The following is a 113253-nucleotide window of genomic DNA, read 5'->3' on the forward strand; positions in this document are numbered from 1 at the left end:
AAGGTTCGGTGCAAGCCGGTTCAGCCGCCGGCGCCGCAACAGAATGGACGCAGCTGGCCAACAACGCGCAACTCGTAGACCTTATGAAAAGCTCCGGCATCCAGGTCGACAATCAGTTGACCCAGATCAGCCAGCTTGCGGAGCAGATCCAGAACCAGCTGAAAATCTACGAGAACATGCTGCAAAACACTGCGCAGCTTCCCAGTTATGTCTGGGGAAAGGTCGAAAGCGATCTCAACCAGCTACGCAGCATTGTCGAACAGGGTCAGAGCATCTCATTTTCTCTGGGCAATGCCGATGATGTTCTTCATCAGCGCTTTGACAGTTACGCTGATCTCAGGACGAGTTTACCCGACAACGCAACGTTCTCCTCGACCTACCAGTCCTGGTCGGACACCAACCGCGACACGATCGCCAGCTCGCTGAGGGCGGCTAGTCTTACGGCCGACCAATTCGATAGCGAAGAAGATACGATGTCGTCACTACGGTCGATGTCCGAGACGGCAGATGGGCAGGTGAAAGCTCTGCAGGTCGGACATGAGATCGCGGCTCAGCAAGTCGCACAAATGCAGAAGCTTCGCGGTCTCGTCTCCCAACAGATGACGATGATGGGGACGTGGCTGCAGACAGAACAAACCGACAAGGACCTTGCACAGGCACGGCGTGAAAAGTTCTTTAACGCTGAGGTCAAGAACGTGCCGCAGGGCCAGAAGATGGAGCCTCGCTGGTGAGCCGTGCCTTCCCCGTTGCCTTGCTGCTCGCCGTTGCCGCTTCGGTTGCAACGGTGCTGATCGTCAGTTCCCGAAACACAGGAACACCCCCACCGACGCAAGCGCAGCGCGCCGCCTGGGAAGGTTTTTTTGGCTCTGACAGGGAACTGCCGCCAATCAAGGAAGGTCAGGAGATGCGCCCGAGATGGTGAAAATAGCCGCCGCACGCTCGTTCCTGATTATAGGTCTCTATGTCCTAGCCTTTGCTGTTCCCGTGTTCGCGCAGGAAGGACAGGTTCTCACGGAACTCGAAAACCAAGTCTCGACCGCTGCGAAGGGGTGGGAGACTACCGTAATGGACGCTGCGAGATCGCTGTTCTGGATTCTCGCAACGATCGAGATCGGCATTGCGGCGGTTTGGCTGGCGATTCAATCCGCCACGCTAGACAGCTGGTTCGCCGAACTGGTCCGGCGGATCATGTTTATCGGGTTCTTTGCCTTTGTCTTGGCGCAGGGTCCAACCTTTGCGCGAGCTGTAGTCGACAGCCTTTTCCAGATTGGTGCCGGCGGCGGTTCAGCGTCGCCCGCTGAGGTCTTCGATGCCGGCATACGCGTCGCGTCTCAAATGTCAGGGCAGGCACAATTCGGGGTGTTCGAAGACAATGCCCTTGCGATCGCGGCCGTTCTCGCCATGGGCATCGTTGTCATCTCGTTCTCACTTGTTGCAGCGATCTTCGTATCGGTAATGGTTGAGATGTATGTCGGACTGCTCGCCGGCATGATCATGCTCGGACTGGGCGGTTCGTCCTTCACCAAAGACTTCGCCGTCCGCTACCTCGTCTATGCATTTGGTGTCGGAATGAAACTGATGGCCCTGGTGATGATTGCCAAGATCGGATCGAGCGTTCTGCTTGGTCTCGCCCAAGCGCCCACGGCATCGTCGGACCAGTTTGTCTCGACGTTGGCTATTTCCGGTATCTCGGTAGTGGTCTTTATCATCGCCATGTATGTCCCGAACATCATCCAAGGCGTTGTCCAAGGCGCATCAGTGTCTGGAGGAATGGAAGCAATCCGTCACGGAGGCCAAGCGGCGTCTTTCGCCGCTGGCGCTGGTTTTCTCGCCGCTGGCGCGGCCGGCGCGGGATTTGCGGCGGCACAAGCCGCACGCGCTGGCGGCTCATCGGTCGCTGGAGCTGTCATGCGCGGCATGGGCGCAAGCTTCGGCTCCGGCGCGCAGGCTGCGGGTTCAGCCGCGAAGGAAAAAGCGATCGGTTCGCCCGGTGCCTATGCGGGGTCCATTCTCGGCTTGGCCAACGCCAAGCTCGATGAACAGCGTGGAGCTCACAGCGGGCCGAAACCTCTTCCCGAACGCAACGCCAAACAATAATCGGAACAATGGAAGAACAAATGGCCGCAAACCGCGCACCGGAAAACCCGTATCTTGCCGCTCGCCAGGAATGGAGTGAACGCTATGGCTCGTATGTCAGAGCGGCAGCCGCATGGCGTGTCGTCGGTGTCCTTGGGCTGGCCATGGCTGTGATCGGCTTTGGATATGCGATGTATCTGAGCACGCAGGTGCGACTGGTGCCGTACATCGTCGAGGTCGACAAGCTTGGGACTGCCGTCACGGCAGGCTTTCCAAAGCAGATCGAGTATGCCGACGTGCGCGTGGTGCGCGCCACGCTCGGAACCTTCGTCACAAGTTTTCGCTCGATCACCCCGGACGCAGTGGTGCAGAAACAATATATCGACCGCACCTACGCGCTTCTTCGCACCTCCGACCCGTCGACCGAGAAGGTCAACGCCTGGTTCCGAGGCAATTCTCCATTTGAGAAGGCAAAAGCTTCGACGGTTGCGATCGAGGTCAACAACATCGTTGCTCTCTCCAACCAGACCTATCAGATCGACTGGACCGAATATGAGCGTGACCGCAAGGGCAAGGAAACCGGCACGCGGCGGTTTCGCGGGATCGCGACTGTAACGATCACCACGCCTCAGGATGAGGCGACGATCCGCCTCAATCCAATCGGCCTTTACGTCCGGGATTTCGATTGGACAGCACAGCTTTAAGGGCAGGGGATTTTCAATGCACAGAACACGACTACGATTGGCAGCCGCCGTCTGCATGGCCACCCTTGCAGGGGGCGCATATGCTCAGAGCATGACGAGTAACGAACTGAAAGGTACAAATCTTTCACGGAAATGGCGCGGCACACCGGGGCTTGTCACGACAGGTCCGGACGGCAAGGTCATCTTTCTGTTCGGCGAGACCCAACCGTCCGTTATCTGCTCTCCACTGCAGGTCTGCGACATCGAACTTCAGGGTGGGGAGATCGTTCGCGACGTACTTGTCGGCGACACGGTGCGGTGGAAGGTGGAACCTGCCACTTCAGGGGCGACAAGCGGACAGGCGATCCATCTCATCGTCAAACCGTCGGAACCAGGCCTTCTGACCTCGATGGTCGTCACGACCTCCCGTCGCACCTATCATATTCAGCTCAAATCCCATCAAAGCCAGTACATGGCGCGGGTCGGGTTCGAGTATCCGGAAGATGTTTCCACCAAACTCGCCGACATCAATTCCCGTCTCGAAACGGCCGGTATTCCGGGCACTGCGCCGGAGAAACTGAACTTCTCCTATTCGGTGAGCGGCGGCGCATCGTGGAAACCGAAGCGGGTATATTCCGACGGGATGAAGACCTATATCCAGTTCCCGAAGTCTATTTCGGGACAGGACGCACCTGTGCTCTTCGTCGTTTCAGCCGGTCAAAACCGTATCGTCAACTACCGGATGAAGAACGACATGATGACGGTCGACTATGCGATCGACAAGGCGATCCTCGTATCAGGCGTTGGTTGGCGGCAACAGAAGATTACCATCCGGCGGGGAGGCTGACCATGCGCAAGCTCTTCGCATATTGTGTTGCGAGTGCGTTTCTCTCTGGTTGCCAGACGGCAGACGACACCTTGATAACCAGCTCTGCCCCCGTTTCCATAAGCGGACCAGCCGCGAGCGCGGTCGCAGGCGACATGGCAAGCCGCTTGGCTGAGCAGATCGGCTCGGCTGGCGGAACCACGACGATTGTTATGCACAACGATAAGTCGGAATTCGGGACTGCCCTCGAAGCAGCCCTGAAGGGCTGGGGTTACAGGGTCGTCCCGGACGGCAAGGTATCTAAGACCGCCACGCTCATCGAGCTTGCTTATGCAATCGAGGGCTTCGACGGACAAATTCTGGCCCGCGTATCAACTCCATCGATCGCACTGAGCCGTGCATATGCGCCGAGTGCGGCCGGCGCGGCGCCTACCAGTCCGCTTTCGATCATGCAGCGCAACTGACGGAGATTTACAATGGTTCAGTCGCTCCAGCTCGGCACGTCCAGCCAAGCAGACGAACAGAATGGCATGCGCCGACTCAACCGCTTGCCGATCATCATAGCAATCATTGTCGTCGTGATTTTTATCGGCGTTGTTGTCATTGGCCTGTCACTGCGCGGACTTTCTTTCAATCGTGGGAACTTCGATGACGTTTCGAACAGCCCCGCGACTAGTTTCGGGGATCAACTCAAGCGCGGTATATCCGATGGAATTATTGGTGAGCCGGACAAACAGGAGGTTTTCCAACCGGCACCTGTCAAAATTGAAAAATCGGAGAAGCAGCAACCGATCGTCGAGCGCCAGTCAGTTGAGCGAGAAGAAAGTGGGCAAAGTCTCGAACCGGAAGAGGTCTGGAAGGCTCGCCTGAAGCGAGAGCAGGATGAACAGTACATGCGAGAGGCGCAGCGCCAACGTATGGCCCGCATTCAGGCTGGTGCCACAGCGCTCGATTCGCCGCTTAAGGTCGACGTTTCGGATATCGATAGTACCGGGAATACCAAAAGTGACATTGGCCGACAGCCAGCCACCAGCGCTGCGAACAGGACATCCGATCTATATGCTGCGGCACTACAATCTGGCTTGATGGGACAGAACGCAGATCAGAACGGGCAAGCATCGAAGGAGGATTTTTTCAACCAGGACATCAAGGATCTCGGCTATCTGCCAAACCAGGTCGTGCCGCAGATGTCGCCCAATGAATTGAAGCGCGGATCGGTCGTTCCCGCCACATTGATCACTGGGCTCAATTCTGACCTACCCGGCCGCATAACTGCCCAGGTCAGCCAGAATGTCTACGATAGCGCCACCGGACGCCGGCTTCTCATCCCCCAGGGTGCAAAACTGTTCGGTCGCTACGATTCCGAGGTATCGTTTGGCCAGGAGCGCGTTCTCGTGGTCTGGACCGACCTTATATTCCCAAACGGATCTACTCTGCAAATTGGCGGCATGGCCGGCACGGACGCCGAAGGATATGGCGGCTTCCGGGATAAGGTAGATCGCCATCTGTGGAGGACCTTCGGTTCGGCAGCGCTGGTGGCAATAATTGGAAGCGGGATCGATATGTCTATGCCTCAAAGTTCGACGCTGGCAACGCAGAATACAGCTTCAGATGCCGCACGACGAAATTTTGCAGAGAGCTTCGGCCGGGTCGCGGAACAGACGATCTCGAAAAACCTGAACGTCCAGCCGACGATCCACATCCGTCCAGGGTACAAGTTTAATGTCCTCGTCGATCAGGACATTATTTTCCCGTCAAACTATCGCGGCTAAATCTCGCGATCAGCGGCTCCCCAGCGTCGAGCAGAGCAGAAACCATTCCGTGAGAAAACGGCATATTTCACACGTTTAGGACTTGGAATACCCGCAAAAGCTGAGTAAATTCAACAAACGCATCGATCCTGATCATGCTTTGCAATCAAGGCGCGCGGGGCTGCCATGGGGCAGACCAGTCGCCTGACCGCCCATGGCACCTCGATCTTTGCAACGCGAGCAGGGCCATCGGGGCTCGCAGCTGCTCAGGAGGAGACAAGCCATTGGACGGTGACCTTCGCTCACTCATCGATATGACAGAAGCCGCGCATGACGAGCGGATGATCAAAAGTGCTTTGAAGACATTCACGCACGCTTGTGGCTTCGAACGGTTTGCATATTTGCAAACCGAGGGGTCGGAAATCCACACATTCAACTCTTATCCGGAGGAGTGGCAAGGCGTTTATATTGAAAGCCACTATTCCCGCATCGACCCGGTGGTCTGGAAAGCGAAGACCCGCATGGAGATCTTTCCTTGGACAGCAGACGAGTGGCCTGCTCGTGGAACGTCCGAACTCAGACGGTTTCGCGACCGGGCTATCAATCATGGTATTCGCAGCGGGGTGACGATACCGGTCGAAGGCAGTTTCGGCTCGACGATGATGTTGACTTTTGCATCTTCAGCGCAGGCGGCTGATATCTCGAAACTTCAAGATTGGCAGAAAGCGATCCGTGCCGTTCTGGCAATCCATTATCGCCTGAAAATGATTGCTGCGACCACGATCGTGCCACCGAAGCGCATGCTTTCACCAAGAGAAGCAATGTGCCTGAAATGGGCGGCGAAAGGAAAAACCGCGCCGGAAACCGCGATCCTGACGGGGATCAATCCAAGAACAGTGCAGCATTATCTGGATAAGGCGCGAGAGAAGCTCGAAGCGGCGACCGTTCCCCACCTCGTCGCGATCGCCAAGGATCACGGCCTGCTCTAGCGTCAACCAGCGACATCAGGGGCTACGTCCGGTACGTAGCCGAGTGCATCGATGATCTCCGAAAGTTCTTCCTGCTGGGCTGCGGACTTCTCTTGGCGCGCGGTATATTCTCGCTGCAGGCTCTCGACGACCGTTCTCGACAGCGTAGGATCAGATGAAGCGCGGGTCCACTCGTCATAAACAGCTTCGTCGGCAACGATAAGCCGGCGGTGCTCTTTGATCGCAGCAATCGCCAAAGCCTCCAGTTCTGATTTCTTCATAGAACCATAGCAGGATCGGCGTTTTTTTGTTTCGTCGTTGGTCTCAGACGAGTTCACGTCGTTCACCGATTCCCTCCCTCTTCAACACCTGACGCTTAAAACGAAATCCCTGTGAGCAACAGTCGTCTAGGCGATATTGCTTGATCTGTCTCTCATAAGTTTCTTTGTCAGTGCCGTTGTGTTGGCAAAATGCCGGACGAGTAATATCACGTGCAAAGTCGAATCGGAACTATAGTTCCTAGAATAATAGTTCCGTTTCAGGCTCCGCTCTCGTCATGGATCTCAATGAGGTCATGGCGATGAATTTGCGTCGAATACGTCATGGCAAACAACTGACGCAGGAGGAATTGGCGCACCGTACGGGCCTTAGTACGCGCCATATCGGTGCGATCGAGCGAGCCGAAATGTCTGCGACCCTCACCGTCGTTGGTCAGATCGCGGAGGTACTGGGTGTCGACCCTGCCGAGCTTGTGACGAAATGAAAGCCGTGCGCGTCGGATCTTAGTGCGTGTCATGGCCGGCCATGAGACCAATGGCAAAACGCAGCCGGGTTTGCCTGCTCTAGTTTTCTGTGCGGCCAGCAGTGGCTTGCGTGGCTGGTGCTGGCGCTTTAACCAGCTCGGAGACAAACTTCGTGAGGGGCACGATGTTTTCGTGCCCGCTCGCCTCTTCCAGGGCGTTCATATACTCGTCACGGCGCGCGACAGGAATAACTGTCCACGGCGCTCCGCACTCGGCAAGAAGTGCGTTCATGATAAACCGCGCCGTTCGCCCGTTTCCATCTGGAAAAGGATGGATGTAGGTGAAGAGAAACGGAGCGACGATTGCCTTCACGCGCGCGTCGGGTTCCTCCGAAATGCTTTCAAACAGTGCATCCATGGCGTCCGCGATTGCGTGCGGCGGCAGGGGAACGTGAGAAGAACCTCTCAAATAGACGTTGTGCGACCGGTAGCCCGCAAGCTGGTGTGCCTTGACGATGCCGGCGGTGACGGAAGGGCTAAACATGGCTCGGAACCAGTCTTGATGCCTGGCCTCCAGCAATTCGCCGGACGGCGTCCCATCAAGTATGTTTTTGATGTCGTCGCGAACCTCCTCGAAGGCCAACCTGTATCCTTTGGCGGCAAGTGCGTTCTTTGTTTCGTAATCACGCGCATCCGCATCCGGCTCCCACTGACCGTCTTGCACCCTCCGTATCAGCTCTTCAGAAACCTCGTAGCCCTCGATTGAAAGGGAATTGAGGGCGTCTGCCACATAGCGCTCATCGATGGTGGCGATATAATCGTCCCGGTCGTTGATACGGACTTGCTCGAATCCGATGTAATTGAGGGCGTCTTTCCGCATTCTCGCCCAGAGGTTCTTGATCCGGGTAGCCGACGGTGCCTGAGTTCGTCGTGCATCCAGCGTGATCAGATCCACTGCCGGGTCGAAAGGGTCATCCTCGTGCGGATTGTAGCCCGCCGCTTCCAGCGTCTTGATGATGGTGTCCGCGTCCCTTGTTCGGCCAAGATGGCGCAGTGCTCCCGCAACGCGTCCGCCGACGTGACTCCTGCCGCCGTCCAGGAGGTATTGAAGCAACGTGCTTGTTCCGCGGATTGAGCCAATGACCGCGATGACATCGGTCGCCGAGTTTTTCCATGACTCGGGAGACAAGTTGCAGATCGCCTCTTCCATAGGCATCAATCTCAATCGTTCTCTCGTCTCGGCGGGTTCGTTTCCCTTTGAGCGCAGCAGGTAGAGCGACGTGTTGCTCGGTAGTATCACAAGCTGATTGTTGGCTTTCGGGCTTCTGACAATGACCTGCGCCGGAATGGAATGGTTTTCGGACCATACAGCCACGGATGCCTCCGCAGAGAGCCGCCATTCATCTGCGAAGCGGTCGTCGAGATACTTTGCAACAAACTCCCAATAGACGGTGCTCCAGGCAGCATCTATCCTGTTGTTAGCGGACGGCCGCGAGTTCACGGCGAGCCAGCCCTTCATGATTTCCTCAAGGAACCCGTTGTCTTGCAGTCGTTCCCGGTGGACACGGCTGAGCTCTTCGGATTTCACCACCGATCGGGTGCCGTTCTGCGTCACCCCCTTCAGTTCAGCCAGGGATGCCGCGAGCAGTTCGTTGGGTTTCGCCATGTGGGCCTCCGGCGACGCCGTGTGAGGAGTGGACCATGTCTTGTAGTTGCACTAATTTGACGCTTTTTACAAACACTAATAACATGCTTTGGAATTTCACTACTTTCATGTTCTTGAATTGCACTATTTTGATGCTTTTGATTCGCACTAATTTTGCGCCTTGGACTCAAACTAACATTTCATCTCGGCGCGAACCGTCTCGAAAGGCGCGACGAACTCGATGCTATTGCTGACCACCAATGCGCGACAGATCGATGCGTATCCCTGCCCGCCCAGCATCCTGCTCCGCCTCTGGCTTTTCCTCTCTTGATTCCGCGTCAGCGTCCTCCTCCTCGGCGGGGATCTTCTCTCTACTTTGCTGCGAAACACCAACCGGCGTTCCCGGATCCTCCGCCTGGAACACCCTCACGCCCTCGAACTCACCAGTCTTCCATGCGTAAATCGCATCCTCGAAAATCTGCGAGAAGACGTCTTTGCTCGTGGGGTTGCCATACCATTTCGCAACGATCCTGAGGACCTTGGCGAACATCGCCGTGCCTTTGCGAAGGTTCTGGCAGGGGTCGACTAGATCGGGCTTCAAATCGGTAGCTTCCTTGACCCCAACGCCTGCGGGAAACTGCGTCAGGCCAACGCGGACGACAGCTTGGCCAGCATACCGCCGCACGATCGCAATCGCCTCCTCGGCCGATGCGGCTTTAGGAACGAGGATCAACCGGCCGCCAGTTTTCACGGTGACGGCGAGGGGATCGCTGGAGCCGGCGTCGGCTACGAACTGCTCCACGATCGCGAGATCGAGGGAAGGGTCTGCGCATTCTTTTATCAGGTCGGCGTCGAGCATGGGGCCTCCTTGGCGCTCAGGTGTTGAAGGCAATAACAAGCGGCTTTGCGAAGAGCTTTGCCCAGGCTGTGGCAGCTGCGCGCTGGATCGCGACGATTGATGTCCCTCGAGTCCACCAGCCGTTTCCCACGGCAACGACAAAATCAGGGTCGTGCAGCATGGAATGGAGGATCGGCCAAACGATCAGTTGCTCGTAGCAGATCAGCGGCGCTGCCCGATTGGCACCGATCAGGATTACGGGGTTCGCAAAGAAATCCGCCCGTGCTCCACCGCTCTGCCCGAACAAGGATCGCCATGGTTGCCACATCGCGCCAGGAACCGGCATGCGTTCCCGATAAACGATCCGGCCACCGCGGCTGTCGATCGCGACCAGGACATTGTCATACCCGGTAGCGTCAAGCAGCGCGGCACCAGCAATGGCCGTCGCCCCGCTTGCACGGAATGCGCCTGCCCAAAGCCGCTTGACTTTCGGTGTCCAGAAGCCAAGCGTACTTTCGGGAAGCACCACGTAGCTTGCTCCATCGCTGGCCGCATCCTGAAACGTTGCTCTCAAGTCACGTTGGCGTTGAAGACCGGCGTCCCGACCAAGTGAAGCGCCCATTTGCAGATCGACGCCGCGCCAACCCTCAGGTAGGGTCGGATCGGTCCAGATCGCGGCGGACCAAAGCCACAAGCCTGTCAAGGCAGTGGCAACAGCTGGCCAAGTGCGGGTTACGAGGCCCGCAAGGCCAGCTGTCATGAACGCAAGTCCCCACCATCCCCATCCCGGAAACACAACACCTGCGGCTGTGACGGGATGCGCCCAGCCCGTGATGCCGAATGGTGGGATGGCCATGACGCCTGCTGCCACAAGATAGCGAAACGGACGGACTCCGCTTTTCCTTGTCCAAAGCACAGTATGCACGGCAACGAAGCCCAACGACGCGCACAGCCAGAGCAACAAGCCCGGCCAGATATCAGACGAATAGAAAGCGGCGACGCCCTGTGGCAAACCTCGCGAGGCGGCCAGAAAATATCCGGCGGAGACAAATGCCGACACCAATCTCGTTCGCGCGATTGACCAAAGAACGGGAAATCCCAGCGCGACCGGCAAAAGCAACGCGTGACCGCTCCAGCCAACCACGCCGATCGCGACGGAAGCGAAAACGAGTGTCATCGCCCGAAGGTACTCACGGCGCATAGGTGAGAACCTCCTGCGCTAGACCGAGAACGCCGGAGGCGGGCACCGGACCGAAGTAGCGTGCGTCGTAAGAACCTGGAAACGAGGAGTAAAGGAAGACATGTCCTGGCGGAATGGTGCCACTCGGAAAGGGCGTCAACGACCGACCTTTTCCATCGCGCAGTGCGATATCTGAGGAGGGGGCCCTCCTTCCATCCACGCTCACGCTGTCGCCGATTTCAACATGTTGTCCTGCAACGGCGATCACTGTCTTAATCAACGGTGCGAAACCGCCTGGGCAGGAACCTGAGTGGAAATAACCTCGTGCCCTCGCTGCCCGCATCGCCACTGTTTCCGGTGGGCAGATGAACAAGAGGTCGTCGACTGCTGCCGGTCGATGAAGCGGGATGATACGCCACAGGCCGAGTGGCGCGCTCGGGGTCAGATTGATACGATAGCCGCCGGAGACGGCGGTCACCACCAGCAGGATGGCAGCTACGGCCATTATCGCCAGACCGACTATGGCTCGTCGCTGCTGAGCGGTCATGGCCCGGCGCGTTCCAGTTCCCGCCGTCATTTGAGCGAGAGCCCCTGGCTTTTCGTCTGTCGCAGGGTTTCTGCCTGTTTGAGCGCTTCGGTCGTTCGTTCATGCGCGCCAAGCTGCTGCACTGTCCGCATGGAATTCCAGGCGGACTGGACCTCCGCCTTCTGGCCGGTCGTCATGCCTGCTGTGACGGTCTCGAACGTCTTGCCGCCAGTGTCTTTCGCGGCCAAAGGCAGGAAGGTCCGCTCCCCGAAACGTTCAGACACGGCCTTGGCGAACCCTTCGAGTTCGGCCTTCACCATTTTGTCGGCAAGCGCGTATTCGAGGCCTGCGGGCAAATCATTCCGGTCGATCGCGTCACGGACCCGCTCAAGCGTTTGCCTGGCAGATGGGGAGAGCGCCGGGATGTCGACAGAAACTTTCAGCCGGACCGCGCGCTCTTCCTTGTCATGTTTGACTTCGGCCTCGGCCCGCTCACGAAGGTAACGTTGAAGATTTCGGGCGAGCGCCGGCACATTGGCGATGGCTTTTTCCCGGTCCTGCCTGTCGCGGCGGCCCGCGAATAGACCGGTCTTTCCCTTGAGGGCGCCGAAGCTTTCTGGCTCGTGCGCGATTTTTGCCAGCGTGGACTGCGCGATCGACGGGTCCTTCAACATGGTGTCGACATCGATGGCCTTGAAGGCTGCTTGCGGGTTCGCATAGACGAAATGGAAGCGGGTCGAGACGTCGTCCCATTGCATCTTGAGACCGGGGTCAGTGGCGAGCTTGTCCTCGACAGCCTGGTCGAGCGATGTCGGGAAGATGGTGATGCCTGATACCATGGGCCTGGCCTCCTTGATTGTATCAGTCATGGCGTGTTTGTTGCTGCCGCGGGCAAGCCCAAGCGCTGTGCCGATGGCGGCAAGACGGGCACCGAGGTCGGCGAGTTTGTGTTTCTGCCGGACGGCCCATTGAAGACGATCATGAGCGATCGTGCGGGCGACGGTCATGAGGTGCAGGCCGCGGGCCTCGGCAAATCGCAAGGCGTGGCCGTAGAGAGTGCTCTGCTCGTAGTCGAGGCTCGTCTCCTTGGCGTTTTGGCGCGACAGGATCGGAATGAGGCCGCCCGCCTTGGCAAAGGAGCGGCTGCCGTAGAAGACGGCGAGATCCTCACGATGGCGGGTCATGGCCACATAGGTGAGATGCCGGTCCAACGAGAGGGATGCCAGGACCTTCACCCGGTCGACGGTGGCACCTTGGGCTTTGTGGATCGTCGTCGCATAGCCATGATCGAGAGTGTTGTAGAAGCGCTGCTCGATCGTGACCAGGCGACGGTGCTCGCCGTCTCCAATCTCGGCAACGATCCGGCCGGGTGCAGCCTCACGCACCTTTGCGAGCATGCCGTTCTTGACGCCAAGGCTGCCCTCGTTCTTGAGGAACACGATCTGGTCGCCGGTGGCGAACATGCGAGATCCGTCCTCTGTCCTGAACACAAAGCCGTCTTCGAGAATACCGCGCTCGACAAGTCTGGCGCGGGCCATGTCGTTGAGCTTTCGCACATCACGACGAAGGTGTGCGAGGATCAGGCTGGTCCTGGAAGAATCGTAATCGCGATCCCAATCGGCGATCAGGCTTTCGACGGCCTCGTCCTTCAGCCTCAAACCAATCATTCGACCTTGGGCGGTGTAGGCATCGACCGCCTGGCCGACGTTACCGCGCGCCAGGTCGAGCGAAGCGTCGCGCATCCATTGCTGGCGCTGACGATAGATCGTATCGAGTTCGGCATAGCCGATGCGATCGGCGATCGCACGGAAGGCAGCACCGGCTTCGATCGGTTGAAGCTGTTGCGGATCGCCGACAAGGACGAGCTTGGCGCCGGCCTTGGTGACGGTTTCGACCAACAGCGCCATTTGCCGTGACGACACCATACCGGCCTCGTCCAGCACGAAGACGCATCTGTCGTCGAGCTGGTTGCGGCCCTGGTTCCAGCGCAGCTCCCACGACGACAGCGTGCGGGAAACGATGCCCGCTTCCTTTTCCAAACCTTCGGCGGCTTTGCCAGCCAGGGCACCGCCGACCACACGATAGCCGGCCGTTTCCCAGGCTTCACGCGCCGCCTTCATCATCGTCGTCTTGCCAGCGCCAGCGCGGCCGATGACAGCTGCAATCCGCGTGGGCGCAGCGACATGGCTGATCGCCGTTCGCTGCTCCTCCGACAGACGGCAATGGCGCGCAAAGGTCGCCGCCAGCACAGCCTTTCGGACGCCATGAGAGGTGCTGCCGGAAAGCCAGATCGCGCGATGGGCCATCTCGGCTTCAAGCCGGATCATCTCGCGCGTGGTGTACTTTGCTGGACAACGAATGCCTGTCGTAAAGTTGATCCGCTCGCGTTCCAGCCGGAGGGCTTCAGGGCTTTGGAGAATGCGGACCATCAGACTTTGGAACAGCGCGACATCGTCGATATAGCGATACAGGACCTTCGCAACATCGCGTTCGTCGAAGACGCTTTTTTCCCGCGTGATCAGGTCGAGCACGATCTCCGGACGGCGCTGGATGCGACGGGCGTTTTCGCTGCGACGCTGCTCCTGGATCTCGATGCGCTCGAGGTTGGGAGTTGAGGTCTGCGACGTGTGGTCGGACCGCTCGGCCTTGCGCACGATGGCTTTGGTGCCGACGCCGAGGTGGATGGTTGGCTCGAGCTCGATCCCCTGCTTTTCGAAGGAACGGCCATCAATGCGGATATCGAGACCGGCGAGCGCCAGATGTATGTTCTGGCAGGCAAACCAGCCGTCGCGAAACGCGTTGAAGTCCTCCGTGTTACCGGCCCATAGCTGATAGACGATCTTGCCGGCATCATTGCGGATTGGCTTGCCATCCGGGCCTGTTACCGCAACTTTCTTCGAACCGAAACCGTCTTCGGTGAGCGGGCGTAATGTGGTCATGAGATGGACGTGGGGATTGCCGGGAGCGTCGTGGTAGACCCAGTCGGCGACCATGCCCTGCGCGGTGATGTGGCCCGCCACAAATGCCCGCATGAGCGCGATGTTCTGCTCGGCCGTCAGCTCGAGCGGCAAGGCTATGGTGACGTCCTTGGCGAGTTGTGCGTCGGATCGCTTCTCGAAGTCCTCCACCTTGTTCCAGAAAGCCTCGGATGCGCCAGCGACCGAGCGATCGGCAATCATGCGGCGCACCCATTCTGGGGCGTCATCAGGGATCACGAACGCCTCATGCAGGAGCCCCTCCTTGCGGGTGTAGTCGATCGTCCGGGCTTCCCGATCAAACTCCATCCTGGCGCAATGCCGGTAGGCCGCCGACAGCACGGCGCTGCGGCCGGAGCCACGAGCGACGACGCTGACGGAGAAGTGAGGGATGGCCACGGCGGAGTTCTCTCCCGGTTGCGAACGAAATCAAAGAGTTCGTCGGGAGCGGCGGGCCACCAGGGTCTGTCAGCAACACGTCGCGTCAGCGACGTATAATTGCGCCCTTGGAAGCCGTCCTTGCGAACGGCCGGGATCATTCACGAAAGCATCGCCGTTGGCGATTGTAGGATTCACAGTAGTGCGTTCCGCACTCCATTCCGAAAAACTGGGTTCGAAAGACAAGCTTTCTCACCCAGGAGACGATCGGACATGAAGAAGCCATCTTCGAAAATCCGCGATGAAATCGCAAAGCTGCAGGAACAGCTCAAACTTGCCGAGACGAGAGAAGCCGAGCGGATCGGAAGGGTCGCGCTCAAGGCGGGTCTTGGCGAGATCGAAATCGACGAGGGAGAACTTCAGGCCGCGCTTGAGCAACTGGCGAAACGATTTCGCGCAGGCCATAGGGCAGACAAGGGCGGCACGAGCGGAGGGAAGAAGAGCACCGGCGACGACAGCGGAGAAGCGGCGGACGCATCTGGCGCGGGCCCGGGCAGCGGTGGTGAGGCTTGAGCGTATGGCGAGAACGATGACATCCAACGCCCGCAAGAAGGACACCCGTGAAAAGATCGAGCTCGGCGGACTGATCGTCAAAGCCGGGCTGCGTTATGAGAAGCGCGCGCTGTTGCTGGGCGCGCTTCTCGATGCTGCCCGCAGGATGAAAGGCGACGAGGAGGAGCGCTCCAGGCTCACGGCAATTGGCGTAGAGGCCTTCGGCGATGACCGTCAGTAGGGTTGCGCTCGTGGTCGTACCAGGGACCTTGATGATCCTGACTGTCATCGGAATGACAGGGATCGAGCAATGGCTTTCCGGGCTCGGTAAGAGCGAGGCCGTGCGACAGGCTTGGGGGCGGGCGGGGATCGCATTGCCCTATGTGGCGAGTGCGGTGACCGGAGTTCTGTTCCTGTTCGCGAGCGTCGGCTCGATCAATATAAAGCAGGCAGGTTGGGGGGTCCTTACCGGATGCGGTGGGACGATTCTGATTGCGGCCACGCGCGAGACGGTGCGCCTTGCTGCCTTTACGAAAACGCTTGACGCCGACAAGTCTGTCTTTGCCTATCTTGATCCGGCAACAGCGATCGGAGCGGGCCTAGCACTGATGTGCGCCTGCTTGGCAATCCGCGTTATACTGATGGGCAACGCCGCTTTCGCACGGCCCGAGCCGAAACGCATTCATGGCAAGCGCGCGCTCCATGGGGAAGCTGATTGGATGAAACTGACGGAAGCCGCCAAATTGTTTGCGCAAAATGGTGGTATCGTCATCGGCGAGCACTATCGGGTAGACAAGGACAGTGTCGGAGCCCAAGCGTTTCGAGCCGACAGCGTTGAGACCTGGGGCACCGGTGGCAAGTCGCCATTGCTGTGCTTCGACGGCTCGTTCGGCTCGTCGCACGGGATCGTTTTTGCCGGGTCCGGCGGCTTCAAAACGACGTCCGTAACAATTCCGACGGCACTGAAATGGGGTGGCACGCTGATCGTGCTCGACCCCTCCAACGAGGTCGCACCGATGGTCTTTGCGCATCGCGGCAGAGCGGGGAGGGACGTGTTTGTCCTAGATCCAAAGACGCCCGACGTCGGTTTCAACGCCCTCGACTGGGTTGGACGTTTCGGCGGAACCAAGGAAGAGGACATTGCCTCCGTTGCCTCATGGATCATGAGTGATAGCAGCGGCGCGCGCGGGGTGCGTGACGACTTTTTCCGCGCATCGGCACTGCAACTGCTGACAGCGCTGATTGCCGATGTTTGCCTGTCCGGTCATACGGACGAAAAGAACCAGACGCTTCGACAGGTGCGCATGAACCTCTCTGAGCCGGAGCCGACGTTGCGCAAGCGGCTTCAGGATGTCTACGACAATTCGGGCTCCGATTTTGTGAAGGAAAATGTCGCAGCCTTTGTCAACATGACGCCGGAAACCTTCTCCGGTGTCTATGCCAATGCGGTCAAGGAAACACACTGGCTTTCCTATTTGAACTATGCCGCCCTCGTGTCGGGAAAGAAGTTCTCGACAAGCGACATCGCGGCAGGAAACACCGACGTCTTCATCAATATTGACCTCAAGACCTTGGAGACCCATTCCGGTCTCGCCCGGGTCATTATCGGCTCGTTTCTCAATGCCATCTACAATCGTGACGGTCAGATGAAGGGGCGTGCGCTGTTTCTTCTCGACGAGGTGGCCCGCCTCGGTTACATGCGGATCATCGAAACCGCGCGCGACGCCGGACGCAAATACGGCATCACTCTGACGATGATCTACCAATCCATTGGCCAGATGCGCGAAACCTATGGCGGTCGCGACGCGGCGAGCAAGTGGTTCGAGAGTGCCAGCTGGATTTCGTTTGCCGGTATCAACGATCCCGAGACAGCCGACTACATCTCAAGACGCTGCGGTATGACCACGGTGGAAATAGACCAGATTAGCCTCAGTTCGCAGGCAAAGGGATCATCGCGAACGCGCTCGAAGCAACTCGCTGCCAGGCCACTGATCCAGCCCCATGAAGTGCTACGCATGCGTGCGGACGAACAGATCGTCTTCACCGCAGGAAATGCACCGCTCCGATGCGGACGAGCTATCTGGTTCCGGCGAGATGACATGAGGGCTTGCGTCGACGGGAACCGTTTCCATTCCAACGCATCTGTGACACCAACGAAAACAAAATGAAGTGGAGAGTGACGTGACACACAGGATGGGGTCGCGGGCAGGCGCGAAAGATGCCGGTGTGGCGCTGCTGGTCGCAATTGTAGCCGGAGCTGCATACGCAGCGTTGCGCGTCGATCTTGGGATTTCTGCTTCGACTGCGATGGCCTCTCCGCTGTCGCTTGACACACAGTCGGCCGATTTTTCTATCTGCGGGAACAGTCGCCGCGTAAACTGCGTCGTTGACGGCGATACATTTTGGTTTCACGCCAAGAAAATCCGGATCGCCGATATCGACGCGCCTGAACTCAGCCCGCCCCGATGCGAGGTCGAGCGTGCGAAAGGGGAAGCGGCAAAGCAGCGGCTGCTTGCGCTTCTCAACGGCGGAAAGTTCTCAATTACCGCCACTGGCAGGGACCAGGACCGCTTCGGTCGCGATCTGAGGATTATCACTAGGAATGGCCGCTCAATTGGTACCGTGCTCGTGGAGGAAAACCTCGCACGCCGGTGGGACGGTCGTAGACGACCTTGGTGCAATTGATTTGATTAGTTCTAACGTACCCACTCGCGGCATGGTCTTTCTGCAGCCCGGTCCGCTCTAGCAAGTCGTGCCTTATGCGACGTGTGACGGCGAGAGGATCGTTACAGAATGGCCGAAACCGAGTAGCCGGGTTCGGGGAGCAAAGCGAGTAGAGCCGTAGGGCGAAGCCGTCTCGCCCGATCATTCGGCGGGCTGTTTCATCACAATAATGAATCGAATGGTGTCGACCGATTCATAACTCTCGTTGGACGAGAAAGGCAGGATCGGCGAATCTGTCCGTATGATCTACCAGCCGTATCATATCTATACAGAACGAACGGACCCGACGAAGAACATGGCCCGGTTCTATGCCATGGAAATCTCCCGAAGCTTGTTCGGAGAGCCCTGCCTCATCCGGCGCTGGGGCCGCATTGGAGCATCCGGGCAGAGCATTGTGCATCATTTCGAAAACGAGCACGATGCTGTGGTGCTCTTTCTCGACCTTGCCCGCCACAAAAAATCGCGCGGCTATGTGCCGAGATCGGCGTAAAGACGCCAGAGACGATAGAGACGCGACATCGCGGGTATCCTCAGCAATGACTGCCAGTCCGTTCACGGACCCATCACAGCCGTCAACTTCGACGCGGCTCATGTCTCCTTTTGGCGCAAAACAGACTCAACAGGTTTCGGCACAACATGGTCCTCGGTCAGTCACGACACGGGATTTCGCCATTCGAATAACGCATCTGGAATTCGCTCTTCGTTCTCAGAGCCATCCGTTTCTCTGAGTTTGACAAAGCCCTCGCGTTTATAAAAGCTGATGGCACGAGCATTTTTTTGAAACGTCCATAATTGCAAGTGCGGATAGGTCTCTTGCGCTATGTTCAATAGCCTTGCACCAAGCCTTTTCCCTACATGCGACGGCAAAACGTAAAGATGATCCAGCCATCCGTTCCTGAAGGCGCAAAATCCAACGACTTCATCCTCATCCTCGGCAAGCCAAACATCATTTTCCTGGAAAACAACGGTTCGAAAGAACACCTTGTCCTCGTCCAAAGTATGAAGTTCAGGCAGATAAGGCAGAAAGTGCTTTCGTGAATACCGCGCAACTTCTGCGACGGCGTCAGCGTCGGCCAGGTTTGCCCTCCGCAACACGAAATTGTCACTCTCCATATTCGGCGTTCCTTTATTTGTTGCGGTCTCGCGTTGATTTGGCTCTCGAACTGATATCCAAGATTGCTATGTTTGGAATTGGCGCACACGGCCTTAAGTTTGCTACCCGCCTATGACTCTCACCAACTGAGCCGGATACGGATCATAATCCATCAACTGCATCTCTTGACGCTATTTGCCCATTGCAGAATTCCGATGTCTGATTATCGTCGTATCGTTAGCATTTCTAGCACTCGTTGGCGCTAGGTCCATTTCGGAGTTTCTTTTCCGAATATGCCTTTGAATTCTTTGGTTGGACAAGGATAAGCAAATGACCGAGGAATATTCAGTTTTCTACAATATAGGCAGCGAACTAAAGCTTCAAACGAAGGCGACAAAAGCTCGCCTACTGCTGAATGGTCCCTCGGTACGACTTGTGGGATCAGCTACCGAAGTCGGATTCACTGGAGACCAATTCCGCAGTATTGCCGTTGTTCGTCCTCACAAGGTGGGCACAGTTATCAAAATAGATATTGGCACTGACTTTCTTTTCCTTGCGGTTACGCGGCTGTCAATTGGGCAGTTTGCGCTATTGAATTATATCGGCACCATGCGACTGTTCCAGCGGCTGTCAGCAATATCTGCAGGGCCATCCAGTGAGTACCCAATAGAACGTCGTCGTCCTCGTATAAAGCAAAGGATTGTCTTTTGGACGGTCGCTTCAGTGCTTTGTTGGGTTTTGTTTATTATGTAGTCGCAGTTACTTGAGGACTACTTTTCTGCGTCCCTCAAAAGGGGTTCTATGCTAACTTCGTGAAGCCTTTGACGTGCTGCCACAGAAGCCAGCCTAACGTCACGATTTTCCTCCACAGCTCTTCCATACCAATATTTTGCGGCATGCAGATCACCGATGCTCTCATAACACTCTCCCAAACGTTCCCCTAGATATCCGGCATCCAACGACTGGTCGCCATCTGCCATGAAAAGATAAATTTTGATTGCGTCGGCTGACTTACCTGTTGCCATCAGGTCTTTTGCGCGGCGCTCTAAATGATTGAAGTCATGCAAGATTTTTCTCCTGTTTCGCAGCGTGTCGGCGTTTCAACTTGAGTGCAACTCATGAACCGGAGCAGGTGTAGCACCCATATTTCTGTCGATCATCTACTGCCGGTTATCGGTCACCCCCAAGCCCAGTTCGCCGGTCACTGAAGGCGCTGTTGAACCAGCTCTTCTTGTCTCGCTATCGCTTTTTCAAGAAGCCAACCATCCTTCGAGCGTGTCCGAAAGCTCACGCATAAGAGCAACGACCGTGTTTCCTCACTGAGCAGCCAGGAGCGCGTTTCGTTCACAGTCGTTTCGGACACATCCTCCCAATATGCTCGCTCGGAAGGATCGCTCGCAAAAAGATTGTCTGACAGCAGTAGGTCGGCGATTTGGAGGGCGCAGCACTCATCATTTGTTGCGAGGACGTCGGTCCACAAGCCACCAATGTCGATGTTCAGTATCGCGAGGCTGACGAGCCACTTACCCGCAAGGTAATCATCCGTATGCTGCTTGAAAGCATCCACGCAGGCATGCACAAAAACTTCTTCGAGGGATTGCTGCTCGTTTTTCGGCCACGCCCGCCATTCTGCCTTCTTCAGCTTCAGAGCAATCATCTCAGGCTCAACGGCACCAGACTCCGTTGCAAGGTCAAGGAGCCGTGGCAGGAAGTGCTTGTAATCCTCGCCAGTACCGACGGTGGTTAATGCTGCAGATGCATATTCTTGAACATCCTCAACGTCCAAAAGCCTTATCGGCTTGGCGGTCAGTTGCTTCAGTAGCATTTCTGGATCGCGTAGCGGCGAAGCGTGAAGAACCAGTGGACGGCGGTATCGAGCAAACACGTCATAGGCACCGTCAAGCCTTTGGCGTAGATTGGGGGCATCAGGCACAGGCAATCCTATTTATCAGTTTCGCTTTGACCAGCTTTGATATTCACCACCCGATAGCGAGAATAAATGCTAACTTCAAATTGATCCGTAGATCACTTCGGTTTGTTGTATTCCTCGGAAGACGACAATTACCAGACATCTGAAAGTCCGTAACTTGTGCTATACGGGAGAGTGTGGTGCCCAAATCGGACAAGGCTTTGACGCACCCTGGTTTCCGCGTTATCGCGGTGTGATGAAGAAGCTGCTCTACACCGACGCTCCGCAGATCGAAACTCTGGCGGAATTTTTTAGGCAGGGCTGGACGCTGTTCGATTGTGCCGTCGACGGATCGACAAGCCACCAAACTGATCATCGAACTATCCAACTACATTTCGAAAATGCTGAGCGGCTGAGGGGTTCGTACCCGAGCCGCTATATTTTAGCCAAGCGAAATGCCGCTCTTCCTGACACTAGATTATCGACGGTGATCGCCGCGCTGAAACTAGAAGAGACAACTGATGCCGTAGCACTCGTCGGCTACAACGACGGGGGGCTGATAGCATTGTTTTCCGACGGCCTTCCTTTGCCCGGCATGGCTCAAGACGCCATCTGGTGGACTGGAAAAGGCATAAGCTCAGGCCAGTGAATGACCGCAATTTTGGCATAAAGAGGAGGACGCCTCTTGGCCCATTGCAATCATATGTCCTTGCCATATTTTTCTCCCAAATATAACAATCAGCTTACCTTATTGGCCTCGGGAGCTGCGCATGAATCTCCTCATGGCGTTTTTTGCCGCGATCACGGCATTGGTTGCCTATGAATTCAAACGCGGAAGACATCTACTTCACGGCTACCGGCCAGGAAGATGGGAACGCGCTCATTTTTCGGAGCCTAAAAGATGTGCCCGCCGGGGTGCATGAGCCCGATTTACCGCACCGGGTAATTATTCTCTGGCGCTGTGAAACTGACTTGAACGGGATGCCAGATGCGGATGCTAACAGTGCGCAAATCGCATTGGAAGACGCTCTTCTGCCTTTGGATATAAACGAGATCGGCCGCCAAATGCTTGTGGTTACCGGAAACAACCGCAAGGAGTGGCTCTGGTACGAATAGGATTTCGATAGCTGGATAGCTCTGCCTAATCAAAGGCTGAAAACTAGCCCTGCCTACCCCATCGATATTTCGCACTCCTACGAGCCACAATGGTCTTCATACAAAGATTTCATAGCAGGGGTGAGCGGCTTATAACCTGAAGTGAGTAAATGGTTCACCAGGCCTGATGTCAGCAATTGCCCGATTTCGTTGAAAAACTCAATGCAACGGGCGCGTCCGCTGTTTTCGGACTTCCGGGCAGAGTATCGATGCGTTTGCGTCCCGCGCCTGAGCTCAGGCAATCAGCGTCCGCATCATCAGTTCGGGATCGACCGAGGGACGGCCAGTGCTGCTATAGAAAGGCTTCAAATGCTCTCGAACGCTATCGAGTGCGAGATGACGGTCTATTCCGCGCAACAGGTGCTCGGCGGGAACGTGAACATCAATGCAGAAGTCATAAAAGAGCTGCGTCGGATCTGCCTGACATCCCATCATCGCTCAGTCCTCCGCAAATCAATGAGAGCATTGAATCACGCGCGCTCCCCGCAAGCAATGGGCGGCGGTCTCTTTACCTCACGTGCCCGACGATCCGAATTGCGTCCTCGGAAGCCTCAAGAGGAAAGCGTTTTCCGGTGTTCTGAATAACAGCCCGGATCGCATCTATGTCTTGTGGCACAAGCTTAGCCGGAAGATTGTTATCCCTCCGGTATCTTACAATACGCCTAAACTCGATCCATTCAATTTCGACGAGCGGATAGACGTTAAGCGGCCACAGATTGACATAGGCGTGAGGCGGATACAGCCCCGGATGAACCGCTATCTCGAATTCCTTGTCGTCGCCAATAAACTTTACCGAACATGCGGCATCGATACCCGCTTCTTCGAGCGCGTTGAAAAGCGCGCGCCACTTGGTGTTAGACATCAAGGACGCTGCGTAGTTCTCCGCCGCAAACTTCTGCGCCTTCAACCGAAGCGCCATCATATCGACAGGTTGGCTCTTCCGCATGCTGCATCTCCAAGCGTGTCCGAACAAGGTTTCAGTCTTCATCTATAGCACAGTGGACGAATGGCAGGAAAACGATGAAGGTGCGTCCCAAGGGATCGCAACCGAGTTTTTCCACAGTATCGGCGCGAAGCGGAAGACGCATTCTGGCCCATTGCGGCCTTCGCCCAAGCAGTCACTCCTAGTCTGAGGTAAACTGTCTACGGCACCCAGCCGTAGACAGTGAAAGCCAATTGATCGGAAATTCTACCAAGGTGTCTTTGCGCCGGGCTCCACGAAGCTACCGGACTCTTCCCCTGCAAGAGCAAATTGTACAGGGAGCTTTGCGCCTTCTTCCGGCGTCATGTTGCCATACCCAGTCAGGTCAGTCTTGACAAAACCGGGGCTGACAGAGTTGACGATGATGCCTGTCCCCCGCAGTTCTTCGCTCAGTTGGATGGTCAACATATTCAAAGCGGCTTTGGATGCGTTGTACCCGATAAAGCGCTGCGAGTAGTAGGTCGAGGTCGGATCGCAATTCAAGGTCAGCGAACCGAGCGAGCTGGACAGATTTACGATACGACCTGCGGGAGCTACCCGCAGGAGCGGCAACATCGCCTGGGTCACTGCAAGCGCCCCAATGAAATTCACTTCCATCACGCGACGAACGGCATCGATCGACGCAGTGCTGGGCGGAGCGTCGGAAAAATCGAATATTCCGGCGTTGTTGACGAGAATGTCAAGTTTTCCGCATTTTGCTTTGATCTTAATCGCCGCCGTCTCAGCGCTTGCCAAATCGTTGAGGTCGAGCAGGATGAACTGCGCCACCAAATTCTGCGAAGCTAGATCATCGACCGCGGCACGCCCCCGTTCTTCATCCCGCACTCCGATGATGACTTGGACACCGGCCTGTGCGAGCTGGCGAGCTATCTCCAAACCAATTCCCTTATTCGCTCCGGTGACTAGAGCAACGCGTTCATTTGACATAATTATTTCCTTCGACTGAAACTCCATCCATTATATGAAGCATTGTTCAGTTTGAGGATTCGCTTTTGGCTTCATCGACACCCCTGTCCCTGAACGCCCGCAAACGGCCCGTTCAGGCCCGCGCGGCAGTAACCTTGGATGCGATTTTCGAGGCGACCATTCAGCTTTTGCTGATTGACGGGCCACAGCGGCTGACCACTACCCGAGTGGCCAAGCGCGCTGGCGTCTCGGTCGGTACGATGTAACAATATTTTCCGCATAAGCAGGCCCTGATTTACGCTCTCAACGAACGCTACCTGGACGCATTGACGGAAAAGATCGAGACAGTCTGCCATCGACATCGTGATACACCTGCAGGTCAAATGGTCGAGGCGCTGATAGATGTCTACTGGAAAGCCAAAACGGAACGGCCGGACGTAACTCGCGCACTTTACCGTTCCGTTGCAGACATGGACAACGGGGCCCTTATCGACGCCTTCGCAGTTCGCACCGATGCTGCCACGACGGCTATGCTCAAAACTGCTTCGGATACGACTTTCGCCAACCTCGAGTCCGTCAATCGCACGCTCGTCACCGTCATATTTGGGACCGTTCGCAATGCTTTCGAACGAGACCTTGTTGGAGCCGACGCAGGCGATCTGCGTCGGCAGTTGCTTCTAATGTGCCGCGCGTATCTCCTACACCATCATCAGGCCTCTTAGAGAGCCATTGGCGTCATCGCAGAGCTGATGACCGCTTGCGGCGCAACGCTGCCAGGCAGCAGTTGGCCCGGAGCGGTCATTAGAAAACTGGTCAAATGTGGAAAAAGAAACGCAGCTGAAGCCTCCCGCTAGACGGTCCATGCCTTCTCGTGCGAGACCTGTGGTGCTGGCAACTTACGGAATCTATGGATGACCTGCGCCGCCTATATGGAGTGAATATGGCGATTGAGTCCCTGTATTGGAAAGAAGAGCTTGCCCGGATCGCGAAGAGCATTCGCCCGGTTTCCAAGCCGAAGCGTTGGTCGGAGCGTGCCGTTTGCGTAGTTGAGCGCGATGTAATGATTGGCTTTTTTATCCTCCGCAGGATGGTCGAATTGCATAAGGTGTCTTCAAAGATATCGAAAACGCAATTGGATGTGTTTAGCGCCCCCGTCGCAAAGAATGTGACGAAGATGAACCGATTTGCGCTTGACGAAAATTACAGCTGGCATGCGGAAAAGGCCGAGCAAAAGTCGGTTGCCTACATCTGCAACCAGTGCATCCATGCCTATATTAGCTTTGTGGATCGCGGTCCCGATAGAAATTGGTCTAATTTGCTCGTGGTGTCGGACTACGACCGCAACAACGTCATTTGGCGGATCCCATTCAAAACGATCAGCACCTTGTTCGAAGCGACGTCGAACGACTGGCCCATGTCTATGGAGATGATCCACGACGCAAAACTAGCCGACTACAAGGTGACCACGAACTGAACGAGAAGGCATTCTATCAGTAGGAAATCGACCTGACCGACAGAGTTATCCAGCCTACGGAGAATTATAGTCGATGACCGTCCGATGGCCGCATTTGGCGCAATGCGGCCGAGCCGTCGCCGTCCCAACTGAACTTTAGTCTGGCGATTAGACCATAGGAATAACAAGTTCCCGCGCCTAAAATCACGAGGGTTTAATCGTGACAGCAGCCGCTTGCGCTTGAAGTTTCATTTCGCCCTCAGCCTGAACCGACCCCAGGCTGGCTCATACTCTGGCTTAGTCCGCTAACGTTCTCTTGCAATTCTGTATCCATTTGGATACAAATAACTTATGAACACCTTCGAGAAATCACGTCAGTTCGATAGCTGGTTGAAGGCCCTGAGAGATACCAAGGGCAAGGTTCGCATTCTCCATCGCATTGTTGCAGCAGAGAATGGCAACTTCGGTCCCGGCTATCGCATCTACTACACGCGGAAAGGCGACAAAGTTTATCTGCTGTTGGCTGGCGGCGACAAGTCCAGCCAAAAGCGTGACATTCAAAAGGCCATAGAAATGGCCCGCACCATCGGAAAGGAATGACCATGACGGAATTCAGCAAATTCGATGCTTCAGAATATCTGGATAATGAAGAGACCATGATGGAATATTTGACCGTCGCCATGGAAGATGAAAACCCTGACGTCTTCATTACGGCGCTGGGCCATGTTGCCAAGGCACGCGGAATTGCGCAGATCGCAGAGGTTTCCGGCCTCGGTCGCGAAAGCCTATACAAGGCCCTGAAACCCGGTTCGAAGCTTCGCTATGAAACGATGCACAAAATCATTCATGCGCTTGGCTTCCGGCTGGCCTTAAGCGCGGCGTAAGAACCATGCGTGCCAGTCAATCACCACGCGAACGCGCCGCCCGCGCCCTGTGCCGTCTTAATAATGTGCCGCAGAATACGGCATTCGAGACAAAGCCAATGTGGCACAGCTTCTTAGACGAGGTTGACACTGTACTTGAGGCGGCATTGTCGTCTGAAGAATGGGAGAGCGTGAAAGCGCAGGGGCCAGAGATCAAGGTGTAGGAAATCATTCCAGCGGGAAATTGGGAGAACCGCTCGTCCTTGACGCCGTCGCCTCGGCCGGCAACCTCGTTCGATCTGAGCAGCTTTCTCCCGATTCCGTGTGGCACCAAGAAAGCCGGGGCCGGACGACGCCCGTTCCCGGCTCCATAGTCCGAGGGAAGAGGCCCGCCCGATGGGCGGAGCCTCAATGCCTCAATCGCGGTTCTGTCGGGACCAGATCAGCTGGTAACCATCTTCGCCTTCGACTTCGGTCAGGGTTGCGTAGATCGGAGCCGGGAAACTCGGGTCGTCCAGCTTGACCGAGAGGTAGTCGCGATCACTCTCAGTGGATCGCTTCTGCCAGGCCGCACCCAGCTCGACAGCGCCTGCGTAGATGCGGAACTGCGGGCCCTTGTCTGAGGGGTTTTCGACGCGAGAGATACGGGCCTTGACGTTGAGGGCGAGGGTGCGGATGGAGCCTGTGAAGCCCGTTTCTGTGGAGTTGAAAGTGCCGATGGTTGCCATGGTGGTGTTCCTTTGCTTGTTCGGGCCGCACCATTGCGGCCTCGATGGCAGTCGCAAAGACCGGGGACGATCGGACCGCACCCGCCGGGGTCCCTTCGCGCCTTACGCGATGGGGTGGCACAGGGCCGCAATGCAATGAAGGGCGGCCGGAGGAAACTTTGTTGTGCGCGAGGAATGCGAACGCAGTTCGCTGGGGAAGAAAGTTACAGACGGTCGTTGCGGGAAAACGATCGAGGCGCAGCCGGTCTCCGGTCAGACATGCCCCATCGAGCCCGCAGATGGAGCCCCGGAAACAGGTGGAGGGATATCGCTATGGCGATCTCGGGACTCGGACCCTTCGAGAGGGGCAATATTGGAATAATCACCTCGGACAATCCGTCGATCATCACCCATCCCCAGCGAAAACCCATTTCATGAAAGGAGCCGGTTACATGGAAGTATTCGCGCGCGCTCGTTCGTCGGTGACGTCGCCATGAGGATCCATTCGTCAGGACACAAAGCCAATAACTGTTGAACGAGAGCCATCCCGTGGACTCACGTCCGATACTGGCCAGCCCTCGGTCTGTGGGAAGCTGGATCTTCGCCGCAACAGGTCCCGCACTTGAACGGTGTCGGGTCGTGGCAAAGACGGCCGGCGATGATTACCTTCGTTGCTGACAGAATGGTTGGCTTCAAGCCGCCTTGGTTCCCGCCTCGGCTACCCGCTGCAGATCATGAAGATAACTCATAGCGCGCTGCGCATGTGCCGCTGCCTGAAAGATGGCGCGCTTGTCGCCTGACAGCACGCGCAGCCAGGACTGCAGGTAGGAGGCGTGATCGGGTCGCGGCTCCAGTTCCGGAACAATGCCAAGATCAGCACACAGGAAGCAACTCCCGAGTTCTGCAATCAACTCTTCGCGGGCGCGCTCGCTTTTGTCCTTCGCGTAGCGGCTGAGATCGCGGCCGACACGGGAAGGATGCGCCGTCCAGTGCGTGGCTTCATGGCTGAGCGTCGCCACATAGGCCGCAGCATCGCGAAACGTCTCGAACGGCGGCATCTGAATATGATCCGTCACCGGCGAATAATAGGCCTGACCGCCGCCATGTCGGATCAGGGCACCTGTATTGAGGAAGAAGCGATCGGCCTGCTCGATCCGCTCTAGGGGATCAAGGTTCTCAGCAGGCTGCCCGTAGTAGTGATCGGGAAGTCCATCGATCTGTTCGATGTTGAAGACCGAGTATGTTTTGAGAAAAGGAATCTCACGGTCGATCTCATTGCCTAAACCGTCGCTTTCGGATTTTGTGAAGCGGCTGGCGAAGACGACAGTCGAGCCCGTTTCGCCCTTGCGCACACAAGCCCCGACTTCGAGCGCCTGCTTGAATGTCATCCACATCGGTGAGGAGAAACCCCGCGCTACCCCCTCCGACCAGAGAAGCAGCACGTTCATTCCTGAATAGGGCAGGCCATTATGCCTCAACGGTCGGGTGATGCGCCCCTGTGTGTGGGCAACACTCCACGGCATCATCCATGGTCGAACGCCTTGTTCGAGATCGGTCACGATTCGATCGGTAATGCGGGAATAGATGTCGCTGCGGTCGCCTGCCGATTTCCTGGTCATCTTCATTTCTCCTTCTTGTCCGACCGCGCCGATCGCGGTTCGTCACGGAGGTCCTGAAGCAGGAGGCAAAGGATCTCGTGCGCACCCAAGGGGCAGGAACGAAGAGGAGGACGGCAAAGCCGTTGCGCGCGAAAACCGTCTCCTGCAGGACCACCGGCCGGAACGGACCGCGATCAATCGGGCGCTCTCCGGGTTCAAATCTCAACATGGAAAGGGCCGACCCCGACAAGGCCCGCCCGATTTGAAAGAAAGGAAATGAGCGGGGCCGGAGCCCCGCCGGTTGGGATCAGCCGAGAGCATCCATCTGAGCTTCCGCCGCCTTGCGGTCGAGACTGGCACCCGGATTTTCGACCGGGCGTTCGAAGGGCTTCCAAGTCTCACCGATGACCTGTTCGTAGGCGGCAACTGTCCCCTCTGCCGCCATCCTGAGGGAATGGGCCTGGATGCCCATGTCGGCCGCGAATTCCCGCTTGCGCTGGGCGGCGCTGTCGTAGCCGACTGGACCATCGAGGTCCTCGTCACGGGCGTCGTTCGACGCCTTGGCGGTTGCGTCGCGCGCTTCCGTGACGGCGCGGGAGTAGAACTGCCCGGCGCCATGCGCCGATCCGACGAAGGCTCCGACGATGCGCTGCAGGTGTATCTGCATGGCCTTCTCGCCCAAACCTTCGGAGAGGCTGTCGGCGGTCTCAACGATCAGCCGCTCGTGGAGGCTGCGGATGCAATCGCTGTCGACGAACGTAGTGCCGAAGCTTTCGACGATCTTGAGTGCCTGGGTGGCGTCGGGGCAGGAGAGGCGGACCATTTCGAGGGTGGTGCCGCGGCGAGGTTGCGAAAACCTGGCGTTTGAGCGGTTGGGAGTGGCGGACTTGGCCATGTCTATTCCTTCCTTGACTGCTGAAGCGGTTCCGGCCCGTGCCGGTCTGCCCTTCGATGCGGACGACCAAGAACCGGCAAGGGACGGGCGGTTTCACAGGTCCGATCCGACTGAGCCAGCAGGGCAGGGTTGCGGGCCAGCAGGTCTTGACCTGAGCAGACCGCGAGCCTGACTTCGCGCGGTGAGGTTGGATCGGCTGCCATGCGGCGCGACAGCGGCCTTGAAACGACCGAACGCCGGTTCAGACCGCAGCACAAGAAGGGCAGTCCGGCACGGGCCCGATGCCAATCCCCAGCAACGAGAAGGTACCATGGCCGAGACCGCCGTGCCGATGACATCGCAGCCAGGCAAGGCAAGCCCAGAACCAGCGCCTTCTTTTTGGGTCCGCCTGTATTGCCGGATGATGCACAAGCTCGTGATCACGACGTTGGCAATCACCGATGACCTGCTCATCCATCTCGATTCTGCGAGCGATTATGTCGAGTTCGGCCCAATGCTCGACGGTTAGGCAGTCGACGAGCTCCTGATTATAAATACGAGGATACGATCGGTGCCGCGCCCGGCGCCGCACCATCCCCGTCGTCGCCTGTCTTCCGGCGCGCGCCGCAATCTGCCGCGTCAGACAATCGAGATGCCGCTGGGTCTCGCGCCGAGCGCCGAGTGCTTTCGCCACTTTCAAAGTGCGGAGGTCGATCATGGCCCATCCCCCCGGCTTTCCCAGCCAACGAAGGAGGATGGCCCGTCGTATTCGACCTGACGCGCGTGATCGATGACAAAGCCGAACCGGCCGCGACCAGCATACTCCTCACTGGGGACAAGGAAGCGACGCCCATGGTTGTCTGGCTTTTGATCACCATTAATGACCGCCACGACCTCGGTCATGCCAAGGTGTTGGCCAGACAGGATCGCAGAGGTGACAACGAAGTCGTACCTGTGGCGTTGATCTAACGCCCGACGGTCCTTGGACCAGCTCTCGCCCTAGGCCAGCACGCAGCCGTAGATCATCTCCCAGGCATCGGGCCAGCTGTTGCGAACGGACATCTCGGCCATGGACCGCTCGTAGGTGGTGAACAGGTCCGGGAAGGTAACCGCCACGATCGCCCACTCACAGTCCTCGTCGTACCACGGCGTGTCCTTGCGTAACAAAGGATGGACCTTGGCGTTACGATCAGTTGAGAGACGGAAACCACCGTGGCCGGAGGTCATATGGGAGACGACGCCATCGGCATAAATGACCGCCATATGCGATACACCCCATGGGGTACCCGCTGACATGCGGGTCCCCACACGGTTGAGGCTAGCGAGATCGCGTTTATGCCCGGCAGTCTCAGCGACGCGCGACCGGAATTCGGCCTCGTCAGCGATCCTACCGTCATGCCCGATGAAGTCGGCCCGCGTTAGTTCTGCAAGCGGCCGACGGACGGCGCCGGCACGGCCAAGATAAGAAAATTCACTGGGTGAAAAGACCATAGCAAGGACCAGATCACCAATGCGGGCGACGGGCAGGCCGTCCGCGCTGGTAGCAAACTCCACCCCCGAAAGATCGGGGGTGGATGCAGCCATGTTCGACTGGACAGCGGCGATCATGCTGCTGCCCTCTGTTTGCGGTCGTCGTGGTCCGGCAGATCCGCATCCTGCGGCACCCTGTCGACCACATCGTCGGCTTCTTGCTCGGTCTGATCGTCCGATGGGTCATCGATATCGTTATCCCTAGCATTCTGGGACCCAGCGCCGACCAAATCCGTGGCAGCGCCTGCACGGATCCATTCGAGCAGTTGGTCTGCCGTTGGCGCGAAGCGGCCGGACGGATGGACAAAACGGTCATTTGCGAAATGCTCCACGAGCGCTTCGCGGGTTTCGCGGACCTTCTGCCGCAGTTGAACGGCCGCTTCGGCGCAAGACGCTTCCAGTGCCTGGCGAGACAGGCACGAGAGGAACTCCTCCGAACCCATGTTCGGCATGAATTCGTCCGCGCCGATCAAAACGCCGGCGATGCGCGAGACCATGCCGCTGTTCGACATGCCGCGGCGGCAAGAGAGAACATCGATCAGCACGGAGCGGACCGCGACCCGGAGCTGTTCCTGATCGAAGGCGAGCTTGCCATGCTCGTCAAACAGTCCGACCGCATGGCGTGAGAAGCGCTCGCCCCCGTAGATGGTGCCATCAGCGCCGGAGTCGACGCGAACATTCTGCCCGGCGAAGGCGAGCACCGTCAGCGCCATGAGCATGTCATCCTCGATCGGCGCGCGACCGAGTGCGTCATGTAGGGCGTCGGTGCGGAAATCACCGATCATGTCATGACCCTTCTGCGTGACGTCGGGCCGGGCCTTCGACATGGTGATTGCATCGGCATCATCGCCACTAGCAACCGATGCGTCACCAGCAACCCCCTTCGGCTTCGCCTCCTCCGGCATGCGGTAATGCACGGACTGCACCTTGCCGTCACGATCCAGATAGAGCGCCGTGTGATCGGACTTGGAGAGCTTGCCATACACCTGGGAGGCCTTCTTCGGCAGCTCTGGCTGGCCCCAGCTGTTGACCTCGACAATTCCGCCGTGCTTCGGAAGGTTGCTCGTCATCCATTCGTGCTGCGCGCCAAGGAACCCTTCGACATTGGTGGTGTAGCGCCCGTCCTGGTCGGCCGGCGCGAAAAGGTCCTCCACCCACTCAATGCCGTAGGCCTGGGCCAGATCGTCACCAAAGCTCGCATCGCGGGCGTACATGCGCTTCTTAGTGAGCGCATTGGCGATCTGCCACCACGGAGCGGTGTCTCCCTTCTTCGGCTTGTGCGCTTTCCAGACTTCCTTCTGGTCCACCTGGCCTGCTGCCGCGATAATCCGCAGCTGCGGCTCGGACGGCATGTCGCCCAGCGCCATCTGCTCGAGCATTGCCGGCAGGACATTGGCAAGCAGACGCAGCTTGCGGATCTGGCGAACGGGGAGGGCGAGAGCGACGGCGATCGCTTCCTCGGTCCAGCCGAGAGCAACGAGACGTTCGATGCCGCGCCACTGATCCACGGGGTTGAGCGCCTCGCGAACCGAGTTTTCGACCATCGAGCGCATGGCGCCGTTATCGTTAGCGGCATCCACAACAAGGATTTCGATTTCTTCCAGGCCGGCGGCGATGGCAAGGCGCACGCGGCGGTGGCCGGCATCGATGATATAGCCATTTCCGCCATCGGGTTCTGGTGCGACGACGGGAGGCTGGACGATGCCGACGGCCTTGATCGTGGCCAGCATCAGCGCGTCGGCCTGCGGCGACGACTTCGACTGGCGCATACGGTCGGGATTTTCTTTCAGCGCGCGCGGGTCAACCTTCATGATTTGCATGGGAGCAGTCCTTTCGAGAGGTTACGGACCGGCACCTTGCCGGCCCTTCCTGTCTTCTTTTTTTCGAAGACACCTCCCGGACCGCCGAGCGGCCGGACTGCCGCAACTGCGGCCGAGCATCCCTGCTGTGCGGGACGAGCGGGGCTAGAAGCCCTGCGCAGGACAAGCGGCCGGGATCGCGCAGGCAGCGGTTGAGCGACAGCGTCGGTGGGAGGACCGGTCGGCGATCGGTTCATCCTCCCTGCTTTTCTTTTTTCAATGTTCACGTCTCAATTCGAGCCGACGCTTGAAGATGATAGATGCTGGCGGCAGCGATGCCTGGAGGACGGGACTAGGTTCGGCGCCCTAGAAGGGCCAGCGCGTCAGCCATCATACGCTTCAAGATGAGTTTCCGGTTTTCCGGTGTGACAATGGCAGCTTCCGGGATAGCAACAGCAGCAGGCGACGGAATGGCGCTTTCGGAGGGCGGGACCGGAAGGGGCTCTCCGACCATTGCGGGGACAACGATGTGCGTGATCGTTGTTTCATCGGATTTTACCGAAACGGAGACCTGTGCTCCGGAGCGGAGGCGGTCGACCCCCGTTTGAGCGGCCTCTCGCTCATCTTGAGCTTCTACCAGCGACGACTGCGTTACAAGAAAAAAAGGCATGTATTTCCACGGAGTGTTTTGATTGAGGTCTCGTCTGCAAATCGGTTTCGGTCAAGGTGCAGGACCACGTTTGCGGTCGCCTCCGACGCAAAAAAGGCGCTCGACCCGTGAGGGGAGCGCCTTGATCCCAGGGCAACATCAAACGCCGCTGCGATTGCAGTGAGCAGGACATCGTCTCATCGGGAGGTGATGCTCAGATATTGTTGACGGAGGATAAATTCAAGTCGCGATCTGGACTACCCCCTGATAGATCTTCGCGTCCATCCGAACGTCAGGCGAGGCAGCATGAGCACAGATCCCGAAACCCGCAGAGCCATCGCGCAGCGTGTGATTAATCGCGCGGCAGCGCGTGGTATGCCGATCGACAAGGATCCCGCCTTTTCTGCTTTGCTGGAGGAATGGACCCGCGGAGATATCGACATGAAGGCCATGCGCAAACGGTACCTTGATATAATCGCAGTTCAAGCCGCCGAGTGGAGGGGTCTGCGCAAAAGTCCCCTAGGTATAAACCTCTCGAAATGGTCGGACGAGGCGAACGAAGAATAAAAAAATGGGCCGACGGAAAACCGTGGCCCATGAAGTGTGGAGGTAATACCTCCAGAGGGGAACAGCTGATACGACAGGAACTGGGAGGAAACCTGCCAAATGCATCAACACAAGGCAGTATGGCGACATTCTGAGCATATTGAAAGTCATTTATTGTGCAGTGCAGCTATGCGTTTGCCGCCGCATCAGGCTTCCCGTCATCATTGATGCGCTCCTTGATCTCCTTGCCAGCGCGAAAGAACGGCACCCATTTCTCCTCGACGAAGACCGCTGTGCCGTTCTTAGGGTTTCGTCCAGACCATGACGGCCGGTGTCGCACGACAAAAGTCCCGAAACCTCTGAGTTCAACCCGTTCTCCGCGTTCCATGGCACTTGCTATGTCGTCAAGGATAGTATCGACGATCCGCCCCGCGTCCTGACGATAGAGGTGCGGATTGCGTGCGGCGATAATATCGATGAGTTCGGATCTGATCATGGAGCTTTTGTAAAGCATCTGTCGGGTTTTGGAAGATCGGCCCTGACCTTGATCGAACCGATCATGAACGAAGCGAGCGCAAGCCGGGGTTCAAGCGGCGATATCTTCCGTGTCGGAGCTGTCGCGAGCGGAACCGGCGAGCGCTTCTTCAACCTGGCGCACCTCGCGACGTTTGTCCGCCAGTTCCTCAGCGAACGCGAACGTGCCGCCCTCGCGAGAGCGATAGGATGCAAGCCGCCGGTGGGCGTTGCCAAGACGATGGCGATAACGCTGCTGCTCGCCCTCGAAATCACCCAGTGCATGTTCGAGACGCGAGATGGTGCCAAGCGGCGTGACCGTGACATCAAGATCAATGTCGTAGTCGGCGCCGGTGCGCTGGAGCACGGTCTGGAAACGATAGCCATCGCTTTTGCCAAACCTCTCACCATCATAAATGAGATCGAATCCGCCGATGTTGCCAAGGACGGTCTCTCCCTCGGTCCGGAGCTGCAACAGCGTGAGGATTTCCTTCATCACTGCTCGGCCGGCCGACTTGCGATCATTGTAGGCCTTATCTGTCACGGTCATTGCGAAGGCATCACCTGATGTCGGAACCAGTCGCTCAATGTCCTGACCAATCTCGGTGATGCGCCGGGCCGCGACCTCGATGTCGCGTTCGGCATCCCTGATCTGGCGACGAACGGCGTACTGGTCGTCCTCGTGGGCAGCACGCAGCCGCTCAAGCCGGGCGATATCGGCTTCAAGTCCAGCCTTCTGCATCAGGCGCTCATCGCCACTGGCAATCGCCTTTGCCATGGCGAACTGATTGGCCTGGCCTTCGTCCATGTCTTCCAGCCGACGGATGGAGGTGTCGCCCGACAATGCCGCGGCGATAAACCGGGCCTTTCGCTCATTGTTCTGCCACATGCTAGCGTCGAGCGAGCCTTGGGTGGCATAGGCGAAGATATCCACTTCGTCATGCTGATTGCCCTGACGAACAATCCGACCCTCACGCTGTTCAATCTGGGAGGGAAGCCACGGCACGTCGAGATGGTGGAGCGCCTTCAAGCGAAGCTGGGCGTTGACGCCAGTGCCCATCGTTTCCGATGAACCGATAAGGAAGCGGACTTTTCCGGCCCGCACATCGCCAAACAGCCGCTGCTTGGCCTCGGTCTTCTTGTAATCCTGCATAAAGGCGATCTCGGAAGGTGGTACGCCCATGCGGATCAGCTTATCGCGGATCCAGCGATAGGCTGAAAACCCCCGGCTCCTCTCGCCATTGATGGTGCCGAGATCGGAAAAGATCATCTGTGCAGCGCCGCGCAACTCGAAAGGCTTGCCGTCGGGCCGGACATACTCTCGCCCTGCGGTCTCCGCCCAGATACGGTGAGCGTTCTCAACGAGCAGATTGAGCTTGTTGTCAGGCTCGTTGTCATTGTCGGGGTCGACCAGGCGCAGGTCGATTGCCGCATGACGGCCATCGGTGATGACCGAGAGCAGGATATCGTCGCCGGGCTTGGCCGATCCTTCGCGCTGTTCGATCGCCTTGATGCGGGCATCCAGAATGGCCTGATAGTTCTTAAACGCCCGGGTCGGCGCGGCCGTCAAGATTTGTCGCCGACCCGTCGAGATCGCTGGCACCTTCACATATTGGCGCAGATCCTCTGGCAACACGACATCCGCAAAGCTGCGGAACATCGCGATCAGCTCGGGGACGTTGACGAAGCTGGCAAAACGGCTGACAGGCTTGTATTTGCCGGACGGCTGGATTTCGAGCGCGGTCGTGGTGTCGCCGAAGGTGCTCGCCCACGCGTCGAACTCGTGCAGGCCTCGCTCGGCAAGAGCGGCATGCCCGAGCAGGCGTTGGATCGAGAACATCTCGCCCAGCGTATTGGTGATCGGCGTTCCCGAGGCGAGCACCAGCGCACGGCCCGGGTTCTTGGTCTCGATGTAGCGAGATTTCACATAGAGATCCCATGCACGTTGCGACCCGTTCGGATCTATGCCTTTGAGCGTCGACATGTTGGTGGCGAACGACAACTTGCGGAATTCCTGCGCCTCGTCGACGACGATCTGGTCGACTCCGATTTCGGAGATCGTCAATAGGTCATCCTTGCGGGTGGCGAGGCCTTCAAGCCGTTCCTGCAACCCTTCCTTCAGCCGCTCAAGGCGCTTTCGCGAAACGCGGTCCTCGCCATCGACCTTGGTCAACAGATCCTCGTAAAGCTGCAGTCCGTCCTGGATCATTTGGCTCTCGAAGGCCGAGGGAACAGCGATGAAGCGGAATGCCGAATGCGTAATGATGATCGCATCCCAGTTGGCGGTTGCCGCTCGCGACAGGAAGCGAGCGCGCTTGTCCTTGGTGAAATTAGTCTCGTCGGCCACGAGAATGCGGGCATTCGGATAAAGCGCCAGGAATTCGCGCGCGGCCTGCGCCAGGCAATGGCCGGGCACCACGAGCATCGCCTTGGCGATCAGGCCGAGACGGCGCTGCGCCATGATGGCAGCGGCCATCGTTATCGTCTTGCCGGCGCCGACGGCATGGGCGAGATAGGTCGAGCCATCCGCAATGATCCGCCAGATCCCGCGCTTCTGATGACCGTACAAAATAAAGGCTGCAGAGGCCCCGGGAAGTTTCAGATGGGAGCCGTCGAATTTGCGCGGGGCGATATTGTTGAAATGATCGTTATAATCGCGCGCGAGCCGGTCGGTGCGATCCGTATCGGTCCAGACCCAGTCCTGAAACGCTTGCTTGATCCTCTGTAGCTTGTCGCGAGCGGCTTCGGTGTCGACGACATTGAGCACCCGGCGCTCGCCGTCGGCATCTTTGAACGTATCAAAGATTTGTGGGACGCGGCTGTTCAAAGCATCCGTGAGCAGATCCCCGGCATGCCGACGGCTGGTTCCCCATTCCGATGTGCCAGCGGCACTATAGCCGAGCTGTCGAGCGTCGACCGTCCATGAACCGAGTTCCGGCATATGGTGAATGCGGATATCGGCTTCCATCTTCTCTTTTACGAAAGCGGCGACATCAGCGGCCGGGATCCATGGTGCGCCAAGACGAGCGGTGATGTCGGAGGGCCGGAGGTCGGTCGGCTGAACCTCCAGGAGGGCGCGTACATTCCGCTGGTAAGCCGGATCGAGTTCGGCTGCGGCCTGCGCGGTTGAGAGTTTGGTCCGGACAGCCCCGGAAAGATAGCCGTCGGCAGTTTGCCACGATCCGTTGACAGGATCCTTGAAAATGGCCTCGGCGAGTCCATCCACCACGGTCGCAATATCGCTATGGAGCAGTTCGGCGATATGGTCGAGATCGACGTATCCACGTTCATTCAACACTACAGCGAGCGCATCCGCAGGTGAGGTGATGGTTGGTACAGACGGCGGCGCGATCACCCGTTCCGAAAAAATCGGCCCCGGTCTGGCTGTATCGGTTTCCAGATCGTAATCCTCGATCGAGGCGACTAGCCAGCAATCGGGATCATCACGGAAGGGCGCAAGGTTCGGTTGGCGATGGGTTTCTTTGACGTCACCGGTCTCCACATCTTCCTGGATCGAGATAGTCGTGTGATTGATTGGTCCGAAATCTCGCACGAAGCTCGACCAGGCAATACGCAGCCGGACCTGGAGATCGTGCCAGGGCCGGTCCTCCTCCTGCGCCTTCAGCACGTCGCGCACAGCATCACGGATGGGGACCAGCTTGCTGATGATCCTGATGTGCTTTTCCGGGATGCCATCGCCAAAGCGACCCTTTCGAACGGTGACCTGCATGGCAGCTCCATCGAGCATCTGCATCAGACCTTTCGACCGATCAAGGAAGAAGCTTCCCTCGCGAACACGACCATCCTTCGGCTGCACATCGACGATATCGCCAAGTTCTGTCTCAAACTCGACGTCGATCGGTGTCGGTTCACCGTCGTAACGCCCTGTGGGCAGCCGGGCGATGGCAGCGCCGAGCACGGCCTCGAGATCCTGATCGGCGGGCGCTATGCAGGTGTAGGTTTCGCCGAACGGACCGGAGACTGTTGAGTTGCTGCCCAGAACAAACTCCGGATTGCGCGCAAGCCAGCGATTGATCCGGATCGGCTCCGCGTCGGAGCTGGCAGGTCGAACCTCTTCCAGTTCCAACCACGAGAGATCGCCTGCCTCTTCGCCACCCATGCGTTTACGAAAAAAGACAACGTCCACGACGACATTTGTGCCGGCGTCGCGACGGAAACTGCCTTCGGGCAAACGGATGGCTGCGATCAAGTCGGCCGACGTGGCGATGTACTCGCGCGCGGTGCCGTCCAGCTTGTCGAGTGTGCCGTGCGTTGTGACGAAGACAGCGAGGCCGCCGGGCTTTAGGAGATCGACCGACCGGGCGATGAAATAGTCATGCAGGCGCAGTCCAAGCTTCCGATAGGCGCGGTCTGACCGAACAATTCGATCGGAGAAAGGTGGATTGCCGATCGCGAGATCGAAGATCGGTGAGAACTCGGTCCGCGCGAAGTCGGCATTGATGATTCTGGCCTTCGGCTGCAGCAAGCGTACGATTCGTGCTGTGACCGGATCGAGTTCGATGCCGGTGAAGTAGCTATCCCGCCGCAATTGCTGTGGAGTCAGCGCCGGGAACAGGCCGGTCCCAATCCCTGGCTCGAGCACGCGCCCTCCGCGCCAGCCAAGACGCAGTAATCCGGCCCAGATCGCGCGGATGATCGATTCCGGCGTAAAGTGGGCATATTGAGTGCAGCGCGCAAGTGATGCGTAGTCGGCCTGCGAGACGGCACTTTCCAGCGAAACCGCAACCTCGTCCCAACCCTTCCGGAATTCGACCGCACCTGGACGGCGGAACATCCCGTTGGCCAGTTCACCGGCACCAAAGCCGGTGAAGCGGATCAATTGCGCCTGTTCATTTGGCGTAGCCGGCCGGTCGTGTTTTTCGATCGTATCCGCGATCAGGATGGCCGCGACATTGGCGCGGGCACGATCCCGCCAGGATGCGGCAAGGCCTCGGTCGCTATCGAGGTAGAAGTTGGAACGCTCGCCACACGGGCGGGGGTGTAAATTTGTCGGGGCTACCAAGGCAGGGGTGGGCGCAGGTGGCGTCGGATCCGGCTCGTCATCGTTTGCCGCATCAGGTGCGGTGCCCGCGAAACCTGTGATGCCAAGATCGAGAGTGGTGGACAGTTCGGTGTTACCGAACATGTCGAGTGAAAAGGAATTGCTGCTCATGCGATGATACTCCTGCTGAAGGCGCAATTTTGCGATCTGCCGGCGCGGGCAGCTCGAAGTGCGCAGAGGATGGGAATCCGGTCGGGCCGATTGTTCGAGAGGTCGGCCGCTCGTCGCGACCGGTTGTAACGACTGTTGTGCCGCTCAGGCAGCAACGGAGAGGGGGAGGTGCCTTAATTGCACCGGAAGCTTGGCGGAGATTTCGTCGTCCGTCAGATCATCAAGCAGTTTCAGGAACGTGCCCTCCTTGCCACTGTAGAGGAGAAGCGTGCGATGCCCCCGGTTGCTTTGCGGCCATCGATCGCCCGCATAGCCGCGATAGTCGTCAGCCGTGCTGCTCCAGATGTGCTCGAGCCGCTCTTGCCGAGACATCGACCGGACCGGACGACTTTCCCGCTCGACGATGGCCAGGCGCATATGCTCGGCCATGGAACGTTCGGACAGGTCGCAATATCCATGGAAGTGACGGATGACCCCATCGATGCGCAGGCTGAAGAACACTGACGTCACGGAGTCGGTCAGGAACTCACGCATGGCAACCATCGATCCGCGGATCCAAAGCGGCGGGAGGATCTCGAACATATAATCGTGCTCCGCTTCGGCGATCTCAAACCATTCGCCGGCGTAAAGGGATGAAGCATCGCCATCCCATCGGCCCGGTCGCTGGGCATGACGGTCGAACATGCGGTACATTTGCTGGCGTGTTGCCACGCCCTGGAAAACCTTGCGGATTGCGGCAGAGGGGTTCATTTGCGCCTCCTTGGGATATGTCCGGACCGAAGAGAACACCGTCGTCACGACCATGCTTATCTCTTCAATCCTCCATGACCTCTTCCGGGCCGCCGGCATCGTGTCCGCCCGGGTCAGGGGCCGGCGCAGCCGGGCGAAGCCTCCCTTGACGCGGGAGGCGCGAATGCGGCACGCCGTTCATTTCTCCTTCCTTTTCCTGCTTCTCCCTTACCTGACATTTCAGGACCTCGTTCCAGTCGTCCGCCGGCGGTCGCAGACGCAACCAGTCGCATCCAGCCTGGTCGGCCAACTCACGAAGGCGATATGCAAAGGCCTCGCCCTGGCGATTCGCGTCGGTCGCCGCGACAAGTTGCACATCCGGGTACCGAGCCAGTTGTCGTAACGCTGCGCCAGTGTTCGGCGACCACCCGCCGCCGGTGCTGAGATAGAGGGTGTCTTCTCGCATCCCCTCAATTGCCGCGAGGCTCATTGCATCGATCGCAGCTTCCGTCACACAAAGCCGATGGGCTCCGGATGGGCCGAGCCGGAACAGCACCTTCGCGCCGCCCGTCGCAAAGCCCCGCCAGTCCGGGCCGCGTTCTTCCCAGCCACAGATGTTACCGTCCTCGTCAACATGGCCAGCCCACATGCTTCCGTAAGGGCCTTCACGAAGTACACCCTGTTTGATGGCACCCTTCAGAATCCGTCCCGGTACGAAGCGCGTAAACCGCAGGTAGCGCCAGGTTTCAGATGACGGTCGAGGATTCCGACGCGATATCCATCGATCATGGATCGTCGCAATCGCTGTTTTTGTTGGCGCTGCCGCCATCCACTCCGGTTCTATTGACTGGAAGCCGATGAGACCGGCGACACGGTCCAACGCGTCCAGGAAGCCGCCTCCGTCGAGGCGTGCAACAAGTGAGAACACGTCGCCCTTGTCATCGCCTAGCGGATCGAACCAACCCTGGCCACCATGGGTGACGATAACGATCTCACCGCCGCGGCGGTATTTCACAGCCCGGCGGGTGCTTTCCTTCGCATCCATCGCGAAGCCCGATGTCTCCAAAACTGCTCTGCACCCGACCCGTTCGCGAATTTCCTCAATATCTCTTCGCTTCATCATCTTTCCGATCGCATGGCGATCGTCCCTTGTTAATTTCCTTTCCGCGTTCTTCGCGGACCCCTTCACGTCCGGCGCGAAGAGCAAAGGCGGCAAGGGCGGGGTTGGCAATTGGTGAATCCTGCAAGGGATTCGCCAGCCCCGGCGTCGCTTCCCTTGCCACCACTCGCTCGCAAGCGGCAGCCGGAACGGCAAAAGGCGGCTCAATGAGCCGCCCAGGGAAAAAACTCGTGCACGATTTCGAGGTCGTCGCCGTCGTCGATCTCGTCGGAGGGTAGGACGCCGTATTCGCCGTCGACTGCAAAGACGGTGACCGGGACCATCAGGTCACGGGAGAGTTGGAAGGCGTGGGACTGTGCGAGAGAAAGATCGTGCGACATCGTGATCGGCTCCAGTGGGGAGCGGGCCAATTCCCGCTCGATGGCTCCGAAAAGGCCCTGAGACGGGCGCGATCACCTCGCAGGCGAAGCCAAGAGGCCGCAGCGTGGCTGCGGACCCTTCACGGGTTGATCGTGGAAGATCCGGATCTGGGCCAGGAAGCCATCGACAGAGAGCGGGATTGGCCGTGGTTCATGCTGGCGATCACGAGGTGATGCGGCGTGTTGTCCCGAACCTATGCGGGCCAAACTTAAGACAGTTCTGATGGGGCTCATTCAAAAAGGGACGAGACCTATGTGAGCGGAGATGACGCGATCGTTCGTATTCCGGCCTGACCTCCCGACCTGTTGTCATCCTGTCAATTTCGCCAGGTATCGGCGGTGCGAAAAAAGGCCATTTTACTGATGACCGAGGGTTCTGATGAGCGAAATGGTTCTGAACCTGACAGCATTGCCTGAAGAAACGCGGGAGTTGATAGGACATGCTTGGCCGTGACGAATTTTCCGTGTTGATCGAACGGGCAGGGCTGAAACTTGACGACGACCAATTTGAAGCTGCCTGCGCATCATACGCAAATCTCCGGGTCTTAACGGATTTGGTGCGAATACCGCGTGATCGCCGGGTGGAGTCTCCCCACGTGTTCCGTGTCGATGGACCAGCAATTCCAAGGCCCTGCATCACGGACGATCGACCTTCGACGGACGAGGTGTGACAGATGTCGGAGCTCTGGGAACTTGGGATAGCTGAAACCGCACGAATGATTGCTCGAAAGCAAGTCTCACCTGTCGATGTCGTCGATCATTTTCTCGCCCGTGCTACGGCGCTCAATTCCACACTCCATTGTTTCACGACGATAGAGGACGATCTCGCACGTGTTGACGCCCGCAAGGCTGAGGCTGAAATCATGGAAGGCCAGTACAAAGGACCTCTGCATGGCATTCCGTACTCGGTGAAAGACATCATTGATGTCTCGGGCCTTCCGACCACCAACAATTCTCGCCTTACACTGGGTGACGTCGCAACCTCAGACGCCTCAGTCGTAGCTAGGCTTCGCGCGGCTGGCGCTATCTTGCTGGGTAAGACCGAAACACAGGAGTTCGCCATGGGTGGGCCGGATTTCAGCCTGCCCTTTGGGCCAGCACGCAATCCGTGGGATCTCGATCGCTTCACCGGGGGCTCGTCAAGTGGGTCGGCAGCAGCCGTCGCTGCGGGAACAGTGCCGCTTGCGATCGGAACGGACACGGGCGGATCGATAAGGACGCCGTCAGCCTATTGCGGGATTGCGGGCATGAAACCGACATATGGTCGGGTGAGCCGCCGGGGGATGACGCCGCAAGCCTATTCCATGGAGACCGCCGGCCCAATGACATGGTGCGTCGACGACAACGCAATAGCACTCCAGGCTCTTTCAGGTCATGACCCACGCGACTCGTCTTCAGTCGACATTCCGTCTCAACCTTGGACGGAGGCTACGTCTTTAGGCGTGTGTGGCATGAGGATAGGTCTCCTGCGCAGTTTCCATGAAGAGGAGCCCAGTTCCTTTTCAGACGAATGTGTCGCCGTTTTCGAAGAGGCTGCCAGACTTTTTGAAGACGCTGGTGCCACCACCACGGATGTATCATTATCACCTCTGCGTTACTATTTTGCCGCCCAGCGCGTCATCATGTATAGCGAGGCGGCAGCCGTCCACGAAGACGATTTCAGGCGCAATCTTCATCTCTATGGTGCGTATTCGGTCGAGCGCTTTTTACCAGGCTTCTTGCTGACCGCGACCGATTACCTCCAGGCATGCCGCCGGCGTGGGGAACTGACCACAGAGCTCGCCGAGGCCTTTTCATCTGTCGATCTGCTTTTGGTGATCGGTGCGCTTGGCGTCGCACCTCTCATCCGTGACGTGGCAAAAAACTCCCTTGTGAATGGGACCCCGTCCGTCAATGCCGCTTTTAACCTGACGGGCTCGCCAGCCATGAGTGTACCTGCGGGTTTCGGTGCTGACGGCCTGCCGCTTTCGGTCCAGATCGTCGGGCGCAATTTCGACGAGTTCAGTATCTATCGCGCGGCTCAAGTCATCGAAGACGGAATGGGCTGTAGAGCAATCCGCTCACAAGCCAGTCGTCAAGGGCTAGGAAGACCTGACGGGGATGAGATCGGCCCATGGCTCCGTGATATCCGTCAACCCAACAAGAGCTCGGAAGCCGCCGGCTCATTGAGCGATGGGGCGAGATCGTTCTGATCGTCGTCGGTGTATCCCTGGTGGGTGCCTTCTCAGCAATCGCGGCACCTGGCTTGTTTTGATCGCCGTCGCCACCGCAACAGGGAAGCGCGACTGATGGCCATCGCCCATGTTTTTTTGGCCGCTGCAGAGTTTGGCTGAACATCAACGACTGGCACTGGCGCGAACCATGACGGTGCGCAAACCGGTCGGGGGGCGGACGTCGTCAAAACTGCCGGGGCTGATAGAGCTGGTGATGGCGAGGCCATTGGTGTCGGCCGCGATAATCGCCACGGAACCTGGTGTCACGCCGCGTGCGGCGCTGCGGATCGTCGACGCAAGTTTGGTGACCGCTTCGTTGATTGTCTCGTCCTTCTTGTTGCGCTCCGCCGCTGACGAACGATCGGTCGATTTGAGGGGGTGACAGGATGTTCTTTCAAAAGTCTCAGAGACGCGGGCTCTGTCCCGAAGCCTCGGCGCAGTCGCAAATGCCAAGGGAGTGACTGCTCACGACTCACGAGGCCCCTTGGGCCACCGGATATTTCCCGCTCAACCCATTGACGGATTCATCAAAGAGCATCTGGGAATAGGGATGATGCGTCACACCGCGTTGCAGGTCTTCCTTCGTCAGTTCATCGACAAAACTGCCGTCCTTCATAACCAGCACGCGGTCGCACATGTGGGCGATCACGGAAAGATCGTGGCTGACGAGCACATAGGTCAATGTTCGCTCATCTCTCAAATCGCACAATAAGTTGAGAACTTCAGCCTGTACCGAAACGTCCAGTGCTGACGTCGGCTCATCCAGAAGCAAAATGTCCGGCTCCAACATCAGTGCCCGGGCGATTGCAACGCGCTGGCGCTGCCCTCCAGAAAGCTGATGCGGGAAGCGATCAGCAAAGCTGGTTGGCAAGCCAACCTGCTCCAACGCACCGGCAACTCTGTCCCAGCCAGCGCCCTTTTTCATGGCGCGAATGGGTTCTGCCAACACTCTTTCTATGCGGTGGCGAGGATGGATGGAGCCGTAGGGGTCCTGAAACACCATTTGCGCCAGCAGCAATTGTTCCTTGCTACGTTCCCGATCGACTGGCGTCCCCGCAAGGGAGATCGTTCCCTGCCAGTGCCTGTCCAGCCCCGCTAGAGAGCGAAGTACTGTGGATTTTCCGCAGCCCGATTCACCAACGATGCCCAGTGTCTCGCCCTTTTTCACGGAGAAGGACACCGATTTAACAACTTGCTTGCGAGCTTCGCCCTGAGCGAAAGACACCGACAGGTCCTTGACCTCAATCATGATAGGCTCCCTGCTGCATTGATGGCTTGGCGATCCAGAACCTGCAAGCGGGAAACAGGATGTTTGGGATCTGGCATGGCGGCAATCAGCCCACGCGTGTAGGGATGTTTCGCTTCCTCAATTCTGCTCAGCGTTTCGATAACCTGTCCCTGATACATGACGAGAATTCTTTCGCAAAAGGATGCGACCATGCGAATGTCGTGGCTGATGAGCAGAAGTGCCGAATTGTTTTCCCGCACCAGTTCGTCAAGAAGCCTCAGGACATCGCCTCTGACGCTGACATCCAACGCCGATGTTGGCTCATCGGCGATGACAAGACGCGGCTTGGCCAGCAGCATCATTGCAATCATGACCCGCTGACCCATACCACCGGAAATCTGGTGCGGGTAGAGTTCCATCGTACGTTCAACATCTGCGATACGGACTTTTCCAAGCATTTCAGCAGCAAGTTCAAAAGCGCGTTTCTTGCCAATTTTCTGGTGTAAAAGAGCCGCCTCAGCTACCTGTTTGCCAACTTTGAGCACGGGGTTGAGGGAGTAACGCGGGTCCTGCATAATCAGTGCTATGCGGTTGCCACGAAGGCCGCGCATTGCTTTTTCACTGCGGCTGAGAAGTGGCGCAGCTTCGAAATCGAGCGTTGTGGCCTCTACGCGGGCAGAAGGCGGCAAAAGCCGCATGATTGCGCGCCCAAGCGTAGATTTGCCGGAGCCAGATTCGCCAACAATGCCGACCCGCTCTGCGCCGAGATCAAAGCTCACATTTCGGACGGCCGGAATTTCCGCCCGCCCGAAACGGACCGACAAATCCCTGATTTTGAGAATGGTTTCATTATCGGGCATGGCGAGGATCCAGAATATCGCGAAGCGTATCTCCAACAAGGTTGAACGCAAGGCTGGTGACGAGAATGGCGATGCCCGGCATGACGGCAACCCACCAGTTATCGAGCATAAATTTGCGTCCGTTGGAGATCATCGCGCCCCATTCCGGTTCCGGGGGTTGTGCTCCCAAACCGAGAAAACCAAGCGCTGCGGCCGTAAGAATGACGCCCGCCATGCTGAGAGTTAGCCGTACGACAACAGAGGGAATGCACATCGGTGCGATGTAGAGCAGCAGTAATCTGGTCCCTGAGGCCCCGTAAAGCCTGGCAGCAGCCACGTAGTCTGTGTTGCGTACAATCAGGGTTTCGGCGCGAGCCAATCGCGCGATCGGCGGCCATCCCGTCAAAGAAATAGCGATAATGGCGGTGTTGAGTCCAGCGCCAAGGGCTGCGGCGAAGGCTAGTGCGAGGATCAATGAGGGAAAGCTAAGGACAATGTCTGTCGCCCTCATCAAGAATGCATCGGTTCGTCCACCCACGAAGCCAGCCACAATGCCAATCAAAAGGCCAATGGGGCCGACGATCAGCGAGACGGCGAGGACCGTTTGGATGGTGATGCGCGTACCATATATCAGGCGAGAAAGAATATCGCGTCCGAACTCATCCGTTCCAGCCCAATGGGCAAAACTCGGCGGTTGCAGCGCTTGCGAAAGATTTTGCGAGGTCGCACTGTAAGGCGCAATCCACGGGGCAAGAATGGCAACGATGACCAGCAAGAGCAGGACGGCAAAACCGAACATTCCCAGAGGTTCGTCTGCCAGCTTTTTGAAAAAGCTCTTGAAGCTGCCAGTGGCCCGGCCAAGAGCACCCGATGCTTGGGGACGGGCGACCAGTGTTTGACTCGTGTTCATGTCGTGGCCTCTCTCGTGCGGGGATCGAAAACCAGATAGGCCAGATCGGAAAGGAAATTCAACATCATGAAGATCAATCCAATGATAAGTGTGCCTGCCAAAACGGCGTTCATGTCGCCGTTCATCAAGGCGTTGGTCATGTATTGACCGATGCCGGGCCATGAAAACACAATCTCGGTCACAACCGCGCCTTCAAGCAATCCACCATAGGAAATCGCCAACACGGTTATCAGCTGCACGGCGATGTTTGGCAGAAGATGGCGCGTCACGATGCGCATACTCGATGCGCCTTTGGCGCGTGCGGCCACGACATAGTCCTGGTTTAACTGCTCCAGAGTGAAGCTGCGCGTCATGCGAGTGATGTACGCCATCGCCGAATAAGCAAGAATACAGGCGGGGAGAATGATATGGTGAACTGCATTCCAGAACACCTCCGTGTCGCCAGCCATGAGGCTGTCGATCAAAAGTAGACCGGTTTTGGGCTCGACAAGGCCTTCCAGATAGACATCCACGCGTCCCGGACTGCCAGCCCATTGAAGACCTGCATAAAAAATCACCAAACCCACGATGCCGAACCAGAAAACTGGAATGGAATGGCCAACGAGCGAGATGACCCGCGTAAATTTGTCGAACCAGCTATCGCGAAAGAAAGCTGCTGTCATACCTAGCGGGACGCCCAACAGCGTCGATATGACAACCGCCAAAGTTGCGAGTTCCAAGGTTGCTGGAAACGCATTCTTGAGATCTTCAGTGACAGGGTTGCCCGTGAGGATCGCTGTACCGAGATCTCCTTGAAACAGGGAGGTCATGTACAACCAGAACTGATGATAAAGCGGTAGATCCAGGCCCAGCCGCTCCCGCATCGCCTGATAGGCCGTGGGATCGGCCAGTTCGCCAACGATTGCACCGACTGGATCGGTCGGCAAGATGCGACCGATCACGAAGGTGACGACAAGCAGGACGAACAGGCTCAAAAGCAGATGCCCGATCCGTCTAGCAAGCTCTAGGAGTGTAAACTCTTTCATGTGCGCAATGGCCTGATTATGGAGCGTCGGATTTCGTAACGCCTTCAATGCGGGTCAAAGACCATGGATGGCCGCTGTAACCCTTCAATCGGTTGCTCAAGACTATAGGCTCGAACCGTTCAAACATCGGCAAGACGGCAGGCTTGAGTTCAAGGAACTTTTCTTGAATCTGTTTGACGAGCTCCATGCGCTTGGCGTCATCCCGTTCGCTGTTTGCCTGCTCGCGTAGCGCATTCAGCTCAGGAATGTCCCAGGCAGAGCGCCAGACAAAGTTGCCAGCGTTGTTTGCTTCTTTGGAGTTGTTGGGATTAGACGCAAAGTTATCCAGGGAACCCAGTGCAGTCGGCATGAACGAACCGGTTTGAGGAATAAGCAGATCGAAATTGCGCGCGCGGTGTGCGGCAACGATGTCTGCGCCATTGCCCTGTTGGATATTTACCTTGATGCCGATGTCGGCAAGGTTGGCCTGAATAGCCGTTGCCATATCCACCCGAGGCGTTTGCGAAATGGTTTTGAGCGTTACCGTGAAGCCATCCGGGTATCCGGCATCTGCCAGAAGCTTCTTGGCCTTCTCGGGCTGGAACGACCAGTCGGGGTTTGCAATGGCACCTGCCCAGTCCTCTGGCACTGGAACGTTGCGGACGCGGCCGTATGAGCCCAGGATCGTATCCGCTATGCCTTTGTAATCGATGCCGTAGGCAAGCGCTTCACGCACTTCTGGCTTGGAAAAAGGCTCTGTGCCTGCATTCATAGCAAGGACGTAATAGCCACCCGTCTTGACCTTATCGATGACAAAGCTTGCGTTGGTTTCGAAGGTTTTGACATCTGCTGCGGTCAAGGCGCTTGCGATATCGATATCGCCGCGCTCAAGCATCAAACGAGCTGCCTGACTTTCGGGAACGTGGCGCATGATGATACGACGCATGGTCGGTTTTCCGTCGCGATAATCGTCATTTGCTTCCAGAAGAACAATATCATTAGGTGTCCAGCGACGCAGGACGTATGGACCTGAACCCGCGGTCTTGGTGCGTAGCCACTCATTGCCATAATCGTTGTTGGTGATGTGCTTTTGGACTTCCACGCTGTCAACGACGGATGATACACCCATCGCGAGACGGTACAGGAGCGCTTCAGGAATAACTTTGTCGGTCAGCTCGATCCGAAACGTCTTTTCGTCGGGAGCGGAGACAAGGCTTTCAATGTTGGCGGCGGTATAACCAGCCGTCTTGTAGTTGGTTGCTGCAGATTGATCGAGCTTCAAAAGCCGGACGATGGAAAACAGGACGTCCTTGGATGTTACCGGATTGCCCGACGAGAATTTTGCGTCCTTCAGCTTGAAGGTGATACCCTTGTCGTCAACCTGCCAGCTTTCCGCAAGTTGCGGTTTGATTTTGTTGCCGTCCGTTTGATCGGCGAAGACAAGCCGGTCGTAGGTATTCGCCAATATTTCCTGGGTCTTCACTTCGGTGCCTTGCTGGGGGTCAAGTGAAAGCACTTGCGCCAGTGAGGTGCCGATAACCAACTGATCGTTTGGTGTTGCTGCAACGGCCGCAGTGGAACTGGCAAGCGCGGCCAATAACGTTGCTGCAAAAACACGATTTGAACAAACTACATTCATGGGGCTTCTCCTCCAAGATAAACCATTTCGGTACGGGACAAGTCATACGATGATTGCGTTGTTTTTGTGAGCTTTGCCGTACATCTGGTATGATGTCTTAGATTATTCGCCCCGTCTTTAAACCGAAGTGAACCTCAATATTGCTCGGCGCGCAAGTCGCGTTTGCATGTATTCGGCATCCTCTTTGCGCTTTGCGAGCCGTCAAACGTCGGCTCTCTGAAGAGATGATGCAATCAAAGAGAAAATTCAGTATCTCTTCATAAACCCAAGGTAACATTCGTCAATTACCGAATAATGAGCGTTTTCAATGAGAAGACGACATGTCTTGAATGATCATCAACACCGTGCATAAACTAGTGTTTGATTGCAGCAATAAGGCGGTACCTACCTATGGGAGAAGTTCCCATACTCAAATTTTTTGAACCTCGACAAGGGACAGAAGAGGTATTATCTCTTTAAGCCAATCAGGAGGAATGACATGTATGTTGGAACGCAGCTAGCTGCCCGCGATGATGATGATTATCGGATTTGGTCGCAGCTTGGAGTTAATAACATCTGCGCGGACCCAGACGGCCCATTGGACAGTTGGGGTCTCGACGATCTTAGACGTTTACGCGAAAAAGTAGAAAGCTTTGGTCTTACGCTGGATATGATCCAGCTTCCTTTGCCTTCAAGTCCGATCGAAACGGCCACATATCCAGATATTTTGCTGGCCGGTCCAGACCGTGATCGCCAGATCGATGCGATCTGCAAACTTATTGAAAACCTTTCCGAAGCGGGTATTCCTGCAGCCAAATACAATCTCAACCTTATCGGTATCCCCCGAACCCCCGATGAGTTGGGAAGAGGGGGCTCAAAAAACGCCTCCTTCCGATGGGACAAGACCGACCAGAACGCGGCGCCCGGCCAAGCTGGCATTCTTTCGGAAGATGAAAACTGGGAACGGATCGACTATTTCCTTGAGCGGGTCGTGCCTGTCGCGGAAGCGAACCGCATTCGCCTAGCCTGCCATCCGCACGATCCCTACACGCCACCGGGTTATAAGGGCGTAACCCGAGTCCTGGGAACCGTGGATGGGCTGAAGAAATTCGTCACGATGCGAGAAAGCGCCTATCACGGACTGAATTTCTGCCAGGGAACGGTCGGTGAAATGCTCGATAATCCCCGTGAAGAGATCGATGACGTCATTCGCTGGTTCGGCAACCGGAACAAAATTTTTAATCTTCATTTCCGCAACATTCGCGGCAAGAAGCTGTCGTTCATGGAAACCTTTCCCGATGAAGGCGACATGGATATGGCCCGGTCGCTGAAGGTTTATCGTGAGGTGGGTTACAAATACATGATAATGCCGGACCACGTACCCACCATCTCCGGTCGTGATCCACAAGGTGTCGCATTTGCTTATTGCTATGGTTACACAGCGGCCCTGCTTCAAGCGCTCGATGCCTACGGGGCTTAAATTGTGCTGAATCCCGCACATATTCCTGTGCGGGAAGAGACCCCCGGAGCATTTAGTAAGGCGTGACCCGGGCGTGACGATCAACATATAACGGGCCGCACCTGGCCTTCAGGAATGACGCAATGTTCTCACACAAACGTGCCGATTTAGGACCAGACTTTGTTTTTGGCGTTGCGATGGCTGCCCATCAGATTGAGGGCGGGCAGACAGACGGACGCGGCTCGTCGATCTGGGATACATTTTCTGCAACACCCGGAAATATCAAAAATACGGATAACGGAACAATCGCCTGTAACCACTATAGTCGCTGGGCCGAAGATCTCGATCTAATCCGGGATGGCGGATTTGATGCCTATCGCTTCTCCTTTGCTTGGTCTCGTCTCATTCCCGAAGGAGCGGGTGCGCTCAACCACGCCGGGTTCGATTTTTATGATCGTCTGATCGATGGCATGCTGGAACGTGGCATCAAGCCCTTCGCCACGCTGTACCACTGGGATTTACCCAGCGCATTGCAGGATCGTGGTGGATGGATGAACCGCGATACCACCAAGGCTTTTGCCGACTATGCCGCGCAGGTCAGCCGCCATTTCGGCGACAGGCTGGAGAGTATCGCGACGTTCAATGAGCCGTGGTGCATCACTGTTTTAAGCCATTTTCTTGGCATTCATGCGCCAGGCTATCGCGACGTGCGGGCGACCGCCAGAGCGATGCACCATGTTTTGCTCGCTCACGGCCTTGGCATCACCGCAATGCGTGAAGAGAGCATCAAGGACAAGCTAGGAATCGTCGTCAATATGGAGAAGGCCGAGCCCTTCAGCCAAAGCCCTCAAGACATCGAAGCAGCTGCTTTGGGAGACGACATTTTCAATCGCTTCTTCCTTGATGGTGCTGTGAAGGGGACCTACCCCGAACGTGTTACGAATATTCTTGAGCCCTATCTTCCTGCCAAGTGGCAAGACGACATGAGAGCAATGTGCCCGACAATCGATTGGATCGGCATAAATTATTACACGCGCTCGCTCTACAAGCATGATGATAGCGTGCCGGTGTTCCCATTCACGCAGTCGCGTGGCGACCTCGAAAAGAGCAATGTGGGTTGGGAAGTTTACCCGCAGGCGCTCACCGAGTTTCTTGTGCGCGCCTCCAAGGATTATCCGGGTCTGCCGATCTATGTGACCGAAAACGGCATGTCGGAAACAAACGAGAGCAAACGTATTGCCTTCTTCGACAAGCATTTTGGCGCCATCCGCGATGCGCAGGCTCAAGGTGCAGACGTACGTGGCCATATCGCATGGACCCTGATCGACAATTTTGAATGGGCTGAAGGCTATGAGCCCAAATTCGGTATTGTAGGCATGGACCCCGCGACCTTGGATCGGTTGCCCAAGGAGAGTTACCACGCATTCCAGAACATGCTGAAGGACGGGCCCCAATAGAGACGAGACACTCCAGCTTCGTCACAGCCCATCCGAAGTACGGAGCAAAGCATGCGCGCGACAGGAACAGTGCATAACGCCTATGCGATTGGCACCGTCCATGGCCGCATTTATGGGTCGTTCATTGAACATCTGGGTCGCGCCGTCTACACGGGCATCTATGAGCCCGTGCATCCGACCGCAAAGGGTAACGGCATGCGGCAGGACGTTATCGATCTGGTGCGCGAACTGGATGCACCAGTCGTCTGTTATCCCGGCGGTAATTTCGTCGTCGGTGGAGCATTCGAAAAGTGGAGGATGATGCAAATGCAAAAAGTTATGCTGATAGCTGCAGCCTACCTGACTTTCGCAGGTGCTATGTTTACGACGACGTCGACATCGTTGGCGAAAACAATGGTTTACGTGTCTGCCGCAACCGATGGTCAGATCAATACCTACAGCATGAACGAGGAAACAGGTGCCTTGACGCCAGAGGGGAATGTCGAAGCCGGTGCCTCTGTTATGCCAATGACCGTAAGTCCCGACGGCAAGCATCTTTACGCGGTTGTTCGTTCGCAGCCTTACCGTGTGCTTTCGTACGAAATCGACCCCAAAACGGGTGGCTTGACAGAAAAAGCTACGGCCGCGCTTCCCGATAGTATGCCCTATGTGTCGGTTGAAAAATTAGGTCGTCTTTTGTTCTTCACGTCCTATGGCGGCAACAAGATAGCATCCTTGCCGGTGGACGCTGATGGCCTCGTTAAGGACGGTGCCACGCAAGTCATTCTGACAGGCCGAAATGCCCACTCGATCGTCAGTGACAAAACCGGAAAGTACGTGTTCGTTTCCAACCTCGGTTCCGATGTGGTCCTACAATATATTTTTAATGCCAAAACTGGTTTGTTAGAGCCCAATTCTCCCGCGAGTGTCGCAACAGGGGCTGGGCAGGGTCCACGTCACATCATCGTTTCACCCGACAACAAGTCGGTCTATGTCATCACCGAACTCAGCGGTGAAGTCATCCACTACGCACTCGAAGCAAACGGGACACTCACAGAAAAAGACGTCGTGGCAATTCTCCCGCCGGATGCCGGTCTCGAAAAGGGCGTCGCACCTCCGGTGCCGCCTGCATTCAATGCGCCGTCAAAACCAGTAGCGGCGCCCGCCGCTGCCGCTGTCGCGCCGCCAGCAAAGATCTGGGCTGCTGATATCGGTATCACGCCGGATGGACGGTTTCTCTATGCGTCGGAGCGCTCCACAAGCACGATTGCGATCTTCACCGTGTCTCTGAAGACCGGCACACTGACGCGTGTGGGCTCCATCGAAACCGAAAAGCAGCCGCGCGGCTTTCGCATTGATCCGACAGGTCGGTTCCTGATTGCATCCGGTGAGAAGTCGGAACAGCTTTCCGTTTATGGCATTGACCAGAAAGACGGATCTCTGAAAAACGTTGGGCGATACCGGGTTGGCAAGGGCGCAAATTGGGTCGAGATTGTTCGTTCCCCATAAAAACCGCGACGGCGCGCAAACTCTCAAACCACCCTGTGCCGATTGAGCTAGTTTGTCCAATCCTCAAAGATGCGTTCATTCCATGTCCGGCTGAGGTGACGAGCGATATGCCGAGACCGCATCGCGAGGCAAGTCCGCCTCGGATAAAAAAGAGAATTGAAGGTTTTCGCACGGTTTCTGAGGTGAAAGCGTGTTCCGAAACGATTACCTACATGCTCAACACAGTTTCGGCGCGAGGTGATTTGTCAATAGACGCGCACGACATCGCAGCGTCCGTCGGCCTAGTCTCATCAAGGCGTGTAACAGCCAGAAGCATATGTAAAATATGAAAAATCTGAGCACATAGCTTGTCCACTGGTGTCATTGGCCGCCATTCCTACGAATGCACCGGTGAAATTGGCATGTTCACCTTCTCCTCCTTCATCAGAAAGAGCGGAATGGTCCAGCAGCGGTCCGATCCGTATCCAGGCATCGTTTTTCCAATAAAAGAAGCGCGCCAGGGCTCCCCGGACTTCGATCCTCATTTTGACGGCCCCGGGCGGTACAGCAACAGCATCATCTAGAGCGAGTGTCGTTTTGCCTACAGGCCAAGCACCATTGCAATATAGGATCTGAAGTGAACGTCCGACGTTTTCGTCATGAGTTAGGCACAGATAATGGTAGGCAAAGCTGTTGTAGTAGGCAATCAGTCCTGCCATCTGATGATAGCTCTGTGGATCAGCGTAAACTTCGGTTTCGGCATCGAAGTCAAAATGCGTCTGGCGCCGTGCGACAAGTGACTGCTCGTACCAAGAGCCGACAGATTCACGCCCGAACAGGCGCAAATAGCCTGGTCGCGCCGTGAGCGAAAACAGTCGGTTCGGATTGGGTGTCCGCAGCCATTGGAATGCGTCCGGAAGGCCGGTGTGCACATCAAACGTATAACGTTCACTCTCGGACAAAGACTTCTGCTGCGGGTTGCTGGACATCAAAACCGTATCCTGCGGAGCGAAGGGTTCGCCTTGCAGCCGTAACCAGCCATCGTCGCCCCATATGCATTTCTGTATCGCGGTCTCGCGCCCCAACACCGAACGGCCTATACCTGGAAGCGGTCGACTGCAAAGATGAACGAGATAGGTGGCGCCATCCGGCGTTTCCACCAGATCGCCATGACCGGCCCGCTGGAGGTTGGCATCGGGGTGGAACCGGCTGGTGACGACATGGGTGTCCGGGTGAAGCTCGTATGGACCCGCAATCTCACCTGAGCGCGCCATTGTCACGGCATGTCGCATACCGGTGCCGCCTTCGGCGACCAGAAGATGATACCGCCCATCACGCCTGTAAAGGTGAGGGCCTTCTGCGAGACCATGTGGCGAGCCGGCGAAAATATTGCTGATCGGACCGATCAGTCGACCCTGCTCATGGTCGTACTCCTGCAGTAATATGCCGCCGAACTTCGAGGGCCGGGCCCGGTAGTCCCAGGTGAGGTTCAACAGCCATTTGCGGCCATCTTCGTCATGGAACAGCGAGGGGTCGAAGCCGGAGGAATTCAGATAGGTAGGCGACGACCATGGACCGTCGATGGTTTCCGACGTTACCAGGTAATTATGGCAGTCCTTGAATGAACCACTCTTGCGCTTGACGTCTGTGTAGATCAACCAGAAGCGACCATCTGCGTGGGTGAGGCACGGCGCCCAGACGCCACAAGAATCCGGCGCCCCGCGGAGATCCAGTTGCTCGGCTCGGTCGAGCGGCCTCTTCACCAGTCGCCAGTCGCGAAGATCGGTTGAATGATAGATTTGGACGCCTGGATACCATTCGAATGTCGAGACGGCTATGTAGTAGTCGTTCCCAACCCGGCAAATCGAGGGATCCGGGTGGAAACCGGGCAAGATAGGGTTCTGGATCATAGTCTCACTCTAATCGCCATTGACGCATGTAGCGCCTGTTTAAAACCAGCTGACCTCTTTTCAGATCAGCCTTTCCATGTCTGCACAGATTGAGCCCGGCGCCATTTTGTATTCTGGGCGACGATCAGACGGTAGCGTCATTCATGTCCGCGGAGCCTGCGGTCAAACCGGCAGTCGCCTCTCGCTGTCTGGATCGAGCTACATAGCCGCGACTGCCATCCATCAGCGTGCGGGTGTAAGGATGCTGCACCGTATTTTCGAGCAACTGCTGCCTTGTGGCAATCTCGACGAAGCCGCCGCTTTGCATCACTGCAACCCGGTCGCACAGATGGGCAACGACCGCGAGGTCGTGGCTGACGAGGATATAGGTGAGGTTTTCACGCTCCCTCAGATCCTTGAGCAAGTTGAGGATTTCCGCCTGTATCGAGACGTCGAGCGCGGAAGTCGGCTCGTCGAGAAGCAGGATACTCGGTTCGAGGATCAATGCGCGGGCAATCGCGACGCGTTGACGTTGTCCTCCCGACAACTGGTGCGGATATCGGTAGCGGAAACTGAGCGGCAGGCCGACATCTGTCAGGACCTTTTCGATGCGGTCTTGACGTCGGTCCTTGCCGTGGATTTCCAGTGGCTCGAGCAAGGTGCGACCAATCGTGTGCCGCGGGTGGATCGAACCAAACGGATCCTGGAAAACAAGTTGCTGCTTGGCAAGCTGTCCGTGGGTTCGCTTTTGGGTAATCGTCTCTCCATCGATCTCTATGATACCCGTCCACTGTTTGTTGCGACCCGCGATCGCACCGAGCACGGTGGATTTTCCGCAGCCGCTCTCGCCAACAAGTCCGAAAGTCTCACCTTTTGCGACCTCGAACGAAACGTCCTTCACCACTTTGATGAGGGTGTCGCCGCTGCCATATGATACGGCGAGTTGGTCAATTTTGATCATGGGCATATCAGTTCTCCAGCCAGGCGGGATCGCGACGCAGCACTTCCAGCCTGTCACGTGGATGATCGAGGCTCGGCAATGCGTTGAGAAGGCCACGGGTGTAAGGGTGCTTGGCCTGATCCAAATCGGCGGCGGCGATCGTTTCCACGATACGGCCCGCATACATGATGATCACCCTATCGCAGAAACTTCGGACAAGATTGAGGTCATGCGAGATGAAAATCAGACCTATGTTTCTTTCCGTTACGAGATCATCGAGGATCGATAGCACCTGCTGGCGAACCGTGACGTCCAACGCCGAGGTCGGTTCGTCGGCGATGATCAGGGAAGGGGAGGCGATCAGCATCATGGAGATCATGATGCGCTGTCCCATGCCGCCAGAGACTTCATGCGGAAAGAGATCAAAGACACGCTGCGGATCACGGATCTGAACACGTTCCAGCATGGAAAGTGTACGCTCGCGGGCTTCCTTTTTCGAGGCTCCCTCGTGCAGGATGACCGTTTCGGATATCTGCTCGCCGATGCTCATGACCGGATTGAGCGAATATTTCGGATCCTGAAGGATCATCGCGATGCGGCGACCGCGGATCGACAGCATCTCGTCTTCGGTGGCGCGAAGTAAGTCGATGTCCTCAAACTGGAGGCGATCCGCCTTGACCGAGGCATTCGGTGGTTGCAGTCGCATTATGGCGCGGCCTGTCGTGCTCTTGCCAGATCCGGATTCGCCAATAATGCCGATTTTCTCGCGACCGACCGTGAAGGAGACGTCCTGGACAGCTCTGACTGAACCTGAAAGCGATGGAAATTCGACCGACATCTTCTCGACAGTCAGGATAGTTTCTGTGAGTTTATGCATTGCGGGGATCCATGATGTCACGCAGCCCGTCGCCGAGCAGATTGAAGGCGAGGCTAACAACGAGGATGGCAATCCCCGGAACAGTCGTCAGCCACCAGGCATCCAGCAGATACTGGCGACCGGAAGCGGCCATCGAGCCCCATTCCGGTAGCGGCGGCTGCGCGCCGAGCCCCAGGAAGCCGAGGCCGGCGGCGGTGAGGATGATGCTCGACATGTTGAGGGTCAGGCGCACAATAACTGACGGTGCACAGAGTGGCACGATGTGACGCAGCAGGATGCGGGCCATGCTGGCGCCCTGCAATTCTGCCGCAACAACGAAGTCCGCATGGCGAAACGTCAGGGTCTCTGCGCGGGCAAGGCGGGCAATTGGCGGCCAGACCGTCAGAGCGATGGCGATCACCGCATTCTCAATGCCAGGACCAAGCGCTGCAGAGAATGCAAGTGCAAGAACGAGACTTGGGAAAGAGAGGAAGATGTCGGTAATGCGCATCAGCACGACATCCACCCAGCCACCGAGATAGCCAGCGGTCGCACCGATCGCGAAACCGATTGGCCCGACGATCACGGTCACGAGAATGGCGATGTAAAGCGTGGTACGACCGCCATAGACGAGCCGTGCGAAAACGTCGCGCCCAAATTCGTCGGTGCCGAACCAGTGCGCCGCAGACGGAGCCTGCAGTGCCTTCATGAAGTCCTGAGCGATTGGATCCTGAAGCGGCATGAAAGGTGCCAGCGATGCCATGATGATTAGGAAGATGATAACGACGAACCCTGCCAGAGCAAGCGGATTGGCAACCAAGCTAAGCCAGGCGATATAGATGTTGTGTAGGCGGGCCTGGCGCGAGGAGCTGAATTCCTCATTGATCAGCCAGGTGTGGAGATTTGAGAACGTTCCTGATTTTGTCATGGTCTCACCGGGTCCTTGGATCAATAAAGCGATAGGCGATGTCTGACAGGAAGTTGATGGCGATCGAAATCAGCCCGATCAAAAACACGCTTCCGAGGACAGCATTCATGTCAGCAAAAAACAGGGCGGAGGTCAGGTATTGTCCGAGCCCCGGCCATGCGAACACAGTCTCGATCAGCACGGTTCCGTCGAGCAAGCCGCAATAGGCGAGTGCGACGACGGTCAGAAGCTGCACACGGATGTTGCGGAAGGCGTGGCGCCAGATAATCGGTCGTTTGCCAAGACCCTTGGCGCGGGCCGTGAGGATATATTCCTGGTGAAGCTGTTCCAGCATGAAGCTGCGTGTCATGCGGCTGAGATAGGCCATCGCCGCGTAACCAAGGATCAGGGCCGGTGCGATGAGGTGGTGCAGCGCGCTCCAGAACACATCCCAATGCCCCCCCAACAGGCTGTCGATCAGTACGGAATTCGTCCGCGCCTCGACAATACCCTCGTTATAAACATAGATCCGGCCACCGGGCGGGATAACGCCAAGTTGCGCATAAAACAGCAGGATGACAATCGTGCCGAGCCAGAAGATGGGCGTCGAATATCCGAGCAGTCCCACGACGCGGGCAACATGGTCGACCCATGTTCCCTTGCGGACCGCAGCGATCACGCCGAGCGGAACACCAAGACCCGCGCCGATCAATGTCGCAAGTGTCGCCAGTTCTAGCGTGGCGGGAAACACTCGGGCAAGATCGTTAACCACGGGCTGTTTGGTGATATTCGACTGACCAAAATCGAGCTGTACGGCATTGCCGAGATAGTTCGCGAACTGCACGTATATCGGTCGGTCAAGGCCCATTTCCTTGTAGACGCGGTCATATGTCGCCTGGTCCGCTTGATCGCCAATGGCAGCGATCACGGGATCGGCAGGCACCATGCGTCCGACGACGAAGGTAATGACGAGCAGGCCGAGCAATGTCGTCAAGATCACGATCGCCGAAGTGGCGACTTTGCGTGCTGCCTTGAAAAGCGAATGGCTCGGAACTGGAGTAGATGTGGTCTGTGAAATACTCATTGCACTGTCCTTGGTTCGCAGATCATTCGCTCTTGGAAACGGTGTCCCAGCGTGTCAGCCATGTCGGATGTCCGACGTAACCTTTCACTTCCATGCGGACGGCTTTGGGATCGGTACGTTGGAATGACGTGACAAGAGCTGGTGAGGCGCGCAGATAGGCGTCGTTAATCCGTACATACAATTCTTTGCGCTTTTCCGGATCGATCTCGTGGGCAGCCGCAATTACCATGTCCTGTATGTCTTTTGGGACGTCCCAGGCGGTGCGCCACGCGACGAGCCCGGCGAGTTTCGCCGCATCTGAATTGTCGGCATTCGTGGCATAAGATTGAAGAACCGCATGCGGGTCGGGAAGACGATCGCCAGTGCGTGATGAAAACAACTCGAATTGGCGTGACCTGAATTTTCCGATCTGGTCACCGATCTGCAGATCGAGTTTGATCCCAGCCTTGGCGGCATTGTTCTGAAGCGATATTCCGACTTCGGATTCCGGCGTTCCGGGTTGGGCGAAATAGACTTTTGAAAAGCCGTTGGGATAGCCCGCTTCGGTGAGTAGTTGTTTTGCCTTGTCGATGTCCAGTTTGTAAGGATTGTCACTCCTTGCGCCCGGCAGGCCGGCCGGGATGATCGATTGCTGCTTGGTACCGTAGTATTTCATGACGGTGCTGCTGAGGCCGTCATAATCGATGAGATAGCGAAAAGCCTCGCGGACCTTCGGGTTGGAAAGGATCTCGTCCTTCTGGTTCAAAGCCAGATAGTAAAAGCCAAATCCTGGTACCTTCTGGACCGACACTTTGCCATCGGCCTCAAGCCCTGAAAGGTCTGTCGAGGACAATCTTGTCGCGACGTCGACGTCACCCGCATCGATCTGAAGCCGCTGGGCTGAGGATTCAGGGATATGGCTCATGAACACCCGCCGCATGGCAGGCATGCCTTTCCAGTAGTCCTTAAATGCATCGGCGATCAGAAGCTGATTGGAGCGCCAAGTGGTCAGGGAATACGGGCCTGAGCCCGCGTCCTGGGTCTGGAGGTAGTTGCGCGCCCAGTCACCGTTTTTTTCCCTGCTTGCCAGAAAGGCACTATCGACGATCGAGGTTGAGAAACTGGCCAGAGAATAGAGAATGAGGTTGGGGTTCCAGACCTCCGGTGTCTGCAGCACGAGCGTTTGGCCATCCGTCGCACGGATCAGAGCGTCGACGTTTTTTGCCGAAAACCCCCATTGGCGAAGGTCGGTCGACGGTGCGAGCCCCAGTTTCACTAGCCGGTGCAGAGACCACTCAACATCTTTCGCGGTCAGCGGATTGCCGGAGTGGAACCGCACTCCCTGCCGGATCTTGAAGGTGAATGTCTTCCCATCTTCAGACACCGTCCAGCTCTCGGCGAGCGACGGCTTTGGTACTGTAATGTTATCGACCGGCAGCTCGATAAGCCGATCGTAGAGATTGGCGACGACCTCGGCAGCCTCGAGCTGGTTGATTTCATGCGGATCAAGACCGCGCATCGTCGTCATCATGATAGCGATGACAAGTTGATCCGGTGGGGTTTTGGCAAATGCGGGCATACCGCTGGATGCGATCATCGCAGAGCTTACGATCGCAACAAAATTACGTTTCAACATGGTTTTCTCCCAAGGCTCCTCAACCCCGTTTTTCGAAATTTGTTATCGACAAGGCCGTCAAATCTGATATACCAGATCTCATATTAACTTCGGCACGTCAACGGATTTTGGAAAATGATTAATCGCTCGGACACACCCGCCGGTGGCGCGGGATTTGAAAAGATCGACGCCAGCTTCAATGTGACCGTGCGGGATCACGTCCATCGGATGATGCGTGCAGCCATAATTTCCGGTCGTTTTGCAACTGGTGAAAAAGTCAACGAGCGAAGCCTTGCTGAACAGTTCGGAGTCAGTACGACGCCCATCAAGGAAGCCCTTCGGCAGTTGGAGACCGAAGGGTTGGTTGAAGCCCTGCCGCGGCGCGGCGTGATTATTCGGTTTGCAAGCAGTTGGGCAGAGGAAATGATCCTAGCGCGCGCTGCGCTGGAATCGATGATTGCCCATCTGGCTGCAAAGCGGATCGACAAGAAGGGGGGGATCGAACTCGTGGCGACCGCCAATCTGATGCGAGAGGCAACGACATCGGGCGACGCCGACGGTCTGATCGCGCTCAACGAGACCTTCCACGATCTTATCCATAGGAGTTCGCGGTGCAGCTATCTATCAAAGCTGATCGAACGCCAGCAATTTTATGATGCGAGCATCCGTCGCGTCATTCACCTCGATCCGTCGGAGCGCCAGAAGGCACTCGAGGAGCATGTCGCCATCACCGACGCAATCGTCGCCGGGGATGCGGACAGGGCGGAGCGCTTAATGCGCGACCATGTCGTACGTTCGGGCGAAACCTACCAGTCCATCGTATTTGGAAAGCAGAAGGAGAGTGAGCGTGACTGACAAACTACAGGCCGTAAGAATGGCTCTTTCCGGGATCTCAGGCGTTCCCGTGACACCATACGCGAGCGACGGCTCGGTTGATGTGCAGAAGCTTGAGAAGCTTATCAAGGGGCTTGCCGCGGCCAAGGTCCACAACCTTATGGCGGCCGGCAATACCGGTGAGTTTTTTACGCTTACGATGGACGAGATCCGCCTCGTGCACCAGACGACGATCAGGGCTGCTGACGGCAAGGCTCTTGTCAGTGCGGCCGTCGGTCGTTCGCTGACCGATGCAAAGGCGCTGGCACGCGACGCCATTGCCGCAGGTGCCGATGCGATCATGGGGCATCATCCCATGGATCCCTTCGCCGGACCAGCTTATCAGGCTGCCTATTTCCTCGAGCTGGCGGAAACTTGCACGGTTCCAGTCATCGCCTATGTGCGCAGCGACGGCTTCTCCGTAGACGATTTCCGCAAACTGGCGCTACACCCCAATATTGCCGGTATCAAATTCGCCTCGCCCAATCTCATGCTACTGGCCGAAGTCATCCGCGCGACCCATGACGCACCGGCGATCTGGGTTTGCGGACTTGCGGAAGGTTGGGCACCGGCATTTTACGCGATGGGCGCACGCGGGTTCACCTCGGGTCTCGTCAACGTTTTTCCCGGGCGCTCGCACGCTATCCATACGGCGCTCGAGTCAGGAGATTATGCGGCGGCGCGCGGCCTGATCGATGGAATTGCTCAGTTCGAGGCGTTGCGCACGAAATACAATAATGGTGCCAACGTCACCGTCGTCAAGGAGGCGCTCGGCATGCTCGGGACAGACGTCGGCCCTGTGCGCGTACCAGGCGTGGTCGAACTGAACGCCGCTGAGCGTGAAATCCTGCGCGAAGTCGTGGACCGCGTTCGCTCCGACGCAAACGGTGCTTGAGGGAGAATTATTAGTGCATATCACTGGCATCAAGACTTACATGCAGCGCGTAGACGAGCGTCCGCGACTGCTTCTCAAGATCGAGACGAGCGAGGGCATCAGTGGCTGGGGCGAATGTTACAATCACGGCCCTGACTGGTCGCTGCCGCCGCTTCTCGACTACCTGTTTCACCAGATCGAAGGCGAAGATCCGCGCCGGGTCGAATATCTCGTCCTCAAGCTCAATCAACAATGCCGGTTTCCTCCCGGAGCTCTGGGCCTTGCCGCGATTTCCGCGATCGACCATGCGTTGTGGGACATCGCTGGCAAGGCTGCGGGTCTGCCGGTATACATGTTGTTGGGTGGCAGCGTCCGTGACCGCGTACGCGTCTACTGTGGCGTCTATACTGCGCCGGATGCAGAACACGCGCTCGATCAGACGCTGAAGCTCAATGAAGATTACGGTTACACGGCGTTCAAACTCAGCCCGTATCGCCGTGATCTGCATACGGGCAGGTGGGGTGAATTGGTCAAGGAGACCGGCGACTGGTTTGGCAGGATCCGCGAGATCACCCCCTCGCATTTCGAATTTGCCTTCGACGCGCATGCCAAGATCTTTGAACCTTACAAAGCCGTTCAGCTTGCCGCGGCGATCGCCCCGAACGACCCACTTTTCTACGAGGAGCCTATTCGCCCGGAGCACATTCCGGCATGGCGAGAATTGAAGTCGAAGGTCAACGTGCCGCTGGCCACAGGTGAGTCTCTCTACAACCGCTTCGAATTCCTGTCGCTGCTGTCGGCACAGGGTGCCGATATCATCCAACCAGACATCTGCGTCGTGGGAGGCGTCTGCGAAATGCGACGAATCGCAACACTTGCTGAAGCGCATTATGTCACCGTCGCACCGCACAATCCGATGGGTCCGCTGGCAACCGCAGTCAATATTCATTTCTGTGCCGCACAGCCGAATTTCCAGATCCTTGAGTTCAAGCCGCATGTCCACGCGCCGTGGGCGCTTGATCCATATATGCCGGTCGATGGACACATGGAGTTGCGGCCCGACCGTCCAGGCTGGGGGATCGAGATCGACGAAAAAGCTTTGCTGACGGACGACTACATTCATTGGCAACGCAAAATCACCAACAAACCGGATGGGTCTACAGCCTATCCTTGAATGTGACTTGTGCGATATGCCATCGCTGGTACTAATCAAACAATCATGAGGTGCGAGCCGCATGATTGTTAGAAACCTCGCAACTTGCATGAGGAAGGGCGCGTCACCCATTTTGGGATGTTCCGAACGTACGGGCCTGGACACCACAAATCCCGCAGGAATTCTCCAGTTTAAGGTTGGGTCCGTCTGGAGGTTCTCGCTCGATTTCGTTCAAGGCGACTGACGTTCAGGTAAATGACTCCATGTACCGTCATATATCGTGTTGAGGTTGTCTATGAGCGTCTATTAATTCAATCTTTGTCTCTTGCAGCTAGTGTGGGGGAAATCTCACCCCGCGTGACTACGGCAGGAACGCCTTGGTCAGGTTGCAAAGTCTTGAGGACCGTCGAATGAGAATCTCCATCAAACAGATCTTGATTCTCGCCTTCGCAGGTTTGAGCTTGTCTGTTATCGGCCTTGTTGGCAAATTGTTGCAGCAAGAAGTGGCCATCTACCGCAGTTCCACCGAGCTCTCGAAGCTTTCGCAACTAGATGCGCGGCTGTTCGACGTGCTTCTAGGTCTTCGCGGCGAGCGCGGTGCTATTTCCTCGGCGGCTAAGCTGGAACCCGCTGATGTCCAGTCGAGTCTTGCAAACCTGGAGGAGGGCCGTAGGGCGGTCGATCCCGCCGTCGCCTCTGCGAATACCCTGGCGGATGAAATCGGTTTGGCTACGCTCGACCAATCCATGGCGCCGCTCATGAACGGCTATACGCAGTGGCTTTCCACTCGCCCGCAAATCGACGCCGCTTTGAAACTGGCCGTCGCACAACGGGATCCGGCGCTTGCCAAGAACGCTCAGACACAAGCCGATCAGATGTTGGCGGATCTCGAAAAGGCTGCCAGCGCGGTCGAACTTGTCATCAATGATCGCAATCCGCAACTGACGATGTTCACACAGCTCAGGTCTCTGGGATGGTCGATGCGCACCTACGGCGGCTCGGCAAATTCGACCCTGGTCGGCGCGATTATCGCCAAGGAAGCCCTGAGCCCCGCCAAGATGACCGAGATCGCCGTGCAGGACGGTAAAACGTTGTTTGCCTGGAGCCTGGTCAAGCAGATCGTCGCCAGCCCTGCAATTCCTGCGGATATCACCACGCAGTACAAGGTTGCCGAAGCCACTTATTTTGGCGGAGCTTATGCGGAGCGAAAGGCCGCGGCGCTGAAAGCGTTTGCAGCCGGCCTGCCTATGGAAATGGCCGTCGACGAATGGCGCAAACTTGCGGCTCCGGCGCAGGCGTCACTCGCCGATATCGCGGTTGCTTCGCTGAAGCAGATGACCGCGGTGACCGCAGAAAACGTTTCCACCGCGTCACTCTCCATCGTCATCTACGGCTTCGCTATGGCTCTGACCTTGGCCCTGTCGATCGCCGGCGTTCTGATGGTGATCTTCCGCATCGCAAATCCAATCGGCCAGCTGACCTCCGTCATGCGCAAGCTGGCGGGCGGCGACCTGTCGGTGGTGATTGCCGGCTCCGGCCGCAGCGACGAAATCGGCGAGATGGCCAAGGCCGTCGAGATCTTCAAGGATGCCGCCTTGCACAATAAGGCGATGGAAGCCGAAACCGAAGCGTCGCGCAAGACGGCCGAAATCGAGCGCATCGCCTTCCAGGAACGCGCCGAGCGGGAAGCAGAAGAGCGCCTGACGCAGGCAACCTCGGGTCTCGCCCGTGGTCTCCAGGCGTTGGCATCCGGTAACCTTGCCTGCGAGATCGACGAAGTCTTCACCGCACAGTTCGAAAGCCTGCGTCACGACTTCAACAGCTCCGTCCAGCAGCTTCGCTCCACGCTGGAAAGCGTTAGTCATAGCGCGCTGAGAGTGCGCGGCGGCAGCGGTGAGATATCCTCCGCATCCGACCAGCTTGCCAAGCGCACCGAACAGCAGGCCGCCTCGCTGGAAGAGACGGCCGCTGCCCTGGAAGAAGTCACCACCAATGTCCGCCAGACTGCGGACCGCGCCAGCGAAGCGCGCGAAATGGTCCATCATGCCAGCACCCGCGCCGGATCGTCCGGCACGGTGGTGTCCAATGCCATTGATGCGATGAAAAAGATTGAGGCGGCGTCCAACCAGATAACCAGCATCATCAGCGTGATCGACGAAATTGCCTTCCAGACCAACCTTCTGGCGCTGAATGCCGGCGTCGAGGCCGCCCGGGCCGGGGATGCCGGCAGAGGCTTTGCAGTGGTCGCCCAAGAAGTTCGCGAGCTTGCCGAGCGCTCTGCCAAGGCCGCCAAGGAGATCAAGGGCCTGATCAGCAACTCCGAGACCGCTGTCACCCAGGGCGTCACCTTGGTCAGCGACACCGGCGCTGGCCTGAAGGAGATCGCAGATTTGGTCAACGCCATCCATCAGCACATGGAGGCGATTGCTACCGCCGCCAAGGAACAGGCTCTGGGCCTGTCGGAGATCAACACCTCCGTCAACCACATGGACCAGGTCACGCAGCAGAACGCGGCGATGGTCGAGGAAATGAACGCCGCTGGTGCCGGCCTGGCCGAGGAGAGCGTCCAGCTTTTGGAGCTTCTCAATAGGTTCGAAATGGGAACCGCCAAGTCTGCAGACCGCCAACCACCCCAGGCAATAAAACGGAACGCCGCTTGATACCCGCTCAGAGGCCCGCAATCGCGGGCCCGTCGCGTGCTGGAAATGGCACCATTCGCGTCACCGTTGACAACGCCTTTCTGATAACCGCCCGGCTTTCCGGCAGCAGACATCGGCGGCGCCTCCCGCACGCCGGTCCGCGCCGACCTGAACAGAACGACGTCCCTTTTCAGGTAGTTTTGTTTTCACGTTCCCCGCAGAAGGAGAGACGGCACGTCCAGCCCGCCGGGAGAACTCCCCAAAGCTGGAGAACGAATGCCGTCTCACACTTGAGGAAGCCTCGACTTCTGCGTTGTAACGCACCGGTTGTGCGCTGCTGTGGGCCAGGGCCGGTCTTTAAGCACTGCTCTCATAGGTCTCCGTCGGCTCACGATGTAATCGCCATTATACGCGTTGGGCGTTCGTGATGCGAGCTGACCTGTCCAAAGCCTCCAGTCTTTTTGACAAAGCGCAACGTCGCCACAGACTGCGTTCGCATTCGTGCTCAGTTCCAACCACCCCGCCAGAAGTCCCGGTTTGGCCGGACCAACCCAATTCATCTCTCGGCGCCAGCATAGATGCTTCTTAATTGACCCTCATATCATCGTGACGTGGTTGCTGGCAGTCCAGTGAGATCAATTACGGGCTGACAAGGGCGTTGGTTCAGGCGGAGAGGTCGCTGACTGCAGAGCCTGCGATAACGTCGCGGATCTCGGGTAAGGCCGGATTGGTATTCTCAGGGCTCCAGATGGCATGCAGCTCTGCAACGCATTGCTGCCTGAGGTCGAGCGGCCGGAATACGACATTGTCAAAACAGGCGTTGCGGGTTGCCGCAGGCACGATCGCGAGGCCTATACCGGCGCTGACCAGAGACAGGATGGCCTGAGAATGGGTGATGCTCTGGACGATGCGAGGCATGATGCCATGTTCTGCCATCAATGCGGTGACCTTATCGTGCAAATAGCGCGCTTGAGGTGAGAACATAATTATCGGCATGTTGTTCAAGGCGTCCAGTCCAGGCCTGCGCCTCGCCGCAAGCGGGTGCGCTCTTGGTATGGCTAACATCATGAGTTCACGCACAACGCTGAGACTTTCCAGATGATGTGCGCCGGAAAGCGGGCGCGATAGGCCCATGTCGATATCCCCCTGATTGATCGCCTGCAGCTGTTCCGCAGTTTCCATCTGCACCAGTTCGAGCTCGATGCGGGGCGCAAGTGCTTGCGCTGCGCTGATGAAGTTTGGCAGGAAGCCGTAGGTCGCTGCTCCGACGAAGGCGATACGGATCGAGCCTGCGCTGCCGCGGGAGGCACGGCGAGCAGCTGTCTTCGCTGCATCACCCTGAGCCAGAAGTTTTTGAGCTTCAACGAGAAAGGCATGCCCCGCGGCCGTGAGCGTGACACGTCGACTGGTCCGCTCAAAAAGTGCAACATCCAGCTCTTGTTCGAGCAGTCTGATCTGACGGCTAAGGGGCGGCTGGGTCATGTTCAGACGCCGTGCCGCTTGGCTGAAATTCAGTTCGGATGCCACCATAACGAAGGATCTGACCTGTCCCATATCAAGCATCAATTCAATTCCTGTATCGATATCCGTCAATATTCGATTTGGACTTAAATCGATCGGGCGGATATTGGTCAAGAGAAACGCACTCTGTGGAGGGTGAAGGCTAAAATAGGGTGGAGACATGAACGCGCAAAAGGCACCAACGAACCTATCCCCAAATGTGATGAATGCCGACAGCATTGCCTGGATCAGGCTTTCGTCGATCTTCTTGCCGCTGAAGACGCCGATCAGCGACGCCAAGGTTTTGACCGGGCGACAGAAACCGCTCACCGAGGTGGCGTTCCTGTTTGCCGAGATCGAGACCAAAGATGGCCACAGCGGCATTGGCTTTAGCTATTCCAAGCGCGCGGGCGGGCCAGGTCAATACGAACACGCCAAGGAAATAGCCCATGTTCTCATCGGCGAAGATCCGAACGATATTGGGAAGCTTTGGAACAAGTTGTGCTGGGCTGGTGCGTCCGTTGGGCGTAGCGGACTTGCAGTGCAGGCGATCGCAGCCGTCGACGTCGCGCTTTGGGACCTCAAAGCCAAACGCGCCGGTCTGCCGCTTGCAAAGCTGCTTGGAGCCCATCGTGACAGCGTCCGGTGCTACAACACATCAGGCGGGTTTCTTTCCTCGCCAATCGAAGAAGTTCTCGACAATGTCGAGCAGTCAATTGCGGCAGGCATTGGCGGCATCAAGATCAAGGTCGGGCAGCCAGACATGAATATTGACCTCAAGCGTGTTGCGGCGGTTCACGAGCAAATTGGCGACCGCTCGGCGATGATGGTCGATGCAAACCAGCAATGGGATCGTCCAACTGCAATGCGCTTTGGGCGGCTGATGGAGCCTTATCATCTGACGTGGATCGAAGAGCCGCTGGATGCCTACGATATCGAGGGACATGCCGCGCTCGCAGCCCAGCTTGATACACCGATTGCAACCGGCGAAATGCTGGCGAGCGTGCTGGAGCATGTGGCCCTCATTCAAAACAATTCCGTTGACTTCATTCAGCCAGACGCGCCGCGCGTCGGCGGCATCACGCAGTTTCTGAAAATCTGTGCGCTTGCAGAAGCGAAAAAGCTGCAGCTAGCTCCGCATTTTGCAATGGAAATCCACCTGCATCTTGCCGCCGCTTATGAGCTTGAGCCCTGGGTAGAGCATTTCGATTGGCTTGATCCTTTGTTCAACGAGCGTTTGGAAATCAAAGACGGCAGGATGCTGGTGCCGAACCGGCCGGGTCTGGGTATCACGCTGTCGCAACAGGCCGGACAGTGGACGCGTGGAGTGGCAGAGTTCGGCAAGCGACCATAAGCTAACCATACTTCAGGCTGTCCCTCGGGCGACGATGTGGAAGTCGATGGTAATCATCGTTTCGACATTTGGGTCACCTTCGATTTTCCTGAGGATAGACCGTGCCGCCTGGGTGCCGATATCGCGGCGGTCGATCCGTATTGTGGTGAGCGGCGGATGGGTATGGGGTGCAAAGTCGAAGTCACCGAAGCCGATAATGGCGAGCTTATCGGGCATGCGGCATCCTCGTGCGTGCGCTTCTGCAAGGGCACCCTGGGCAACCACATCCGACGAGCAAAAGACGCCCAGCGTATCTTCGCCGCGAGTGAGGAGTTGCGCCATCGCAAGGCGTCCATCACGGAAGGTCGACGGGGAGCTCATGTCCAGCTCCGGAAGCTCGACATTTGCAATGCCCTTGAGGCGATTGACGAAGCCATCGCGACGTTGGACTGCGCGTGGGTCGTTGGCGCCGATCTGTGCATAGCGATCATAGCCACGGATGAGCAGATGCTCGGCGGCCATTGTGCCGACGCCATCGTGTGAAAAGCCGACCGCAGTATCGAGTGGCGAGGGTGTTGAATCCCAAATTTCGACGATCGGGAGGCCAGCACCTGTGAGCATGGCTCGGGTTTCCTTGAGATGGGTGATGCCGGTCAGGATAATGCCGTCGGGACGCCGGGCAAGGATGGCGCGGGTGAGCTCCAGCTCACGCTTGGCATCGTACCCGGATAAACCGAGTAGAAGCTGGTAACCAGCAGAGACCAGTTCGGCATTAAGGCCTTCAATGGTTTCGGCAAAGATAGTGCTGGCGACGGACGGAACAATTGCTGCGATCAGTCGGGTCTTTCTGGAGGCAAGGCCGCCAGCCAGAAGGTTCGGCACATACCCTGTTCGAGCGATGACCTTCTCGATCGCTTCCAAGGTTCGCGGTTTGACCAGTGCCGGGGTATTAATGGCGCGCGATACGGTAACGGGCGAGACGCCGGCTAGTTTGGCGATATCAGCGAGCGTTACCGGGCCACTGGTCGTGATGTGCCTTCGCTTGTCATAGTCAGCCATGATCATCGCTCCTGTTAAAAATGAGTTACGCTTTCATTTATAGCGTATTCAAGGGCTTCGATTATCAGAATGCCGCCAAACAGAATAACATATTGAATTTTAATTATAATAATTTTTCGCATCAAGGTTGCAGGCGAGGATTTTCACAGTAGAATGAAAGCGCTTCCATTTTACCGGTAGGAGGATACCGGGAGTGGACTAGCGGGGCCGGCCAGACGCCGGACAAGTGGAGGAATTGCTATGAACCTCAAACGTTTAACGACGTTTGCGGCCGCTATGGCCGTAATATGTGCATCCGGCCTCCAGCCGAGCCATGCGCAGGACTATCCAACCAAGACCGTAACCGTGGTCGTTCCATTCGCGGCGGGCGGCAATACGGACACTTTCGGCCGCCTCGTCGCGGAAGAACTCGACAAGCGGCTGGGACAGCGTTTCATCGTTGAAAACAAGCCGGGCGCTGGTGGGAACATCGGTCTTGGCGATCTCGCCCGTTCCAAGCCCGATGGCTATACCATCGGCATGGGCACGGTGAGCTCGAATGCCATCAACCAGACTCTTTACAAAAAACTGCCTTATGACAAGGAAAAGGGCTTCGCGCCAATTTCTCTGATCGCCAGCCTGCCGAACGTTCTGGTCGTCAACCCCGACAAGATCAAGGCCAACAATGTCGAGGAACTGATAGCGTTCCTGAAGACGGAGCCCGGTAAGCACACATACGCATCTTCGGGCGTGGGCACGTCGATCCACCTGGCGGGCGAGTTGCTAGCGACGAAGGCCGACATCAAGATCACTCATGTACCCTACAAGGGCAGCAGCCAGGCCATCCTCGATGTCGTCGCGGGACACGTTGATATGATGTTCGACAACATTCCCACGGCCGCCCAGCAGGTGAAAGCCGGCAAGGTCAAGGCGTTGGCCGTCACCAGCCTGGAAAAGGCCGCTCTCTTGCCCGACGTACCAACCATGGCGAGCGTCATTCCCGGCTTCGACGCGACCTCCTGGCACGGCCTCTTCGCGCCTCCCGGCACGCCACCGGAAATCGTCGAAAAGCTCAGCAAGGAAGTGCAGGCGATCATCGCCGAGCCGGCAATGCAGGAAAAGCTCAAGGCGATGGGCGTGACGCCGGTCGGTAATACGTCTGCCGAATTCCAGGTCTTCATTGACAAGGAAACAGCAAAGTGGGCCGACGTCATCAAGGCGGCCAACGTGCCGCTGCAGTGAGGTAATCTGTCGGCCGGGGACTAGTCGTCGGCCGGCACGTCTTTCACACGCGAGTATCATGCATGCTGAAAATTAGAAATGGCCGCGACTTCGTTGGCGGTGTGACAATGATCTGCGTCGGACTGCTTTTTTTATGGTTCGGTCGGGAACTGGAAGTCGGAGACTCTTTTCGGATGGGTCCGGGCTATTTCCCGACGATGCTGAGCCTCATTCTGTTGATGATCGGCGCTATGATCATCGTTCAGTCGCTTATGGTTGATGCTGAAGACAGCGAGCCGGAGGTGTGGAACTGGAAGGCGTACAGCCTGGTAATCGCAGCGCCGATAGGCTTCGGGCTGCTATTGTCCGGTCTCGGTCTCGCTCCTACCATCGTGCTGCTGATAGCCGGGGTGGGGGCGGCGAGCCGTTATGCCAACTGGCGTCATTCGATCCTGCTCGGCCTCTTTCTGGCCGTCTGTTCTGTGCTGGTGTTCACGAAACTTCTGTCGCTTCCTGTTAGCGCCTTCGGCCCTTGGGTGCCCTTCATCGGCGACCTCACTTAACGCTCGCCAGCCAGCCGACGAAACCGGATTGGATTACTTATGGATATCTTCTCTAACCTCTGGCTGGGTGCCTCGACAGCATTCATGCCGATGAACCTGTTCTACGGCTTTGTCGGCTGTCTTTTGGGCACCGCGATCGGCGTTCTGCCGGGGCTCGGACCGACCGCGACCATCGCCATGCTTTTACCGATCACCTTCGGTCTGCCGCCGGAATCCGCACTCATCATGCTGGCCGGCATCTTCTATGGGGCCCAGTATGGAGGCTCGACCACAGCCATTCTCATCAACCTGCCGGGTGAGAGCTCATCCGTCGTCACTGCGATCGACGGTTACCAGATGGCGCGCAATGGCCGAGCGGGCGCGGCGCTTGCGACAGCGGCTCTCGGCTCCTTCTTCGCCGGAACGGTGGCGACCATCCTGCTCGCCGTCGCAGCCCCGCCACTTGCCGCGGTGGCACTTAATTTTGGGCCGGCGGAATATTTCTCGCTGATGGTCCTCGGCCTTGTGGCGTCGGTGGCGCTTGCCAGCGGATCGTTGCTGAAAGCGTTTGCGATGATTGTTTTCGGACTTGTGCTGGGGACGATTGGGACGGATGTCGAAAGCGGTACGCCCCGTTATGTGTTCGACATCCCGGAACTCTACGATGGTTTAAACTTCGTCGCAGTCAGCATGGGCATATTCGGGATATGCGAGATCCTGCGCAATTTGGAGAACGAGCAGGAGCGTTCGGTCGGGGTCAAGAAGGTAACCGGCTTGATGCTGACGAAAGAGGATTTGAAGCGGATCATCGCGCCCGTCCTGCGCGGCACTGCGCTTGGCTCGTTCCTCGGCGTATTGCCGGGGGGCGGGGCGATGCTTGCCTCGTTCGCCTCCTATGCGATGGAAAAGCGGATATCCCCGAACCGGGCCGAATTCGGCAAGGGCGCTATAGAGGGCGTTGCCGCACCGGAATCAGCGAACAATGCTGGAGCGCAGACGTCGTTCATTCCGATGCTGACACTTGGTATTCCTGGCAATCCTGTCATGGCACTGATGGTGGGGGCGATGATCATCCAGGGTATCACACCCGGACCAAACGTTATTTCCGACGAGCCTGAACTGTTCTGGGGCATGATCGTCTCGATGTGGTCGGGCAATCTGATGCTCGTGATCCTCAACCTCCCGCTTATCGGACTTTGGGTGCGCATGCTGACCGTACCCTATCATTTGCTGTTTCCGGCGATCATCACCTTCTGCTGCATCGGTGCCTACAGCATCAACAACAGCGTCTTTGACGTCTTTGTCATGGCAGGCTTCAGCATCGTTGGTTTCGCGCTCACCAAGATGCGCTTCGAGCCCGCGCCGCTTTTGCTTGGGTTTATTCTCGGGCCGATGCTGGAAGAGAACCTGCGCCGCGCGATGCTCATTAGCCAGGGCGATCCGTCAATCTTTCTGCGTAGCCCCCTCAGTCTGTCATTGCTGGTGTTCGCCGTCGTGGTGCTAGCACTCGTGCTGGCGCCGAGTATCCGCCGGAAACGTGAGGAGGCTTTCACAGAATAACCGATTTTGGCACTGTAAACTTAAATCAGTGACGCCATTCTAAGCGCGTGAGGTTCTGGCTTATGCGGCTTCAAGACGTGCGGTTTGGCGCAATGCTAGCATAGCTGCTGATCAAAGTTCGCGGTGGTGCGCAGATTGAATATCATGGCGGGGAAAGTTAAAGCCTCAAAATCGACACATCTCACAGCTCTGCCCAACTGGGCCATCATGGGAAGTGGGCGCGCTCAGATCTCTGGGTACAAGGCAGATGCATGCGAAAATGAAGGGTATACTCTGTAGATGAATGCGCTGCAAAACGCATGAATCATTTGATGGGTATCAGAGAAACTTTCGCTTCCAATCTGCGGGAAATTCGCTTGAAACGAGGTCTTTCGCAGGAAGAGCTCGCGCACCGCGCGGACATTCACCGCACCTATGTCAGTTCACTGGAAAGATGCCAGTATTCTGCGACAATCGATATGGTCGAGACACTCGCGCGGATCCTCGAGGTCGAGCCCGCCGATTTGCTGAAAGCGAGATCGGCCATCTAGCGATGAAAGCCGATCTTACGTCCGCTGTGAAACGAGGGAGCTCGATAAACCCTTCACCATCAGTTGGTGTCGTAATAGCCGACATCTTCCGAAATCCTGATGGCCGTGCCGAATTGCGCGCACTGTTGCTGAAACCTCTGCAGGATCCGCTGCCCGTCCTCGCCAGTGGCAATCTCTGGCGCGAGGCGCTGGTCGAGCGCTTCGTTCTTCAACCCTTCGGGACCGCCTATGATAACCGGATGAAAGGCAATTCCAGTCAATGAGCCAATCTCGTTGAATGTGCATAAGCCAATCACGCTTTCCCAAACCTCACGGGCGGTCCATTTGGATTTGCCCGGACGAATGTGAAAGACGAAATTTCCAAGACTGTAGAAGATCGGTTTCCCCTGATAAATCTCCAACGGCTGCAGAACGGGAGCGCCGTGGCTGACGAACATGTCGGCACCCGCATCTATGCACTGTCTGGCTACAGAACCGACCCATCCGGGGACCTGATACCAGTCGGACGCCCAATGATGATGGTGGAGATAGGCCACCACAAGGCAATCGCTGGTGGCAGCAGCTGTGATCGCGGCAAGATTTCTGGCCAGGTCGTCCGGATCGATTTTCACATTCCGGCCGAACGTCTCCGAGCGTCTGAAGAGCCCACGAGCAAGTGCGATCTCCGAGAGGTCGTCGACCATTGGCTTGTCGTCTGGCTGACTGTCATTGCCGAGATCCATGCTGGTGTAGCCGACTTTGTCCCGGATCGCCGCGAGTTGTTCGAAAGCATGCGTATCCACGTCGATGATCTGGGTCAGTTTCAGTCGGTTGATGCCGGGTCGCTCGGGTCGGCCCGGAGCTGCATCCGCTGCGTACATAAAATCAGGCCCCGGCCCACCATCCATGGCCACCAAGGCGATCTTTCGACCAGCGACGGACCCAAGCCCGGACCGTGCCGCAGCCGTCCGGTTGCGACCAATACCGGCATGGAGAAAGCCGCGCCTCTCGACCTCCTCGAGCGTCGAAAGGATGCCGGGCGAGCCGAGATCGTACGCATGGTTGTTCGACAGGGATAGTCCATGGAACCCGAGCGACTGGAGAGTATCGAGGACGACGGGTTGGCTGCTGCCAAAAAATGAGCCCTTCATCGGCCATCCGCCATGGCTACCGAAGATCGTGCTCTCGAAATTGGTGAATGCAAAGTCCGATTTGCTAAGTGTCTTGCGCACTGCCTCGAAGCCAGGGGTTTCGAGAGTGCGAATGTCGTGTTTGATCAGCGACTGGCCGGTTACTGCGACCGTGAAGGGATTCGTCATGTCATGTGTTCCTGCATGATGGAAAGGAGCGAAGTTTTGGTTGGCACAGAACTCGAATTGGAGGTCCGGCCGGTCTGAGGTCAGTGCGTGAACCGCAAGGGGCGGGCGTCAATAAGCCGCCGCGTGTAGGGATTGTCCGACTGGGAGAATATGAAATCCGTGGGGCCGGAATCTTCCACGATGCCATCCTTGAAAATATAGATCGCATGGCAGAGGTCCTGAACGAGGGCCAGGTCGTGAGAGATGAACAGCATCGACAACCCGCGCTCGCGAACGGTTTCCTTGAGAAGGGTGACGATCTCGGCTTGAACCGAGACGTCTAGCGCCGAGGTTGGCTCGTCGGCGACGATAATGCTGGGTCTTGCGAGAAGGGCGCGTGCGATGCAGACCCTCTGCTTCTGGCCACCCGATAGTTGATGCGGAAAACTCTTCAATAGGATTTTCGGCAGGCCCAGCCGGTCCATGAGATCGCCGACCTCGTGAGCATATGACTTCGATCCCCGGTTGCCGGATCGAACGCTTTCTTCAAGCGCGGAGCCGACCGACATGCGAGGATTGAGTGACATTGCGGGGTCCTGGAATATCATCTGAACCTGTCCCAACAGACCGCTTTTGCGACCTGATCGGGAAATATCGAAACCTGCACCATCGATTTCGAGTGTTCCCTGATTGGCTGTCTCAAGACCCGCGACAATGCGTCCGATCGTGCTCTTGCCACTGCCGCTTTCTCCGACGATCCCGGTAATGGCACCGCGCTTGATCTCGATGGTAACGTCCCGGAGCGCAAATGACTGCCGACCGCTTCGGGGCCATGGCAGGCTGCGGCGAGCGAATGTCTTGGTCACGCCTTTGACTGACAGGACGGAGCGAGGACCAACCGGTCCGGCTGGATCAATGCCGTCTCCAGCCGGTTCCGCACCATGAAAAAGCACAGGCGGCTGGTGGACGCCCGAAAGGCGCAAGCGCGGAACGGCGGCGAGGAGATCGCGGGTGTAAGGTTCGGCTGGCGCGTCGAGGATCGAGGATGTCGCGCCCTGTTCGACAACCTTGCCGTGGCGCATGACGACGACCCTGTCTGCGATCTCCGAGATCACGCCCATGTCATGCGTGACAAGAATGATAGAGACCGTTGTCTCATCCGTCAGTTTTCGCAACAGGGCGAGGATCTGTTTTTGGACGGTCGCATCGAGAGCAGAGGTTGGTTCGTCCGCAACGATAATGTCCGGCTTGCCAGCCAATGCGATCGCGATCACGATTCTTTGGCGCTGTCCGCCGGAGAACTGGTGTGGATACTGACTGTATCGGGCCGCCGGATCCTGGATACCCACACGCTCCATGAGGTCAAGCGCGTGGGCTCTGGCCTGTCGAGCGGTGAGACTACGATCCAGCGCCTGGATCGTTTCGACGATCTGCGAACCGACGCACATCAAAGGGTCGAGTGAGGCCGTGTGATCCTGAAATATCGCCGAAATCCGGCGTCCTCTGAACATCATTCGGTCTTTGTCGCTCATTTCATCGAAGGCCTGTCCCCGAAAAAGAATTCGACCACCAGTCTGCTTAAACCCTGGAGCGAGCAAACCAAGCACGGCATTGCCGAGCGTCGATTTGCCTGCGCCGGATTCGCCGATCAGGCCGAGGATTTCACCTGCACGAAGCTCGAAAGAGACGTCCCGCAGGATTGTCGTCGAGGTGTCGGCCAGTTGATGCTTCAAGGTAAGATTGCTGACCACGAGCAGGGGAGATTGATTCTGGTCCTGTTCCATTCATCGGCTCCTTGGATCGAGCCGCCGGCGCATGTCTTCGCCGACGAAATTGATGCTTGCGATAAGACCGAACAGCGCCAGCCCCGGGAAAAGGCTGATCCAGTATTGGCCGGTGAGGAGATACTGAAATCCATTCGCAACGGCCGAGCCCAGGGACGGTTTGTCGATGGGAACACCAAGGCCCAGGAATGACAGCGTGGCTTCAAGGGCGACCGCATGGCCGAGCTCGATCGGGATCAGTGTGATTGCCGGCGCAATGCTGTTCGGCAAAAGATGACGCAGCCCGATCCGGAGCGGAGACAGTCGCAGAAGGCGCGCAGCATCCAGATATGATTTGCTCGCTTCGGTCATCGCCACAGCGCGTGTGACGCGTGCATAGGTCGCCCATTGAACGATGACCAGTGCAAGAATGATGCGATCGATGCCGGGCCCGAGGGTCACGATGGCGATCAGCGCGACAAGGATTGTTGGAAGACTGAGTTGCAGATCGACAACCCGCATGATGAGCGCATCGATCCACCGGTTGGAATATGCCGCGGTGACGCCCGCGGTTACTCCAATTAAGGCCGCAAGAGCCGTGCTGGTAACGGCGACGAACAGGCTGATCTGCAGTCCGTAGAGAACGGTGCTGAAAATGTCGCGTCCGAGCCCGTCTGTCCCCAGAAGATAGGTGTAGCCAACGCTGCTGGCGGCTCCTGGAGGTGAAGACGACTCCCATGCGAAAATCTGCAAAGGGTCATAGGGGTTTTGAGGTGCGATGAGCGATGCCGCAAGCGCCAGTAGAATATAAGCGGCGAGGAGCGCCATCGGGAAGCTGATACGGGATAGAACGGGACGCTTCCACAAAGCGCGCAGCGTGTCGGTTTTCATGGGGTTCCCTTTCATGCGCTGCGGCGTGTGCGCGGATCGAGCACGACGTAGAAGAGGTCGACGAGTGCGTTGAGCCCGACGAAAGCAATCGAGATGAAGGTGAGGGTGGCCATGACGACTGGCCGGTCGAGAAGCTGGATTGAGTCAATCAATAGTTTTCCGACACCCGGCCAGTTGAATATGGACTCGACCACGACGGCAAAGGCCAGCATCCCACCAAACTGCATGCCAATGATCGTCACGATCGGAACGCTGATATTCGGTAGCGTGTGTCGGAACAGGATCCGTCGGGACGACAGGCCCTTCGCTTGGCAAAACCGCGTGAAATCCTGTGTCTCGACTTCGATCGTTCCGGACCGCGTTAGCCTTGCAATCAAAGCAATGTTGGGGAGCGCGAGCGCAAGTGCTGGTAATGTCAGATTCCAAAGACCATCGAGCGTCAAGAAACTCCACTGCGCGCCGAACAAGGCGGCTGTGGAGCCTCGGCCACCGGACGGGAACCAGCCCGTCAGAATGGCACCCACCAGAATGAGCATCATGCTCAGCCAGAAGGATGGAACGCTCAGCGCAATAACGCTTCCGTGGAGGATCGCACGGTCGATTGGCTTTCCTTTCCGGCGGCCTGCAAGCAATCCCAGAAGCACTCCGCCGGGCGCTGCAATCGACATCGCGACGATTGCCAGCTCAAGGGTTGCGGGCAACTTGCTCATCACCAGTTCGAACGCCGGGAGGTGATAGATATACGATGTCCCGAAATTGCCGCTCAGAACGTTTCCGATGAAGAGGAAATATTGATGCCAAAGGGGCTGATCCAGTCCCAGCGCGATCGTCGCCATTTCGATGTCCTTGGCTGTCGCGGTCTCGATGTTGACGAGATTGAAGACAGGATTGCCGACACTGTGAATGCCGATGAAGCCAATGAGCGACATGACGAGGAGGAGAAGAAAGGCTTGTGACAGCCTTCCAATAATTGTCGATACCATCTGCGCTGCCCTCACTCGGTTCGTGAGGCGGCCTGCATGGCCATTGTCCAGCCACGCGGATGCACAGTGTAGGACCCGACTTTCGGCCCGTGTCCGACGATCAGATGGTAGTGGTAAAGCGGAATGGTTGGATAGTCGGTCATGACGAATTCCGTCGCGCGTGCCAGAGCCTCGTGACGACCCGGCCCTTCTTCCATCGTCTTCGCTTTGACCAGCATTTCGTCGAAGGCGTTGTTCTCATAGTGACCGTAATTGAGCGAGCCGGTGCCCCGTGCCGCAGGACGCCATCCAGGCAAAGTGTGACCGCTTCTCCAGAGCAGCCGCCGTACCAGACAGGGTACTCGCCGTTAGACCGCTTCGTCATGAAAACGGAGAAGGGTGAGACGACAGGCTGGACCGTGACACCGACACGAGCCCAGTTCTGGGCAATCGACTGCAGCGACTCCGCATCGCCGGGATAACGCCCACCGGGACCTGCCAGCACGACATTGAAGCCGTCGGGATATCCGGCCTCTGTCAAGAGAGCCTTGGCCCCGGTATAGTCGGGCGGGGTGACTTTCAGTCTATCCGACGTTCCCGCCAGGCCCGGTGGAAAAAGCTGTGCAGCGGCGGTGCCATAACCGGACAGGATCCGATCGGTGATGAATGACCGATCCGTCGCCATTGTCAGCGCCTGACGAACGCGCTTGTCGCGGAAGGGATTACCGATAGGCTTTCCGTCCTTGCTTGTTACACCTGGAGGCTGATCGCTCGCGATATCGAACTGGACGAAATTCGACCGGGACGCCGCTGTGCTGTCAATTTCGATCTTGCGTGCCTTGAGACCCTCGACATCTCGTGCCGGAATGAAGTCTGCGAGATCAACATCACCGGTCGTGAGTGCAGCCACGCGCGCAGCCGGGCTTTCGATGATGCGGAAGGTGACATCAGACCACGCCGGAGCACCACCCCAGTAACCTGGATTGTTCGATAGCGTCAGACGTTCACCGGACTGCCACGCCTTGAATTTGTAAGGGCCGGTTCCATTGGGCTGCACACCTGCATTCATTTCCTCGGTGGTGGCAAAACCGTTCGCCTTATGCGGGAGGATGAACAACGTGGTCATCTGCAAGGGAAGGGTGGGTGCCTCTCCATTTGTTTCGATGACGACGGTCATCGGTTCCGGTGCTGTTACGGACTTGATCGGCTTGGTGTAGCCCTGGAACCCACCACTTGGAGGCTTCAGGAAATCACGAACGCGCTCGATCGAATAAATGACGTCCTGAGCGGAAAAGGCGGAGCCATCGTGAAACCGAACACCGTTGCGGAGTTTGAACTCCCACTGGGTCGGGGACAGGCGCTTCCATGATACAGCAAGGGCCGGCTGGGGATTGAGATGCTCATCCTGTCGAACGAGGCGCTCATAAATATGAGCCAGCAACGCGTTGTTTTCATTGAGATCCGCATAGTGGGGATCGAGAGTCATCAGTTTAAGCTGCGTGCCGACCCGCAATTCCTCCGCAAAGGCGGCGGTGATCCCGACAAATCCAGCGGAGGTAGCGGTGGCGATTGCCAAAGCCAGGAGAGGTGGGCGGAATCCTTCTAGAAATTGCATTAGGTCGTTCCCTTCTTTTGATTTCTTCGACTTCGTTGCTGGCAGTAAGTTTTCACGGCGCAGGTCGTCCTTCCCATGGTGCGCCTTGCACATCGCGGGTCAGAAACTTCATGAATTGCATTGTATGCTCTGTCGTTGTATACTCTACATTACACAACGTATTGCTCATGAAAAGTGCAAATTCCGAAAAAATTGCACGAACGTTTTAAAATCGGCAGTTGATCGGGTGTAGGGAACTGCCCTGTCTCGTTAGACTCGTAACCAGACAGAGATTATCGAGCGTTGAGACTTACCGGGCACAGGTCTCCTTTGAGAAAACACCATGCATTGCGAGAATATCGATCAGGACTGACCTGATCTGAGGCCAAGGAAACTCGTTACTGTCTGGTCGGGGGGAGCCGCGTTCCAAAATACAGTGGAGCTTTGCGGCGACGGCGACGGTTGTCATCCCTGGTGCTTGCGAGAGATTGAGGGCCAAACGCTCCTCTACGAGAGATGCCTCGTCCTCCGCGCGCTTTGCGCGGCTGTAGCCGAGAGACTCGTCCACAGCCTCCCACTGCTTGTGCTTGGCAAGCAAATCTGCCTCTGCTTTTGCTCGGGCGACTGTAAAGTCATTTCCTTTCAATCGGTCCTGAATCTCGGAGATCGAGGAGGTGATGAAAGGCGTGGCGCTATTCGGCAAGATAACTTCCACCTGAAGCGCTGGTGCCGTGCACATCAATTGGCTTTCGAGCTTCTGCTGAGCTCGTCCAAAAGCAGCAAGTTCGTGAAAAGCACGGTTCCATGCATGCCATTTCGTCAGGACGCCATCGCGTAAGCTCGGCGACCAGAGCTCCTGGTCAGAAAAATTGTTGAACAGGAACCATTCCGCGGTCTGCAGAGAGTTTCTGCACGTGATTGCCGGCAAAGTTCTGCTATTCTCAGAATCAGCCATGATCCGAGCTCCATACAGCTAGGTGTGGTTAGGTCACATCCGGTGGCTCAAACACTGGGTGTGACCGAGTGAACGAAAATATTGCATATGAACGAAAATGTTTCAATGAGAAAACATAGAAAATGAGCGAAATAACTGGAGCTCAAATTCGAGCAGCGAGAGCGCTGCTCCGATGGACGGCTGAATATCTTGCCGAGTCGGCCAGCGTGGGAGTCTCTACAATTCGGCGCGCCGAAATGGATAACGGAATCCCGGCGATCACACCGGCAAATTTGAAGCTCATAAAGATGACGCTCGAAGCGGATGGAATTGAGTTCATCCCAACCAATGGCGGTGGTGTAGGCGTGAGGTTCAAGAACCCGTAACACCAGAATCGAGACGAGTTTGTTTGCGAACCCTTGGCTTAGACCTCCCAGAGGATCGAACTCTCGATCGTGCGCGTTTGCGATGGTTATCAGACAAAAAGCTTTCGCTGCCATATAGCCCGCACGGACTAGCCACTGTCAGCCAGCAATGACCTGCTGCAAGGCGACGGCCAGCGCCTTCATAGCAACAGGCTTTCGCACGACCGGGACCCCGGCGAAGCGATCAGGAATACTCACGCTGTCGCGGTAGCCCGTTGCAAACACATACGGCACTTTTCGGCGCTCCAGTTCGACAGCGACATCCTCCGATGAAGTAGAGCCTAGATTGAGGTCGAGCACGGCGCAGGCCGGAACTGTCTCTGCAATCTTGTCGAGAGCAGCGTCCACGTCGGCAGCCACAACGACCTCCGAAGCGCCCATGGTCCGTAGCAGTTCCTCCGTATCCATCGCGATCAGCGCCTGGTCCTCCACCAGCAAAACCCTGAGGCCAGCCAAGATTTCTTCATTCATGATCTGATCAGGATTTTGGCTAACAATACGCTCCGTGACGGCATGAAGATGTTTTCCGGGAACGATGAACCGGGCACGAAGACCTTCCCGCGCAAAGTCGATGTCGACCGATCCGCCGAGATCGTGAGAGATCGTCTTCTCAATCAGGCTCGTTCCAAAGCCCTGTCGGGTGGGTGGCTCGACCTCCGGGCCCCCGCTTTCGATCCAGGTAAGTTCGCAATCGCCACAAACGCCGATCTGCCATGCGATTTCGAGCTTACCAGAAGGCACTGACAAACTGCCGTATTTGGCTGAGTTCGTCATCATTTCGTGAAGCAGAAGCGCGAAGACCCCGAAAGCCCGCTCGGTGAGCCCGACCGGATCACCACCGATTGTGATCCTGTCCGGCATCTGCGCGAAACGATGCATGCCCGCTTCGGCTTCGATGAGACCGCGCAGTTCGCCACCATCCGCGCCAGCGAATGACTGGTCGTGGGCAAAAGACAGTGCCCGGAGCCTTCCTTCAAATGATGTCGCGTAGTCATCGACAGACAGGGCGTTGGCTCCGGTCTGCGTCGCTATGGACTTCACCAAGGCGAGAATGTTCTTGACGCGATGATTGAGCTCCGAATTAAGCAGCTTTCTCTGCTCCTCAGTCTTTCCGCGCTGCTCCTCGGTAGCGTCATTGTGGGAGAGCATTACATCCCGGACATATCCACGAATAGCATCCGCGACGACGAGGTCAGCATCTGTCCAAGGTATGGATTTGTACCGAACATCCTCACGCCAGGTCTCGAAGCTTCCACGCGGTGTCAAACGCTCACCCGACCCGGTAATTTCGACATTCTTGCGAGGCTCGCCAGCCCATTCGATCTGATGTGCCTCCTCGCTGCGGAAGAAGACAAGGAAGTCCCGAGCGGATACGGAAATCGGGATGGCGAGCACGCCGGCGACGCGGGAGCCGTACGCACTTTCGTTTCCGGTCTCTGTCCGGAGATCCTGCGTCTCCCATATGTTTCGGCCTGCCTTGCGCGCGACAAGTTCCATGAGGGAAGGAACCTCTAACTCCGGGGGAGCGACACCGAATGACGACCATTCCCCGTGCGTCCACAAGCCAGCACCGTCGCTTGCGATCAGCGAGGCGAATTCGCGCAGTCGGGTTCGCAGGGTGAGTTCGACCGGGCTTGCCGGATCCACACCAGAAATGATGGCATCGAGACGAGCCCGTATGCCTATGGCCGCGGCTTTCTGGGTCCGGTGCTCGATTGTTGCCACGTGGAGAGAGAAATATTGAGCAAATAGTTCCGTCGCGACCCGAAGCGGGATCGAGAGGTGTTTCGGCGTATTGTGATGACAGGCAATCAGCCCCCACAGTTCGCCATCAACCACCACCGATATCGACATCGACGCCGCTACGCCCATGTTCTTCAGGTATTCACAATGGATCGGCGACACGCTTCTCAGATGGGCGAACGAGAGGTCAACCGGAGCATCACCGTCAGCGATCTTGGGCTGCAATGGCACCGGAACAAATGAAACATCACCGATAACCCGAACCCAGTTTCGCACGTAGAGTTCTCGTGCCTGCACCGGAATATCGGACACCGGAAAATGCTGTCCCATGAAGGTCTCGAGAGAAGGGGCTTTCGCTTCCGCAACGACGCGACCGGCACCGTTGTGGAGGAAGCGATAGACCATGACGCGATCGTAACCGAGCGTGGCCCTGATGAGGCGCGCGGTGGCTGAAAAAAGGCCTTCGAAATTTTTCTGTGCGTCGACCCGCCTCATCAGTGTTTGAGTGAGGTGAAGTGCGACTTCCGTGTCTTCCGCAGAAGCAGGCGGCTCGAATTCAAGAAAGGTGCGCCTTGCGTATCGGTGGACTGTGATATCGGCTTTAACGCCGCTCTCACCCAGGTCGGCTTTAAGAACCACGCCTGCGATCTGGCCAACTCCGGACTTCGCCACCGCGTTCGCGATATCGTGCGCCACGCGCCAGCCGACGACGTCGGCAAGCTCAGCTCCTTTGTAGTCACGGTTGGTGTCGCCGAGGAATTCATTGATGTTGCCGGAGACAAAGGACACGCGATTTGTCTCGTCGTCCACGACGACCATGGCACCATGAGGCTGGATGCTGCCGGGAATGTGAATGGGTTCCCGATCGCAGTTCGTCAGGTCTACCTTGGTTCTGTCATAACTCAACGTCAGATGCTCGCTTTCAGGGAGAATGCGTGGAACGCTTACCTTCTGCCACACAATCCAAGCCGCATCGACTACGAACCCTTGGGAAATTCAGATCAGCCAAGAAGTGATTTTCGTAATGTCTTCGAGATGGATTTTGTAGAAAATCGCATGGAAACGATGACCCGTGGGATTTTGTTCCGTTCGTGGAAGCATGAAACGCTTTTTTTGCTGTCGGAGTTGAAACCTTTTGAGAGATTTCGAGTTACAAACGCGAAGAAGCTGCGGTGTTAAACGGAACTCGGTTAATCTCGGCGGATATTGGTTGGATTGGTGTCTGCAAGCGCCGACACATTGCGCTGCCTCCCCAGAGGCAGACGGGGTAAATGAGCACTTGAAAACACCAGACAGTCCTACCGATTTTGCTGCAATCCTCATGGGGATGCCACAGCCCTACTTAGTTCTCGACGTTGATCTCGTGATCGTCGGAGCTTCTGATGCCTATCTGAGCCTAACCCAGCGTACCAGAGAGGACATCGTCGGCCGCAACATTCTCGAGGCATTCCCGGAAAATCCGGATGCAGTCGGCACTGTCGAGCAAGGCCCACTAGAGGTCTCGCTACGACACGCTTTCTCCCAGGTAGACCACACGAGATGGCTGTCATCCAATACGACATCCCACTGCCTGGCGGTGGCTTCGTTCAGAAGTTCTGGACACCGATCCACACTCCTGTTGTCGGAGAGGATGGCGCTATCCGGTACATCATTCAGAATCCCATGGATGTCACTGACAGCGTCGTTCGGCAGCGAGAGGCGGATGCGCGATTGCGCGTTGCTCTTCACGCCGCAGACCTCGCGTCGTGGGAGTATGAGCCCGAGACCGACATGTGGCGCAGAAGCCACGCGGTCGACGTGATGTTTGGCTTTTCCCCCGGAGGTGGCGGGCCAGTCGCCGAGCCCTTCTTCGCGAGAATGGATACCGACGATCTCGAGCGTGTTAGCGAGGTGATCAGCAGTGTCATTGGTTGTCCGGATCAGACCGCGATGAACTTCGACTACAGGATCAATCTTCCCGACGGCGACATCAGATACATTGCCTCACGCGGCGAAGTTCTGAGGACATCGACGGGAAAGGTCAGGATGATTGGTGTTCTGATGGACGTGACTGCCGACCGGAAACGAGAGGCGGAGCTATCCAGTGCTCTCAACGCTCTTGAGCGTTTGCTTTCCGAAGTGAACCACCGTGTAAAGAACAGTCTCCAGCTCGTAGTGAGCACGCTCCGCTTGCAAGCCCGCAGACTTGAAGAACCCGCGGCGCTAGAGGCGTTCAACCAGGCCATTTCCCGGGTTCGAGCGATCATCTCAGTGCATGAACGGCTGTACAGAACGGAAAATTCTCTGAGTGTCGACATGGTCGATCACATCAGTAGGCTTTGCCTGGATCTCGCTAGCTCACCCAGGACACGACAGATAATTGTCGAAGCAGAAGATCTTTCGCTCCCGACCGAGCGCGCGATCCCGCTTTCTGTCATCCTCAACGAATTGCTGAGTTCGCCGATCAAAACCACATCGAAGTCCGATGGCCCTGTCATCGTATCGCTCCGTGAGGTTTCCGACGGGCTGATGGAGCTTGAAATCCGTGATCCTGACGCGGCAAGCCGAGGTCCTTCAGTGCTGTCGGATCTGTCGTTCAAGCTTGTAACGAGCATGGCTACGCAGATCGACGGGCAGCTTCATTACCATCCGGACGCAACGGCACATAAGCTAGCCGTGACTTTTCCACGGGAGCGCGCCTGATGCCTCTCCGTATCATGATCGTCGAAGACGAAATGCTTCTTGCGCTCGATCTCGAGGACATGCTTCTCGACGCGGGCTACGACGTTGTCGGTCAAGCATCGCACATGCAACAGGCTATCGCGCTTGCAGATCAACATGGCGGCAATGTGGATGTTGCTATCATGGATGTAAATCTTGCTCGCGGTACCAACGGGGTCGAGACAGCGGCGGCTTTGCGGGAGCGCTGGAACATCCCGTCGCTGTTCGTCAGCGGAAACCTTGATGAGCGCACCCGGGAAGCCGCACTTCCTCTCCAGCCTCTCGGTTTCGTGGGTAAACCCTATTCCGAGAGGGAAGTGCTGAGCTCGCTCGGGCAACTCGTTGTCATCCGCTGACATTTGCTTCCACGTCGCGTGTCGACAAACTGGTCACAGAACTTTTGCTTTTAAAGAAACGCATTTTCTTGCATAATTGCGCGCTAAAATACGGCTCGTATCGGAAGGCATTGGTCGATGGATCAACGGACCAGACCCTCAACGCCCCTCGCGTCGCTGTCCAAAGTTTGGGCGAAGATCGCGCGTGCTCGTACCACCGAGGCTGCGATCAAAACGCTCCGCGATACCGCCCGGTCGGTGATAGGGTGTGACGGCATTGCGATCATCCTCAAAGATGGCGACCTCTGTCATTATGTAGAAGAGGATGCCATCGGCTCGTTGTGGAAAGGTCAGAAGTTTCCATCAGTTGCCTGTGTCAGCGGTTGGTCGATGATGAACAGGGCGACGGCCGTCATTCCTGACATTGGACAGGACGACCGTATTCCTTACGAACTCTATGCGGGCACCTTCGTAAGGGCGATGGCGATGGCACCCATCCGGATGGAAAATCCAGTCGGCGCGATCGGTGCATACTGGTCACAGCCTTATACTCCAGCGGATTGGGAAGTGGAGGTGCTCGAGGCCCTCGGGGAAGCCACCGCTACCGCATTTGAGAACGCAGCTTTCGTAGAGTCCGTGAACTCGTCGCGGATGCCCGCAAAGAATGAAGTAGAGACGTTGGCTGGCGAGTTCGCACACGACATTGAGCGCATATCTGGGATCGCCGCCGTGCCGACCATGCTTGACGTCGTGTTGCGGATGACGGGTATGGGTTTCGCCGCCGTCGCGCGCGTCACCGAGAACCGCTGGGTTGCCTGCCAGGTTCTCGATCCGGTCGGCTTCGGACTAAAGCCTGGTGATGAGCTGCCGCTGGAAAGCACTCTCTGCAACGAGATCCGCGGTCATCGGCAGACCATCGTCTTCGATGACGCGGTCGAAGATTCTCAGTACCGCGATCATCACACGCCACGCATCTACGGGCTGCGGAGCTACATCTCCGAACCGATCATCCTGGAAAACGGCGCGTTCTGGGGAACCCTGTGCGCTATCGATCCAAACCCGGCCAAGGTCAAAAACCCGGAAGTGATGGGCGCATTCAAACTGTTTGCCGAACTGATAGCCCACCATCTTGATGCTGGGACACGTCTTGAAATTACCAGAGCCGCCCTGGAACAGGAAAGGGAACTATCCGAACTGCGAGAGCAGTTCATTGCTGTTCTCGGACACGATCTTCGCAACCCGATAGCTGCGGTAGATGCTGGCACGTCCCGTCTTCTGAAAGAGGGGTGGACTGAACGAAGCCCGGTGATCCTCAAGCTCATGAAGGCTAGTCTTTCCAGGATGTCGGGTCTTGTGGAAAACGTGATGGACCTCGCGCGGGCTCGCATGGGCAGCGGACTTGTTCTTTCTACGTCTCTGAACGATCTTGCTGAAACCATCCGACACGTCGTTGATGAGGTGGTCCTGGCCAATCCGGCGAGACAGATCAATGTGTCGATCGAGATAGAGAAGGCCGTCGCAGTCGACCACGATCGGATAGCGCAGATGGTGTCAAATCTCGTCGCCAACGCTGTCACGCACGGCGCAGAGGACAAAGCTGTCGAAATCAGAGCGCAGTTGGAAAATGATGAGCTCGAAATTTCCGTCACCAATGGTGGGGAGCCCATCGAGGTATCTCAGATCGACAAGCTCTTCCTGCCGTTCAGACGAGGTGAGGGGAAGTCAGGGACGCAGGGCCTCGGCCTCGGCCTGTATATCGCTTCTCAGATCGCCCGGGCTCACGGGGGTCGGATCGATGTTCGCTCCGATCCAGCCGAAACTTGCTTTACTTTCAGAATGCCAATTTCAACGGCCCCGTGAGCTGTCTGAGACAATCGCTTTGACGACACCAGCCGCTCCAGATGATTGACGACGCGCGTGTGTCTATGCATGCAGAGCAAAATGGAAACATGTCGTCGGTCAACCCCTAGCGGGAGGAACTCAAAATGGGGGGGCGTGCCGAGGTGTCGGACCCAAACGGTGCGGTCGACGTGCTTCTCACTGCGGTCCACGGCAAGCGGTTGTTATGGCCTTGCCTTCGCGTGAAAATCATAAGCGATATCCAGACCATCTGATGTGTTGGGAACTTCCGCGATGGTTTTTGGTTAGATTTGCGAGATTGCGGTGTGTCAATCGGACACGACAGAGATGGTGAATGTAGCGGTTTTTCCGATTTCTCGCTGCAGGCAACGAAACGCCAGACGAGCGCCCAACCTGTCCACCGCTTTCTCGCTTTGGCCTTCAATTCGCGTCATCTCAGCCGCTATTGCGATCACCGACATCTTCCAGGCAGGGGAACCGCGTTCCGCAGTGATCGCCATTTGGGTGGCAAAGGCGCTCGCACCCCATCGCCAGCCGTCGTCTCAATCGTGAGAAGCTGACCCCGGAACCGAACTGTTCGACCAGTCCTTTCGCTCTAGTAGGTCCCGACGACCACACGGTGCACATGCGATCTCGATCACTGGTAGACGGCAATCCTTCAGCATCGGTCCTCCTTCGTTATCGGGCTTTGGTCGTCTTCTCGGCATCCCGTTTCCATTTGCCCTGCGTCACCCGGTCTGGCAGACCGGCATCACATCGATGTCCGCGCTGGCGTACCAAAAATATTTACGCCAGAAGGCCTGCGCCGGAATCTCCGCTACCATCATGATTCAACTCTATGAATCTTCGGCTTTGCTAATCCTAGGAGTAGATTCCTGATTTTCAGGTGTCTTGACGCCGCCGACGATAAAGAACAGAAGATGAACAATCAAGTTCTGGCGACATGATGTTGCACCTTTTCACTGCGATTTCGAAAGGATTCGTGACCGATGTCGGCTCTTCGCGAACAAGTGCTCGCTGATCTGCGCGAACGCATCTCGTCTATTCAGGGGGAGGGCGCAAAGAAGACGGGCTGTCTTGCATTCGGTGTCGAGGAGATCGACGCGATCCTTCCGGGCGGGGGCTTGGCTCATGGAGCACTCCATGAATTCGCGGGTGGCGGCTCTGGAACCGTCGATGGCGCAGCGGCTGCATTATTCGCAGCCGGGATCGCCGCTCGTACGAAGGGGCCGATAGTCTGGTGCCTGACGCGGCCCGATCTGTTCTTCCCGGCGCTCGCTCAAGCTGGGCTGCATCCGGATAGGGTCATCTTCGTGGAGAGCGACAAGGAAGAAGATGTCGCTGCCAACATGGAAGAGGCGCTTTCCTACGGCGGCTGTGGCGCGGTCGTCGGCGAGATGGTGCGGTTGCCAATGGTCGTGAGCCGTCGGCTCCAGCTCGTCGCGGAGCGAACGGGGACAATTGCCTTGGCGGTGCGCCGCTGGCGAAGGCAGACCGAGGCCAACGACTTCGGGCAGCCGACAGCATCAACGACGAGGTGGCGGGTGAGCGTGCTGCCGTCCGAAGAACTTCCGGTACCGGGAGTAGGGCGACCTAGATGGTTTCTTGAGTTGATGAGGTCCCGAGCGGGCGAGTGCAAAGAGTTCTGCGTGGGAGCATGTGATGGCAAGGGTCGTATCCATATTTCTGCCGGATCTGGCTACGGACAGGATCAGACGAAACGATCCCACCATACCGGATGATCAGCCGATCGCGGTCATCGCGCACAGTGGATCGAAGCGTTGGGTGTCGTCGGCAGATGTCGCGGCGCAAAAGATCGGTGTTCGCGTCGGGATGGCCGCGGCGAAGGCTCAGGCGATCTTCCGAGGGCTGATGCTAATAGATGCAGATCCCGCCGCCGATGCCGCCGCGCTGGAACGCATCGCGCTATGGGCGCTTGGGCACTATTCCCCAATAGTCGCCGTCGACGGTAAGGACGGTCTTGTGCTGGACACCGAGGGTGCCGATCACCTGCAGGGCGGAGAAGCAAAGATGATCAGCGGTATCGTGAATACCTTTTATTCGAGGAAGCTGACTGCGAAGGTAGCGATCGCGGATACATGGGGCGCGGCGCATGCATGCGTCCGTGCCATCAACCGGGATACCGTGATCGTTCCCCGCGGCGAGATCGTGCGCGCCGTCGAAAAGCTACCGATCTCATTGCTGCGGCTGCCGGAGAAAGTGGTCCAAGACCTCCGTATCCTTGGCTTTCATTCCATAGCCGAACTTTCCAATACCCCAAGAGCACCGCTGACCCTTCGTTTCGGACCAGAGGTCGGCCGCCGTCTCGACCAGATGTTCGGTCGCGCGGGAGAACCGATCGATCCGATCCGAACCGCCGATCTGGTTGAGGTCTCCAGATCGTTTCAGGAACCGATAGGTGCGGCCGATACGATCAATAAATACGTCGGTCGGCTCGTCGTCCAGCTCGTCGTCGAACTCGAGAAACGCGGGCTTGGCGCGCGCCGGACGGACCTCATCGTGCATCGGGTCGACAACACCCTTCAAGCGATTCGGGCAGGAACTGCAAAGCCAGCGAGGGATGTCGCGTGGCTCACCAAGCTGTTCAAGGATCGCACAGAGCAGATCGATCCTGGTTTTGGAATCGAGAAACTCGTCCTTGTTGCCGTGTCGGCGGAACCGCTGCTCGAGGAGCAGAAGGCTTCGTCTCTCGTTGAAGAAGAAATAACCGACCTCACGCCGTTGATCGATATCTTCATCAACCGCGGCGGCCAGCGCGTCTACCGCGTCGCACCCGTTGCATCGGATGTGCCCGAGCGGAGCGTGCAGCAGATCTCCGCCGTCGCCGATCAGATAGCTGAAAGCTGGGTCGGACATTGGCGCAGACCGACCAGATTGTTCGCACGACCAGAACAGATTCAGGCGATCGCGCTCATGCCCGACTATCCACCCGCCAGCATAACCTGGCGCGGCAAACGCCACCGTGTGAAGCGTGCCGATGGCCCCGAGCGCATATTCGGGGAATGGTGGAAGCGCCCAACAGAGCTGGAAGCGGTCAGAGATTACTTTGTTGTCGAAAACGACGACGGCGAGCGGTTCTGGATTTTTCGCTCCGGGGACGGGATCGATCCGGAAACGGGTTCCCATCGCTGGTTCATGCACGGAATCTTTGCCTGATGAAATATGCGGAGCTGCAGGTCACCACTCACTTCAGCTTTCTGCGGGGCGCATCGTCGGCGCAGGAGCTGTTTGCGACCGCCAAAGAACTAGGGATCGAAGCCGTGGGCGTCGTCGACCGCAACAGTCTGGCGGGGATCGTGCGCGCGTTGGAAGCTTCCCGCGAAACCGGGCTTCGTCTGGTCGTCGGCTGTCGCCTCGATCTGCAGGACGGCATGTCGGTGCTCGTCTACCCAACTGACAAGGCGGCGTATTCCCGGCTGACCCGCCTGATTACCGTCGGCAAGGGCAGGGGCGGCAAGAACAACTGTATCCTTCATATCGATGATCTCGCCCTCTATGCCGAGGGCCTTATTGGGATTCTCGTGCCTGATCTCGCAGACGATGTCTGTGCTGTGCAGCTCCGCAAGATGACGGAGATATTCGGCAGGCGCGCCTATCTTTCGCTCAGCCTCAGACGGCGACCCAACGACCAGATGCGGCTGCATGAGCTTTCGAACCTCGCGGCGAAGTTCAAGGTGAAGACTGTCGTCACAAACGATGTTCTCTTCCATGAGCCGTCCAGAAGACAGCTTCAGGACATCGTTACCTGCATTCGCACGAATACGACCATCAACGACGTGGGCTTCGACAGGGAACGGCATGCCGACCGCTATCTCAAGCCCCCGGAAGAGTTGGAGCGCTTGTTCCCACGATACACGCAGGCTCTCGAACGCACGATGGAGATCGTCGAGCAATGCAGGTTCTCGCTCGAGGAGCTGACCTACGAGTATCCCGAGGAAGCGCTGATCGACGGAATGGATGCGCAGCAATCGCTGGAGCACTGTGTCCGCGAGTGCATTCCCGACCGATATCCGGAGGGTCTGCCACAAAGCGTGCTGCGGACGGTCAAGCACGAACTCGATCTGATCAAGGAGATGGATTACGCGCCGTACTTCCTGACCGTCTACAGCATCGTTCGTTTCGCGCGCGAGCAGGGCATACTCTGCCAGGGCCGAGGTTCTGCCGCAAATTCGGCGATCTGCTACATCCTCGGCATCACCTCTATCGACCCGGAAACCAACGATCTGCTGTTCGAACGCTTCGTCAGCAAGGAGCGTAACGAGCCGCCGGACATCGATGTCGACTTCGAACACCAACGCCGTGAAGAAGTCATCCAGTGGATCTACAAGACTTATGGCCGCGACCGAGCTGCTCTCGTCTGCACCGTCACACGTTATCGAGCCAAGGGCGCAATCAAAGATGTCGGCAAGGCGATGGGGCTACCGGAGGACGTGACCAAAGCTCTGTCGTCCGGCCTGTGGTCGTGGTCGGAAGAGGTGACGGAGCGCAACGTTCGCGAGCTGAACCTCAATCCCGACGACTACCGTCTCGTGATGACGCTGCGGCTCGCGCGGGAGCTGATGGGTGCGCCGAGACATTTGGGCCAGCATGTTGGCGGTTTCGTCCTGACGCGTTCACGCCTGGACGATCTCGTACCCATAGAGCCGGCGGCAATGGAAGATCGGCAGGTGATCGAATGGGACAAGGACGATGTCGAAGCGCTCAAGATGATGAAGGTTGACGTTCTGGCCCTCGGCATGCTGACCTGCATGCAGAAGGCCTTCAATCTTATCCGTGAGCACAAGCACGAGGACCTCGATCTCGCCAAGGTTCGGCAGGAAGATGGCCCGACATACGCGATGATCCGCAAAGCCGATACTCTCGGCACCTTTCAGGTCGAAAGCCGGGCGCAGATGGCGATGCTGCCGAGGCTCAAGCCCAGAACGTTTTACGATCTCGTCGTTCAGGTTGCCATCGTTCGACCAGGCCCCATACAGGGCGATATGGTTCACCCCTACCTGCGTCGCCGGGAGGGCAAGGAACCCGTCGAATATCCGACACCCGAGCTGGAGGCGGTGCTTGGCAAGACGCTGGGCGTGCCGCTGTTTCAGGAATCTGCCATGCGGGTTGCGATGGTCTGCGCCGGGTTCACGGGCGGGGAGGCGGACCAGCTTCGCAAGAGCATGGCGACGTTCAAGTTCACAGGAGGGGTAAGTCGGTTCAAGGACAAGCTGGTCAGCGGAATGGTGCGGAACGGGTACACCCCGGAATTTGCCGAGAAGACCTTCTCCCAGCTCGAGGGCTTCGGGTCGTATGGCTTTCCGGAAAGCCACGCTGCGTCGTTCGCGCTCATCGCTTACGCCTCCTGCTTCATCAAATGCCATTATCCGGACGCCTTCGCCGCGGCACTGATGAATTCCCTGCCCATGGGCTTCTATGCGCCCGCGCAGATCATCGGCGATGCGCAGAAGCACGGCGTCGAAGTCCGGCCGATCTCAGTTCAACATTCACGCTGGGACTGCACGCTGGAAGACATCCCCGGCACGGACCGTCATGCCGTTCGGCTTGGCATGCGACAGGTCGCTGGGCTGGCCGTGCGAGATGCCGCGAGAATTGTCGCCGCAAGGATCGAGCGGCCGTTCGAAAGCGTCGATGATGTCTGGCGACGATCGGAAGTCCCGTCTGAAGCGCTCGTCCAGCTCGCCGAGGCAGATGCTTTTCGACCTGCGTTCAATATCGAGCGTCGTGATGCATTGTGGGCCATCAAAGCACTGCGAGATGAACCGCTGCCGCTGTTCGTAGCGGCCGCCGAGCGCGAGATGAAGACGGTCGCCGAGCAGCAGGAGCCGGAGGTCGAACTCAGGCAGATGACCGAGGGCCACAACGTCGTGGAGGACTACCAGCACGTTGGCCTGACGCTTCGAGCGCACCCGTTGTCATTCCTGCGCCGAGATCTGGCCGCACGCCGCATCGTCACTTGCGCGGATGCGATGAATGCCCGCGACAAGAGCTGGCTGTGCGTTGCCGGGTTGGTGCTGGTTCGGCAGAAACCGGGGTCGGCAAAAGGGGTCATGTTCATCACGATCGAGGACGAGACCGGGCCTGCGAACATCGTGGTCTGGCCGTCGCTGTTCGAAAAACGTCGTCGGGTCGTGCTGGGAGCATCCATGATGGCGATCCAGGGCAAGATTCAGAGGGAAGGCGATGTCGTTCACCTGATCGCACGGCAGCTCTATGACCTATCTAGCGATCTCTCATCTTTGTCGGACCGCGACGCCGAATTCCGGAACCCCAGCGGCAGAGGAGACGAGTTCGCACATGGGTCTCCCGGAGGAGGAGATGCGAGGGATCGTCCGAAGCCCAACAAGGTGCGCGACATCTTCATTCCTGATCTTCACATCGACAGTCTCAAGATCAAAAGCAGGAATTTCCAGTAGATTGCTGGGTTACGTTATCAGGGTGAGTTTCGTGCTGCTTCAAGGGCTCGGGCTTCTTCCCGTCTCCGAGGAGGCGCGCTGCTGGTTTGCTGTTAAATCGGGCTTCGCATATCCCAAACAGCATAGGATTCGTACGATGTTTACGCACGTGATGATCGGCAGCAATGATCTGGAGAGATCGAAAGCTTTCTACGACGCTACTTTCCATGCCCTTGGCGGCGGACCCGGTGAAATCGACGCCAGAGGGAGGATTGTCTACGTACATGGCGGAAGCAGACTAATGGTGACCACGCCGATTGATGGAAAACCCGCGATGGTCGCCAACGGTGGAACGATCGGTCTTGTCGCTCCGAGCCCTGCCCATGTGAAAGCATGGCACGACGCGGGGACAAGCCACGGAGGGAAGTCGATCGAGACCCCGCCGTCAGAACGCGCGAATGGGTCATTTGTAGCTTATCTCCGCGATCCGGACGGAAACAAGCTGACCGCAGGTGTGGCACGTTCCATTTCGATCATTTCAAGAACTCAAGGATCGATGGCCTGAGATCGAGGAACTCAGACCGGCGCGGCGGGCGGCGAGCCGAAAGAGGGCGCTAGAGCAGCCGCAGACAACGTCACCGTAATGTTGGCTGAGACTGCGGAACATCGGCATAGCCGCTGAGTTTCTGAGTTGCAACTCGCCGACCAAGGCTAGGCAAACCAGGAGAGCAACGGATGAGAAATAAGGAAATGGCACTTTCCAATCATGAAGATTACAACAGTGCGAGCCCACCCTTTCTCAGTGACCGCCAGCGGGCAGAGGTATCGCTGTCGCTCCCTAAGGATTCAGGCCTCACTGCAAAGGCTGAGATATCAAACGGGGGATTGCTGTCGATTGCGGTGTTGGTATCCAGCATCCTCCTATCAACCGCAGTACTCGTCCATGTCGCCACACGCGATGCAACGCGCCGCATGCTTTGGTGATTTGGGGATTCGTCGCGATGCGGGCGTGTTCGCTCCGATGCGTCCGCGTCACGGGCCACTCCGCCAACAGAGCGGCTCCGAATGGGGAACATTAGCGGAAGCGGTTGGTTACTAAGCTTCCACATCAACGAGGAGAAGAATTTATGGTCACCATGGTTGGGAACGAAGGAAGCATCGAAAAGCTGGTCAAGGATCTGCTTTATCTCGAACATGACGCTATCGCAGCATATGACTCCTGCATCGAACGCCTTGACGACAAGGCGCTGGCTGCGAAGATCGATGAATTCAAGCAGGACCATCTCCAGCACGTGGCTGTTCTCAACGAGATCGCTTTGGAGCTTGGTGTCGAGCCTCCTGCGGAAGGCGACATGAAGCAGATGCTGACGACGGGCAAGATCGCGCTTGCCGATCTATTCGGCGATTCCGCTATTCTCAAAGCCATGAAGACGAACGAGGATGACACGGTATCCGCTTACGAGCGCGCGGCAAAACACGAGGATGCCATTCCGAGCACGAAGGCATTCTTCCTCACCGCTCATCAGGATGAGCTGAAACATCGCGCGTGGATGGAAACAACCGCAGAGTCGATGTGACCTTGAAAAGCGCGGGGGCGGTGCTCATCTAAGGATCACCACCCACACATCGGCGGCCTGCAGCAACCATGACGGTTGTGCGTTTGCTGTCGCGGGTGACGAGGGCGCTCCCCATGATGGGTTGAGCGCCCTCCGTTTGTTTCCCAACACCGAGATCAAATGTCAGCATCGCACCTCATCATCTTCCTCCACGGCATCGGCGCGGCCGGCCAGCAGCTCGCGCCTCTGGCATCGTCGTGGAACGGTCGGCTGCCCACAGCGGTATTCGCGACTCCAGATGCGCCATATCGTAATGGGTACGGCGGCCATCAGTGGTTCAAAGTTGATGGCATGCAGCTAGATCCTGGTCGAATACGCGATGCGCGAGAGGGCTTCGACCGCAAGATCCGCGACGTGATCACACAGAAGGGCTTCGAAGACCGACTTCGTGACGTTGCATTCGTGGGCGTGTCACAAGGCGCAATCATGGCTCTGGATGGCATCGCGTCTGGCCGTTGGAGCTTAGGCGCTGTGGTCGCTTTCTCGGGCCTTCTGCCTCCCACATCCATCTTGCCAGAAAGCAACCGGACCCCTGTGCTCCTCATACACGGAGCTAATGACCGCACTATACCGTCTGTCGCTTCCACGATGGCGGCCGGACAATTGCGAGCCGCTGGGTTCTCGGTCGAGTTGGAAATCGAGCCTGGAGTGGGTCACACGATCTCAATGAGCGGTGCGGACACTGCGGCACGGTTTCTTCAGAATGCCTTGTCTTGATAACGCCAGTCGCTGGCACCTCTAGTGTCGGATGAACGCGAACACGGCGGTCACGTCAGCCTGATTTCCGGCTCTTGAGCTCGTCTGCAACCGATTTGCGCAATGCGTCCATGATATTGATCACGTTGGACTTTGGCTCGGCGGCTTCCGATTTCTTGCCCTTCGCCGCTTTCTTGGGCTTGAGTGCCTTCTTCTTTTCGGCGATCAGTTTGAGCAAGCTTTCTTGGATGGGGTCGCTTACCATGTCCGGCGACCACCTTGCCGTCTTCTGCTTGATCAGCTTCTGGACCAGCGGGATCAGATCAGGGTCTGCGTCGTCTTTGATATCTTCAAAATATGCCTCTTCTGGCCGAACCTCGTCGCCGAAGCGAAGCGACCACAGGACGATGCCATTGTCTCGCGGCTCAAGGACAACCGCTTTCTCACGACGCCCGATAACGAGCTTTGAGATGCCTACGACCTTGTCGGCTTTCATCGCGTCCCGGATGACGGCGAAGGCCTCGTGACCGACCGCGTCGTCCGGCATAAGATAATGGGGCTTCTCCAGGTACACCCATTCTATGGATTCAGCCGGAGCGAATGTTTGGATGTCGATTGTCTTGACCGTGTCGAGCGCAACGTTGTCGAGGTCATCGTCCGTGAGTATGACGTAGTCGTTCTCACCACGCGCATACCCCTTCGCCTCGTTCTCGTCCTTGACAGCTTTTCCCGTCACGGAGTCGATGTACTGCGACACGACGCGATTGCCCGTCTCCTTATTGAGCGTGTGGAAACGGACCTTTTCCGATTCTGACGTTGCGGGCATCATGTGCACCGGACAGGTGACCAGCGATAGTTTCAGATAACCTTTCCAGTATGGTCGAAGTGCCATGATCGGTTTCCTTACCCGGCCTTGCGCTGTTGCGCGGTCTTGGAAGAGGTGGACTTCGCCGCACCACGCGTTGCGCGCTGCCTGCTTGCTCCGGCATTCGCGTTGGCCGCCGTGCGTTTCGGCTTGTCAGTGGCTTTCATCATGCCAGCGCTCTCGCGAAGCGCGGCGAGAAGATCGTTCGGCTTGGAAGCCTCGACCTTCTTGCGCTTCGGCATCGCCTTACCTTCGATCTTGGCCTTCACCATCTCCTCGAGCGCGGCCTCGTATCGATCATCGAAAGTGGCGGGATCGAAGTCGCCCTTCTTGGTGCTGATGATATGCTTCGCCAATTCCAGCATCTCGGCGTCGACCTTGATCTTGGGCATTTCCTCGAAGGCCTTCTTCGAGGAGCGGACCTCATAATCGTAGTTCAGGGTGGTCGCGATTAGGCCGTTGCCGTGAGGGCGGATCAGCACAGTTCGCATCCGACGGAACAGAACGGTTCTGGCAATGGCCGCGACCTTCGATTTACGCATGCCGTCCCGCAAAGCGACGAACGCGTCAGCACCCATCTTGTCCGGGGTTAGGTAGTAAGGCTTGTCGAAGTAAACGTCGTCCACTTCCGAGCATGGGATGAACGCTTCAATCTCAAGAGTCTTGTTGCTTTCAGGGATTGCCGCTGCCACCTCGTCCGGGTCAATGATGATGTAATGGCCGTTGTCGATCTCGAAGCCTTTGGTCTGGTGTTCCTTCTCGACAAGCTCTTCAGTCTCGCTGTCGATGAAGACGCGATTCACCCGGTTTCCCGTCGCCTTGTTGATCGTGTTGAAGGTAATGCGATCGGATGTCGATGCGGCTGTATAGAGTGCCACTCCTGCCGCCACTTCCCCGAATTTGATAAAGCCCTTCCACTGTGCATGCTGGCCTGCCATCGAACTCTCCCACGCAACTGACGCAACTTTGGCGATTCAACCGAATCACCTGTGATTCGTTCCGGGGCAAAAAGCGACTCTTTTTCAATGACTTGATTCAGGTTCCCCCACAACCTGAAGAGTCGAACCAAGCTGCTGGAATCGATGCATCTTTTTGTCAGATTGCGAGTTATCGTCGTATCGCAACCGCAGGAGAGTCCCATGAGCAAGCGAGAGCTGATCGATACCGGAACCGACAAGCGATACGTCCGCCGTGACGAGAAAGGCCAGTTCAAGGAATCTGTCGATGTCGGTAGATCCCTGTCCGCCGACAAGCGTCACGAGGCGAAGCACGATGCGAAGCCGGGCGAGGGTGACAAAGGCGACCACAAACACAAGTGAAGGTCGCCACATACAACGTCAACGGCGTGAACGGTGGGTTGGAGAGTTGCTCGCTGGCTGAGCGAGGCATGACCGGACATTGTCGTGATTCAGGAACTTAAAGCGCCTGATTCCAGATTTCCGGTGAAGGAGATCGAGATCGCCGAATACGGCGCTGTGTGGCACGGCCAGAAGTCTTGGAATGATGTCGATCGAAGTAAGCCGACACACATGTCGCTCGGTTACCGAATCATGGTTTGCCGACGGGCAGGGTTTGGCATTTTCATTGCCGATCGGGAAGACCGGAGCCGATCCACTCCCTTCATCCGAATTCACGAGCGACCACCCTACGATGGATACCAGAAAGACGCCGAGCGCCAAGATCGCCAACTTCGAGCGTCCGCGACCGCTCCGTGGAGAGTTGTTGTGCGTTGTCTCGTATTCAGTTGAAGTGTCGTCCCGCTCGTCTGCCATGTCTATCGTCCCTTCAAAGCACCGAACAGGCAAACGATTAATAGTTCTAATGAGTAACCTGGCACTTCGACAGGTATTCGTAGTGGTCTTCAGAATGATTCTGTCACCTTTGCCGTATCCGTACCTGCGGCTTGAAAGATGAGTTCCACAGACCGTGTTCTGGCTAAAATGGGCGAGCAAGTCGCACACGATCATCAGGTCGTCAGCCCCGGTCTCAGCTATATGGAAGACCTCGTCGATGAGCCTAGGCGGCGGGTTGGGTTAGGACTATTCTGGCAAACTTCTTCGAGTCGGCTAGATTTTGACACAGATACTTTTGGAGAAGACCTCATGCATAGCTTTCGACGAAGTCTGATGTTTCCGATCGTCCTCTTGGCCGCGGGCATAGCATCGTTCTTTCTCTTCCTCTTCTTGACTGGGCATGATCCTGATGAGAAGCCACTAACCCTGATCCACTGGGTGATCGGTGGAATGCTGATCGGACCTGGTTTCGGATATCTGGTGAAGTGGAAACAGAACAAGGATCGCTAGGAGGTGTCCGCCGCGCGCCGCTCAACCCAAACTGCGAAATCTGGGCCGACGATACAGAGATTGCGGCTCATCGCCGCGAGGAAGCGCCCGCCCTTCTGCAGACCCTAGATGGCAAAACAAGACAAACTTTCTAGTTTGAGGTCGACTTGACGATCTTGATAGGGCGCGATCCAATGGGTGCACCCGTCCTTTGGTCTATGGTCACTGGGTCGATCTCCTCCCCCGTTTCTTCATCGTAGAATCTCGTATACTCGCCCCCTCCACGATGTTTTTCAGCCCATGTTCCAAGAGCAAAGAGGACTGGCAAAAAGTCACGGCCCGAAGCCGTGAGCTGATATTCGTCCCTTGGCGGACGTTCCGAGTATCGGCGCTTCTCAAGAATTCCTTCTTCGGCCAGGGCGGTCAGCCTTGTCGTCAGCATCGTTGGCGCGATGCCCAGATTTTTGCGAAATTCCTCAAAGCGTGTCGATCCTGCATGGGCATCGCGGAGGATCAACATGCTCCACGCGTCGCCGACCAAGGCGAGGCTTCGAGCGATAAGGCAGGGTTGGTCTGCAAGATTTTTCACGTCAGTCCCATTTTAATAGTGACATAATATCAAATTAATAGTAACTCATCGGTCATAGACATTCCAGCGCAAATTTCAGGGAATTTGGAAGCAACCGATTTCCATTCAATCAGGACCCGATCATGAAACACTACCTCTGCAAATACACACCCCCGCGCGCCGATTTCCTGGCCACAATGAGTGCAGACGAGAAAAACTGGATGGGCCAACACGGCGCATATCTCGACAAGCTTCTCGGCGAGGGAAAGATCGTGGCCCATGGACCTGTAATGGATCCTGCGGGTGGCTACGGTGTTTCGCTTTATGAGATCGCCGATGACGAAGAGAGCGAAGCGCTGACCTCTAAAGACCCGATCGTGCAGAACGGTGCTGGCCACTATGAGCACCATCCAATGCTTCATCTGAAATTCCGCGGCTGATGCTGTAAATCTCGCCACTTCATCTTGCATCTATCAACAACTGGCGGTCCAGGGACCGCCTGAAGGAACCCTCATGGCCATCGCACTCATCACTGGCGCTTCTAGCGGCATCGGCACGGTCTATGCACGTCGCCTTGCTGCGCGTGGCCACGATCTCATTCTGGTTGCCCGCGCCACCGATCGACTGGAGGCGCTCGCCGCTGAGCTTCACCAAGCTCATGGTGTCGCTGTCGAAACCATCACCGCGGACCTGACAGACGAAAACCAACTCGATAATGTCGTAACGCGCCTCAGGGCTGCTCCGCATATCGACATCCTTGTCAACAATGCCGGGGCAGGGATGCTCGGTGGCTTTACGTCAGCCGATCCCGCCGCGATGGACAAGCTGCTACGGCTGAATGTTTTGGCTCCGACCTTGCTCACATCCGCCGCTGTCGCAGGAATGGTGGAGCGTGGCAGTGGATCGATCGTGAACATTGCATCTGTACTGGCACTTCTACCGGAGCACTCCCATGGAATCTACGCGGCGACGAAGTCTTATGTTTTGACCATGTCGCAGAGCCTTGCCGCCGAGGTATCTTCCAAGGGAATCTACGTGCAAGCAGTCCTGCCCGCCGCAACCCGCACGGAAATCTTCGCGCGGGCCGGGGGCGACATCAGCCGCGTTCCAAATGTCATGGAAGTTGAAGACCTCGTCGATGCCGCGCTGATCGGTTTCGACCGCAAGGAACTCGTAACGATCCCGCCACTGCCGGACGTCGCTGTCTGGGAAGCTTTCGAGCAGGCACGAGGTGTTCTGGCCGCAGGCTTCAGCAATTCCGAGCCAGCCGCTCGATACCGCAAATAAGTTTGTCATCACGTGTGCCCGGTCCAGCGGCACTTACCCACTCAACTGCCTCATCAGCAAAATGGAAGTTATCGAAATGAATACAAATAATCGCAGCGTAGCAGTCGTTACTGGTGCGGCATCAGGCATCGGCCTTGCTACGGCCAAAGCGCTCCAGTCGGCGGGGTATCGGGTCTTTGGCACCAGCCGGAAAGCAAGGGCGGGGTCACCAGCGGGCATCACCATGCTCGAATGTGACGTGACCGACAGCGCGGCGGTTGCCAGCATGGTCGCGGAAGTCGTCAATCAGGCGGGTCGCATCGATGTTTTTGTGAACAACGCAGGTGGTGCCTTGATCGGCGGAGCCGAGGAGTCGTCGGTTGAGCAGGCGCAGGCGCTTTTCGACCTCAACGTTTTTGGTATCATCCGGGTCACTAACGAGGTGCTGCCCATCATGCGCCAGCAGCGCAGCGGGCGCATCATCAATATCAGCTCGGTTGTTGGCTTTATCCCAAGTCCGTTCAGCGCGCTTTACGCAGCCACCAAACACGCCGTCGAAGGTTATTCTGAATCTCTCGACCATGAAGTCAGATCACTTGGTATCCGGGTGCTTCTGGTGGAGCCTGCGTTTACAAACACAGCCCTGGACCATAACGCGACACGGCCCGACCGCATGACAAGTGTTTACGATCAGGGTCGCAAAACGATTGAAGCCTTATGGAACAGCGCCATCAAGGCAGGCGATGCGCCGGAGCTTGTTGCGGAAGCTGTCGTGAGAGCGGCGACAGCCAAGTCGCCGAAGCTGCGGTACCCCGCCACGAAAGCCGCTCGCCAACTGCATTTTCTGCGCCGTTTCGTGCCAGCAAGTGCGTTTGACAAAAGTCTGCGCAAGCAGATAAAACTGCCTGCCTGACAGCGTTGTTTTGAGAAGCGTCTCTGGGAAACGGGGACGCTTTCGTTACGCAATAATCACAGATATAAATTACGCGTTTGCTCTTTGTCGTACGGGATGGCGAGGGCGCTCCCTGGCGACGGGTTGAGCGCCTCCGCTTTGACTGCCACAAGCTTATCTTCAATGGTCGAGTGTCGAATTAGATTCGCTGCGCGGAAGATGGTACCCTGAAACGTCTAGGAGGCTGCGATGAGCCGGTTCAATGACACCGAAGCAGCCGTGCTGAGCAGACTGCGTGCGTTAAAAGCGAAGCCAGAAATGACGTTCAACTTGTTGGATATTGGCTCACCAATGGGCGATGCAGGCTTCGCGCAAGGCGAGATTATGGAGGTGTTGATTGCCTCGGAACATGAAAAGATGATCGCGATCAACGGGAAACAGGCTGCTGATCCTCAAAAAATTGCCTCAATGACGGACACCGGTTAAACTTGAACGACCGCTGCGTCTTCCGCAACTGGGAAAGCGTCTCGCCTGAACGGGGGCCGTAAACCTTGCTGACAAAATCAGTAGTCACCACGAGCTCGATTGGAGCCACGCGCACAATGGTGAAAAAGCAAAGGGCAGTTCTTGGCCTTGATGCGGCGTGGACCCTGACGCATCCTACCGGAGTTGCACTGGTAGTAAACGGGGGTGAGGGATGGGAGCTTGCCGATGTCGCCGGGTCCTATAGCGAATTTCTGGCGGCCGCTGGTGATCCGCCCATCCTTCGACATCAAGGATCCGTTCCAGACCCCGCGGCGCTCATTTCCGCGGCTTCATCGAAATCCGGATGCACAGTCGACCTCGTCGCAGTCGACATGCCTCTGTCCATGACGCCGATCATTGGCCGCAGAGTTTCCGACAACATCATTTCATCTATTTATGGGGCGAGGGGTGCTGGAACACATACGCCGAGCGTGTTGCGTCCGGGCAAGGTCAGCGATGAGCTCCTCACAGGTTTTGATAAGATCGGATACCCGCTAGCGGTATCAGAAATCAGCGGGCCGTCGATTGTTGAGGTGTATCCGCATCCGGCTTTAATCGAACTGGCGAATGCCGCTCGGCGATTACCATACAAGCATTCGAAGATCGGTAAGTATTGGCCCAACGAGATTCCCGATGATCGTCGACAGCTATTGTTCGATGTCTGGCAGCAGATCATTGAACTGCTGGATGCCCGGATAAGGGGAGTGAAAGCAGCGCTGGTGTCACCATCTTCAGAAGCACGTGGTTATGAGATGAAAGCGTTTGAGGACAAGTTGGATGCCGTCGTGTGCGCTTGGGTAGGCGCGTGTGTGCTTGATGGGACGGCGGTTGCGCATGGAGACGCGGAATCGGCCATCTGGGTGCCTAAGCCGCTATAATCTTTGGACGCTTACGGCCATTACTACGAAGGCGAGCCCGCTCAGTGTTCGAGGTGAGACAGATCGAGTTTCGCCGCCGACTGTCCAATTTGTCGGACGCGCGTTGTCAAGCTAGACGGTGTCGATTGCCTCAAGCGTCAGTTCCATCAGCCTTTGTCGCTGAGGCGGCAGCCATCTCCCAAACCCATCGTGCATTTTCATAATCCTCATCGTGCCAGCGTTGCTCGGACATGGAAGGCCGAGGAGGCCGCCGCGACGGAACCCGCGGCGACGTGGGGCGGATGGATCCGCGGTACGGGTTGCCGCGAATGCCCAGAACGAATTCTCCTCCGCTACGGCTACGCTCCCTCCACCAATACGTGGATCGAAGCAGTCGTCGGCGCGACGCGACATATAGCAAGCAGCGCCCCGCCTTACGGCAACCTTAATTTCAGCACGGCGTTTAATGGGGATACCGACGCCTGGCCTTTGTCTGCGCTTAATTGGTAGGGTCCTTCATAGGAGGCAGGTTAGCTACGGGAGGTGAGATGAAGCCCGAGAAAAATCTGGACGAGGAAAGTGCAGAAGTCCGCCTTGCTCTTTTCGACTTCGCGTTTACCCACGCACCGATCGGCGTAGCGATTGTCGACGTGGAAGGGCGCATTCTTCGTGCCAACGACGCCTTCTCCAAGCTTGTCGGAATTTCTCACGCGGCTCTGCACCAAACCCCATTCGCAGAGTTCACGCACCCGGACGATCTGGAAGCGGACTTGATCCTGTTTAGGGAGGTCCTCGCTGGAATGAGGGACGGCTACAAGATTGAGAAGCGCTACGTGCGTCCAGATGGACGGATCGTAGAGGTCATCATCCATATAGCGGCAATGCGCGACTCTTCCGGCAAGGTCATCCGGTTCCTGTCGCAGATAGAGGATATAACCGTTCACAAGGAGCATGAACGGCAGCTCGCGGAGAAGGCGGCCCAACTCCAGCTTGCAATGGAGGCTGTAAGGGGAGGCTTCTGGCATATGGACGTAGCCACTGAAACGTTCGAGACATCCGACCGCCTGGCGGCATTCATTGGCGGCCCCGAGGCTGCCAGGCTCGATCTGCAGCGATACCTCGAAAAAGTAAACCCGGAGGATTCCTTGGCCGCTGATCTGACGCCCCTTCTGTCCGGCGCGGTCGAGCAGTCGGTCGCGGAGTATCGCCTCGACACGGTCTTCGGCGAAAAATGGATGCGCTGCGATCGGCGTCTGGTCAGGGATCCGAATGGGAAACCCCGAAGGATCGTCGGTGTCGCCATCGACTTCACGGACGAGCATCGTCGGCTCGAGGCTTCGGAACGAAATGCTGAGAGCGACGCCCTTACCGGGTTCCTGAACAGGAGAGGGTTGGCGAACCGATACGGGCGGATGACCACCTCTTCCGGTATCGGCGTTCTGGCAATCGACCTTGATGGTTTCAAGCAGGTCAACGACACCCTCGGTCATCCTGCGGGCGACGCAGTGCTTGAGGAAACAGCTCGGAGGCTCCGCCTCTGCATTCGCCAGACAGATCTGGCAGCTCGCTTTGGCGGAGACGAATTCGTTCTGGTTATCGCGGGGGACCGACAGGCGGTTGAAGACGTAGCCGAACGGGCCGTGCTCGCGATGCGGCAAACGATCAATCTAGGAGAGGCTCGGGCAGATGTGCGGGTTACCGTCGGCGGCATTTGGTCGGATGCCAAAGTCGATCTAGCCCGACTTGTGTCTCAGGCGGACGCGATTCTCTATTCGGCCAAGGCCAGAGGCAAGGACAGATGGGCGGTTGAGATCCCACAGTAATTTAAAGGCTAATGCGACAAAGTTCTCTTCAAGCTGCCGTCAGTTCGAAAACGTTTTGTAAGTGGGAATTCCTCGGTTCCCCTCTACGTCGATGGCTGCAGAAATCCATAGGCGTTTGCGAGCCTAGCCACCGCCCGCGTTTTCAGTGCAACCGCGAGGGCATAGCCTGTGCAGCAGGTTCAGCCGACGAATGAAGGAGAACAGCTCCGTGCACCCACACTTGCTCGCATAAAAGGTGCTTTTGAAAACGCGGGCGTGGAGTTTATTCCGGCAACCGGGGTAGGTGTGGGAACACGCCGCTAAAAATGCATGATTGTTCGCGAGTCTGGTCAATCCCTGGGTGCGAGGCTCCGAAGAGTTGGTCTTGAAATCTCAAAGCAAAAGCCCGAGCTTGCAGGAGCTCGGGCTTCCATAGCGAAGAGCGGTTGCCCAACCTTATTTGTTCATGGCATCCTTAAGCGCCTTAGCAGGGGTGAAAGCGAGCTTTCTAGCGGCGGCGACCTTGATCGTCGCGCCAGTCGCAGGATTTCGAGCCTCGCGCTCTGGCGTTGCTTTAACTTTAAACTTGCCGAAGCCGGGCAGGCTTGTTTCGTTTCCGGCAACGGCTGCTTCGCTAATCGAGGATATCACGGCCTCAACAATCGTTTTGGCCTGCGCTTTGGTGAGATTGTGATCGGCGGCGATCTTGTCTGCAATTTCGTTCGTTGTGGTCACTGTTCAATTCCCTCGTTAAACTCGAAAATCCCTCTCATAGTTTTGCGCGGTTGTCATCCTTGAGCTGGCTTGCAATGGCCTTAGGACCTGCGTTTTCATCAGATGGCCTCATCAGCACGAAGCTGCGAAACAGGCCAACGCGAAAAAAGATCGAATTCGCCGATGAAAATCAGGAGAGAAGTTGTGCGACCTGCCCTTGCTGCATCACCAATTCAACCGCCTGTTTATCGAACGAAACGAAGGTTTCGCCGCCGAGCCAAATGCCCTCGTACGCCATGATGCCGTCCGCAAAATCTCCGCCCGCTTCGAGGATCGCAAGCCCCGATTCAACAGCGGGTCTGTTCATCACGACATTTCCTGCACCCAGCAAATCGCGGATGGTCACCGCTACGTCTTCCTTCGATAGTTTCGCCCCCCTACGCAATATCCAAACCAACTCGCACAGACAGGGCAAAGAAACTGCGATCAGCGAAGCATCTTTCAAGAGTTTGCTTGCGGCGCGTCCTTGTTTTGCGTCGTCCTGTAAGACAGCGCGAGCCAGCACGTTCGTATCGACTGAAATTTTCATTCTTCGCCCGCCCACCCAGAGGCGGCAATCTCGTTCATTTCCTCAATCGTCATCGGCTTCTTGACTTTGGATGCGTGCCTGCCAATGAAGCTATCAATCGTGCCGAAAGGTTTTGCGGCCTTCACCCGAAGCTCGCCCCCCGGAAGCTTGTCGAAGTCGATCCGTTCACCCGGCTTGATACCGAGATGTTGTAGGAGATCTCGCTTAAGCGTGACCTGCCCTTTCATTGTTACCGCCAATGACGTCATAGGAGTTTCCTTCCACTAACTAGACTAATATAGTAATTGAATTTTTCATTACAAACAAGTTTCATGATCTGTTGCGCTTTGCTTGTTTCTCAGTTTTGCTCCTTAACGTCAGAGATGCGGTAGCGCATCCGAGCCGGACTGGGGCGAAGAGGCGTCAAGTAGCGCCGTCTTGGGATGTGCGACTTGACGCAGAGACCTAGAACTGGACCATGCACGAAATCATTCGTCAAAAGTGTTTTGGCACGATCCGCCGGATTGGTGCGGCGAGTTTAGTGGCGCTCTAAAGCCTCCTGTGCGCCCGGAGCCGAGCGAATGCATCGCCACCTTCGACTACACTCCGGACCATTTCCACTCAGCCGCCGAGACTTTGATCTCCCCAGAAGCAAGATGCTTGCTCATCTCTGCCCAAAGATTATCTCCAGTAAAACTCGTCAGATCACCGGTTGCTTTGAATAGTGGCACCGCACCATAGGTTTCGAGGAGGGTTGAAATACCTCCAGAGCCAATGATGTCACTGAATGGATCACCGTCGCCAAGCCGCAACACCCGATGTCCCCACATCCCTGGGTGATCATCCTGCCGTAGATCGTTGAGTAGATCACCATCACCAGATCGTTCGACACATAACGCGGCAAGGTATCTCAGAACTGGCAGGTAAACTGGCTGCCTGCACCCACCAAGCGCTCTAATGCCAGGTAAAATCGATATCACAAGGAACGCAAGGAAGAGGGTAGGGAGGAGCTTACGATCGCGGATTGCGCTCGCAAGGTCGCGCGGCAAAAACTTCACCTTGATGTGTGGCGATGCCACGCCCCTGAGATATCCGCCATCGAGCACCAACGGCAACACCCTCTCGGGTCCGACGTACCAAAAGTAGTCAGTTGTCCTTCGCACCCACCCACGCCAAGGTCCAGTGTTGAGCAAATCCATCGCGTTCGGCAAAAGTGAAGTGATTGCTTCCGCATTAAAAAACTCAGACAGCCACGAGGTCGGATTGTCGAGATGATCGGCGATCAGGCCCGCAACATCGAAATCATCGATTTGAAGCAGGTTCGCGGAATTGCCGAAATGTGACCTCCAAAGCTTGTAATTGGCAGCCTTAATCGCTTCGGCTGCAGAGGGAAACAGGACAGGGGGCAATTCAGCCAGTAAGCGCTTGGCCGCACTATTCGCACCCGAGGAATTCGAAAGAGCAAACTGGTATGGGCCATCGAAACAACAGATGCTGCGCCCATCCATTCTGCTTCTAGGCAATCCGAACAAGTTCAGTGCTTCACCCTCCAGCCGGAGCCATCCTGGCCCTTTTTTGGCGGACTCTTTGAAAGACATTGTCGACCCGGCATAGGTGACGTGCCACCGTCGTCCACTCGACTCCAATCCCATCCGGCTGAAAAGATGGGTGTAAAAGGCGTCTGGCTCAAACAGTAATAGGGTGTGTGGGCCTGTCTGCAGGACAGGGGAGGAGGTTAACTCAAGGCTTGCACTTCTGGCATCATCAAGACCAAAACCCGCGTTTTGCGCAACCCTATCCACCATGGATCGAAACAAAAGCATCGCTTGGTCGCGTGAAACACTCGAAGTCGTTTGCCGCCGAAGATCATAAGCCGCAGCGGCGTAGTTCTTCAACGGCTTTTCCCAATATGGCTCGATCGATGGCATCAGTATCGTCAACGCCCGTCGAATGTCGTCAGGACTGCAATAATGAAGAGGTGTCGGAGACATAATACTCCCGATTCATGAAGCCAGAAGTCGGGGCGGCGCCTCAGTCATCGAATGGGAGGATCGCCATTTCAATGCCGTTCCGAGTGGTTGCGCCTCAGTCTCGTTCAGCACAAGAGGCAAAACATGATTACAATAGGCCGGGGGAATAGCAGGCTGGATTATAAGAGAAGTAAAATCAAGGATCGCCTGGCGCGCATTGGACGAAACGATTGTATAGAAATTTCCGCTGTTCCAGATCGCAACCGAGTAGCGAAAGAAGGCACCGAGCGCCGCAGTTGTCGTTTCCAGATCGACCTGCAGATCGTCCATCGTATTCAAAACTTCATCTCTTTTGTCTGAGATTCTCGCCGACGAGAAATACCTGGATTTGAATAGGTCGTCCTTCTGCCTTTCGCGTTCTTGATAGAGTTCGACATCGCGATTAGCGAGCTTCTGTACCTGGACGAGAAGACCACCGGGCCGCAGGCGCGGCGCTATAAAATCGAGTTGGCTCAGACGGTCACGATCGTACATCTGAAAGGTCGTATCCTCCATAAGGATGTCGAACCCGTCGCGGAACTGCTGCAGTTGCGGATCGGTAGCGTATCGTTCATCATCAAGATCGAAGAACGGTCCATGAAAAAAATGCGCATGCGGGCTGCTGCGTTTTGCGTAGAATGCTGTTCGGTTGGCTTCGGTCGGGCTACAGCACAACGTTTCGATGCGACCACCGCCCAGCGTCGCGAGCGTGCGGGCAAGGCAGCCCGTCCCGGTTCCAAGAGTATAGATGTTAGTCGGCGCTCGTGTCCTAGCCCAGTTTCGCAGGCCGAACGCTAGAAGTGACGCTCCGATCCGACATTCCTCCTCCAAACGGTAGGGGATGCTTGCGAAATAGTGTTTGTCAAACGGGCCCCACAAGCTCAGATGCGTGTCGGAAAATACGGAACATTCGAAATCGAAATCCAGGAGACCCAAGTCGACGGTTGGCACAGCGCGATCAGGAGCACCTCCCAATCCGCTTGCAGTCCGCTCGAAAAATGCAGCGAGTAAAGTCAGCCGCGGTGCATTTTTCCACTGCTCAATAACATGCATGGCAACCATGGAGATGTTCCTTCTCGTCTGCGTGGCACGAAACCCTTCTGGATTGCTGAACATGTGGCACCGCACCGCGACGTCCCACTTGCCCACACACTATGATCGGATCCAGCTGAGTAGGTAACAATCTATCGATTTCGCCAGGTTGACGGGAACGCTTGAGGAATTTACGCCATGGCTGCCCTCGCTAAATATGGATCATCTCGCAGAAGCTCGCCCTCGCCACAGCCTGATGACTTGTCTTTGCATCAAGCTTTCGTCGCGCAGAGCGCAGATAGAGGCGCACCGAACTTTCCGAAATGGAGAGTTTTGCAGCGATCTGTTTTGGAATGAGGCCGGCGGCAATATTTTCGAGACATTGTCTTTCTCGCGGCGAGAGCGCCCGCCAGGGGCGACGAATTGCGAGATCGAGTGCCGCAAGAATTTTTTCATGGAGCAAATGAGAAATGACGGAGAGCTCATGCGCGCTAGTGGTTTTTAGTAGCGACCAGTCGGCAAGAGAATGATCAGATGACACTGAGAACAGACAGCGTTCTCCGTGAGGCCCGCGTAGAGGAATAGTCATACCATGAGAGCCGACATCACCTAGACGAGCATCATCAAAAAACTGGCGGTTCCGCCCGGAGTCTAGGGCTGACCAATCAACGGGCATTCTGCTCCATCTCAAAATATCGATGACCGGGTCAACGTCAAAGAAGTTTTCTGCAACGTAGGTTGCTTTCCAGCGTGTAGGATAGGTGGTGCAAAAGTAGGGATACTTGGTCGCTGCGGTTTCAGCGCGAACGACTAAGAATGTCATGTGCTTGAGACTGAAAATCCCGCAGATCTGCCGCAATACTGTTTCTACCTGATCCGAACGGTCGATCGAGTGCAGCAGGGTCAGCGAGGATGAAAGTCGTCCAGTATCATTCATGGCCAAGTCCTCAAAGTTATTCCGCCGCGGGCTGCCTCATCACTTCAGCTGGGGTTTTCGGCGGAAATGACGATGCGATTGCTTTGACCAAACTAACAACACGCATACGGACGGTCGGTGATTTCACCTTAGAAAACGCGGCATTCAATTCCTTGGCTTCCGCCGTTTGGAGAAATGCTGTGAGCTCGTGGACCGCGAGCAGGTCAGTGTGCGTTGAAGACCCAGTCCCTTGTACTGCGTTGCCACCAAAAAAATATTCAATCGGAACCCCAAGCACGCTTGCGATAGCTTGAAGACGGCTCGCCCCAACACGGTTTGTACCCTTTTCATATTTTTGGATTTGCTGGAATGTTATGCCAAGCGCTTCACCGAGTTTTCCTTGACTGAACCCGAGTGTCCGGCGTCGTGAGCGGATTCGGGAACCGACCTCGGCGTCGATCGGCTTGGGCGTCTTTGTCCTGAGCTTTTCCCTGCCTTTTTGTGCTGTGTCCGGCGACTTGGCCTTCTTGACAGCATCAGTTAACGACACGAGTCCGAGTGAAATACGGGCGTTGGAAAGATGTAATTCAACTTCTGCCACCGATCGACCGGCAAGCATCGCGATATCTCTTATATTTTTGCCTTGTGAACTCCAGCGCAGGCACGCTTTCTCAATAGGTGATAGCATCGCTCCGTTCCGTTATGTTCTAACATATGGAATAATATAGGCCGGGACTTTCGATGTGGAATGCTCTCATTTTATGCGTTCACAAGAACCTGAAAAACCGTGAATAGGGGCATCTTCGAAACCTTGGGCTTTTCAGGCCCCGCGGCTCCCACGCTTTCATATCTGCTTTAGGTTCATGCGTCTTGTGCGAGGCCCTGATAAGATGGCGAGTGGCAGACCTAAAGTTCATTATGAGTGATTAGACATGCTGCAATGCTTTGCGCCGCGATATCTGCTGGAGTTTCTCAACATATTCTCCACAACCGCCATTTGCGGCTTGCGACTGCTCGGCTGCCCATTCAAGGCCAGCTATATATCCAATTTTTTTCGGCCGAGCCAACAATGCTGGCCTCGGCCGGGATAGCGAAACTGTGAACACAGCATGAGCGTCGACGTAAGAACTCCTTT

The 113253-nt window shown here is 56.9% G+C and carries 109 protein-coding genes and 5 pseudogenes (1 of these 114 cut by a window edge); 61 read left to right on the forward strand and 53 right to left on the reverse strand.

Going from position 1 to position 113253, the window contains the following annotated elements; all coding sequences use genetic code 11:
• The 8 genes from trbJ to RQI55_RS19775 form a co-directional block, all read left to right on the forward strand.
• On the forward strand, nt 1-731 hold the 3' portion of the coding sequence (gene trbJ / locus RQI55_RS19740) for a P-type conjugative transfer protein TrbJ (RefSeq protein WP_311273314.1). It extends 76 nt beyond the left edge of the window; 731 of the gene's 807 nt are visible here — the last part of the coding sequence; the start codon falls outside the window, past its left edge; the stop codon is at nt 729-731.
• On the forward strand, nt 728-922 hold the full coding sequence (trbK, locus tag RQI55_RS19745) for an entry exclusion protein TrbK (RefSeq protein WP_311273315.1): 195 nt from the start codon (nt 728-730) through the stop codon (nt 920-922). Before trbJ ends, trbK begins: the two co-directional genes overlap by 4 nt.
• Complete coding sequence (trbL, locus tag RQI55_RS19750) at nt 916-2097, forward strand: P-type conjugative transfer protein TrbL (RefSeq protein WP_311273316.1); 1182 nt, start codon at nt 916-918, stop codon at nt 2095-2097. The genes trbK and trbL overlap by 7 nt, the downstream gene beginning before the upstream one ends.
• A 20-nt stretch (nt 2098-2117) precedes the next feature.
• On the forward strand, nt 2118-2780 hold the full coding sequence (locus RQI55_RS19755) for a conjugal transfer protein TrbF (protein WP_311273317.1): 663 nt from the start codon (nt 2118-2120) through the stop codon (nt 2778-2780).
• Nucleotides 2781-2796: 16 nt separating this feature from the next.
• Nucleotides 2797-3606, forward strand: a complete 810-nt coding sequence (trbG, locus tag RQI55_RS19760; RefSeq protein ID WP_311273318.1) for a P-type conjugative transfer protein TrbG — start codon at nt 2797-2799, stop codon at nt 3604-3606.
• A gap of 2 nt (nt 3607-3608) precedes the next feature.
• A complete protein-coding gene (gene trbH / locus RQI55_RS19765) occupies nt 3609-4049 on the forward strand; it encodes a conjugal transfer protein TrbH (RefSeq protein WP_311273319.1) in 441 nt (146 codons plus the stop codon).
• Between the two features lie 12 nt (nt 4050-4061).
• Nucleotides 4062-5357 carry an IncP-type conjugal transfer protein TrbI gene (gene trbI / locus RQI55_RS19770; RefSeq protein ID WP_311273320.1) on the forward strand — a complete coding sequence of 432 codons (1296 nt, stop codon included), beginning with the start codon at nt 4062-4064 and terminating at the stop codon, nt 5355-5357.
• Between the two features lie 263 nt (nt 5358-5620).
• Nucleotides 5621-6325: an autoinducer binding domain-containing protein gene (locus RQI55_RS19775; protein ID WP_311273321.1), complete on the forward strand. Its 705-nt coding sequence runs from the start codon at nt 5621-5623 to the stop codon at nt 6323-6325.
• Nucleotides 6326-6327: 2 nt separating this feature from the next.
• Here RQI55_RS19775 and RQI55_RS19780 read toward each other — a convergent pair whose 3' ends face one another.
• On the reverse strand, nt 6328-6651 hold the full coding sequence (locus RQI55_RS19780) for a transcriptional repressor TraM (protein ID WP_042615781.1): 324 nt from the start codon (nt 6649-6651) through the stop codon (nt 6328-6330).
• A 209-nt stretch (nt 6652-6860) separates the two neighbouring features.
• Here RQI55_RS19780 and RQI55_RS19785 point away from each other — a divergent pair, with 209 nt between their 5' ends.
• Complete coding sequence (locus tag RQI55_RS19785; protein ID WP_042615782.1) at nt 6861-7067, forward strand: helix-turn-helix domain-containing protein; 207 nt, start codon at nt 6861-6863, stop codon at nt 7065-7067.
• Nucleotides 7068-7146: 79 nt separating this feature from the next.
• On the opposite strand, the gene RQI55_RS19790 is transcribed toward RQI55_RS19785, so the two are convergent.
• The 5 genes from RQI55_RS19790 to traA form a co-directional block, all read right to left on the reverse strand.
• Entirely contained in the window at nt 7147-8712 is a 1566-nt protein-coding gene (locus RQI55_RS19790) for a Fic family protein (protein ID WP_311273322.1), read from the reverse strand.
• A 223-nt stretch (nt 8713-8935) separates the two neighbouring features.
• Nucleotides 8936-9550, reverse strand: a complete 615-nt coding sequence (locus RQI55_RS19795; RefSeq protein ID WP_042615784.1) for a TraH family protein — start codon at nt 9548-9550, stop codon at nt 8936-8938.
• Nucleotides 9551-9566: 16 nt separating this feature from the next.
• Nucleotides 9567-10730 carry a conjugal transfer protein TraB gene (locus RQI55_RS19800; protein WP_311273323.1) on the reverse strand — a complete coding sequence of 388 codons (1164 nt, stop codon included), beginning with the start codon at nt 10728-10730 and terminating at the stop codon, nt 9567-9569.
• Nucleotides 10720-11256, reverse strand: coding sequence for a conjugative transfer signal peptidase TraF (gene traF / locus RQI55_RS19805; RefSeq protein ID WP_042615884.1), 537 nt, complete (start codon nt 11254-11256; stop codon nt 10720-10722). Before traF ends, RQI55_RS19800 begins: the two co-directional genes overlap by 11 nt.
• A gap of 26 nt (nt 11257-11282) precedes the next feature.
• Nucleotides 11283-14609, reverse strand: a complete 3327-nt coding sequence (gene traA, locus RQI55_RS19810) for a Ti-type conjugative transfer relaxase TraA (RefSeq protein WP_311273324.1) — start codon at nt 14607-14609, stop codon at nt 11283-11285.
• Nucleotides 14610-14861: 252 nt separating this feature from the next.
• Between traA and traC the strand changes: the two genes are divergently transcribed.
• The 5 genes from traC (at nt 14862) to RQI55_RS19835 (ending at nt 18354) form a co-directional block, all read left to right on the forward strand.
• Nucleotides 14862-15161 carry a conjugal transfer protein TraC gene (gene traC / locus RQI55_RS19815; protein ID WP_311273325.1) on the forward strand — a complete coding sequence of 100 codons (300 nt, stop codon included), beginning with the start codon at nt 14862-14864 and terminating at the stop codon, nt 15159-15161.
• A 4-nt stretch (nt 15162-15165) separates the two neighbouring features.
• Nucleotides 15166-15381, forward strand: a complete 216-nt coding sequence (gene traD / locus RQI55_RS19820; RefSeq protein WP_311273326.1) for a type IV conjugative transfer system coupling protein TraD — start codon at nt 15166-15168, stop codon at nt 15379-15381.
• Nucleotides 15368-17308: a Ti-type conjugative transfer system protein TraG gene (traG, locus tag RQI55_RS19825; RefSeq protein ID WP_311273327.1), complete on the forward strand. Its 1941-nt coding sequence runs from the start codon at nt 15368-15370 to the stop codon at nt 17306-17308. The genes traD and traG overlap by 14 nt, the downstream gene beginning before the upstream one ends.
• Before the next feature lie 13 nt (nt 17309-17321).
• Nucleotides 17322-17825: a thermonuclease family protein gene (locus RQI55_RS19830; RefSeq protein ID WP_311273328.1), complete on the forward strand. Its 504-nt coding sequence runs from the start codon at nt 17322-17324 to the stop codon at nt 17823-17825.
• Nucleotides 17826-18105: 280 nt separating this feature from the next.
• Nucleotides 18106-18354, forward strand: coding sequence for a WGR domain-containing protein (locus tag RQI55_RS19835; RefSeq protein ID WP_065661775.1), 249 nt, complete (start codon nt 18106-18108; stop codon nt 18352-18354).
• A 161-nt stretch (nt 18355-18515) separates the two neighbouring features.
• Here RQI55_RS19835 and RQI55_RS19840 read toward each other — a convergent pair whose 3' ends face one another.
• Nucleotides 18516-18977 carry a GNAT family N-acetyltransferase gene (locus tag RQI55_RS19840; RefSeq protein WP_311273329.1) on the reverse strand — a complete coding sequence of 154 codons (462 nt, stop codon included), beginning with the start codon at nt 18975-18977 and terminating at the stop codon, nt 18516-18518.
• A 310-nt stretch (nt 18978-19287) separates the two neighbouring features.
• Between RQI55_RS19840 and RQI55_RS19845 the strand changes: the two genes are divergently transcribed.
• The gene (locus RQI55_RS19845; protein ID WP_311273330.1) at nt 19288-19710 is read left to right on the forward strand and encodes a hypothetical protein; all 423 of its coding nucleotides are present in this window, start codon (nt 19288-19290) and stop codon (nt 19708-19710) included.
• A 17-nt stretch (nt 19711-19727) separates the two neighbouring features.
• On the opposite strand, the gene RQI55_RS19850 is transcribed toward RQI55_RS19845, so the two are convergent.
• Together RQI55_RS19850 and RQI55_RS19855 are read right to left on the reverse strand one after the other, a co-directional pair.
• Nucleotides 19728-20024 carry a hypothetical protein gene (locus RQI55_RS19850; protein ID WP_311273331.1) on the reverse strand — a complete coding sequence of 99 codons (297 nt, stop codon included), beginning with the start codon at nt 20022-20024 and terminating at the stop codon, nt 19728-19730.
• Nucleotides 20025-20158: 134 nt separating this feature from the next.
• Nucleotides 20159-20890 (reverse strand): hypothetical protein, encoded by a 732-nt coding sequence (locus RQI55_RS19855; protein ID WP_311273332.1) that lies wholly within the window; start codon nt 20888-20890, stop codon nt 20159-20161.
• Between the two features lie 232 nt (nt 20891-21122).
• On the opposite strand from RQI55_RS19855, the gene RQI55_RS19860 reads away from it, so the two are divergent.
• Entirely contained in the window at nt 21123-21515 is a 393-nt protein-coding gene (locus RQI55_RS19860; RefSeq protein WP_311273333.1) for a hypothetical protein, read from the forward strand.
• 170 nt (nt 21516-21685) lie between these two features.
• Complete coding sequence (locus RQI55_RS19865; protein WP_311273334.1) at nt 21686-21982, forward strand: hypothetical protein; 297 nt, start codon at nt 21686-21688, stop codon at nt 21980-21982.
• 279 nt (nt 21983-22261) lie between these two features.
• Here the strand turns inward: RQI55_RS19865 and RQI55_RS19870 are convergent.
• From RQI55_RS19870 to RQI55_RS19880, 3 genes and pseudogenes are all read right to left on the reverse strand, one after another.
• Nucleotides 22262-22456 (reverse strand): annotated as a pseudogene (locus RQI55_RS19870) (IS5/IS1182 family transposase); the annotation flags it as partial.
• 73 nt (nt 22457-22529) lie between these two features.
• Nucleotides 22530-22967 (reverse strand): DUF6678 family protein, encoded by a 438-nt coding sequence (locus RQI55_RS19875; RefSeq protein WP_311273335.1) that lies wholly within the window; start codon nt 22965-22967, stop codon nt 22530-22532.
• A gap of 243 nt (nt 22968-23210) precedes the next feature.
• Complete coding sequence (locus RQI55_RS19880) at nt 23211-23930, reverse strand: SDR family oxidoreductase (RefSeq protein WP_311273336.1); 720 nt, start codon at nt 23928-23930, stop codon at nt 23211-23213.
• Between the two features lie 65 nt (nt 23931-23995).
• On the opposite strand from RQI55_RS19880, the gene RQI55_RS19885 reads away from it, so the two are divergent.
• From RQI55_RS19885 to RQI55_RS19910, 6 genes are all read left to right on the forward strand, one after another.
• Complete coding sequence (locus tag RQI55_RS19885) at nt 23996-24175, forward strand: hypothetical protein (protein ID WP_311273337.1); 180 nt, start codon at nt 23996-23998, stop codon at nt 24173-24175.
• Between the two features lie 117 nt (nt 24176-24292).
• Entirely contained in the window at nt 24293-24631 is a 339-nt protein-coding gene (locus RQI55_RS19890) for a hypothetical protein (protein ID WP_311273338.1), read from the forward strand.
• Between the two features lie 218 nt (nt 24632-24849).
• Nucleotides 24850-25383, forward strand: a complete 534-nt coding sequence (locus tag RQI55_RS19895) for a hypothetical protein (RefSeq protein WP_311273339.1) — start codon at nt 24850-24852, stop codon at nt 25381-25383.
• A 330-nt stretch (nt 25384-25713) separates the two neighbouring features.
• Nucleotides 25714-25962, forward strand: a complete 249-nt coding sequence (locus RQI55_RS19900) for a type II toxin-antitoxin system RelE/ParE family toxin (protein WP_311273340.1) — start codon at nt 25714-25716, stop codon at nt 25960-25962.
• Nucleotides 25959-26246, forward strand: a complete 288-nt coding sequence (locus tag RQI55_RS19905; protein WP_311273341.1) for an addiction module antidote protein — start codon at nt 25959-25961, stop codon at nt 26244-26246. Before RQI55_RS19900 ends, RQI55_RS19905 begins: the two co-directional genes overlap by 4 nt.
• 5 nt (nt 26247-26251) lie before the next feature.
• Nucleotides 26252-26449, forward strand: coding sequence for a hypothetical protein (locus RQI55_RS19910; protein ID WP_311273342.1), 198 nt, complete (start codon nt 26252-26254; stop codon nt 26447-26449).
• A gap of 192 nt (nt 26450-26641) precedes the next feature.
• Here RQI55_RS19910 and RQI55_RS19915 read toward each other — a convergent pair whose 3' ends face one another.
• The 3 genes from RQI55_RS19915 to RQI55_RS19925 form a co-directional block, all read right to left on the reverse strand.
• Nucleotides 26642-26953 carry a DUF736 domain-containing protein gene (locus RQI55_RS19915; RefSeq protein ID WP_042615792.1) on the reverse strand — a complete coding sequence of 104 codons (312 nt, stop codon included), beginning with the start codon at nt 26951-26953 and terminating at the stop codon, nt 26642-26644.
• A gap of 671 nt (nt 26954-27624) precedes the next feature.
• Nucleotides 27625-28551, reverse strand: a complete 927-nt coding sequence (locus tag RQI55_RS19920; protein ID WP_311273343.1) for a zincin-like metallopeptidase domain-containing protein — start codon at nt 28549-28551, stop codon at nt 27625-27627.
• 286 nt (nt 28552-28837) lie between these two features.
• Nucleotides 28838-29425 carry a hypothetical protein gene (locus RQI55_RS19925; protein WP_311273344.1) on the reverse strand — a complete coding sequence of 196 codons (588 nt, stop codon included), beginning with the start codon at nt 29423-29425 and terminating at the stop codon, nt 28838-28840.
• A 310-nt stretch (nt 29426-29735) separates the two neighbouring features.
• Here RQI55_RS19925 and RQI55_RS19930 point away from each other — a divergent pair, with 310 nt between their 5' ends.
• Together RQI55_RS19930 and RQI55_RS19935 are read left to right on the forward strand one after the other, a co-directional pair.
• Nucleotides 29736-29933 carry a hypothetical protein gene (locus tag RQI55_RS19930; protein ID WP_311273345.1) on the forward strand — a complete coding sequence of 66 codons (198 nt, stop codon included), beginning with the start codon at nt 29736-29738 and terminating at the stop codon, nt 29931-29933.
• A gap of 42 nt (nt 29934-29975) precedes the next feature.
• On the forward strand, nt 29976-30182 hold the full coding sequence (locus RQI55_RS19935; RefSeq protein WP_311276924.1) for a hypothetical protein: 207 nt from the start codon (nt 29976-29978) through the stop codon (nt 30180-30182).
• 221 nt (nt 30183-30403) lie between these two features.
• Here the strand turns inward: RQI55_RS19935 and RQI55_RS19940 are convergent, their stop codons facing one another.
• The 3 genes from RQI55_RS19940 to RQI55_RS19950 form a co-directional block, all read right to left on the reverse strand.
• Nucleotides 30404-31012, reverse strand: a complete 609-nt coding sequence (locus RQI55_RS19940; RefSeq protein ID WP_311273346.1) for a DUF7007 domain-containing protein — start codon at nt 31010-31012, stop codon at nt 30404-30406.
• Nucleotides 31009-32754 carry a ParB/RepB/Spo0J family partition protein gene (locus RQI55_RS19945; protein WP_311273347.1) on the reverse strand — a complete coding sequence of 582 codons (1746 nt, stop codon included), beginning with the start codon at nt 32752-32754 and terminating at the stop codon, nt 31009-31011. Before RQI55_RS19945 ends, RQI55_RS19940 begins: the two co-directional genes overlap by 4 nt.
• A 331-nt stretch (nt 32755-33085) precedes the next feature.
• Nucleotides 33086-33403, reverse strand: a complete 318-nt coding sequence (locus tag RQI55_RS19950) for a hypothetical protein (protein WP_311273348.1) — start codon at nt 33401-33403, stop codon at nt 33086-33088.
• Between the two features lie 285 nt (nt 33404-33688).
• Between RQI55_RS19950 and RQI55_RS19955 the strand changes: the two genes are divergently transcribed.
• On the forward strand, nt 33689-33949 hold the full coding sequence (locus RQI55_RS19955) for a hypothetical protein (RefSeq protein WP_311273349.1): 261 nt from the start codon (nt 33689-33691) through the stop codon (nt 33947-33949).
• 166 nt (nt 33950-34115) lie between these two features.
• Here the strand turns inward: RQI55_RS19955 and RQI55_RS19960 are convergent, their stop codons facing one another.
• From RQI55_RS19960 to RQI55_RS19980, 5 genes are all read right to left on the reverse strand, one after another.
• Nucleotides 34116-34424 (reverse strand): integration host factor subunit beta, encoded by a 309-nt coding sequence (locus tag RQI55_RS19960; protein ID WP_311273350.1) that lies wholly within the window; start codon nt 34422-34424, stop codon nt 34116-34118.
• A gap of 90 nt (nt 34425-34514) precedes the next feature.
• Nucleotides 34515-39614 carry a DEAD/DEAH box helicase family protein gene (locus tag RQI55_RS19965; protein ID WP_311273351.1) on the reverse strand — a complete coding sequence of 1700 codons (5100 nt, stop codon included), beginning with the start codon at nt 39612-39614 and terminating at the stop codon, nt 34515-34517.
• A 144-nt stretch (nt 39615-39758) separates the two neighbouring features.
• Nucleotides 39759-40364, reverse strand: a complete 606-nt coding sequence (locus tag RQI55_RS19970) for a DUF1419 domain-containing protein (protein ID WP_311273462.1) — start codon at nt 40362-40364, stop codon at nt 39759-39761.
• A 64-nt stretch (nt 40365-40428) separates the two neighbouring features.
• Nucleotides 40429-41463, reverse strand: a complete 1035-nt coding sequence (locus RQI55_RS19975) for a DUF3991 and toprim domain-containing protein (protein WP_311273463.1) — start codon at nt 41461-41463, stop codon at nt 40429-40431.
• Between the two features lie 203 nt (nt 41464-41666).
• Nucleotides 41667-41843 carry a hypothetical protein gene (locus RQI55_RS19980; protein ID WP_206591147.1) on the reverse strand — a complete coding sequence of 59 codons (177 nt, stop codon included), beginning with the start codon at nt 41841-41843 and terminating at the stop codon, nt 41667-41669.
• A 713-nt stretch (nt 41844-42556) separates the two neighbouring features.
• On the opposite strand from RQI55_RS19980, the gene RQI55_RS19985 reads away from it, so the two are divergent.
• Nucleotides 42557-44074 carry an amidase gene (locus RQI55_RS19985; protein WP_311273352.1) on the forward strand — a complete coding sequence of 506 codons (1518 nt, stop codon included), beginning with the start codon at nt 42557-42559 and terminating at the stop codon, nt 44072-44074.
• Nucleotides 44075-44134: 60 nt separating this feature from the next.
• A pseudogene (locus tag RQI55_RS19990) lies at nt 44135-44477 on the forward strand (helix-turn-helix domain-containing protein); the annotation flags it as partial.
• Between the two features lie 90 nt (nt 44478-44567).
• Here the strand turns inward: RQI55_RS19990 and RQI55_RS19995 are convergent.
• From RQI55_RS19995 to RQI55_RS20015, 5 genes are read right to left on the reverse strand one after another with little or no spacing between them, the layout of a single operon-like run.
• Entirely contained in the window at nt 44568-45344 is a 777-nt protein-coding gene (locus tag RQI55_RS19995) for an ABC transporter ATP-binding protein (RefSeq protein WP_042615801.1), read from the reverse strand.
• Nucleotides 45341-46183: an ABC transporter ATP-binding protein gene (locus tag RQI55_RS20000; RefSeq protein ID WP_311273353.1), complete on the reverse strand. Its 843-nt coding sequence runs from the start codon at nt 46181-46183 to the stop codon at nt 45341-45343. The genes RQI55_RS19995 and RQI55_RS20000 overlap by 4 nt, the downstream gene beginning before the upstream one ends.
• A complete protein-coding gene (locus RQI55_RS20005) occupies nt 46173-47054 on the reverse strand; it encodes an ABC transporter permease (protein ID WP_311273464.1) in 882 nt (293 codons plus the stop codon). The genes RQI55_RS20000 and RQI55_RS20005 overlap by 11 nt, the downstream gene beginning before the upstream one ends.
• Before the next feature lie 14 nt (nt 47055-47068).
• Nucleotides 47069-48097 carry an ABC transporter permease gene (locus tag RQI55_RS20010; RefSeq protein ID WP_311273354.1) on the reverse strand — a complete coding sequence of 343 codons (1029 nt, stop codon included), beginning with the start codon at nt 48095-48097 and terminating at the stop codon, nt 47069-47071.
• Between the two features lie 16 nt (nt 48098-48113).
• Complete coding sequence (locus RQI55_RS20015; protein ID WP_311273355.1) at nt 48114-49715, reverse strand: ABC transporter substrate-binding protein; 1602 nt, start codon at nt 49713-49715, stop codon at nt 48114-48116.
• Between the two features lie 478 nt (nt 49716-50193).
• Between RQI55_RS20015 and RQI55_RS20020 the strand changes: the two genes are divergently transcribed.
• The 3 genes from RQI55_RS20020 (at nt 50194) to RQI55_RS20030 (ending at nt 54098) form a co-directional block, all read left to right on the forward strand.
• Complete coding sequence (locus RQI55_RS20020) at nt 50194-51174, forward strand: mannonate dehydratase (protein WP_042615805.1); 981 nt, start codon at nt 50194-50196, stop codon at nt 51172-51174.
• Nucleotides 51175-51296: 122 nt separating this feature from the next.
• The gene (locus tag RQI55_RS20025; RefSeq protein WP_311273356.1) at nt 51297-52610 is read left to right on the forward strand and encodes a GH1 family beta-glucosidase; all 1314 of its coding nucleotides are present in this window, start codon (nt 51297-51299) and stop codon (nt 52608-52610) included.
• A 51-nt stretch (nt 52611-52661) separates the two neighbouring features.
• Nucleotides 52662-54098: a beta-propeller fold lactonase family protein gene (locus tag RQI55_RS20030; protein WP_311273357.1), complete on the forward strand. Its 1437-nt coding sequence runs from the start codon at nt 52662-52664 to the stop codon at nt 54096-54098.
• A 290-nt stretch (nt 54099-54388) separates the two neighbouring features.
• Here the strand turns inward: RQI55_RS20030 and RQI55_RS20035 are convergent, their stop codons facing one another.
• From RQI55_RS20035 to RQI55_RS20060, 6 genes are all read right to left on the reverse strand, one after another.
• Nucleotides 54389-55987 (reverse strand): glycoside hydrolase family 43 protein, encoded by a 1599-nt coding sequence (locus tag RQI55_RS20035; protein ID WP_042615807.1) that lies wholly within the window; start codon nt 55985-55987, stop codon nt 54389-54391.
• A gap of 124 nt (nt 55988-56111) precedes the next feature.
• Nucleotides 56112-56927: an ABC transporter ATP-binding protein gene (locus RQI55_RS20040; RefSeq protein ID WP_409233757.1), complete on the reverse strand. Its 816-nt coding sequence runs from the start codon at nt 56925-56927 to the stop codon at nt 56112-56114.
• A 7-nt stretch (nt 56928-56934) separates the two neighbouring features.
• Entirely contained in the window at nt 56935-57783 is an 849-nt protein-coding gene (locus RQI55_RS20045) for an ABC transporter ATP-binding protein (protein ID WP_042615809.1), read from the reverse strand.
• Nucleotides 57776-58690 carry an ABC transporter permease gene (locus tag RQI55_RS20050; protein ID WP_207134545.1) on the reverse strand — a complete coding sequence of 305 codons (915 nt, stop codon included), beginning with the start codon at nt 58688-58690 and terminating at the stop codon, nt 57776-57778. Before RQI55_RS20050 ends, RQI55_RS20045 begins: the two co-directional genes overlap by 8 nt.
• Before the next feature lie 4 nt (nt 58691-58694).
• The gene (locus RQI55_RS20055; protein ID WP_042615811.1) at nt 58695-59753 is read right to left on the reverse strand and encodes an ABC transporter permease; all 1059 of its coding nucleotides are present in this window, start codon (nt 59751-59753) and stop codon (nt 58695-58697) included.
• A gap of 22 nt (nt 59754-59775) precedes the next feature.
• On the reverse strand, nt 59776-61368 hold the full coding sequence (locus RQI55_RS20060) for an ABC transporter substrate-binding protein (RefSeq protein ID WP_311273358.1): 1593 nt from the start codon (nt 61366-61368) through the stop codon (nt 59776-59778).
• 114 nt (nt 61369-61482) lie between these two features.
• Between RQI55_RS20060 and RQI55_RS20065 the strand changes: the two genes are divergently transcribed.
• The 4 genes from RQI55_RS20065 (at nt 61483) to RQI55_RS20080 (ending at nt 66907) form a co-directional block, all read left to right on the forward strand.
• Nucleotides 61483-62202: a GntR family transcriptional regulator gene (locus RQI55_RS20065; RefSeq protein WP_042615813.1), complete on the forward strand. Its 720-nt coding sequence runs from the start codon at nt 61483-61485 to the stop codon at nt 62200-62202.
• Between the two features lie 19 nt (nt 62203-62221).
• Nucleotides 62222-63115: a dihydrodipicolinate synthase family protein gene (locus RQI55_RS20070; RefSeq protein WP_311273465.1), complete on the forward strand. Its 894-nt coding sequence runs from the start codon at nt 62222-62224 to the stop codon at nt 63113-63115.
• A gap of 13 nt (nt 63116-63128) precedes the next feature.
• Entirely contained in the window at nt 63129-64268 is a 1140-nt protein-coding gene (locus tag RQI55_RS20075) for a mandelate racemase/muconate lactonizing enzyme family protein (RefSeq protein ID WP_077105514.1), read from the forward strand.
• Between the two features lie 356 nt (nt 64269-64624).
• Nucleotides 64625-66907 (forward strand): HAMP domain-containing methyl-accepting chemotaxis protein, encoded by a 2283-nt coding sequence (locus RQI55_RS20080; protein WP_311273359.1) that lies wholly within the window; start codon nt 64625-64627, stop codon nt 66905-66907.
• A 642-nt stretch (nt 66908-67549) separates the two neighbouring features.
• On the opposite strand, the gene RQI55_RS20085 is transcribed toward RQI55_RS20080, so the two are convergent.
• A complete protein-coding gene (locus RQI55_RS20085; RefSeq protein WP_311273360.1) occupies nt 67550-68449 on the reverse strand; it encodes a LysR family transcriptional regulator in 900 nt (299 codons plus the stop codon).
• 118 nt (nt 68450-68567) lie between these two features.
• Between RQI55_RS20085 and RQI55_RS20090 the strand changes: the two genes are divergently transcribed.
• Nucleotides 68568-69740, forward strand: a complete 1173-nt coding sequence (locus RQI55_RS20090; protein WP_311273361.1) for an L-talarate/galactarate dehydratase — start codon at nt 68568-68570, stop codon at nt 69738-69740.
• Nucleotides 69741-69752: 12 nt separating this feature from the next.
• On the opposite strand, the gene RQI55_RS20095 is transcribed toward RQI55_RS20090, so the two are convergent.
• Nucleotides 69753-70778, reverse strand: coding sequence for a LacI family DNA-binding transcriptional regulator (locus tag RQI55_RS20095; RefSeq protein ID WP_311273362.1), 1026 nt, complete (start codon nt 70776-70778; stop codon nt 69753-69755).
• A 240-nt stretch (nt 70779-71018) separates the two neighbouring features.
• Between RQI55_RS20095 and RQI55_RS20100 the strand changes: the two genes are divergently transcribed.
• From RQI55_RS20100 to RQI55_RS20115, 4 genes are all read left to right on the forward strand, one after another.
• A complete protein-coding gene (locus RQI55_RS20100; RefSeq protein ID WP_042615818.1) occupies nt 71019-71999 on the forward strand; it encodes a tripartite tricarboxylate transporter substrate binding protein in 981 nt (326 codons plus the stop codon).
• A gap of 62 nt (nt 72000-72061) precedes the next feature.
• Complete coding sequence (locus RQI55_RS20105) at nt 72062-72541, forward strand: tripartite tricarboxylate transporter TctB family protein (RefSeq protein ID WP_052496703.1); 480 nt, start codon at nt 72062-72064, stop codon at nt 72539-72541.
• 39 nt (nt 72542-72580) lie between these two features.
• A complete protein-coding gene (locus tag RQI55_RS20110; RefSeq protein ID WP_311273363.1) occupies nt 72581-74080 on the forward strand; it encodes a tripartite tricarboxylate transporter permease in 1500 nt (499 codons plus the stop codon).
• A gap of 311 nt (nt 74081-74391) precedes the next feature.
• Complete coding sequence (locus RQI55_RS20115; RefSeq protein ID WP_042615896.1) at nt 74392-74610, forward strand: helix-turn-helix domain-containing protein; 219 nt, start codon at nt 74392-74394, stop codon at nt 74608-74610.
• 59 nt (nt 74611-74669) lie between these two features.
• Here RQI55_RS20115 and RQI55_RS20120 read toward each other — a convergent pair whose 3' ends face one another.
• From RQI55_RS20120 to RQI55_RS20145, 6 genes and pseudogenes are all read right to left on the reverse strand, one after another.
• Nucleotides 74670-75908, reverse strand: coding sequence for a CapA family protein (locus RQI55_RS20120; RefSeq protein WP_311273364.1), 1239 nt, complete (start codon nt 75906-75908; stop codon nt 74670-74672).
• An 80-nt stretch (nt 75909-75988) separates the two neighbouring features.
• Nucleotides 75989-77671 carry an ABC transporter ATP-binding protein gene (locus RQI55_RS20125; protein ID WP_311273365.1) on the reverse strand — a complete coding sequence of 561 codons (1683 nt, stop codon included), beginning with the start codon at nt 77669-77671 and terminating at the stop codon, nt 75989-75991.
• Entirely contained in the window at nt 77672-78541 is an 870-nt protein-coding gene (locus tag RQI55_RS20130; protein WP_311273366.1) for an ABC transporter permease, read from the reverse strand.
• A gap of 11 nt (nt 78542-78552) precedes the next feature.
• A complete protein-coding gene (locus RQI55_RS20135; RefSeq protein ID WP_192067526.1) occupies nt 78553-79524 on the reverse strand; it encodes an ABC transporter permease in 972 nt (323 codons plus the stop codon).
• A gap of 11 nt (nt 79525-79535) precedes the next feature.
• Nucleotides 79536-81118: pseudogene (locus RQI55_RS20140) on the reverse strand (ABC transporter substrate-binding protein).
• Between the two features lie 289 nt (nt 81119-81407).
• Complete coding sequence (locus tag RQI55_RS20145) at nt 81408-82052, reverse strand: hypothetical protein (RefSeq protein WP_311273367.1); 645 nt, start codon at nt 82050-82052, stop codon at nt 81408-81410.
• Between the two features lie 122 nt (nt 82053-82174).
• On the opposite strand from RQI55_RS20145, the gene RQI55_RS20150 reads away from it, so the two are divergent.
• The gene (locus tag RQI55_RS20150) at nt 82175-82417 is read left to right on the forward strand and encodes a helix-turn-helix transcriptional regulator (RefSeq protein ID WP_067650325.1); all 243 of its coding nucleotides are present in this window, start codon (nt 82175-82177) and stop codon (nt 82415-82417) included.
• 138 nt (nt 82418-82555) lie between these two features.
• Here RQI55_RS20150 and RQI55_RS20155 read toward each other — a convergent pair whose 3' ends face one another.
• Nucleotides 82556-85105 carry an HWE histidine kinase domain-containing protein gene (locus RQI55_RS20155; protein WP_311273368.1) on the reverse strand — a complete coding sequence of 850 codons (2550 nt, stop codon included), beginning with the start codon at nt 85103-85105 and terminating at the stop codon, nt 82556-82558.
• 373 nt (nt 85106-85478) lie between these two features.
• Here RQI55_RS20155 and RQI55_RS24275 point away from each other — a divergent pair.
• The 11 genes and pseudogenes from RQI55_RS24275 to RQI55_RS20205 form a co-directional block, all read left to right on the forward strand.
• Nucleotides 85479-85673 (forward strand): annotated as a pseudogene (locus RQI55_RS24275) (PAS domain-containing protein); the annotation flags it as partial.
• Nucleotides 85674-85738: 65 nt separating this feature from the next.
• Complete coding sequence (locus RQI55_RS20160; protein ID WP_311273369.1) at nt 85739-86881, forward strand: histidine kinase dimerization/phosphoacceptor domain -containing protein; 1143 nt, start codon at nt 85739-85741, stop codon at nt 86879-86881.
• Nucleotides 86881-87255 carry a response regulator gene (locus tag RQI55_RS20165; RefSeq protein WP_192067533.1) on the forward strand — a complete coding sequence of 125 codons (375 nt, stop codon included), beginning with the start codon at nt 86881-86883 and terminating at the stop codon, nt 87253-87255. The genes RQI55_RS20160 and RQI55_RS20165 overlap by 1 nt, the downstream gene beginning before the upstream one ends.
• Nucleotides 87256-87372: 117 nt before the next feature.
• The gene (locus RQI55_RS20170; RefSeq protein ID WP_311273370.1) at nt 87373-89094 is read left to right on the forward strand and encodes a GAF domain-containing sensor histidine kinase; all 1722 of its coding nucleotides are present in this window, start codon (nt 87373-87375) and stop codon (nt 89092-89094) included.
• A gap of 989 nt (nt 89095-90083) precedes the next feature.
• Entirely contained in the window at nt 90084-90836 is a 753-nt protein-coding gene (locus RQI55_RS20175; protein WP_311273371.1) for an ImuA family protein, read from the forward strand.
• Nucleotides 90757-92271 (forward strand): DNA polymerase Y family protein, encoded by a 1515-nt coding sequence (locus tag RQI55_RS20180; protein ID WP_311273466.1) that lies wholly within the window; start codon nt 90757-90759, stop codon nt 92269-92271. Before RQI55_RS20175 ends, RQI55_RS20180 begins: the two co-directional genes overlap by 80 nt.
• On the forward strand, nt 92271-95531 hold the full coding sequence (locus RQI55_RS20185; protein WP_311273372.1) for an error-prone DNA polymerase: 3261 nt from the start codon (nt 92271-92273) through the stop codon (nt 95529-95531). Before RQI55_RS20180 ends, RQI55_RS20185 begins: the two co-directional genes overlap by 1 nt.
• 136 nt (nt 95532-95667) lie before the next feature.
• Complete coding sequence (locus RQI55_RS20190; RefSeq protein WP_311273467.1) at nt 95668-96075, forward strand: VOC family protein; 408 nt, start codon at nt 95668-95670, stop codon at nt 96073-96075.
• A gap of 170 nt (nt 96076-96245) precedes the next feature.
• Entirely contained in the window at nt 96246-96494 is a 249-nt protein-coding gene (locus RQI55_RS20195) for a hypothetical protein (protein WP_311273373.1), read from the forward strand.
• A gap of 143 nt (nt 96495-96637) precedes the next feature.
• A complete protein-coding gene (locus RQI55_RS20200; RefSeq protein ID WP_311273374.1) occupies nt 96638-97087 on the forward strand; it encodes a DUF892 family protein in 450 nt (149 codons plus the stop codon).
• Between the two features lie 159 nt (nt 97088-97246).
• Nucleotides 97247-97843: a dienelactone hydrolase family protein gene (locus tag RQI55_RS20205; protein ID WP_311273375.1), complete on the forward strand. Its 597-nt coding sequence runs from the start codon at nt 97247-97249 to the stop codon at nt 97841-97843.
• Nucleotides 97844-97898: 55 nt separating this feature from the next.
• Here the strand turns inward: RQI55_RS20205 and RQI55_RS20210 are convergent, their stop codons facing one another.
• Nucleotides 97899-98714, reverse strand: a complete 816-nt coding sequence (locus tag RQI55_RS20210; RefSeq protein ID WP_311273376.1) for a Ku protein — start codon at nt 98712-98714, stop codon at nt 97899-97901.
• An 11-nt stretch (nt 98715-98725) separates the two neighbouring features.
• Complete coding sequence (locus RQI55_RS20215) at nt 98726-99625, reverse strand: Ku protein (protein ID WP_311273377.1); 900 nt, start codon at nt 99623-99625, stop codon at nt 98726-98728.
• A gap of 201 nt (nt 99626-99826) precedes the next feature.
• Between RQI55_RS20215 and RQI55_RS20220 the strand changes: the two genes are divergently transcribed.
• From RQI55_RS20220 to RQI55_RS20230, 3 genes and pseudogenes are all read left to right on the forward strand, one after another.
• Nucleotides 99827-100006: a hypothetical protein gene (locus tag RQI55_RS20220; protein ID WP_311273378.1), complete on the forward strand. Its 180-nt coding sequence runs from the start codon at nt 99827-99829 to the stop codon at nt 100004-100006.
• Nucleotides 100003-100195 (forward strand): annotated as a pseudogene (locus RQI55_RS20225) (endonuclease/exonuclease/phosphatase family protein); the annotation flags it as partial. The gene RQI55_RS20220 and the pseudogene RQI55_RS20225, both read left to right, overlap by 4 nt.
• A gap of 402 nt (nt 100196-100597) precedes the next feature.
• A complete protein-coding gene (locus tag RQI55_RS20230; protein ID WP_311273379.1) occupies nt 100598-100990 on the forward strand; it encodes a hypothetical protein in 393 nt (130 codons plus the stop codon).
• Nucleotides 100991-101120: 130 nt separating this feature from the next.
• Here the strand turns inward: RQI55_RS20230 and RQI55_RS20235 are convergent, their stop codons facing one another.
• The gene (locus tag RQI55_RS20235; protein ID WP_311273380.1) at nt 101121-101558 is read right to left on the reverse strand and encodes a helix-turn-helix domain-containing protein; all 438 of its coding nucleotides are present in this window, start codon (nt 101556-101558) and stop codon (nt 101121-101123) included.
• A 122-nt stretch (nt 101559-101680) separates the two neighbouring features.
• Here RQI55_RS20235 and RQI55_RS20240 point away from each other — a divergent pair, with 122 nt between their 5' ends.
• The 6 genes from RQI55_RS20240 to RQI55_RS20265 all read left to right on the forward strand — a co-directional run bounded on the left by RQI55_RS20240 (nt 101681) and on the right by RQI55_RS20265 (nt 106900).
• Nucleotides 101681-101977, forward strand: coding sequence for a YciI family protein (locus RQI55_RS20240; protein ID WP_311273381.1), 297 nt, complete (start codon nt 101681-101683; stop codon nt 101975-101977).
• Between the two features lie 73 nt (nt 101978-102050).
• Nucleotides 102051-102824: an SDR family oxidoreductase gene (locus RQI55_RS20245; protein WP_311273382.1), complete on the forward strand. Its 774-nt coding sequence runs from the start codon at nt 102051-102053 to the stop codon at nt 102822-102824.
• Nucleotides 102825-102900: 76 nt separating this feature from the next.
• Nucleotides 102901-103716, forward strand: a complete 816-nt coding sequence (locus RQI55_RS20250) for an oxidoreductase (protein WP_311273383.1) — start codon at nt 102901-102903, stop codon at nt 103714-103716.
• Between the two features lie 228 nt (nt 103717-103944).
• Nucleotides 103945-104181: a hypothetical protein gene (locus RQI55_RS20255; RefSeq protein WP_311273384.1), complete on the forward strand. Its 237-nt coding sequence runs from the start codon at nt 103945-103947 to the stop codon at nt 104179-104181.
• A gap of 116 nt (nt 104182-104297) precedes the next feature.
• The gene (locus RQI55_RS20260) at nt 104298-105098 is read left to right on the forward strand and encodes a DUF429 domain-containing protein (RefSeq protein ID WP_311273385.1); all 801 of its coding nucleotides are present in this window, start codon (nt 104298-104300) and stop codon (nt 105096-105098) included.
• A 527-nt stretch (nt 105099-105625) separates the two neighbouring features.
• Nucleotides 105626-106900 (forward strand): diguanylate cyclase domain-containing protein, encoded by a 1275-nt coding sequence (locus tag RQI55_RS20265; RefSeq protein ID WP_311273386.1) that lies wholly within the window; start codon nt 105626-105628, stop codon nt 106898-106900.
• Nucleotides 106901-107335: 435 nt separating this feature from the next.
• Here the strand turns inward: RQI55_RS20265 and RQI55_RS20270 are convergent, their stop codons facing one another.
• The 7 genes from RQI55_RS20270 to RQI55_RS20300 all read right to left on the reverse strand — a co-directional run bounded on the left by RQI55_RS20270 (nt 107336) and on the right by RQI55_RS20300 (nt 112578).
• Nucleotides 107336-107614: an HU family DNA-binding protein gene (locus RQI55_RS20270; RefSeq protein ID WP_192067547.1), complete on the reverse strand. Its 279-nt coding sequence runs from the start codon at nt 107612-107614 to the stop codon at nt 107336-107338.
• Between the two features lie 169 nt (nt 107615-107783).
• Nucleotides 107784-108182 carry a type II toxin-antitoxin system VapC family toxin gene (locus RQI55_RS20275; protein ID WP_192067549.1) on the reverse strand — a complete coding sequence of 133 codons (399 nt, stop codon included), beginning with the start codon at nt 108180-108182 and terminating at the stop codon, nt 107784-107786.
• Nucleotides 108179-108430 carry an AbrB/MazE/SpoVT family DNA-binding domain-containing protein gene (locus tag RQI55_RS20280; RefSeq protein WP_192067551.1) on the reverse strand — a complete coding sequence of 84 codons (252 nt, stop codon included), beginning with the start codon at nt 108428-108430 and terminating at the stop codon, nt 108179-108181. The genes RQI55_RS20275 and RQI55_RS20280 overlap by 4 nt, the downstream gene beginning before the upstream one ends.
• Before the next feature lie 330 nt (nt 108431-108760).
• Nucleotides 108761-110089 (reverse strand): hypothetical protein, encoded by a 1329-nt coding sequence (locus RQI55_RS20285; RefSeq protein WP_311276925.1) that lies wholly within the window; start codon nt 110087-110089, stop codon nt 108761-108763.
• 75 nt (nt 110090-110164) lie between these two features.
• Entirely contained in the window at nt 110165-111232 is a 1068-nt protein-coding gene (locus tag RQI55_RS20290; RefSeq protein ID WP_311273388.1) for a class I SAM-dependent methyltransferase, read from the reverse strand.
• 181 nt (nt 111233-111413) lie between these two features.
• Nucleotides 111414-112139, reverse strand: a complete 726-nt coding sequence (locus RQI55_RS20295) for a LuxR family transcriptional regulator (protein WP_311273389.1) — start codon at nt 112137-112139, stop codon at nt 111414-111416.
• Between the two features lie 16 nt (nt 112140-112155).
• Complete coding sequence (locus RQI55_RS20300) at nt 112156-112578, reverse strand: helix-turn-helix transcriptional regulator (RefSeq protein ID WP_311273468.1); 423 nt, start codon at nt 112576-112578, stop codon at nt 112156-112158.
• Between the last annotated feature and the right edge of the window lie 675 nt (nt 112579-113253).

The sequence above is a fragment of the Rhizobium sp. WCS2018Hpa-16 genome (assembly GCF_031843705.1).
Lineage (GTDB): Bacteria > Pseudomonadota > Alphaproteobacteria > Rhizobiales > Rhizobiaceae > Agrobacterium > Agrobacterium tumefaciens_C.

What these genes read in the sequence shown, in the direction of transcription:
- RQI55_RS20095 (WP_311273362.1), bottom strand. Translation starts at nt 70,778, where the DNA reads ATGGCTGACTATGACAAGCGAAGGCACATCACGACCAGTGGCCCGGTA.
- RQI55_RS20195 (WP_311273373.1), top strand. Translation starts at nt 96,246, where the DNA reads ATGAGAAATAAGGAAATGGCACTTTCCAATCATGAAGATTACAACAGT.
- RQI55_RS20105 (WP_052496703.1), top strand. Translation starts at nt 72,062, where the DNA reads ATGCTGAAAATTAGAAATGGCCGCGACTTCGTTGGCGGTGTGACAATG.
- traC (WP_311273325.1), top strand. Translation starts at nt 14,862, where the DNA reads ATGAAGAAGCCATCTTCGAAAATCCGCGATGAAATCGCAAAGCTGCAG.
- RQI55_RS19930 (WP_311273345.1), top strand. Translation starts at nt 29,736, where the DNA reads ATGGCCGAGACCGCCGTGCCGATGACATCGCAGCCAGGCAAGGCAAGC.
- RQI55_RS20285 (WP_311276925.1), bottom strand. Translation starts at nt 110,089, where the DNA reads ATGCCATCGATCGAGCCATATTGGGAAAAGCCGTTGAAGAACTACGCC.
- RQI55_RS20175 (WP_311273371.1), top strand. Translation starts at nt 90,084, where the DNA reads ATGTCGGCTCTTCGCGAACAAGTGCTCGCTGATCTGCGCGAACGCATC.
- RQI55_RS20100 (WP_042615818.1), top strand. Translation starts at nt 71,019, where the DNA reads ATGAACCTCAAACGTTTAACGACGTTTGCGGCCGCTATGGCCGTAATA.
- RQI55_RS19995 (WP_042615801.1), bottom strand. Translation starts at nt 45,344, where the DNA reads ATGATTGAGGTCAAGGACCTGTCGGTGTCTTTCGCTCAGGGCGAAGCT.
- trbG (WP_311273318.1), top strand. Translation starts at nt 2,797, where the DNA reads ATGCACAGAACACGACTACGATTGGCAGCCGCCGTCTGCATGGCCACC.
- RQI55_RS19975 (WP_311273463.1), bottom strand. Translation starts at nt 41,463, where the DNA reads ATGAAGCGAAGAGATATTGAGGAAATTCGCGAACGGGTCGGGTGCAGA.
- RQI55_RS20290 (WP_311273388.1), bottom strand. Translation starts at nt 111,232, where the DNA reads ATGGTTGCCATGCATGTTATTGAGCAGTGGAAAAATGCACCGCGGCTG.
- RQI55_RS20120 (WP_311273364.1), bottom strand. Translation starts at nt 75,908, where the DNA reads ATGACGAATCCCTTCACGGTCGCAGTAACCGGCCAGTCGCTGATCAAA.
- RQI55_RS20165 (WP_192067533.1), top strand. Translation starts at nt 86,881, where the DNA reads ATGCCTCTCCGTATCATGATCGTCGAAGACGAAATGCTTCTTGCGCTC.
- RQI55_RS20135 (WP_192067526.1), bottom strand. Translation starts at nt 79,524, where the DNA reads ATGGTATCGACAATTATTGGAAGGCTGTCACAAGCCTTTCTTCTCCTC.
- RQI55_RS20200 (WP_311273374.1), top strand. Translation starts at nt 96,638, where the DNA reads ATGGTCACCATGGTTGGGAACGAAGGAAGCATCGAAAAGCTGGTCAAG.
- RQI55_RS20085 (WP_311273360.1), bottom strand. Translation starts at nt 68,449, where the DNA reads ATGCTTGATATGGGACAGGTCAGATCCTTCGTTATGGTGGCATCCGAA.
- RQI55_RS19890 (WP_311273338.1), top strand. Translation starts at nt 24,293, where the DNA reads ATGGTCGAGGCGCTGATAGATGTCTACTGGAAAGCCAAAACGGAACGG.
- RQI55_RS20045 (WP_042615809.1), bottom strand. Translation starts at nt 57,783, where the DNA reads ATGCATAAACTCACAGAAACTATCCTGACTGTCGAGAAGATGTCGGTC.
- RQI55_RS20190 (WP_311273467.1), top strand. Translation starts at nt 95,668, where the DNA reads ATGTTTACGCACGTGATGATCGGCAGCAATGATCTGGAGAGATCGAAA.
- RQI55_RS20280 (WP_192067551.1), bottom strand. Translation starts at nt 108,430, where the DNA reads ATGACGTCATTGGCGGTAACAATGAAAGGGCAGGTCACGCTTAAGCGA.
- RQI55_RS19895 (WP_311273339.1), top strand. Translation starts at nt 24,850, where the DNA reads ATGGCGATTGAGTCCCTGTATTGGAAAGAAGAGCTTGCCCGGATCGCG.
- RQI55_RS19945 (WP_311273347.1), bottom strand. Translation starts at nt 32,754, where the DNA reads ATGCAAATCATGAAGGTTGACCCGCGCGCGCTGAAAGAAAATCCCGAC.
- RQI55_RS20230 (WP_311273379.1), top strand. Translation starts at nt 100,598, where the DNA reads ATGAGTTCCACAGACCGTGTTCTGGCTAAAATGGGCGAGCAAGTCGCA.
- RQI55_RS20275 (WP_192067549.1), bottom strand. Translation starts at nt 108,182, where the DNA reads ATGAAAATTTCAGTCGATACGAACGTGCTGGCTCGCGCTGTCTTACAG.
- RQI55_RS19875 (WP_311273335.1), bottom strand. Translation starts at nt 22,967, where the DNA reads ATGCGGAAGAGCCAACCTGTCGATATGATGGCGCTTCGGTTGAAGGCG.
- RQI55_RS20020 (WP_042615805.1), top strand. Translation starts at nt 50,194, where the DNA reads ATGTATGTTGGAACGCAGCTAGCTGCCCGCGATGATGATGATTATCGG.
- RQI55_RS20250 (WP_311273383.1), top strand. Translation starts at nt 102,901, where the DNA reads ATGAATACAAATAATCGCAGCGTAGCAGTCGTTACTGGTGCGGCATCA.
- RQI55_RS20115 (WP_042615896.1), top strand. Translation starts at nt 74,392, where the DNA reads ATGGGTATCAGAGAAACTTTCGCTTCCAATCTGCGGGAAATTCGCTTG.
- RQI55_RS19915 (WP_042615792.1), bottom strand. Translation starts at nt 26,953, where the DNA reads ATGGCAACCATCGGCACTTTCAACTCCACAGAAACGGGCTTCACAGGC.
- RQI55_RS20040 (WP_409233757.1), bottom strand. Translation starts at nt 56,927, where the DNA reads ATGATCAAAATTGACCAACTCGCCGTATCATATGGCAGCGGCGACACC.
- RQI55_RS19880 (WP_311273336.1), bottom strand. Translation starts at nt 23,930, where the DNA reads ATGTCAAATGAACGCGTTGCTCTAGTCACCGGAGCGAATAAGGGAATT.
- RQI55_RS19845 (WP_311273330.1), top strand. Translation starts at nt 19,288, where the DNA reads ATGACCGAGGAATATTCAGTTTTCTACAATATAGGCAGCGAACTAAAG.
- RQI55_RS19865 (WP_311273334.1), top strand. Translation starts at nt 21,686, where the DNA reads ATGAATTCAAACGCGGAAGACATCTACTTCACGGCTACCGGCCAGGAA.
- RQI55_RS19920 (WP_311273343.1), bottom strand. Translation starts at nt 28,551, where the DNA reads ATGACCAGGAAATCGGCAGGCGACCGCAGCGACATCTATTCCCGCATT.
- RQI55_RS20185 (WP_311273372.1), top strand. Translation starts at nt 92,271, where the DNA reads ATGAAATATGCGGAGCTGCAGGTCACCACTCACTTCAGCTTTCTGCGG.
- RQI55_RS20130 (WP_311273366.1), bottom strand. Translation starts at nt 78,541, where the DNA reads ATGAAAACCGACACGCTGCGCGCTTTGTGGAAGCGTCCCGTTCTATCC.
- RQI55_RS19785 (WP_042615782.1), top strand. Translation starts at nt 6,861, where the DNA reads ATGGATCTCAATGAGGTCATGGCGATGAATTTGCGTCGAATACGTCAT.
- RQI55_RS20295 (WP_311273389.1), bottom strand. Translation starts at nt 112,139, where the DNA reads ATGAATGATACTGGACGACTTTCATCCTCGCTGACCCTGCTGCACTCG.
- RQI55_RS20000 (WP_311273353.1), bottom strand. Translation starts at nt 46,183, where the DNA reads ATGCCCGATAATGAAACCATTCTCAAAATCAGGGATTTGTCGGTCCGT.
- RQI55_RS20260 (WP_311273385.1), top strand. Translation starts at nt 104,298, where the DNA reads ATGGTGAAAAAGCAAAGGGCAGTTCTTGGCCTTGATGCGGCGTGGACC.
- RQI55_RS19970 (WP_311273462.1), bottom strand. Translation starts at nt 40,364, where the DNA reads ATGAACCCCTCTGCCGCAATCCGCAAGGTTTTCCAGGGCGTGGCAACA.
- RQI55_RS20030 (WP_311273357.1), top strand. Translation starts at nt 52,662, where the DNA reads ATGCGCGCGACAGGAACAGTGCATAACGCCTATGCGATTGGCACCGTC.
- RQI55_RS20240 (WP_311273381.1), top strand. Translation starts at nt 101,681, where the DNA reads ATGAAACACTACCTCTGCAAATACACACCCCCGCGCGCCGATTTCCTG.
- RQI55_RS19980 (WP_206591147.1), bottom strand. Translation starts at nt 41,843, where the DNA reads ATGTCGCACGATCTTTCTCTCGCACAGTCCCACGCCTTCCAACTCTCC.
- RQI55_RS20255 (WP_311273384.1), top strand. Translation starts at nt 103,945, where the DNA reads ATGAGCCGGTTCAATGACACCGAAGCAGCCGTGCTGAGCAGACTGCGT.
- trbL (WP_311273316.1), top strand. Translation starts at nt 916, where the DNA reads ATGGTGAAAATAGCCGCCGCACGCTCGTTCCTGATTATAGGTCTCTAT.
- RQI55_RS19955 (WP_311273349.1), top strand. Translation starts at nt 33,689, where the DNA reads ATGAGCACAGATCCCGAAACCCGCAGAGCCATCGCGCAGCGTGTGATT.
- RQI55_RS20070 (WP_311273465.1), top strand. Translation starts at nt 62,222, where the DNA reads ATGGCTCTTTCCGGGATCTCAGGCGTTCCCGTGACACCATACGCGAGC.
- RQI55_RS20265 (WP_311273386.1), top strand. Translation starts at nt 105,626, where the DNA reads ATGAAGCCCGAGAAAAATCTGGACGAGGAAAGTGCAGAAGTCCGCCTT.
- RQI55_RS19960 (WP_311273350.1), bottom strand. Translation starts at nt 34,424, where the DNA reads ATGATCAGATCCGAACTCATCGATATTATCGCCGCACGCAATCCGCAC.
- RQI55_RS19965 (WP_311273351.1), bottom strand. Translation starts at nt 39,614, where the DNA reads ATGAGCAGCAATTCCTTTTCACTCGACATGTTCGGTAACACCGAACTG.
- RQI55_RS19900 (WP_311273340.1), top strand. Translation starts at nt 25,714, where the DNA reads ATGAACACCTTCGAGAAATCACGTCAGTTCGATAGCTGGTTGAAGGCC.
- RQI55_RS20205 (WP_311273375.1), top strand. Translation starts at nt 97,247, where the DNA reads ATGTCAGCATCGCACCTCATCATCTTCCTCCACGGCATCGGCGCGGCC.
- RQI55_RS20015 (WP_311273355.1), bottom strand. Translation starts at nt 49,715, where the DNA reads ATGAATGTAGTTTGTTCAAATCGTGTTTTTGCAGCAACGTTATTGGCC.
- RQI55_RS20215 (WP_311273377.1), bottom strand. Translation starts at nt 99,625, where the DNA reads ATGGCAGGCCAGCATGCACAGTGGAAGGGCTTTATCAAATTCGGGGAA.
- RQI55_RS20220 (WP_311273378.1), top strand. Translation starts at nt 99,827, where the DNA reads ATGAGCAAGCGAGAGCTGATCGATACCGGAACCGACAAGCGATACGTC.
- RQI55_RS20125 (WP_311273365.1), bottom strand. Translation starts at nt 77,671, where the DNA reads ATGGAACAGGACCAGAATCAATCTCCCCTGCTCGTGGTCAGCAATCTT.
- traF (WP_042615884.1), bottom strand. Translation starts at nt 11,256, where the DNA reads ATGACCGCTCAGCAGCGACGAGCCATAGTCGGTCTGGCGATAATGGCC.
- RQI55_RS19940 (WP_311273346.1), bottom strand. Translation starts at nt 31,012, where the DNA reads ATGATCGCCGCTGTCCAGTCGAACATGGCTGCATCCACCCCCGATCTT.
- RQI55_RS20035 (WP_042615807.1), bottom strand. Translation starts at nt 55,987, where the DNA reads ATGATCCAGAACCCTATCTTGCCCGGTTTCCACCCGGATCCCTCGATT.
- RQI55_RS20170 (WP_311273370.1), top strand. Translation starts at nt 87,373, where the DNA reads ATGGATCAACGGACCAGACCCTCAACGCCCCTCGCGTCGCTGTCCAAA.
- RQI55_RS20090 (WP_311273361.1), top strand. Translation starts at nt 68,568, where the DNA reads ATGAACGCGCAAAAGGCACCAACGAACCTATCCCCAAATGTGATGAAT.
- RQI55_RS19835 (WP_065661775.1), top strand. Translation starts at nt 18,106, where the DNA reads ATGATCTACCAGCCGTATCATATCTATACAGAACGAACGGACCCGACG.
- RQI55_RS20055 (WP_042615811.1), bottom strand. Translation starts at nt 59,753, where the DNA reads ATGAGTATTTCACAGACCACATCTACTCCAGTTCCGAGCCATTCGCTT.
- RQI55_RS19985 (WP_311273352.1), top strand. Translation starts at nt 42,557, where the DNA reads ATGTCGGAGCTCTGGGAACTTGGGATAGCTGAAACCGCACGAATGATT.
- RQI55_RS19925 (WP_311273344.1), bottom strand. Translation starts at nt 29,425, where the DNA reads ATGGCCAAGTCCGCCACTCCCAACCGCTCAAACGCCAGGTTTTCGCAA.
- traG (WP_311273327.1), top strand. Translation starts at nt 15,368, where the DNA reads ATGACCGTCAGTAGGGTTGCGCTCGTGGTCGTACCAGGGACCTTGATG.
- RQI55_RS20065 (WP_042615813.1), top strand. Translation starts at nt 61,483, where the DNA reads ATGATTAATCGCTCGGACACACCCGCCGGTGGCGCGGGATTTGAAAAG.
- trbH (WP_311273319.1), top strand. Translation starts at nt 3,609, where the DNA reads ATGCGCAAGCTCTTCGCATATTGTGTTGCGAGTGCGTTTCTCTCTGGT.
- RQI55_RS19790 (WP_311273322.1), bottom strand. Translation starts at nt 8,712, where the DNA reads ATGGCGAAACCCAACGAACTGCTCGCGGCATCCCTGGCTGAACTGAAG.
- RQI55_RS20150 (WP_067650325.1), top strand. Translation starts at nt 82,175, where the DNA reads ATGAGCGAAATAACTGGAGCTCAAATTCGAGCAGCGAGAGCGCTGCTC.
- RQI55_RS20210 (WP_311273376.1), bottom strand. Translation starts at nt 98,714, where the DNA reads ATGGCACTTCGACCATACTGGAAAGGTTATCTGAAACTATCGCTGGTC.
- RQI55_RS19905 (WP_311273341.1), top strand. Translation starts at nt 25,959, where the DNA reads ATGACCATGACGGAATTCAGCAAATTCGATGCTTCAGAATATCTGGAT.
- RQI55_RS20160 (WP_311273369.1), top strand. Translation starts at nt 85,739, where the DNA reads ATGGCTGTCATCCAATACGACATCCCACTGCCTGGCGGTGGCTTCGTT.
- RQI55_RS20060 (WP_311273358.1), bottom strand. Translation starts at nt 61,368, where the DNA reads ATGTTGAAACGTAATTTTGTTGCGATCGTAAGCTCTGCGATGATCGCA.
- RQI55_RS20025 (WP_311273356.1), top strand. Translation starts at nt 51,297, where the DNA reads ATGTTCTCACACAAACGTGCCGATTTAGGACCAGACTTTGTTTTTGGC.
- RQI55_RS19910 (WP_311273342.1), top strand. Translation starts at nt 26,252, where the DNA reads ATGCGTGCCAGTCAATCACCACGCGAACGCGCCGCCCGCGCCCTGTGC.
- RQI55_RS20180 (WP_311273466.1), top strand. Translation starts at nt 90,757, where the DNA reads ATGGCAAGGGTCGTATCCATATTTCTGCCGGATCTGGCTACGGACAGG.
- RQI55_RS19800 (WP_311273323.1), bottom strand. Translation starts at nt 10,730, where the DNA reads ATGCGCCGTGAGTACCTTCGGGCGATGACACTCGTTTTCGCTTCCGTC.
- RQI55_RS20110 (WP_311273363.1), top strand. Translation starts at nt 72,581, where the DNA reads ATGGATATCTTCTCTAACCTCTGGCTGGGTGCCTCGACAGCATTCATG.
- RQI55_RS20050 (WP_207134545.1), bottom strand. Translation starts at nt 58,690, where the DNA reads ATGACAAAATCAGGAACGTTCTCAAATCTCCACACCTGGCTGATCAAT.
- traD (WP_311273326.1), top strand. Translation starts at nt 15,166, where the DNA reads ATGGCGAGAACGATGACATCCAACGCCCGCAAGAAGGACACCCGTGAA.
- RQI55_RS20010 (WP_311273354.1), bottom strand. Translation starts at nt 48,097, where the DNA reads ATGAAAGAGTTTACACTCCTAGAGCTTGCTAGACGGATCGGGCATCTG.
- trbI (WP_311273320.1), top strand. Translation starts at nt 4,062, where the DNA reads ATGGTTCAGTCGCTCCAGCTCGGCACGTCCAGCCAAGCAGACGAACAG.
- RQI55_RS19795 (WP_042615784.1), bottom strand. Translation starts at nt 9,550, where the DNA reads ATGCTCGACGCCGACCTGATAAAAGAATGCGCAGACCCTTCCCTCGAT.
- RQI55_RS19755 (WP_311273317.1), top strand. Translation starts at nt 2,118, where the DNA reads ATGGCCGCAAACCGCGCACCGGAAAACCCGTATCTTGCCGCTCGCCAG.
- RQI55_RS19950 (WP_311273348.1), bottom strand. Translation starts at nt 33,403, where the DNA reads ATGCCTTTTTTTCTTGTAACGCAGTCGTCGCTGGTAGAAGCTCAAGAT.
- RQI55_RS20145 (WP_311273367.1), bottom strand. Translation starts at nt 82,052, where the DNA reads ATGGCTGATTCTGAGAATAGCAGAACTTTGCCGGCAATCACGTGCAGA.
- RQI55_RS20245 (WP_311273382.1), top strand. Translation starts at nt 102,051, where the DNA reads ATGGCCATCGCACTCATCACTGGCGCTTCTAGCGGCATCGGCACGGTC.
- RQI55_RS19860 (WP_311273333.1), top strand. Translation starts at nt 21,123, where the DNA reads ATGAAGAAGCTGCTCTACACCGACGCTCCGCAGATCGAAACTCTGGCG.
- RQI55_RS19840 (WP_311273329.1), bottom strand. Translation starts at nt 18,977, where the DNA reads ATGGAGAGTGACAATTTCGTGTTGCGGAGGGCAAACCTGGCCGACGCT.